The organism is Sphingomonas edaphi, assembly GCF_003583725.1.
GTDB classification, from domain to species: Bacteria; Pseudomonadota; Alphaproteobacteria; order Sphingomonadales; family Sphingomonadaceae; genus Sphingomicrobium; species Sphingomicrobium edaphi.
In genome coordinates this window covers 838,481-946,483 of sequence record NZ_QXTF01000001.1, presented here as the reverse complement: position 1 = coordinate 946,483, position 108,003 = coordinate 838,481, and the positions used below count along the sequence as shown (strand labels likewise).

General features: G+C 62.7%; 118 protein-coding genes, 2 tRNA genes and 2 pseudogenes (2 of these 122 only partly in view). 57 read left to right on the top strand and 65 right to left on the bottom strand.

Going from position 1 to position 108,003, the window contains the following annotated elements; genetic code table 11:
* On the bottom strand, nt 1-1,082 hold the 5' portion of the coding sequence (locus tag D3M59_RS04880) for a PQQ-dependent sugar dehydrogenase (protein WP_119532101.1). It extends 229 nt beyond the left edge of the window; 1,082 of the gene's 1,311 nt are visible here — the first part of the coding sequence; the start codon lies at nt 1,080-1,082; its stop codon lies beyond the left edge, outside the window.
* Nucleotides 1,079-1,504, bottom strand: coding sequence for a DUF2231 domain-containing protein (locus D3M59_RS04875; RefSeq protein ID WP_119532099.1), 426 nt, complete (start codon nt 1,502-1,504; stop codon nt 1,079-1,081). The genes D3M59_RS04880 and D3M59_RS04875 overlap by 4 nt, the downstream gene beginning before the upstream one ends.
* A 41-nt stretch (nt 1,505-1,545) precedes the next feature.
* On the opposite strand from D3M59_RS04875, the gene D3M59_RS04870 reads away from it, so the two are divergent.
* Together D3M59_RS04870 and D3M59_RS12235 are read left to right on the top strand one after the other, a co-directional pair.
* Entirely contained in the window at nt 1,546-2,373 is an 828-nt protein-coding gene (locus D3M59_RS04870; protein ID WP_199662360.1) for a cytochrome c oxidase assembly protein, read from the top strand.
* A complete protein-coding gene (locus tag D3M59_RS12235; protein WP_233543136.1) occupies nt 2,370-3,041 on the top strand; it encodes a cytochrome b in 672 nt (223 codons plus the stop codon). The genes D3M59_RS04870 and D3M59_RS12235 overlap by 4 nt, the downstream gene beginning before the upstream one ends.
* Before the next feature lie 91 nt (nt 3,042-3,132).
* On the opposite strand, the pseudogene D3M59_RS12415 reads toward D3M59_RS12235, so the two are convergent.
* Nucleotides 3,133-3,477, bottom strand: a pseudogene (locus D3M59_RS12415) (c-type cytochrome); the annotation flags it as partial.
* On the opposite strand from D3M59_RS12415, the gene D3M59_RS12410 reads away from it, so the two are divergent.
* Genes D3M59_RS12410 through D3M59_RS04845 form a run of 4 tightly spaced genes read left to right on the top strand, consistent with a single transcriptional unit; the run spans nt 3,424 to nt 7,746 of the window.
* Nucleotides 3,424-3,993: a c-type cytochrome gene (locus D3M59_RS12410; protein WP_407695424.1), complete on the top strand. Its 570-nt coding sequence runs from the start codon at nt 3,424-3,426 to the stop codon at nt 3,991-3,993. The pseudogene D3M59_RS12415 and the gene D3M59_RS12410 overlap by 54 nt on opposite strands.
* On the top strand, nt 3,990-4,934 hold the full coding sequence (locus tag D3M59_RS04855) for a cytochrome c oxidase subunit II (protein WP_119532095.1): 945 nt from the start codon (nt 3,990-3,992) through the stop codon (nt 4,932-4,934). The genes D3M59_RS12410 and D3M59_RS04855 overlap by 4 nt, the downstream gene beginning before the upstream one ends.
* Nucleotides 4,931-7,468 carry a cbb3-type cytochrome c oxidase subunit I gene (locus tag D3M59_RS04850; RefSeq protein ID WP_119532093.1) on the top strand — a complete coding sequence of 846 codons (2,538 nt, stop codon included), beginning with the start codon at nt 4,931-4,933 and terminating at the stop codon, nt 7,466-7,468. Before D3M59_RS04855 ends, D3M59_RS04850 begins: the two co-directional genes overlap by 4 nt.
* Complete coding sequence (locus tag D3M59_RS04845) at nt 7,465-7,746, top strand: hypothetical protein (RefSeq protein WP_119532091.1); 282 nt, start codon at nt 7,465-7,467, stop codon at nt 7,744-7,746. Before D3M59_RS04850 ends, D3M59_RS04845 begins: the two co-directional genes overlap by 4 nt.
* Here D3M59_RS04845 and D3M59_RS04840 read toward each other — a convergent pair.
* From D3M59_RS04840 to D3M59_RS04830, 3 genes are read right to left on the bottom strand one after another with little or no spacing between them, the layout of a single operon-like run.
* Nucleotides 7,743-9,665, bottom strand: coding sequence for a TonB-dependent receptor (locus D3M59_RS04840; RefSeq protein WP_119532089.1), 1,923 nt, complete (start codon nt 9,663-9,665; stop codon nt 7,743-7,745). The two genes, D3M59_RS04845 and D3M59_RS04840, sit on opposite strands and share 4 nt — an antisense overlap.
* Nucleotides 9,662-10,126, bottom strand: coding sequence for a DUF421 domain-containing protein (locus tag D3M59_RS04835; protein WP_119532087.1), 465 nt, complete (start codon nt 10,124-10,126; stop codon nt 9,662-9,664). The genes D3M59_RS04840 and D3M59_RS04835 overlap by 4 nt, the downstream gene beginning before the upstream one ends.
* Nucleotides 10,126-10,656 carry a hypothetical protein gene (locus D3M59_RS04830; protein WP_147416701.1) on the bottom strand — a complete coding sequence of 177 codons (531 nt, stop codon included), beginning with the start codon at nt 10,654-10,656 and terminating at the stop codon, nt 10,126-10,128. Before D3M59_RS04830 ends, D3M59_RS04835 begins: the two co-directional genes overlap by 1 nt.
* A 252-nt stretch (nt 10,657-10,908) precedes the next feature.
* On the opposite strand from D3M59_RS04830, the gene D3M59_RS04825 reads away from it, so the two are divergent.
* Nucleotides 10,909-11,259, top strand: coding sequence for a DUF2200 domain-containing protein (locus D3M59_RS04825; protein WP_119532876.1), 351 nt, complete (start codon nt 10,909-10,911; stop codon nt 11,257-11,259).
* 55 nt (nt 11,260-11,314) lie between these two features.
* The gene (locus tag D3M59_RS04820; RefSeq protein ID WP_119532083.1) at nt 11,315-11,575 is read left to right on the top strand and encodes a hypothetical protein; all 261 of its coding nucleotides are present in this window, start codon (nt 11,315-11,317) and stop codon (nt 11,573-11,575) included.
* A gap of 187 nt (nt 11,576-11,762) precedes the next feature.
* Here the strand turns inward: D3M59_RS04820 and D3M59_RS04815 are convergent, their stop codons facing one another.
* Genes D3M59_RS04815 through D3M59_RS04790 form a run of 7 tightly spaced genes read right to left on the bottom strand, consistent with a single transcriptional unit; the run spans nt 11,763 to nt 15,843 of the window.
* Nucleotides 11,763-12,818 carry a ribonucleotide-diphosphate reductase subunit beta gene (locus D3M59_RS04815; protein ID WP_119532081.1) on the bottom strand — a complete coding sequence of 352 codons (1,056 nt, stop codon included), beginning with the start codon at nt 12,816-12,818 and terminating at the stop codon, nt 11,763-11,765.
* Nucleotides 12,819-12,820: 2 nt separating this feature from the next.
* Entirely contained in the window at nt 12,821-13,174 is a 354-nt protein-coding gene (locus tag D3M59_RS04810) for a hypothetical protein (protein ID WP_119532079.1), read from the bottom strand.
* Nucleotides 13,171-13,440, bottom strand: a complete 270-nt coding sequence (locus tag D3M59_RS04805) for a hypothetical protein (RefSeq protein WP_119532077.1) — start codon at nt 13,438-13,440, stop codon at nt 13,171-13,173. Before D3M59_RS04805 ends, D3M59_RS04810 begins: the two co-directional genes overlap by 4 nt.
* Nucleotides 13,437-13,565, bottom strand: a complete 129-nt coding sequence (locus tag D3M59_RS12325; protein WP_267896921.1) for a hypothetical protein — start codon at nt 13,563-13,565, stop codon at nt 13,437-13,439. The genes D3M59_RS04805 and D3M59_RS12325 overlap by 4 nt, the downstream gene beginning before the upstream one ends.
* Nucleotides 13,562-13,774: a hypothetical protein gene (locus tag D3M59_RS04800; protein ID WP_119532075.1), complete on the bottom strand. Its 213-nt coding sequence runs from the start codon at nt 13,772-13,774 to the stop codon at nt 13,562-13,564. Before D3M59_RS04800 ends, D3M59_RS12325 begins: the two co-directional genes overlap by 4 nt.
* Before the next feature lie 3 nt (nt 13,775-13,777).
* Nucleotides 13,778-13,984, bottom strand: coding sequence for a hypothetical protein (locus D3M59_RS04795; protein WP_119532073.1), 207 nt, complete (start codon nt 13,982-13,984; stop codon nt 13,778-13,780).
* On the bottom strand, nt 13,966-15,843 hold the full coding sequence (locus tag D3M59_RS04790) for a ribonucleoside-diphosphate reductase subunit alpha (protein WP_119532071.1): 1,878 nt from the start codon (nt 15,841-15,843) through the stop codon (nt 13,966-13,968). The genes D3M59_RS04795 and D3M59_RS04790 overlap by 19 nt, the downstream gene beginning before the upstream one ends.
* Nucleotides 15,844-16,374: 531 nt before the next feature.
* Here D3M59_RS04790 and D3M59_RS04785 point away from each other — a divergent pair.
* Genes D3M59_RS04785 through D3M59_RS12225 form a run of 3 tightly spaced genes read left to right on the top strand, consistent with a single transcriptional unit; the run spans nt 16,375 to nt 17,970 of the window.
* Nucleotides 16,375-16,551 carry a DUF465 domain-containing protein gene (locus tag D3M59_RS04785; RefSeq protein WP_119532069.1) on the top strand — a complete coding sequence of 59 codons (177 nt, stop codon included), beginning with the start codon at nt 16,375-16,377 and terminating at the stop codon, nt 16,549-16,551.
* Complete coding sequence (locus D3M59_RS04780) at nt 16,551-16,832, top strand: TFIIB-type zinc ribbon-containing protein (RefSeq protein WP_119532875.1); 282 nt, start codon at nt 16,551-16,553, stop codon at nt 16,830-16,832. Before D3M59_RS04785 ends, D3M59_RS04780 begins: the two co-directional genes overlap by 1 nt.
* 52 nt (nt 16,833-16,884) lie before the next feature.
* On the top strand, nt 16,885-17,970 hold the full coding sequence (locus tag D3M59_RS12225) for a TerC family protein (protein ID WP_119532067.1): 1,086 nt from the start codon (nt 16,885-16,887) through the stop codon (nt 17,968-17,970).
* Nucleotides 17,971-17,999: 29 nt separating this feature from the next.
* Here D3M59_RS12225 and D3M59_RS04770 read toward each other — a convergent pair.
* The 3 genes and pseudogenes from D3M59_RS04770 to D3M59_RS04760 all read right to left on the bottom strand — a co-directional run.
* A pseudogene (locus tag D3M59_RS04770) lies at nt 18,000-19,103 on the bottom strand (serine hydrolase domain-containing protein); the annotation flags it as partial.
* 10 nt (nt 19,104-19,113) lie between these two features.
* Nucleotides 19,114-19,605, bottom strand: a complete 492-nt coding sequence (locus tag D3M59_RS04765) for a DUF3617 domain-containing protein (RefSeq protein ID WP_119532063.1) — start codon at nt 19,603-19,605, stop codon at nt 19,114-19,116.
* Nucleotides 19,606-19,627: 22 nt separating this feature from the next.
* Entirely contained in the window at nt 19,628-20,191 is a 564-nt protein-coding gene (locus D3M59_RS04760) for a DUF3617 domain-containing protein (protein ID WP_119532061.1), read from the bottom strand.
* Between the two features lie 148 nt (nt 20,192-20,339).
* On the opposite strand from D3M59_RS04760, the gene D3M59_RS04755 reads away from it, so the two are divergent.
* Nucleotides 20,340-20,705 carry a hypothetical protein gene (locus D3M59_RS04755; RefSeq protein WP_119532059.1) on the top strand — a complete coding sequence of 122 codons (366 nt, stop codon included), beginning with the start codon at nt 20,340-20,342 and terminating at the stop codon, nt 20,703-20,705.
* Here the strand turns inward: D3M59_RS04755 and D3M59_RS04750 are convergent.
* Nucleotides 20,702-21,295 carry a CPBP family intramembrane glutamic endopeptidase gene (locus D3M59_RS04750; protein WP_158581950.1) on the bottom strand — a complete coding sequence of 198 codons (594 nt, stop codon included), beginning with the start codon at nt 21,293-21,295 and terminating at the stop codon, nt 20,702-20,704. The two genes, D3M59_RS04755 and D3M59_RS04750, sit on opposite strands and share 4 nt — an antisense overlap.
* Nucleotides 21,296-21,378: 83 nt before the next feature.
* Here D3M59_RS04750 and uvrB point away from each other — a divergent pair, with 83 nt between their 5' ends.
* The 3 genes from uvrB (at nt 21,379) to D3M59_RS04735 (ending at nt 26,577) form a co-directional block, all read left to right on the top strand.
* Nucleotides 21,379-23,574: an excinuclease ABC subunit UvrB gene (gene uvrB, locus D3M59_RS04745; protein WP_119532055.1), complete on the top strand. Its 2,196-nt coding sequence runs from the start codon at nt 21,379-21,381 to the stop codon at nt 23,572-23,574.
* A gap of 107 nt (nt 23,575-23,681) precedes the next feature.
* A complete protein-coding gene (locus tag D3M59_RS04740; RefSeq protein WP_119532053.1) occupies nt 23,682-24,974 on the top strand; it encodes a L,D-transpeptidase family protein in 1,293 nt (430 codons plus the stop codon).
* A gap of 103 nt (nt 24,975-25,077) precedes the next feature.
* On the top strand, nt 25,078-26,577 hold the full coding sequence (locus D3M59_RS04735; RefSeq protein WP_119532051.1) for a S10 family peptidase: 1,500 nt from the start codon (nt 25,078-25,080) through the stop codon (nt 26,575-26,577).
* On the opposite strand, the gene D3M59_RS04730 is transcribed toward D3M59_RS04735, so the two are convergent.
* The gene (locus tag D3M59_RS04730; RefSeq protein ID WP_119532049.1) at nt 26,569-27,030 is read right to left on the bottom strand and encodes a hypothetical protein; all 462 of its coding nucleotides are present in this window, start codon (nt 27,028-27,030) and stop codon (nt 26,569-26,571) included. The genes D3M59_RS04735 and D3M59_RS04730 overlap by 9 nt on opposite strands.
* Before the next feature lie 117 nt (nt 27,031-27,147).
* On the opposite strand from D3M59_RS04730, the gene D3M59_RS04725 reads away from it, so the two are divergent.
* Entirely contained in the window at nt 27,148-27,741 is a 594-nt protein-coding gene (locus tag D3M59_RS04725) for a hypothetical protein (RefSeq protein ID WP_119532047.1), read from the top strand.
* Here D3M59_RS04725 and D3M59_RS04720 read toward each other — a convergent pair.
* The 4 genes from D3M59_RS04720 to D3M59_RS04705 all read right to left on the bottom strand — a co-directional run bounded on the left by D3M59_RS04720 (nt 27,738) and on the right by D3M59_RS04705 (nt 33,317).
* Nucleotides 27,738-29,210 carry a DUF389 domain-containing protein gene (locus tag D3M59_RS04720; RefSeq protein WP_233543134.1) on the bottom strand — a complete coding sequence of 491 codons (1,473 nt, stop codon included), beginning with the start codon at nt 29,208-29,210 and terminating at the stop codon, nt 27,738-27,740. The two genes, D3M59_RS04725 and D3M59_RS04720, sit on opposite strands and share 4 nt — an antisense overlap.
* A gap of 130 nt (nt 29,211-29,340) precedes the next feature.
* Complete coding sequence (locus tag D3M59_RS04715; RefSeq protein ID WP_158581949.1) at nt 29,341-31,167, bottom strand: autotransporter domain-containing protein; 1,827 nt, start codon at nt 31,165-31,167, stop codon at nt 29,341-29,343.
* A gap of 135 nt (nt 31,168-31,302) precedes the next feature.
* On the bottom strand, nt 31,303-32,628 hold the full coding sequence (locus D3M59_RS04710; protein WP_407695423.1) for a M20/M25/M40 family metallo-hydrolase: 1,326 nt from the start codon (nt 32,626-32,628) through the stop codon (nt 31,303-31,305).
* A 179-nt stretch (nt 32,629-32,807) separates the two neighbouring features.
* The gene (locus D3M59_RS04705) at nt 32,808-33,317 is read right to left on the bottom strand and encodes a hypothetical protein (RefSeq protein WP_119532041.1); all 510 of its coding nucleotides are present in this window, start codon (nt 33,315-33,317) and stop codon (nt 32,808-32,810) included.
* Between D3M59_RS04705 and D3M59_RS12320 the strand changes: the two genes are divergently transcribed.
* Nucleotides 33,316-33,438: a hypothetical protein gene (locus tag D3M59_RS12320; RefSeq protein WP_267896920.1), complete on the top strand. Its 123-nt coding sequence runs from the start codon at nt 33,316-33,318 to the stop codon at nt 33,436-33,438. The two genes, D3M59_RS04705 and D3M59_RS12320, sit on opposite strands and share 2 nt — an antisense overlap.
* A 165-nt stretch (nt 33,439-33,603) precedes the next feature.
* Here the strand turns inward: D3M59_RS12320 and D3M59_RS12315 are convergent, their stop codons facing one another.
* Nucleotides 33,604-33,870 carry a DUF3892 domain-containing protein gene (locus tag D3M59_RS12315; RefSeq protein WP_119532039.1) on the bottom strand — a complete coding sequence of 89 codons (267 nt, stop codon included), beginning with the start codon at nt 33,868-33,870 and terminating at the stop codon, nt 33,604-33,606.
* Between the two features lie 319 nt (nt 33,871-34,189).
* Between D3M59_RS12315 and D3M59_RS04690 the strand changes: the two genes are divergently transcribed.
* Complete coding sequence (locus D3M59_RS04690) at nt 34,190-34,411, top strand: hypothetical protein (RefSeq protein WP_119532036.1); 222 nt, start codon at nt 34,190-34,192, stop codon at nt 34,409-34,411.
* 47 nt (nt 34,412-34,458) lie between these two features.
* Here D3M59_RS04690 and D3M59_RS04685 read toward each other — a convergent pair whose 3' ends face one another.
* Nucleotides 34,459-35,364 carry an IS1595 family transposase gene (locus D3M59_RS04685; protein WP_119532034.1) on the bottom strand — a complete coding sequence of 302 codons (906 nt, stop codon included), beginning with the start codon at nt 35,362-35,364 and terminating at the stop codon, nt 34,459-34,461.
* A 330-nt stretch (nt 35,365-35,694) separates the two neighbouring features.
* On the opposite strand from D3M59_RS04685, the gene hslV reads away from it, so the two are divergent.
* Together hslV and hslU are read left to right on the top strand one after the other, a co-directional pair.
* Nucleotides 35,695-36,237: an ATP-dependent protease subunit HslV gene (gene hslV / locus D3M59_RS04680; protein ID WP_119532032.1), complete on the top strand. Its 543-nt coding sequence runs from the start codon at nt 35,695-35,697 to the stop codon at nt 36,235-36,237.
* Nucleotides 36,238-36,245: 8 nt separating this feature from the next.
* Nucleotides 36,246-37,544: an ATP-dependent protease ATPase subunit HslU gene (gene hslU, locus D3M59_RS04675; protein WP_119532030.1), complete on the top strand. Its 1,299-nt coding sequence runs from the start codon at nt 36,246-36,248 to the stop codon at nt 37,542-37,544.
* On the opposite strand, the gene D3M59_RS12055 is transcribed toward hslU, so the two are convergent.
* Nucleotides 37,532-38,224: a TIGR02117 family protein gene (locus D3M59_RS12055; protein ID WP_158581948.1), complete on the bottom strand. Its 693-nt coding sequence runs from the start codon at nt 38,222-38,224 to the stop codon at nt 37,532-37,534. The two genes, hslU and D3M59_RS12055, sit on opposite strands and share 13 nt — an antisense overlap.
* A gap of 75 nt (nt 38,225-38,299) precedes the next feature.
* On the opposite strand from D3M59_RS12055, the gene D3M59_RS12050 reads away from it, so the two are divergent.
* The 3 genes from D3M59_RS12050 to D3M59_RS12310 all read left to right on the top strand — a co-directional run bounded on the left by D3M59_RS12050 (nt 38,300) and on the right by D3M59_RS12310 (nt 39,615).
* Complete coding sequence (locus D3M59_RS12050; protein WP_158581947.1) at nt 38,300-38,710, top strand: Cif family virulence factor; 411 nt, start codon at nt 38,300-38,302, stop codon at nt 38,708-38,710.
* Nucleotides 38,711-38,829: 119 nt separating this feature from the next.
* Nucleotides 38,830-39,387 carry a glycine zipper 2TM domain-containing protein gene (locus D3M59_RS04665; RefSeq protein WP_119532026.1) on the top strand — a complete coding sequence of 186 codons (558 nt, stop codon included), beginning with the start codon at nt 38,830-38,832 and terminating at the stop codon, nt 39,385-39,387.
* Nucleotides 39,388-39,492: 105 nt separating this feature from the next.
* Nucleotides 39,493-39,615 carry a hypothetical protein gene (locus D3M59_RS12310; protein ID WP_267896918.1) on the top strand — a complete coding sequence of 41 codons (123 nt, stop codon included), beginning with the start codon at nt 39,493-39,495 and terminating at the stop codon, nt 39,613-39,615.
* Here the strand turns inward: D3M59_RS12310 and ppk2 are convergent.
* The 4 genes from ppk2 to D3M59_RS04645 all read right to left on the bottom strand — a co-directional run bounded on the left by ppk2 (nt 39,612) and on the right by D3M59_RS04645 (nt 41,788).
* Nucleotides 39,612-40,394, bottom strand: a complete 783-nt coding sequence (ppk2, locus tag D3M59_RS04660; RefSeq protein WP_119532024.1) for a polyphosphate kinase 2 — start codon at nt 40,392-40,394, stop codon at nt 39,612-39,614. The genes D3M59_RS12310 and ppk2 overlap by 4 nt on opposite strands.
* 8 nt (nt 40,395-40,402) lie before the next feature.
* Nucleotides 40,403-40,810 carry a thermonuclease family protein gene (locus D3M59_RS04655; RefSeq protein WP_119532022.1) on the bottom strand — a complete coding sequence of 136 codons (408 nt, stop codon included), beginning with the start codon at nt 40,808-40,810 and terminating at the stop codon, nt 40,403-40,405.
* 76 nt (nt 40,811-40,886) lie between these two features.
* On the bottom strand, nt 40,887-41,138 hold the full coding sequence (locus D3M59_RS04650; protein WP_119532020.1) for a DUF2171 domain-containing protein: 252 nt from the start codon (nt 41,136-41,138) through the stop codon (nt 40,887-40,889).
* A gap of 53 nt (nt 41,139-41,191) precedes the next feature.
* Complete coding sequence (locus D3M59_RS04645; RefSeq protein WP_119532018.1) at nt 41,192-41,788, bottom strand: hypothetical protein; 597 nt, start codon at nt 41,786-41,788, stop codon at nt 41,192-41,194.
* Between the two features lie 128 nt (nt 41,789-41,916).
* Here D3M59_RS04645 and D3M59_RS04640 point away from each other — a divergent pair, with 128 nt between their 5' ends.
* The 4 genes from D3M59_RS04640 (at nt 41,917) to D3M59_RS04625 (ending at nt 45,329) form a co-directional block, all read left to right on the top strand.
* Nucleotides 41,917-42,117 (top strand): hypothetical protein, encoded by a 201-nt coding sequence (locus tag D3M59_RS04640; RefSeq protein ID WP_119532016.1) that lies wholly within the window; start codon nt 41,917-41,919, stop codon nt 42,115-42,117.
* A 72-nt stretch (nt 42,118-42,189) separates the two neighbouring features.
* A complete protein-coding gene (hmgA, locus tag D3M59_RS04635) occupies nt 42,190-43,476 on the top strand; it encodes a homogentisate 1,2-dioxygenase (RefSeq protein WP_199662358.1) in 1,287 nt (428 codons plus the stop codon).
* Complete coding sequence (gene fahA / locus D3M59_RS04630; protein WP_119532014.1) at nt 43,473-44,774, top strand: fumarylacetoacetase; 1,302 nt, start codon at nt 43,473-43,475, stop codon at nt 44,772-44,774. Before hmgA ends, fahA begins: the two co-directional genes overlap by 4 nt.
* A gap of 150 nt (nt 44,775-44,924) precedes the next feature.
* On the top strand, nt 44,925-45,329 hold the full coding sequence (locus D3M59_RS04625) for a UrcA family protein (RefSeq protein WP_158581946.1): 405 nt from the start codon (nt 44,925-44,927) through the stop codon (nt 45,327-45,329).
* Between the two features lie 104 nt (nt 45,330-45,433).
* On the opposite strand, the gene D3M59_RS04620 is transcribed toward D3M59_RS04625, so the two are convergent.
* Nucleotides 45,434-45,510, bottom strand: a tRNA-Pro gene (locus tag D3M59_RS04620).
* 161 nt (nt 45,511-45,671) lie between these two features.
* Between D3M59_RS04620 and yajC the strand changes: the two genes are divergently transcribed.
* The 7 genes from yajC to ligA all read left to right on the top strand — a co-directional run bounded on the left by yajC (nt 45,672) and on the right by ligA (nt 53,861).
* Entirely contained in the window at nt 45,672-46,004 is a 333-nt protein-coding gene (gene yajC, locus D3M59_RS04615) for a preprotein translocase subunit YajC (RefSeq protein ID WP_119532010.1), read from the top strand.
* Nucleotides 46,004-47,596, top strand: coding sequence for a protein translocase subunit SecD (gene secD, locus D3M59_RS04610; RefSeq protein WP_119532008.1), 1,593 nt, complete (start codon nt 46,004-46,006; stop codon nt 47,594-47,596). The genes yajC and secD overlap by 1 nt, the downstream gene beginning before the upstream one ends.
* A gap of 12 nt (nt 47,597-47,608) precedes the next feature.
* Nucleotides 47,609-48,571, top strand: coding sequence for a protein translocase subunit SecF (gene secF, locus D3M59_RS04605; protein ID WP_119532006.1), 963 nt, complete (start codon nt 47,609-47,611; stop codon nt 48,569-48,571).
* Nucleotides 48,572-48,651: 80 nt separating this feature from the next.
* Nucleotides 48,652-49,449, top strand: a complete 798-nt coding sequence (locus D3M59_RS04600) for an outer membrane protein assembly factor BamD (RefSeq protein ID WP_119532004.1) — start codon at nt 48,652-48,654, stop codon at nt 49,447-49,449.
* Nucleotides 49,450-49,468: 19 nt separating this feature from the next.
* Nucleotides 49,469-51,121 carry a DNA repair protein RecN gene (gene recN / locus D3M59_RS04595; protein ID WP_119532002.1) on the top strand — a complete coding sequence of 551 codons (1,653 nt, stop codon included), beginning with the start codon at nt 49,469-49,471 and terminating at the stop codon, nt 51,119-51,121.
* Nucleotides 51,118-51,834 (top strand): dienelactone hydrolase family protein, encoded by a 717-nt coding sequence (locus D3M59_RS04590; RefSeq protein ID WP_119532000.1) that lies wholly within the window; start codon nt 51,118-51,120, stop codon nt 51,832-51,834. Before recN ends, D3M59_RS04590 begins: the two co-directional genes overlap by 4 nt.
* On the top strand, nt 51,831-53,861 hold the full coding sequence (ligA, locus tag D3M59_RS04585) for an NAD-dependent DNA ligase LigA (protein ID WP_119531998.1): 2,031 nt from the start codon (nt 51,831-51,833) through the stop codon (nt 53,859-53,861). Before D3M59_RS04590 ends, ligA begins: the two co-directional genes overlap by 4 nt.
* Here the strand turns inward: ligA and D3M59_RS04580 are convergent.
* Genes D3M59_RS04580 through D3M59_RS04560 form a run of 5 tightly spaced genes read right to left on the bottom strand, consistent with a single transcriptional unit; the run spans nt 53,858 to nt 58,217 of the window.
* The gene (locus tag D3M59_RS04580; protein ID WP_119531996.1) at nt 53,858-54,292 is read right to left on the bottom strand and encodes a nuclear transport factor 2 family protein; all 435 of its coding nucleotides are present in this window, start codon (nt 54,290-54,292) and stop codon (nt 53,858-53,860) included. The genes ligA and D3M59_RS04580 overlap by 4 nt on opposite strands.
* Before the next feature lie 41 nt (nt 54,293-54,333).
* Nucleotides 54,334-55,227, bottom strand: coding sequence for a 50S ribosomal protein L11 methyltransferase (locus tag D3M59_RS04575; RefSeq protein WP_119531994.1), 894 nt, complete (start codon nt 55,225-55,227; stop codon nt 54,334-54,336).
* On the bottom strand, nt 55,224-56,138 hold the full coding sequence (bla, locus tag D3M59_RS04570; protein WP_119531992.1) for a subclass B3 metallo-beta-lactamase: 915 nt from the start codon (nt 56,136-56,138) through the stop codon (nt 55,224-55,226). The genes D3M59_RS04575 and bla overlap by 4 nt, the downstream gene beginning before the upstream one ends.
* A complete protein-coding gene (locus D3M59_RS04565) occupies nt 56,128-56,832 on the bottom strand; it encodes an SDR family NAD(P)-dependent oxidoreductase (RefSeq protein WP_119531990.1) in 705 nt (234 codons plus the stop codon). The genes bla and D3M59_RS04565 overlap by 11 nt, the downstream gene beginning before the upstream one ends.
* A gap of 38 nt (nt 56,833-56,870) precedes the next feature.
* A complete protein-coding gene (locus tag D3M59_RS04560) occupies nt 56,871-58,217 on the bottom strand; it encodes a methyl-accepting chemotaxis protein (RefSeq protein ID WP_119531988.1) in 1,347 nt (448 codons plus the stop codon).
* Between the two features lie 155 nt (nt 58,218-58,372).
* On the opposite strand from D3M59_RS04560, the gene sdhC reads away from it, so the two are divergent.
* From sdhC to D3M59_RS04540, 4 genes are all read left to right on the top strand, one after another.
* The gene (gene sdhC, locus D3M59_RS04555; RefSeq protein ID WP_119531986.1) at nt 58,373-58,768 is read left to right on the top strand and encodes a succinate dehydrogenase, cytochrome b556 subunit; all 396 of its coding nucleotides are present in this window, start codon (nt 58,373-58,375) and stop codon (nt 58,766-58,768) included.
* On the top strand, nt 58,765-59,157 hold the full coding sequence (sdhD, locus tag D3M59_RS04550; protein WP_119531984.1) for a succinate dehydrogenase, hydrophobic membrane anchor protein: 393 nt from the start codon (nt 58,765-58,767) through the stop codon (nt 59,155-59,157). The genes sdhC and sdhD overlap by 4 nt, the downstream gene beginning before the upstream one ends.
* Nucleotides 59,154-60,956 (top strand): succinate dehydrogenase flavoprotein subunit, encoded by a 1,803-nt coding sequence (sdhA, locus tag D3M59_RS04545; RefSeq protein WP_119531982.1) that lies wholly within the window; start codon nt 59,154-59,156, stop codon nt 60,954-60,956. The genes sdhD and sdhA overlap by 4 nt, the downstream gene beginning before the upstream one ends.
* 61 nt (nt 60,957-61,017) lie before the next feature.
* Nucleotides 61,018-61,875, top strand: a complete 858-nt coding sequence (locus tag D3M59_RS04540) for an LOG family protein (protein WP_119531980.1) — start codon at nt 61,018-61,020, stop codon at nt 61,873-61,875.
* 50 nt (nt 61,876-61,925) lie between these two features.
* Here the strand turns inward: D3M59_RS04540 and D3M59_RS04535 are convergent, their stop codons facing one another.
* The 3 genes from D3M59_RS04535 to D3M59_RS04525 form a co-directional block, all read right to left on the bottom strand.
* Nucleotides 61,926-62,600, bottom strand: coding sequence for a c-type cytochrome (locus tag D3M59_RS04535; RefSeq protein ID WP_119531978.1), 675 nt, complete (start codon nt 62,598-62,600; stop codon nt 61,926-61,928).
* A 66-nt stretch (nt 62,601-62,666) separates the two neighbouring features.
* Nucleotides 62,667-63,359, bottom strand: a complete 693-nt coding sequence (gene nudC, locus D3M59_RS04530; RefSeq protein WP_233543133.1) for an NAD(+) diphosphatase — start codon at nt 63,357-63,359, stop codon at nt 62,667-62,669.
* Nucleotides 63,360-63,516: 157 nt separating this feature from the next.
* Complete coding sequence (locus D3M59_RS04525; protein WP_119531974.1) at nt 63,517-64,524, bottom strand: A/G-specific adenine glycosylase; 1,008 nt, start codon at nt 64,522-64,524, stop codon at nt 63,517-63,519.
* A gap of 27 nt (nt 64,525-64,551) precedes the next feature.
* Here D3M59_RS04525 and D3M59_RS04520 point away from each other — a divergent pair, with 27 nt between their 5' ends.
* From D3M59_RS04520 to D3M59_RS04505, 4 genes are all read left to right on the top strand, one after another.
* Nucleotides 64,552-65,109, top strand: a complete 558-nt coding sequence (locus tag D3M59_RS04520) for a DUF721 domain-containing protein (RefSeq protein WP_119532872.1) — start codon at nt 64,552-64,554, stop codon at nt 65,107-65,109.
* Between the two features lie 4 nt (nt 65,110-65,113).
* Nucleotides 65,114-65,857 (top strand): DsbA family protein, encoded by a 744-nt coding sequence (locus D3M59_RS04515; RefSeq protein ID WP_119531972.1) that lies wholly within the window; start codon nt 65,114-65,116, stop codon nt 65,855-65,857.
* Between the two features lie 24 nt (nt 65,858-65,881).
* Entirely contained in the window at nt 65,882-69,304 is a 3,423-nt protein-coding gene (locus D3M59_RS04510) for a chromosome segregation SMC family protein (RefSeq protein ID WP_119531970.1), read from the top strand.
* 65 nt (nt 69,305-69,369) lie between these two features.
* Nucleotides 69,370-71,475, top strand: a complete 2,106-nt coding sequence (locus tag D3M59_RS04505; protein WP_119531968.1) for a TonB-dependent receptor — start codon at nt 69,370-69,372, stop codon at nt 71,473-71,475.
* Here D3M59_RS04505 and D3M59_RS04500 read toward each other — a convergent pair.
* The 11 genes from D3M59_RS04500 to D3M59_RS04450 form a co-directional block, all read right to left on the bottom strand.
* Entirely contained in the window at nt 71,472-72,887 is a 1,416-nt protein-coding gene (locus D3M59_RS04500) for a UdgX family uracil-DNA binding protein (protein ID WP_233543132.1), read from the bottom strand. The genes D3M59_RS04505 and D3M59_RS04500 overlap by 4 nt on opposite strands.
* Nucleotides 72,888-72,901: 14 nt before the next feature.
* The gene (locus D3M59_RS04495) at nt 72,902-73,411 is read right to left on the bottom strand and encodes a hemerythrin domain-containing protein (RefSeq protein WP_119531966.1); all 510 of its coding nucleotides are present in this window, start codon (nt 73,409-73,411) and stop codon (nt 72,902-72,904) included.
* A gap of 34 nt (nt 73,412-73,445) precedes the next feature.
* Nucleotides 73,446-74,690 carry a putative DNA modification/repair radical SAM protein gene (locus D3M59_RS04490; protein ID WP_119531964.1) on the bottom strand — a complete coding sequence of 415 codons (1,245 nt, stop codon included), beginning with the start codon at nt 74,688-74,690 and terminating at the stop codon, nt 73,446-73,448.
* Nucleotides 74,691-74,775: 85 nt separating this feature from the next.
* The gene (locus D3M59_RS04485) at nt 74,776-75,177 is read right to left on the bottom strand and encodes a hypothetical protein (RefSeq protein WP_147416700.1); all 402 of its coding nucleotides are present in this window, start codon (nt 75,175-75,177) and stop codon (nt 74,776-74,778) included.
* A gap of 56 nt (nt 75,178-75,233) precedes the next feature.
* On the bottom strand, nt 75,234-75,770 hold the full coding sequence (locus D3M59_RS04480; RefSeq protein ID WP_233543131.1) for a demethoxyubiquinone hydroxylase family protein: 537 nt from the start codon (nt 75,768-75,770) through the stop codon (nt 75,234-75,236).
* A complete protein-coding gene (locus D3M59_RS04475; protein ID WP_233543130.1) occupies nt 75,767-76,261 on the bottom strand; it encodes a disulfide bond formation protein B in 495 nt (164 codons plus the stop codon). The genes D3M59_RS04480 and D3M59_RS04475 overlap by 4 nt, the downstream gene beginning before the upstream one ends.
* A complete protein-coding gene (locus D3M59_RS04470; protein ID WP_119531958.1) occupies nt 76,261-77,595 on the bottom strand; it encodes a S41 family peptidase in 1,335 nt (444 codons plus the stop codon). Before D3M59_RS04470 ends, D3M59_RS04475 begins: the two co-directional genes overlap by 1 nt.
* 33 nt (nt 77,596-77,628) lie before the next feature.
* The gene (locus tag D3M59_RS04465; protein WP_119531956.1) at nt 77,629-78,813 is read right to left on the bottom strand and encodes a murein hydrolase activator EnvC family protein; all 1,185 of its coding nucleotides are present in this window, start codon (nt 78,811-78,813) and stop codon (nt 77,629-77,631) included.
* Nucleotides 78,813-79,235: a 23S rRNA (pseudouridine(1915)-N(3))-methyltransferase RlmH gene (locus tag D3M59_RS04460; RefSeq protein ID WP_119531954.1), complete on the bottom strand. Its 423-nt coding sequence runs from the start codon at nt 79,233-79,235 to the stop codon at nt 78,813-78,815. Before D3M59_RS04460 ends, D3M59_RS04465 begins: the two co-directional genes overlap by 1 nt.
* A 7-nt stretch (nt 79,236-79,242) precedes the next feature.
* Nucleotides 79,243-79,572 carry a ribosome silencing factor gene (gene rsfS, locus D3M59_RS04455; RefSeq protein ID WP_119532869.1) on the bottom strand — a complete coding sequence of 110 codons (330 nt, stop codon included), beginning with the start codon at nt 79,570-79,572 and terminating at the stop codon, nt 79,243-79,245.
* A 77-nt stretch (nt 79,573-79,649) separates the two neighbouring features.
* Nucleotides 79,650-80,273, bottom strand: coding sequence for a nicotinate-nucleotide adenylyltransferase (locus D3M59_RS04450; RefSeq protein ID WP_119531952.1), 624 nt, complete (start codon nt 80,271-80,273; stop codon nt 79,650-79,652).
* A 73-nt stretch (nt 80,274-80,346) separates the two neighbouring features.
* Here D3M59_RS04450 and D3M59_RS04445 point away from each other — a divergent pair, with 73 nt between their 5' ends.
* Complete coding sequence (locus D3M59_RS04445; protein ID WP_119531950.1) at nt 80,347-81,387, top strand: DUF3667 domain-containing protein; 1,041 nt, start codon at nt 80,347-80,349, stop codon at nt 81,385-81,387.
* Here D3M59_RS04445 and D3M59_RS04440 read toward each other — a convergent pair.
* From D3M59_RS04440 to D3M59_RS04430, 3 genes are all read right to left on the bottom strand, one after another.
* Nucleotides 81,384-81,767, bottom strand: a complete 384-nt coding sequence (locus D3M59_RS04440) for a hypothetical protein (protein WP_147416699.1) — start codon at nt 81,765-81,767, stop codon at nt 81,384-81,386. The two genes, D3M59_RS04445 and D3M59_RS04440, sit on opposite strands and share 4 nt — an antisense overlap.
* Before the next feature lie 67 nt (nt 81,768-81,834).
* A complete protein-coding gene (ftsH, locus tag D3M59_RS04435) occupies nt 81,835-83,790 on the bottom strand; it encodes an ATP-dependent zinc metalloprotease FtsH (RefSeq protein WP_119531946.1) in 1,956 nt (651 codons plus the stop codon).
* Nucleotides 83,791-83,868: 78 nt separating this feature from the next.
* Nucleotides 83,869-84,597, bottom strand: a complete 729-nt coding sequence (locus D3M59_RS04430; protein ID WP_119531944.1) for an SDR family NAD(P)-dependent oxidoreductase — start codon at nt 84,595-84,597, stop codon at nt 83,869-83,871.
* A gap of 255 nt (nt 84,598-84,852) precedes the next feature.
* Here D3M59_RS04430 and D3M59_RS04425 point away from each other — a divergent pair, with 255 nt between their 5' ends.
* Nucleotides 84,853-85,548 carry a type 1 glutamine amidotransferase domain-containing protein gene (locus D3M59_RS04425; protein ID WP_119531942.1) on the top strand — a complete coding sequence of 232 codons (696 nt, stop codon included), beginning with the start codon at nt 84,853-84,855 and terminating at the stop codon, nt 85,546-85,548.
* Nucleotides 85,549-85,578: 30 nt separating this feature from the next.
* Here D3M59_RS04425 and tilS read toward each other — a convergent pair whose 3' ends face one another.
* The 5 genes from tilS to D3M59_RS04400 form a co-directional block, all read right to left on the bottom strand.
* The gene (gene tilS, locus D3M59_RS04420) at nt 85,579-86,532 is read right to left on the bottom strand and encodes a tRNA lysidine(34) synthetase TilS (RefSeq protein ID WP_233543129.1); all 954 of its coding nucleotides are present in this window, start codon (nt 86,530-86,532) and stop codon (nt 85,579-85,581) included.
* Between the two features lie 4 nt (nt 86,533-86,536).
* Entirely contained in the window at nt 86,537-87,424 is an 888-nt protein-coding gene (locus D3M59_RS04415) for a tetratricopeptide repeat protein (RefSeq protein ID WP_119531938.1), read from the bottom strand.
* 64 nt (nt 87,425-87,488) lie between these two features.
* Entirely contained in the window at nt 87,489-88,406 is a 918-nt protein-coding gene (locus D3M59_RS04410; protein ID WP_119531936.1) for a helix-turn-helix domain-containing protein, read from the bottom strand.
* A gap of 82 nt (nt 88,407-88,488) precedes the next feature.
* Nucleotides 88,489-90,753, bottom strand: coding sequence for a phosphoenolpyruvate--protein phosphotransferase (gene ptsP / locus D3M59_RS04405; RefSeq protein WP_119531934.1), 2,265 nt, complete (start codon nt 90,751-90,753; stop codon nt 88,489-88,491).
* A 97-nt stretch (nt 90,754-90,850) separates the two neighbouring features.
* Nucleotides 90,851-91,138, bottom strand: coding sequence for a helix-turn-helix domain-containing protein (locus tag D3M59_RS04400; RefSeq protein WP_119531932.1), 288 nt, complete (start codon nt 91,136-91,138; stop codon nt 90,851-90,853).
* A 271-nt stretch (nt 91,139-91,409) separates the two neighbouring features.
* On the opposite strand from D3M59_RS04400, the gene D3M59_RS04395 reads away from it, so the two are divergent.
* The 8 genes from D3M59_RS04395 (at nt 91,410) to D3M59_RS04360 (ending at nt 97,962) form a co-directional block, all read left to right on the top strand.
* Nucleotides 91,410-92,072 carry a helix-turn-helix transcriptional regulator gene (locus tag D3M59_RS04395; protein ID WP_119531930.1) on the top strand — a complete coding sequence of 221 codons (663 nt, stop codon included), beginning with the start codon at nt 91,410-91,412 and terminating at the stop codon, nt 92,070-92,072.
* A 319-nt stretch (nt 92,073-92,391) separates the two neighbouring features.
* The gene (locus D3M59_RS04390) at nt 92,392-92,754 is read left to right on the top strand and encodes a hypothetical protein (protein ID WP_147416697.1); all 363 of its coding nucleotides are present in this window, start codon (nt 92,392-92,394) and stop codon (nt 92,752-92,754) included.
* 52 nt (nt 92,755-92,806) lie between these two features.
* Complete coding sequence (locus tag D3M59_RS04385; protein ID WP_147416696.1) at nt 92,807-93,397, top strand: hypothetical protein; 591 nt, start codon at nt 92,807-92,809, stop codon at nt 93,395-93,397.
* Between the two features lie 19 nt (nt 93,398-93,416).
* The gene (locus D3M59_RS04380; protein WP_119531924.1) at nt 93,417-94,337 is read left to right on the top strand and encodes a hypothetical protein; all 921 of its coding nucleotides are present in this window, start codon (nt 93,417-93,419) and stop codon (nt 94,335-94,337) included.
* Between the two features lie 55 nt (nt 94,338-94,392).
* Nucleotides 94,393-95,127: a C39 family peptidase gene (locus D3M59_RS04375; protein ID WP_119531922.1), complete on the top strand. Its 735-nt coding sequence runs from the start codon at nt 94,393-94,395 to the stop codon at nt 95,125-95,127.
* Nucleotides 95,128-95,137: 10 nt separating this feature from the next.
* The gene (locus tag D3M59_RS04370) at nt 95,138-96,013 is read left to right on the top strand and encodes a hypothetical protein (protein WP_119531920.1); all 876 of its coding nucleotides are present in this window, start codon (nt 95,138-95,140) and stop codon (nt 96,011-96,013) included.
* 29 nt (nt 96,014-96,042) lie between these two features.
* A complete protein-coding gene (locus tag D3M59_RS04365; protein ID WP_119531918.1) occupies nt 96,043-96,633 on the top strand; it encodes a peptidoglycan-binding domain-containing protein in 591 nt (196 codons plus the stop codon).
* A 39-nt stretch (nt 96,634-96,672) separates the two neighbouring features.
* Nucleotides 96,673-97,962, top strand: coding sequence for a hypothetical protein (locus D3M59_RS04360; RefSeq protein ID WP_119531916.1), 1,290 nt, complete (start codon nt 96,673-96,675; stop codon nt 97,960-97,962).
* A 10-nt stretch (nt 97,963-97,972) separates the two neighbouring features.
* Here D3M59_RS04360 and D3M59_RS04355 read toward each other — a convergent pair whose 3' ends face one another.
* Nucleotides 97,973-98,977 carry an NAD(P)H-dependent flavin oxidoreductase gene (locus D3M59_RS04355; RefSeq protein WP_119532868.1) on the bottom strand — a complete coding sequence of 335 codons (1,005 nt, stop codon included), beginning with the start codon at nt 98,975-98,977 and terminating at the stop codon, nt 97,973-97,975.
* Between the two features lie 50 nt (nt 98,978-99,027).
* A complete protein-coding gene (locus D3M59_RS04350; RefSeq protein ID WP_119531914.1) occupies nt 99,028-100,263 on the bottom strand; it encodes an aspartate kinase in 1,236 nt (411 codons plus the stop codon).
* Between the two features lie 45 nt (nt 100,264-100,308).
* On the opposite strand from D3M59_RS04350, the gene ubiG reads away from it, so the two are divergent.
* On the top strand, nt 100,309-101,028 hold the full coding sequence (gene ubiG / locus D3M59_RS04345) for a bifunctional 2-polyprenyl-6-hydroxyphenol methylase/3-demethylubiquinol 3-O-methyltransferase UbiG (RefSeq protein ID WP_119531912.1): 720 nt from the start codon (nt 100,309-100,311) through the stop codon (nt 101,026-101,028).
* Between the two features lie 140 nt (nt 101,029-101,168).
* Here the strand turns inward: ubiG and D3M59_RS04340 are convergent, their stop codons facing one another.
* The 5 genes from D3M59_RS04340 to D3M59_RS04320 all read right to left on the bottom strand — a co-directional run bounded on the left by D3M59_RS04340 (nt 101,169) and on the right by D3M59_RS04320 (nt 105,421).
* Complete coding sequence (locus tag D3M59_RS04340; protein ID WP_119531909.1) at nt 101,169-101,840, bottom strand: glutathione S-transferase family protein; 672 nt, start codon at nt 101,838-101,840, stop codon at nt 101,169-101,171.
* Between the two features lie 56 nt (nt 101,841-101,896).
* Nucleotides 101,897-102,322, bottom strand: coding sequence for a hypothetical protein (locus D3M59_RS04335; protein WP_119531907.1), 426 nt, complete (start codon nt 102,320-102,322; stop codon nt 101,897-101,899).
* Nucleotides 102,323-102,386: 64 nt separating this feature from the next.
* Nucleotides 102,387-103,187 carry an undecaprenyl-diphosphate phosphatase gene (locus D3M59_RS04330; protein WP_119531905.1) on the bottom strand — a complete coding sequence of 267 codons (801 nt, stop codon included), beginning with the start codon at nt 103,185-103,187 and terminating at the stop codon, nt 102,387-102,389.
* A 24-nt stretch (nt 103,188-103,211) separates the two neighbouring features.
* A complete protein-coding gene (locus tag D3M59_RS04325; RefSeq protein ID WP_233543128.1) occupies nt 103,212-104,162 on the bottom strand; it encodes a complex I NDUFA9 subunit family protein in 951 nt (316 codons plus the stop codon).
* A gap of 68 nt (nt 104,163-104,230) precedes the next feature.
* Entirely contained in the window at nt 104,231-105,421 is a 1,191-nt protein-coding gene (locus tag D3M59_RS04320) for an aspartyl protease family protein (protein WP_158581945.1), read from the bottom strand.
* A gap of 66 nt (nt 105,422-105,487) precedes the next feature.
* On the opposite strand from D3M59_RS04320, the gene D3M59_RS04315 reads away from it, so the two are divergent.
* The 4 genes from D3M59_RS04315 to D3M59_RS04300 all read left to right on the top strand — a co-directional run bounded on the left by D3M59_RS04315 (nt 105,488) and on the right by D3M59_RS04300 (nt 107,730).
* A complete protein-coding gene (locus D3M59_RS04315) occupies nt 105,488-105,988 on the top strand; it encodes a DUF2975 domain-containing protein (protein ID WP_119531901.1) in 501 nt (166 codons plus the stop codon).
* 1 nt (nt 105,989) lies between these two features.
* A complete protein-coding gene (locus D3M59_RS04310) occupies nt 105,990-106,214 on the top strand; it encodes a helix-turn-helix domain-containing protein (RefSeq protein WP_119531899.1) in 225 nt (74 codons plus the stop codon).
* A 76-nt stretch (nt 106,215-106,290) separates the two neighbouring features.
* Nucleotides 106,291-106,377: transfer RNA gene (locus D3M59_RS04305), tRNA-Leu, on the top strand.
* A 165-nt stretch (nt 106,378-106,542) separates the two neighbouring features.
* The gene (locus D3M59_RS04300) at nt 106,543-107,730 is read left to right on the top strand and encodes a tyrosine-type recombinase/integrase (RefSeq protein WP_119531897.1); all 1,188 of its coding nucleotides are present in this window, start codon (nt 106,543-106,545) and stop codon (nt 107,728-107,730) included.
* 44 nt (nt 107,731-107,774) lie between these two features.
* On the opposite strand, the gene D3M59_RS04295 is transcribed toward D3M59_RS04300, so the two are convergent.
* Nucleotides 107,775-108,003: the 3' portion of a Cap15 family cyclic dinucleotide receptor domain-containing protein gene (locus D3M59_RS04295; RefSeq protein WP_147416695.1), read on the bottom strand. 338 nt of this gene lie beyond the right edge of the window; only the last 229 of its 567 coding nucleotides appear in the window; its start codon lies off the right edge, out of view; it ends in the stop codon at nt 107,775-107,777.

Genomic DNA, 108,003 nt, shown 5'->3' with positions numbered 1-108,003 from the left:
TTGCGATTCCAGCTGCCATGCTCGCCGACGAAGACCCCGTCGGCGAAAGGAGCGCCGAGCGCCGGGACCGAGAAGGCGAGACCCAATGGCGCACGGTGCGAGCCGATGCTGTAGTCTGGCCGAACCGTCGCGGCGACTTTTTCGGGCTTTTGGGGGCGCACGCGGGGATCGGCGTTCCGGCCCCAGTAGGCGTACGGCCAGCCATAGAAGGCGCCGGGCCTGACAGAGGTAATATAGTCGGGGACCAGGTTCGGGCCTAGCTCGTCCCGCTCGTTGACCGCCGCCCAGATCGTCCCGGTGAACGGTTGAGTTGCAAGCGCGCTGGGGTTGCGCAAGCCGGACGCATAGACTTTTTGCATGCCCGTCTGCGTGTCGATCTGCCAGACCACGGCACGATCCTGCTCGGCCATCATCCCGCGTTCGGTAATGTTGCTGTTCGATCCGATACCAACGAACAAAAAACGTCCGTCGGCGCTTGCAGTCATCGCCTTGGTCCAGTGGTGATTGATGACTGACGGAAGGTCCGTAATCTTGACGGGTGGGCCGCTCGCCGCGGTCTGGCCGTCTTGGTAGGCAAAGCGGACGACGCTGTCCTGGTTGGCGACGTAGATTGCGCCGTTGACAAAGGCGAGCCCATAGGGCGCGTTCAGCCGGTCGGCGAACACACCTCTGGCTTCATAGATTCCGTCGCCATCGGAATCGCGTAGAATAGTCAGCCGGTCGCCACCCTTAACCGATGTCACGCCCTGCTTTTTGATGATGCCGCCGATGAAGTCCTTGGGCCGGAGCGGCGGAGCGGCTTTTGCCTTGCCTTCCGCGACCAATATGTCGCCGTTAGGCAGCAGCAGCGTCTGGCGCGGTATCTTGAGGTCGGTCGCGATCGCGTCGACCTTGAAGCCGGCCGGAACCATGGGCTTGTCGTCGCCCCACCCCGTCGGCTTTGAGATCTTCATGCTCGGGAACAGGCCCCGCTGAATCTCGGGAAGCTGCGGGTTCGGACCATATTGGTCGGGGCTGGGGTCGGAGCCGCAGGCCGCCATCGAAGCGCCAGCCAGCAGGAGGGGCAGGACTCGAAAGGTCATTGGGCCACTCCCTTGGTGCTGGAGCGAAGGCCAAGCCACGCCGCGGCGAGCGCGAGCAGGGTGGCAATGATCGACAGGATCAGGCCCGCCGGCATCGTCGCATAGGCGTCCTTCGAATGAGTCAGCGCATTGATGAACTGGATTACGAAAAAGATGACCAGCAACAGGGCGGCGAGCGAGCTCGGGCGATGACGCCAGCGGCCGCGAACCGTGTTCGCTACGAGCGTCCAGGCCAGCGCCAGCCCGCCTCCGACGAGCGACCCGGCAACCAGCCAGTCGGCAAAGTTCAGCCACTGGATTTCGTAGGTGAACGAATATCGCCAGTCACTAAGGAGCGCGCCCAGCGATAGCGGGAAAATGAATCCCAGAATGATGGCATAAAGAGGTGAGGAATGCCCCTCAACGGCTGGTCTATCGCTCATCCCGCTTCCCTGTTCAGCAAGGTGATTGAAGGGCGAACGCAATGCAGCCGAATCGGTTGCGTCGCGATCCGCATCACGATTTGAAGGAACGCTCGGCAAGCGTCATGAATTGCGCTGTCATGACTGGTCCGCAGATTCCGCTGAACGAAGCACTGAGGTCCTATTGCGGACCGGCGGCGGGCCCGGGAGAATTGCTCCGACAGTGGAATGCGGACCCCCTGCTGTTGGCGGTGTTGGCCCTGGGGATCCTGCTTTCTATGCGTAAGTTGTCGCGCCAGCCTGCAAATGGACGCCGCGGCCTTTCGCTAATTGCGCTGTTCGCCATTTTGTACGTTTCCCCGTTCTGCGCGTGGGGCTCGTCACTGTTCGCCGTGCGCGTGACCCACCACTTGCTTCTTGCGCTCGTCCTCGCGCCGCTTGCGGCGCAACTGTGGCGACACCAATGTCAGCAGGTTGCCGGTGGGCTGTCAGCCTGGACCGCCGCCGCAACCGCGGCAATGTGGTCATGGCACGCGCCGAACCTTTACGCATGGGCGGTCACCAATGACCTTGGCTATTGGATGATGCAGGCCAGCATCTTCGCGACGGCGACGCTTTTCTGGGACCGGATATTCCGGTCGCCGAAGCCCGCCTCGATTGCCGCGCTCCTTGCCGCCATGGTGGCAATGGGGCTGCTCGGAGCGCTTATCACATTGTCCTCGATGCCGCTTTACGCCGCGCATTTCTCGACTACCACCGCCTGGGGCATGACACCGATCGAGGACCAGCAGGTTGGCGGGCTCATCATGTGGGCGCCCGCGTCGACCGTATACCTGTTTGTCGCGCTGGCTCTGGTGCGCAGCCTGACCAGACGGGAGGCGCGGGCTTGATCCGCGAGCTGCGCCGCTGGGCACGCAAGCATTCGGCGCGGGGCCGCTACACGCCGGTCGGCGTCACCTTCCATTGGGTCATGGCGGCGCTGGTCATCTACCAGTTGATAGCCGGCTGGCGTCTGGAGCGGCTGGACGTTGGGGCAGCCCGAATGGGGGCCTATGCCGACCATAGCGCGATGGGATTGCTGATCCTGCTTCTCGCCATCCTGCGCGGGATCTGGCGCCTGATGATACCAGGGCCGATCAACGACGCCGACGAGCCGGGCTGGCAGTCGGACGTCGCGCATCTTACCCACATTCTCTTTTACACGCTATTCGCGCTCCTGCCGCTCAGCGGCTGGGCGATGTGGTCGGCGATAACGCCGAGCGAACCACTCGCGCTCGCCGGGGTCCTTCCCATTCCGCCGATGCCGTTTGGCAGTCTCTCTATCGAATGGAAGCTGCGGATTCTCGAGGCAGCCGAAAAAGCGCACGGCATCGGTATCATCGCGCTGGCGCTGTTGGTGCCGATGCACATCGGGGCGGCGCTGAAGCATCATTTCTGGGATCGGCACGACGTTCTGGAGGGCATGCTTCCGGAGATTCCGAATAGTCGGTCGCACCCCCAAGGGCTGCAACATGCGCCGCTGCCACCCGAAGCCGGGACTGCTCCCATTGACGGCTGATCTGGGTCATCGTCCCGTCACTGTCGCCCCGACGCGCGCCGCTTTTCCACGCATCGAACTGTGCCTCGACGTAAGCCGCGCTTTGGCCGGCGATGGCGGGAACTCCTGGCGTCCCCTCGCCGGACGGGCCGTGGCACGACGCGCACTCGGCGGCAAACAGCGGCGTGCCGCGAATTGCGCTGCTACCCTGCTCGAAGGGAAGCGAGGCGTAATAGGAAGCGACTGCGAGCCGTTCGTCGGCATCCATCGTTCGCGCGATCGACCGCATCTGCGGATGGGCGCGAAGCCCTTCGACATAGTTGGTCAGCTGCCGGACCAGATAGCCCTGGTCGAGACCCGCCAGCCGCGGGGTCAGGTCGCCATCGCCCTCACCCTTCAGGCCATGGCACGTTGCACACGCACCTTCCGGTCCGGCATCACCTCCCGACAGCGCCATCATCTGACCGGTGGCCCGGTATCGAGCAGGCCCGCCTGCGTCGGCCGAACAGGCGGAGAGAATGGGGGCAAGGGTCAGGATCGCTGCCAGCTTCACAGCCGGTGGAACAGGTTGGGGGAAACGACGGTTCCATCGCTGATGGGTAAGGGGGCAAAATTCGGCATAGCGGCGACGATGGCGGCGCTGGCGGCATGCAAGCCAGCGCCCGACAACCGCCATCAGCTTGATTCCGATGCGGCGAAAAGAGGGAGGGCGGTGATCGAGCGCGTCCAGTGCGGCTCGTGCCATGTCATTCCCGGCGTTGACTGGCCCAAGGGCAGGCTCGGCCCTTCACTCGACGGCATGGACCAGCAGGGTCTGGTTGCCGGGACGTTCCCTAACACGCCGCAAAACCTTGCTGCCTTTATCCGCAACGCGCCGGCCGTGAAGCCCGGCACCGTCATGCCCGCCATGCCAATCGACGATCGCGAGGCGCGGGATGTCGCCCAATATCTGATCGAGGAAAGCAAGCGATGACCGAGGCCCTGTTCGGCTGGCCGCCGCCCGTACTCGACCCGATGGGGCCTTATGCAGAGCCGGTGCGAACCGTCGCTTGGGCGTTGTCCGGAATGGGAGCGTTGGTCACCACCCTCGTCGTCGCGGCGCTGTTCGTCGCCTGGAGGGGGCCGCCTGTCTGGCGAGCACGGCTCGGCGGGCAAACTTCTATCCTTGTTTTCGGCGTGGCGCTCCCTGCGGTCGTTCTTGCGGCGCTGCTGATCTGGGGCCTGATGCTAACCGCGAAGCTTGACCGCCCTGCGGCGGATGGCGCGATGCGGGTGCGCGTCACGGGCGAAATGTGGTGGTTTCGCGTCCAGTATCTCGACCCCCAGGGCCGCGTGATTGCGGAGGATGCGAACGAACTGCACATTCCTACCGGGCAGCCGGTCGCCATCGAACTGGCATCGGCGGACGTGATCCACAGCTTCTGGGTCCCGCACCTTTCGGGCAAGAAGGACATGATCCCCGGCCGCACCAACCGCCTGACGGTGCAAGCCGACCGCATCGGCCGCTACGGCGGTGTTTGCGCCGAATATTGCGGACGCGCGCACGCGCTGATGGGGATGGTTGTCATCGCTCATGCGCCCGACGAATTCGGCCGGTGGTGGGGCGCGCGGCGCGCCGCAGCGGCCACGCCAAAGCCCGACAGTGCAGGCTTCGCATTGTTCACTGACTCCGGCTGCGCGGCCTGTCATACCGTCGACGGCACCCGCGCGGTTGGCCGCACCGGTCCCAACCTGACCAATGTCGCAGCCCGCCAGACGCTCGGCGGCGGCATCCTTCCCAACAATCGCGGGACGATGACCGGATGGGTGGGGCATAGCCAGTCAATCAAGCCCGGCAATCGCATGCCGAATTACGACCGGCTCGAGCCGCGCCAGCTTCAGGACATCGTTACCTATCTCGAGACTCTGAAGTGACGACAGAGACGGGCTTCGATCCCGCACTGTACGACCGTTTTCCGACGCGGGAAACCCGTCCAGACGGCGAGTTGGAGGAGCTTGAGCGGATTTGGTGCGCGCCGCGGAAGTGGGGATATTTCGCAGCTGTCAACAACAACTACATCGGCCTCTATTACGTCGCGGCTGCCTTCCTCTTCTTCCTCCTGGCCGGGATCCTGGCACTGGTGATGCGGGTCCAGTTGGCCGCGCCGCTGCAGACTGTCCTTCCGCCCGATACATACAACCAGTTCTTCACCATGCACGGCACGCTGATGATGTTCCTGTTCGCTGTGCCGATGGTAGAGGCGATCGGGATCCTGCTGTTGCCGCAAATGCTGGCCGCACGCGACCTGCCGTTCCCGCGCCTCTCCGCCTATGCCTTTTGGGCCTATCTGGTCGGCGGCCTCTGCTTTTTCGGATCGCTATTTATCGGCCTTGCGCCCGATGGCGGCTGGTTCATGTACCCCCCCTTGACGTCCACGGCCTATTCGCCCGGCATCAACACCGACTTCTGGCTGCTGGGTATCGGTTTCATAGAGATTTCCGCCATTGCCGGCGCGATCGAGATCATCGTCGGCGTCCTGCGTACGCGCGCGCCGGGCATGACGCTCGACCGCATGCCGATTTTCGCCTGGGCGATGCTGGTCTTCGCGGTGATGATCATCGTCGCCTTTCCCAGTGTTATCGTCGGCACGCTGCTGCTCGAACTGGAACGGGCCTTCAACTGGCCGTTTTTCGATCCGCTGCGCGGCGGGGACCCCCTGCTGTGGCAGCATCTTTTTTGGTTCTTCGGCCATCCGGAGGTTTACATCATCTTCCTGCCCGCCGCCGGCCTGACGTCTATGATGGTCGCCGCTATCGCGCGCAGCGAACTTGTCGGCCACCGGTTGGTGGTGATGGCGATGGTCGGCACGGGCTTCCTCAGCTTCGGCGTCTGGGCGCACCACATGTTCGCGGTCGGCATGCCGCGCGTGTCGACAGGTATGTTTTCGGCCGCCAGCATGGCCGTCTCCATCCCGGCCGGGGTGCAGCTCTTCGCTTGGATCGCGACGCTCGCCAGCGGCCGCATCCGGTGGAGCACGCCCGCCTTGTTCACCGTCGGCGCCATGTTCGTTTTCACCATGGGCGGGCTGACCGGCGTCATGGTCGCCTTCGTCCCGTTCGACTGGCAGGCGCACGACAGCTATTTCATCGTCGCTCACCTCCACTACGTCTTGATGGGCGGCATGGTTTTGCCGATGTTCGCGGCCTTTTATTTCTGGACGCCGATGGTGAGCCGCCGGCCCCTGTCCGAACGGCTGGGCAAATGGGTTTTCGGCCTGATGTTCGCCGGCCTGCACATCGCGTTTTTCCCGATGCACATTTCGGGCCTTCTGGGCATGCCGCGCCGCGTCTTCACCTATTTGCCGTCTTCGCCACTCGAACTGCTCAATTTCCTTTCGACCATCGGCGCCTTCATGTTTGCCTCCGCCGTTGCCTTGTTCATCGTAGATCTGGTGCGGTCTTTCCGTTGGGCGCCCAGCGAGGGGAATGCGGGAAATTGCTTCGACAGCGGCACGCTGGAGTGGCTTCCGTCGGGTCTTTACTCGACGCGCTCTATTCCGGTCGTCAAAAGCCGCTATCCCCTGTGGGACGATTCCTCTTTGGCCAAGGACGTCGAAGAGGGTCGCTACTTTCTGCCGAACAGCGTGACGGGCTTGCGAGAAACGATCGTCACCAGCCCGATTATGGCCGAGCCCCAATATGTCGAGATCATGCCGGGCCCGTCGCCGTGGCCGTTCTGGGGTGCGGTGGCGACAGCAGTGTTCTTCCTTGCGCTGACGGTGCAGGCCTATGCGGTGTCGGCGGTTGCCGGCATCGTCATGATTCTTTGCATCATGCGCTGGCTTTGGGAAACTGACCGGCCGATCCGCAAGCGCAAGGTCGACGTCGGCGCGGGCATCATCCTCCCGACCTATGCCGTCGGCCGGGACAGCCATGGCTGGTGGGCGATGAACATCCTCTACATCGTGATGGGGATGATGCTGTTCGTACTCATCTTTTCGAACGCCTACCTGCGCGGCGTCCAGCCCGAGGGCTGGGTCGCGCCGCCTTCGTGGTCATCCCTGATACCCATCTTAGGGCTAAATGCGCTTGCAGCTGCGTTGGCGATTGCCGCGGTCAGGGTGCTGTCCCGTCGCAGACGTGCTGGTCGGCGCATCTGGATCCTGCTCGCGAGCGCCCCGCTGGCCTTGGCCGCAGGGGTTTATGGCGATGTCGAAGCATGGCGTTCCGCCGGTCTTTCTCCTGCGGCTAGCGGGCAGGGGGCAACGACCTTCGCCTTGCTCGCGCAGCAGGGAACCGCCGTAGCCTTCGCGCTGCTGATGGGCTTCTACGCCATCGCGCGCGGCGGCCGGAACCTGATCCGCGGTCCGCGCAGCGGGACAGTGGACACCATTTCGCGCTTCATCCTTTTCGCCGCCGGACAGGGCGCCGCGGCGGCGATCATGCCCCGGCTGATGGTGCTGGCATGAGTGCGCCGCCGATCCGCCGCCCCACCGCATGGCGGCTCATGACTGCCGCCTTCGGCGTCTGGGCAGTCAACTTTCTCGTCGGCTATGCCGCCGCGCTTATCGTCCCGGAACATCTTCTGACCCGCTTGCTCCTTGCGGCCCTAGCAGTTGCATCGATACCAGTGTTGCTCTGGATCGTCCGGCAATCAAGCGAGTTGAAGGAGCGGCGAATGGTGGTTGCGGCCGCGGCGGTGTCGGGCCTCGCCGTCCTGTTTAATGGCGCGGTCGCGATCGCCTAGCGTGATCGCTTCAGCGCCAGCATCAGCCAGACCGTGCGCGGCGCGCCCAGGTCAATCGATCCTGCCTGGTTTCTCGTCACGACCCTCAAGTCCAGCAGGTTTTCGCCGCGCAGGGAAATCTCCACGGCACTGTTCAAGTGATGGCGAGCGACGACGTCGATCGTGGTCGCGGGGGGCAGCCGGTCGCGGTTCAAATCATCCTCATAGGCGCCGGACACATGGCGAAGCGTCGCGGACACTTCCGACCGGCCGAAGCTCCGCGCCGCAGCCAAAGTCAGCGACATTTTTGGTACCTGCGCGGGACGCATGCCGTCGAGATCGCCCGGTTGTTCAACACGGGCCGAGACCAGGCTCAGCGAAGAATCGATCGCCCAATCATCCCGGCGCCACGCCACTTCGGCCTCCACCCCGCGCGACCGGATCGCATCGATATTCTGCCGCTCGCGAAGGTTTGGACCGATTGTTACATTGCCGATCGCATTAGCAAGCCGGTTGGCGAATAGCGTCGTTGTTACCGAAAGACCGGGCGCGACGTTGGCCTTAACCCCGACTTCAGCCCCGGTGAGCCGCTCCGGTTCCAGTTCCGGATTGGGCGAAGTCGTCACGGGGAAGACGGTGAAGCCACGGTAGAGCTCGTTGAGTGTCGGCAGGCGGAAACCGCGATAGGCAGCGGAGCGAACCGACCAGCCATTGCTCTGCCATACGGCCGATGCCCGCCCGCTCAGCGCCGTCCCACCTCGCACATCGAAGTGGCGTTCTACCAGCAGGTTACCGGCCCCGTTGCGCTCAACGGATCGCCCGTCGGCGAGGCGCCAGGCGGCGAGCCGCGTTGATCCCGCCAGAGTCAGGCTTCCGATGAACGCCTGGGCCTCGGCGAAGGCAGCAGCCTCGCGAACGTCGCCGCCGTTCGACCGGAGCGCGGTGACCGCGCCGCTGGCGGCCGACAGCGCTCGTTCCTTTGCGGTGCCGGTCGAACCCTTGATGTCCCCACCAAGCATAAGCCACGGCGCGGGGCGCCATTGGACGATAGCCCCACTACTGGAAGCCGGCGTGGCATATTGGTCAAGCACTGGCCGAAAGCTGCTCGCGCTGACTACGATGTTGGAAAAGTCGCGCCATTGCCGCCAGCCGGCGACGGTCAACGATTGATCGGCGGAGACGTAGCGAAGGCTCGCGTCCGTTCCCGACATGCTGCTGTCCGCACCCCGGAAGCGGAGAACCCGGTCGTCGGCGAAGAAGCGGAGCCGAGCCTGCACCTCGCCGGCCGCAAGCGCCGAGACGAATCGCGCATCGCCTTGCCTAGAATTGTAGGCGGCTTGGACGCTAGCCGGGACGCGTTGTTCTCGAGGTGTCGTCCAGAAGCCCTGACCCCGGTCCCATCGCCCGTCCAGAGTCATCGCACCCGCGCCGAAGCGATGGGTCAGCCCGCCGCTGATTTGGGTTGCCCCTTCCGACGATACGGCCATGTCTCCATCAAGCGGGTCGCGATTGGCTAGCGGCTTGCTTTCGATGCCGATCGTTCCGGCTACCGCTGAACCGAATGCGCCCCCGCCGGCACCGCGCATCACCGTGATTCGATCGACGCGGCGGGGATCGATGGCGCTGAGCGGAACGTAACCGAAGAACGGATCGGTGATGGGGATTCCATCGAGCATGACGAGAGTCCGGCTGCTCGCATTGCCGCCGAGGCCGCGAAGCGTCAGGCCTTGCGCGGACGGGTTGGCGGAGCGGCTGTCGCTGCGGCGAAAGGACTGCAGCCCAGCCACCCTAGACAGCGCGTCCTCGATCCGGCCGGAACCGGACTGGCGAATCCGATCTGCCCCGATGATGATCGCGCCTAGTCGCTCGTCGGCGGACTGGTCGGCGGGCCGGGTGGCGGTCACCACGATATCGGAAGGAGGCATGTCCGCGGCGATCATTGCTGCGGACTGTTATGATCTTCCTTCGCCGGAATGAAGCTGATCTTTCCGTTGGTCTCAAGGATCGCCCAGTCTACCTGCTTCAAGCTGGCAATACCGGCGAGGCGCATTTCGCTAAACAGTTCGTCGACCGGGATCTTGTCCCGTTCCAGCATGGCCCGCTGGATTTCGCCGTGGCGGACCAGGACGCGAGGTTCGCCGTCGAGCAGGTCGCGCACCCGCTTCGAGCGGAAGCCGAGCCAGCCAAGGATCAGCGCCCAGAAACCAAAGGTGCCTATGGCCAGCGCCGCGCCGGTCACCGAATAGTCGTTGTGGGTCACCGCCTGCTGAACGAAGTCACCGACGACGACCAGGCTGACGAACTCGAACGGCGTCATCTGGCCGAGCTGCCGCTTGCCGAACAGGCGCAGCAGCAGGAAAAGCATAAAGAAGACGGCGGTGGCGCGAAGGACGATATCCATCAGGGTACGACCCGGAACCTGACCGGCACCGACCCCAGTTCCTGTTCGCCGTCCAGCAGGCGGATATTGCCGTGCTCGCTGGTGACGCGCGGTGGGTTCACCTGGCCGTCGATCTTGAACAGCAGACGCTTGCCGGCGTCGAGCGAGCCAAAGTGGAAGCGATATTCCCCGTCCTTAAATTCTTCCTCGCTAGCGGCGGGGATGAGCGTATTGACCGTCATGTCGGTCCACAAATTGGCGGGAATGGCGACGACGAGGTCAGCGACGGGGCGTCGCGCGGTGGCGTCGATGCGCCATTCGACGAACATGCCGTTGCGGACGGGATCAGGCAGGTGGACGCTGACGGCGGCTGCGTCGTTCGCGACGCGGTGCGGCCGGGTATGCTGGCCGCCGACCAGCCCGAACAGCGCGGCGGCGAGAAGGGCGCCGACGAGGAGCGCCCGGTACCAGGAGATATAGCGGCTGCGCCGCGGCCGCAGGTGGCGGTCATCAATACCGTCGGGCATGGACGAGGCGGCAGGACTGGTCATCGCGGCGGCAACGCGCGGAAGCTTGCGACGGTTGCCACAAAGGAAAGACTGGCGAAGTTGCGGATCGAAGCCGCTCCGATGAGGGGCGTGGACTTCGCCAACTTTGTTGCCTCGAAGGACTTTGGCGCGTGCCGGGAAGGACGGGGGGAAAAAGAGCCAGCCGGCGGAAAGCCGAGACTGGGGCCCCGTTGCAGAGGGAACCCTAGATGAACGCAAATGGGGTTTGTCGTGAATCGCTGCTATCCTCGGGCGATGGGCCACCGCATTTATACGACCAGTTTCGCCAGCGTGTACCCGCTCTACGTCGCCAAGGCGGAGAAGAAGGAGCGGACTTGGGCGGAGGCGGACGCGGTGCCGCGCTGGCTGACCGGCTATTCGCAAGAAGGACTAGAGGCGCAGATCGTGCGGAAGGCGGACTTTGCGACGTTTTTCGCGGATGCGCCCGCAATGAACCCGTCGCGATCGCTGGTCACTGGTGCAGTGTGCGGGGTTCGGGTGGAAGAAGTGAAGGAGCCGCTGATGCGCGATATCCGGATCCTCGACAAGCTGATCGACGAGCTGGCGAAGGGCAGGGCGATGGAGAAGATATTGCGCCAGCGGTGACGGGCCATTGTCCGCTTTCACTTCATGGTAACCGTCTTTCCGTTAGGCATCGAGCATGGCCCGTCCGCTTCCTACCGCCAAGCAGTCCGTCAACCTAACGACGCCCGCCGTGCGCGGATCGCGCATCCGCCGCGATCCGCCGCCGGTCGACAAAGCAGTCTCGCTTCGGGATCCGGAAGAATATGAGCGGCGGATGGTGGTCATCGGCATCGCGGTGTTCACCGTCGCCCTGATTGCCATCCTAATCGGCTTCAGCAGCATCGGTAGCTGGAGTCCCCGCCAGCACGTCATCCACTTAGATGCAGATCGAAACTAATCTCGCAAAGCGAAAGCAGAGCGATCGCGAAGCAGATTCCAAATCAACTAGGGCGTTTGCCACTCAGCATTGGCAGATTAGCAGCTGCGATCGTCTAGGAAAAACCGAACTCCTGACAGCGAGCGTGGCTACGCATCTGCGGAGCGTTTAGGTCCACTTAGCTTTACTCTGACGAGACGCCGGAATCTCATTCGGCAGCGACACCCGCCCGCGAGAACATATCCTCGCTATCCCCCTCACCTTCGGGCACATCATTCGCCGCCTTAGCATTCTGCCGACGATCGAAGTTGTCCCACACTTCGTTCCAGTTACCCCGCGTAGCGGCCTTCGAATACTCCGTTGCGCGGGTCTCGAAGAAGTTGGCATGTTCGACGCCGTTGAGGAGTGGGGCGAGCCAGGGGAGGGGGTGCTCGTCGACCATGTAGATCGGCTTGAAGCCCAGTTGTCCGAGCCGCCAGTCGGCGATGTAGCGGATGTATTTCTTGATCGCCTTGGGGGTCATTCCCTCGACCGGACCCTGTTCGAAGGCGAGGTCAATGAAGGCGTCTTCCAGCCGGACCGTCTTCTGGCAGACGTCAAGGATGTCTTCGCGCACCGCTTTCGTCAGGCAGTCGCGTTCCTTGACGAAGGCGTGGAACAGGCGGGTGATTCCCTCGCAGTGAAGGCTCTCGTCGCGAACCGACCAGCTAACGATCTGGCCCATGCCCTTCATCTTGTTAAACCGCGGGAAGTTCATCAGCATGGCGAAGCTGGCGAACAGTTGCAGCCCCTCGGTGAAACCACCGAACATGGCCAGCGTCTTGGCGATGTCCTCGTCCGTGTCGACGCCGAAGGTGCTGAGGTAATCGTGTTTGTCCTTCATCTCCTTATACTGAAGGAACATGCCATACTCGCTCTCCGGCATGCCGATCGTGTCTAGCAGGTGGGAGTAAGCGGCGATGTGAACCGTCTCCATATTGGAGAAAGCGGCGAGCATCATCTTGATCTCGGTCGGCTTGAACACCCGGCCGTATTTTTCGTGGTAGCAATCCTGCACCTCGACATCCGCCTGGGTGAAGAAGCGGAAGATTTGCGTCAGTAGGTTGCGTTCGTGGTCGGACAGCTTCTGCGCCCAGTCGCGGCAATCCTCGCCCAGAGGCACCTCCTCCGGCATCCAGTGGATCTGCTGCTGACGCTTCCAGAAGTCGAACGCCCAGGGGTATTCGAACGGCTTGTACTGCTTGCGGGCTTCGAGAAGGGGCATGCTTAGGCTCCTGTATATTCGACGAGCGCGGCGCCGCCGATGACGGTAGCGCAGACGATGAGAGTGATAACCAGTACGCGGCGGTTGCGCTCGCGCTGCTCAGTGGTGACGGGGACCGAGGGAGCGCGGCGGCTGTTGATCAGCATCGTGCCAAGGAACGGGAGGAAGATCGCCGGCTGAATGCGGTTGATGACGGGATCGATCAGGCCCGCCCGGCCGGCCAGGTACGCCAGCAAAATAACGATACCGACGGCGATGAAGCCGACGCCGGTCCACTGTACCCAGTTATAGGGTTTGATCGGCGGACCCGGCTGCTCGTAGGCGTTGGGATCGTAGCTCGATTGCTGGTAGCTCATCGACGCTTCGAGCTCCTGGCGCCGACACCGAGAAACACGATGCCAACGAAATATCCAAAATTATACCAGGTGCCGTTGTTGGGGACAGCGTAGACCGATACCTGGTCGGTGAAGAGCGAGACGATGAAGGCGACGGGGAAGATGAACCCGTGCCACACGCCCAGCCAGAAGCCGGGAGCGCCGACGGTCACTGCGTTGCTGCCCTGCGTCGCGGCGCAGCCAGTCAGCAACGCTAGCGGGAGGGCGAGGAGAAGGGCGCGTTTCACTGCCCGTCCTTTTCGCGGCGATGCTCGATCGTCGTGACGCGCGGGCCGGAGCGGCGGCCAAGCAGCGCCACCGCAAGGACCACGACGAGGACAACGACGGCAATAATCATCTGAGTCTTGGTCATTGCGCGACCCCTCTTCCGGTGGCGAAGGCAATCCAGAACGCACTCATCAACAGGCCGAAGGTGGCGACCATCATCCCTGCGATCAACATTGCCGTCGCGCGCGGGTTGTCGGGCTCCCCGCGCCGCTTCAGAGCCTTGCCGAGCATGGCAAGGCCGGCGAGCAGGGCGAATGCGCCGATGACCAGGTAGAGGATGCTCAAGGTGGCCATCTCCTAGCGCTCGCTTCCCATCGGGCGATATTCCAGCAGGCCGAGGCCGTGGATCGCCAAGATGACTCCGACGACGATCAGGATGACCGCGCCTTGGCTGCCGTGGTTAGGGTCGTCCTTGCCCCGCCGCCGGTACAGCCAGCCGCCACCGACGATCAGCGCAATCGCCGCCGCCAGTTCAAGGACTGTGATTACTGGCAGGCCAGACATTCGTCGTAGTCCGTTGACGAGGCTAGCTGGATTTCCTTGAGATCAGGCGTGTTGTCTGCTTCGACCCCACCGGCGAAACCGGCGCGCTGCACCGACTTGGAGCGGAGGTAGTAGAGCGACTTGATGCCCAGCTCCCACGCGCGGAAATGGAGCATCATCAGGTCCCACTTGTCGACATCGGCCGGAATGAACAGGTTCAGCGACTGCGCCTGGTCGATGAAGGGCGTCCGGTCGGCCGCAAGCTCTAGCAGCCAGCGCTGATCGATCTCGAAGCTGGTCTTGTAGGTGTCCTTTTCCTCCGGCGTCAGAAAGTCGAGGTGCTGGACGCTCCCGCCCTGCTCCAGGATCGAGTTCCAGACATTGTCGCTGTTCTTGGATTTCTCCGCGAGCAGCTTTTCAAGGTAGGGGTTTTTGATCGAGAAGCTGCCGGACAGCGTCTTATGCGTGTAGATGTTGGCCGGGATCGGCTCGATGCAGGCGCTGGTGCCGCCGCAGATGATGCTGATCGACGCGGTCGGCGCGATCGCCATCTTGCAGGAAAAGCGTTCCATCACGCCCATGTCGGCCGCGTCGGGGCAAGGGCCGCGCTCCTGCGCCAACATCATCGACGCCTCGTCGACCTGCGCGCGGATATGCTTGAAGATGCGCAAGTTCCACGACTTGGCCATCGCGCCTTCGAAGGGCAGGCCTCGTGCCTGAAGGAAGCTGTGGAAGCCCATGACGCCTAGGCCGACCGAGCGCTCGCGCTCCGCGCTGTACTTGGCGCGGGCCATCTCGTCCGGCGCGCGGGCGATATAGTCGCTCAGCACATTGTCGAGGAAGCGCATAACGTCCTCGATGAACTGCTTGTCGCCGTTCCACTCGTCCCAGGTTTCGAGGTTGAGCGAAGAGAGGCAGCAGACCGCGGTCCGGTCGGCGCCAAGGTGGTCGCGACCGGTCGGAAGAGTGATTTCGCTGCACAGGTTGGACGTCGACACCTTGAGGCCCAGATCGCGATGATGCTTGGGCATGGTGCGATTCACCGTGTCGTTGAATACGATGTAGGGCTCGCCGGTGGCAAGGCGAGTCTCGACCAGCTTCTGGAACAGGCTGCGCGCATGGACTTTGCCGCGCTCGCTACCGTCCTTGGGGCTGCGCAGCGTGAACTCGGTGCCGTCGCGGACCGCCTGCATGAACTCGTCAGTGACCAGCACGCCATGGTGAAGGTTCAGCGCCTTGCGGTTGAAGTCGCCCGAGGGCTTTCGGATTTCCAAGAACTCCTCGATCTCCGGATGAGAAACGTCGAGGTAGCAAGCGGCCGACCCGCGCCGCAGCGAACCTTGGCTGATGGCGAGCGTCAGGCTATCCATCACGCGAACAAAGGGGATGATGCCGCTGGTCTTGCCGTTAAGGCCGACCGGCTCGCCGATGCCGCGCACCGCGCCCCAATAGGTGCCGATGCCGCCCCCCTTGGACGCCAGCCAAACATTCTCGTTCCACGTGTTGACGATGCCGTCGAGGCTGTCGTCAACGCTGTTGAGGTAGCAGCTGATCGGCAGGCCGCGTCCCGTGCCGCCGTTCGACAGCACCGGCGTCGCCGGCATGAACCACAGCTTCGAGATATAGTCGTAGACCCGCTGCGCATGGTCCTGGTCGTCGGCATAGGCCGAGGCGACGCGGGCGAAGAGGTCTTGATATTCCTCGCCGGGCAGGAGGTAGCGATCGCGCAGCGTTTCCTTGCCGAATTCGGTCAGCAGCGCATCACGGCTCGAATCGGTGGTGACGTTGAACGCCCGGGCGTCGATCGTCTTGCTGTCCCGCTTGGTCTCGGTGACCGAAACATCGTCCACGTTCACATCGCTGGAGGTTGCAAAGTCCATCGTCACTCCCCGTGCCACTGGCCGCTCTACGACGGCTTGTTCTGCTTCTGTTCGACTCGCTGCCATAACACCGAGACTAGTCCAAATTCATAGCCAGCGGGGGTTTTTCTCGGCTCATTCCCCGATATCCACAGGGCATGAGCGGTCCCTTACGGAAGATAAGCATCTTCCGCCCCAACCACAATAAGTTGAGCATGACCCCCGTCGCTACACGAGATATAGTGCCTAATCGGGCGACAGACACAAGATATAAATTGACGGGCCGTTAAATTTTTTGGGTCCCTAGAGGGGCGCTGTGGCGCTCGCGCCACGAACGGTCCGGGACCCGTTTTTTCGTGCAACCCTTGAAACCTTCGGGCCGCCCGGCCATTATCCATCTCGCGGACCGGGCCCCTCTGGCGGGCGCTTCGATTGAGGCGCTCGTGATGTCGGACCGCATCGGATGATCCGGTGCGAACGATGGCGGCCCAAACTCCCCACGCATGGCAACGGGCCCTCCGATCGAACTTCGGTTTGAAGAGGAGACGATAAATGACGACCCGCATGTTCCTGCTGATGGAGCAGCATGCACGGCTGGACGACGTACTGCGCCATGAGCAGCGTCGCCGCCTGCCCGACCCTTTTTTGACGCTTAGGTTCAAGAAGATGAAGCTGGCCGTGAAGGACCGGCTTCAGCGGCTGACCCTGCGCAAGGTGGAGAAACGATGATGTTGTGCCCCGTATGCAAGACCAACCTGACCATGTCCGAGCGGCAGGGGATCGAGATCGACTATTGTCCCACCTGCCGCGGTGTGTGGCTTGACCGCGGCGAACTCGACAAGATCATAGAGCGCAGCGCAGCGCAGCCGGCAGCGGCCGCCGTTCCCGCCCCGCCGCCACAGCAGCCACAGCAACCTTGGGGCTCGCCCCCGCCGCAACAGCATTACGGGCACGACCCCCGTTACCGCCACAAGCGGCGCAAGAGCTTCCTCGAGGAGTTGTTCGACTAGGCGCGAGCGGCGGCGCCCGGCGCGGCGCCGCCGCCATCCATAGGAAACCGTCATGGAATTTCTAAATGCTGACTGGCTGGGCACCCCGGCTTGGTTCTGGCTGGTGTTCTTCGCGCTGGTCGCGGTGCTGACCGCGTTCGACCTGGGCGTCCTCAACCGCGAAAACAAGGAGATGGGCATCGGCGCAAGCCTGAAGCTCAGCGCCTTTTACATCGGCATCGCGCTGGCCTTCGGCGTCTGGATCTGGGCCGAGCGCGGTAGCGAACTGGCCGTGCAATATTACACCGGCTTCTTCATCGAGAAGGCGTTGTCGATCGACAATATTTTCGTGATCAGTCTGATCTTCGCCACCTTCGCCATCCCCGCTAAGTATCAGTATCGCGCGCTGGTCTGGGGCATTTTGGCCGTGATCGTGCTTCGCGGCCTGATGATCGCTGGTGGAGCGGCGCTTGTCGCTGAGGCCTATTGGGTGCTTTACCTGTTCGCCGCCTTCCTGATCGCGACCGGAATCAAGATGTTCTTCGCCGGCGACGAGCCGATGGATGTGGGCAACAACCGGGCGGTGAAGTTCATCTCGCGCCATATGCGAGTGACACGGGAACTCCACGAGCAGCACTTCTTTGTTCGCGTGCCCGACGATAAGACCGGCAAGCTCGTGCTTGCGGCAACGCCGCTGTTTCTAGCGCTGGTCGTCATCAACCTGGCCGACCTCGTGTTCGCCGTTGACAGTGTGCCAGCGATCTTTGCGATTACCACCGATACCTTCATCGTCTACACGTCGAACATCATGGCTATCCTCGGGCTTCGCGCGCTCTATTTTGCGCTGTCGGCCATGATCCACCGCTTCCACTATCTGAAATATGCGCTAGCTGCCGTGCTGGTATTTATCGGCAGCAAGATTTTCATCGCCGACTTCCTGATGGATGGCGCGAAGTTCCCGCCGCTGCTCAGCCTTGGCGTTACCGCCGCGCTGATCGGGGCCGGCATTGGCTATTCGCTGTGGCGAACCGGAGGGGAAGAGGAAGCGGATTGGCCCGCGGAAAGCAAGGCGAGCGACCGCGCGATCATCTCTTCTTCGGGCGCGGAAAAATCACTGCTGCCCGGCGGCGGGTCGTCCGGGAGCCCCGTGACGAAGTAGGCAATTCCTAAACCTGCGGTCCGGTCGATCCAAAGGCCGGACCGCAGGCCATAGGCTTCGCCGGAATGGCCCGACCAGTCGCCCGCAGGAAGTCCGGGGTTGTCGGCGCATCCGGCGATTCCGCTCGCGGGTAACTGGATTCCTAGGCCATAGGCGCACATTCCCGATCCTTCTCCGCTGCGGGCGCCATTGCTGCCCTGCCGCCGCCACTGTGGAGTGAGCATCGCATTGATTGATTGCGATGTGAGGATGCGAACGCCGTCAATCATGCCGCCGTTCAGAAGCATTTTGCCAATGCGCGCCAGCGCGAGCACGGAAATGCGAAGTCCGCCCTGTGGTGAAAAGAGCGCGCCATTATCGCCCGCCCGCCATCGCCCCAGGTCGCATTTGCCGTCGGCTGACACAACGACGGCGCAGTCCGGACGTCCGCCATCAAGGTCGTCGCGGACTGGCCGTCCGCCCTGAGTCAGCACGACAGCGCGGTCGATCGCCGCGTCGCTGCACGTCGGCCAGTTGAAGCAGGCGTCGATCCGGAGCGGCATGATCACTTCTCGCCGCATCCACCGGTCAAACCGCTCGCCCGTTACTTTTTCCATGATCGACGCGACCAACGGGAAGTTGAAGTTGGCATAGGCAAAGTAGCCTGCGCCCGGCGCATGGGCAGCATCCCACACGTCCGGATCGCTTACCGCGTCGCGGATCATCCGACCGAGCGGGACGACATAGGCATCGTCGCCGTCGCGCAGGCTCGATGTGTGGGACAAGAGCATCCGCAGACTGATTGGCCGGTCCGGATATGCGGGGTTGCGAAGGCTCCAGCCCAGATAGTCGTTCACGTCCCGGTCGAGGTCGAGCTTACCCTGCTCGGCCAACCGCATTGCCCCGACCGCCACGACCAGCTTGCTGATCGACGCAATCCGAACCGGGTCGTCCGGCGCGGCAAGGCGTCCCGACCGCAGATCGGCAAGGCCGTCGCTCCACGAGCCTCGCACAGCATTGCGGTCGAATGCGACTGCGACCCGTGCCGGCCGGCCCTGTGGGATGTTGGGCACGGCGGCACATCCCGCCAGTCCAGCAGTCAGGGCGAGCAAAAAGGCGACCCTGACGAACAATGCCGGAAGGTCAGCCTTCATGCGCCGATGGTTAGGCGGGACAATCGCCGACGCGCTTCGCGCTGATCTTCCGGTTCATGCGATAGTCGCCGTCCTTGGTCAGGTAGGTCAGCGTCGTGATTTCGCCCTCGAAGCTGTCAGCCCTGAACGATCCCATCATGGCCGGCATCACGTCGCCCGAAAGGCCTTCGCGCTTGCAGCTCATCTGCGCGCTTATACGGCCGTATCGGACGTAGCTGTTCTTAACTTCGCACTTGTCGGCGGGTGTCTCGGCGAACAGTTCCGACGCCGGACCATCCTTGGAGACGCATGCCCTTACGGTCGACTTGTCGCCCTGCTTGAGCGAGGTCGCCGGCGTGCTATTATCGGTGGAAGAGACGGCGGTCACTTCTGACGTCAGCTCGTACAGGCCAGGGGCCAGCGTTTCGGGCGCTTCATCCTTTGGCGGCGGCGCCGGCTCGCTTCCGCAGGACGCCAGGACCACTAATCCAGCCAAGGCCGGTGCCCAAACCATGCTTCGCATCAAATTCCCCCTCGCTACAAAATCAATTGGCCGCCGTCTTCGCGCCGCAGTCGCCCACTCGCTTCGACGTCATGTTCATCACCATTTTCATCGGGCCTGCGGGTGACGCCCCTTCGACAGTAGAGGCCATCCGCATGCGGTATTCCTCAGGCCCATAGGTGCCATCGAACTCGATCAGCTGGGTTCCGCCCCCCTGCTGGCTGGTGCACCGCATCGTGCCGGTCAACTTGCCGCCGCTCATGCTGAACTTGTCGTAGCGACAATTGCTTTCGGTCCCGGCAAAGAAATCTTCCTTAGGGCGCCTGGCCTGCTCCTCGGTGAGGCAACTCTTGTGGCCGGTCGCGACGCTGGCCATCGTCTTTTTCATCTGCGTGGCGGCCTGCGGCGGCATGCCGGGGATCTCGATCGATTCCAGCTCGACGCTCGATTCCCATTGTCCGGGGCGGACCGCCATCGCGTCATTGCCGCCGGCTTCGCGCACCTTGTCCGCCACTTCAGCGACACTGGCGTTTTCGGCTTCGACCCTAGGTGAATTGTCGCACGCCGCAAGGCTCAACAGCGGCAGGGCCAGCATGAAATGTCGCATCTTGTCCCCCCAACCCGCCGCATGGAGCGCGGCAGTCTGGCCGGCAGCATATGTCAGGAAGGGCGCAATGCAATGGCGTTCAAATCGTGAGACGCTTGCCGGAGGACGCTGGCGTGGTATCTTCGACGCATAGTAGAGGAGAGCGCAAATGCTTCACTTCGCTTTGTCCATTGCAGTAACGTTGCTAGCTGCGACATCGGCCTCTTCCTTCAATCCAGCCACCGACGCCCAGGGCAAGGCCGATCCAACGGTCTGCAAGAAGGTCGTGTCCGCGGAACCCGGTGCCAAACCATATCAAATGTGCATGACGAAGGCTGAATGGGCGGCCAAGAAAAAGGCCGACGCCAAGAATCCGAACCGCATCGTCTGCCGGTATGAAGACAGTACGGGAAATCGGCTTAAGTCTTATAAGATTTGCATGACGGCTGCCGAGTGGATCGACCAGCGACAGCGCGAACGCGACAGCATCGAGCAGATCCAGCGCAAGGTCTGCGTTGCAGGCGGCGGCTGCTAGACTGAAAGCGCCGCAGCGCGACGCCGCGCGACTCCGACGATCAGATTCCAGGCCATATGAGTGACGGCCGCGGGCCAGACCGATCCGGAGAGGATAACGGTCATAGACATGATCATGCCGAAGAATCCTGCCGAAAGCGCGAAGGTCAGACCCCGACCAATGTGCATCGCGGCGAAAACCAGATTGACCAGGAACAGCGCCATAGCGGCGCCGCCGGGGCCATTGAAAATGCCCATGAGGCTGCTTTGCATCAGCCCGCGAAACAGCAATTCCTCGGTCAGCGCTACCAACGCTAGCCCGGCAAGCGAGCGGCCGCTGGCAGGGACATGCCCGCGATCGGGCCCATCGCTTCCGAATAAATAGACGCGCTGGTCCCAGAGACCCGCTCCGATGAAGCCGAGGCATAAAGTCACCGCCGCCGGCCAGCCCCAGGGCACTTCCGGAGGCGAGTCGTGCACGCCGATCGACAGCGAAGCGACAATCAGCCCGCAAAGGATCGCCATATGCAGAGAGATTGGCTCTTGCTCCTGATCGCGCGCGACCATCGCAACGACGAACAGCACGCCGAGCAGAGACACGATTGGTATCATTAGATTGGCAACGGCAGGGTGCATTGGGGCGGACGCTGGCCGAAGCTGGAACCAATGGCAAGGCAGGGCCATATAGCAAGGCGATGGCCATCCAGATCCGCACAACTCTTGCCGAGCCTGAAACCGGCGACACCTTCGTTCCGCATCGTCCCGCCCGGCCCGACAAGGCTGAAGGCGGGCGTAAGTTCGTGCTGAAGTCCGACTACGAGCCGGCAGGTGACCAGCCCACCGCGATCGCCGAGCTGGTAGAGGGTATCCGCGAGAGCGGGGAGATGAACCAGGTTCTGCTCGGCGTCACCGGCTCCGGTAAGACCTTCACCATGGCCAAGGTGATCGAGACGCTGCAGCGCCCCGCGCTGGTGCTGGCGCCGAACAAGATTCTCGCCGCCCAGCTTTACGGCGAGTTCAAAAGCTTCTTCCCCGAGAATGCGGTCGAATATTTCGTCAGCTACTACGACTATTATCAACCGGAAGCCTATGTCCCTCGGACCGACACCTACATCGAGAAGGAAAGCTCGGTGAACGAAGCGATCGACCGCATGCGCCACTCGGCGACCCGGTCGCTTCTGGAACGCGACGACGTGATCATCGTCGCTTCGGTCAGCTGCCTCTACGGCATTGGCTCGGTCGAAACCTATTCGGCGATGATCTTCGATCTGAAGAAGGGGCAGAGCGTCGACCAGCGGGAGATCATCCGCAAGCTGGTCGCGCTTCAGTACAAACGCAACGACCAGGCCTTCGCGCGCGGCAATTTCCGGGTGCGCGGGGATAGCCTGGAGATTTTTCCGTCGCACTATGAGGACAGCGCCTGGCGAATCAGCTTCTTCGGCGACGAGATTGAGGAGATTACCGAGTTCGACCCGCTGACCGGCAAGAAGACCGCCGCACTCGACTATGTAAAGGTCTATGCAAACAGCCACTATGTGACGCCTGGGCCAACGCTGAAACAGGCGATGGAGGCGATCCGACACGAGCTGTCCGAGCGGCTGAAGGAGCTGGTGGCGGAAGGGCGGTTGCTGGAGGCGCAACGGATCGAGCAACGGACCAATTTCGATCTGGAGATGATCGCCGCCACCGGCAGCTGCGCGGGGATCGAGAACTATTCGCGCTTCCTGACCGGCCGACTTCCGGGCGAGCCGCCGCCAACCCTGTTCGAATATCTGCCTGATAATGCACTGCTGTTCGTCGACGAGAGTCACCAGACGGTGCCGCAGATCGGGGCGATGGCGAAGGGCGATCACCGGCGAAAAATTACGCTAGCCGAATATGGCTTCCGCCTTCCGAGCTGCATCGACAACCGGCCACTGCGTTTCAACGAATGGGACGCGATGCGCCCGCAGTCGGTGTTTGTCAGTGCGACGCCTGGCGGATGGGAGATGGAAGCGACCGGCGGTGTATTCAGCGAACAGGTCATTCGTCCGACCGGTCTCATTGATCCGCCGGTCGAGATAAAGCCGGTTGAGGACCAGGTTGACGACCTCGTCCACGAAGCCAAGCAGACCGCCGCCAAGGGCTACCGCACGCTGGTCACGACTCTGACCAAGCGAATGGCAGAGGATCTGACCGAATATCTCCACGAGGCGGGGCTGAAGGTCCGCTACATGCATAGTGACGTCGAGACACTGGAGCGCATTGAGCTGATCCGCGATTTGCGGCTCGGCGTCTATGACGTCCTGGTCGGTATAAATTTGCTGCGCGAAGGGCTCGACATCCCCGAATGCGGACTAGTCGCGATCCTCGATGCGGACAAGGAAGGTTTCCTCCGGTCGGAAACGTCGCTGATTCAGACGATCGGCCGCGCCGCGCGCAACGTCGACGGCAAGGTCATCCTCTATGCCGACCGTATGACTGGTTCGATGGAGCGAGCGCTCAATGAAACCAACCGGCGGCGTGAAAAGCAGCAGGCCTACAACCTTGAACACGGCATCACGCCGGCAACGATCAAGCGCGACATCAGCGACATCATCGCCCATGTCTCGACCCGCGGCGGCGTAATGGTCGAGACCGGCGATGACGAACGGCCGCGCCTCGTCGGGCACAACCTGCGCGCCTACATCGGCGACTTGGAGGAACGGATGCGGAAAGCCGCTGCCGACCTTGAGTTCGAGGAAGCCGCACGTTTGCGCGACGAGATCCGCAAGCTGGAGGAAGACGAACTCGGTATCCCCGACCCGGACCGCATCGCCCCCCGCCCAGTGGGCAATGCGACGCAGGGCAGGCCAGGCACCCGGCGCACCGGTTACGGCAAGACGCAGCGAAAGTGGGGCGGAAAGCGCTAACTCGGCCGCACACGCTCTTGCGTTCAGGCGAGCGCAACCCAATGCCCTCCAGAGTGTTTGATTAAGGAATTCACTCGGGGAAGCGCCGCGCGAGCGGCGCTAATATCATGAAAAAATTAATCCTTGTTGCAAGTGCCCTGTCGGTCATCGCGGCCCAGCCCGTGGTCGCGCAGCCGCGCGGCGACGAGCCGGTCGCAGTGCCGCGCGCCATCAAGCAGGGCATCGACTTCGTCTATGTCGATCCGCAGATGGCCAATGTCGCCAAGCGCAAGCAGCGGCCGCAGAACTGGTTGGCGCGCCTGTTCAATTTCGACTTCGGGGGGGGCAAGCGCGGCGCGCCCAACCCGATGTTCGCCGACCTCGCGCGCGGCCTCCAACAATATGAAGCGACCTGGGGCCGATTGCCGCAGACGAAGATTCCTGTCGGCGCCGCCATGAAACGAGGATCGTCGGGCAAGCGGGTTCAGTTGTTGCGCACTCGCCTCGGCCTGTCGCCATCCGGCGCGTATGATGAACAACTGTACCAGGCAGTGAAGAATTACCAGCAGGTGCACGGCCTCGGAACGCCCGACGGCATTGCCGGGCGAGGGACTATCGCCTCGCTTAATCGCGGCGCCGACTATTATGAGAAGCGGATCGCGATCAACATGGAGCGCGCCTATCGCCTGCCGGCAACCCGGGCCTTCGACCGGTACGCCGTGGTCGATAGTGGTGCCGCCGAGATCTATTTTTTCGACCGCGACCGGATGGCCGACAAAATGCGGGTCGTCGTTGGCGCTCCCGAAACGAAGACGCCGATGATGGCGGTCATCCTTCGCAACGCGAAGGCCAATCCCTACTGGAACGTTCCACCGGAGCTGGTGCGCAGCCTGACGGCCAAGCGCATTCGCGAGCAAGGCATCTCCTATCTGAAGGACTTCCATTACGAAGTGCTTCGCGACTGGTCGCCCAACGCGCCGATCATCGACCCGAAGACGGTCAACTGGCGCGGAATCGCTTCCGGCAAGGTCCAGCCTACGATCCGCGTCCGCCAGCTGCCCGGACCCTGGAACTCGATGCGCAACATGAAGTTCGAGACGCCAAACGATTTCGGCATCTACCTGCATGACACGCCCCATCCGGAGTTGTTCGCGAAAACCGACCGCCACCTCAGCAACGGCTGCGTCCGGCTTGAAGATTATCGGCGCTTCGCGACCTGGGCGTTCGGCTATGTGCCGCACGCTGCGACCGGCGTCGAACAGAAGTTCGACGTGCCCAAGCCGATGCCGGTCTACATGACCTACCTGACCGTCGCGCCAACGGCCAACGGGGTCATGTTCCGGGCCGATCCCTATGGCTTCGACGCGCTGGCCATGCCGCAAATGATGTTTGGCCAGCAACGGGTCGCGTCCGCAACTTAAGCCGGCTGCCGTCCGCCGCCTCCAGACGGCTGTTGATCGACACGGCTTTGCCTGATCGGCTGCACGGGCCATGGTGCGTGCCTTGTGAGTCAGGGAGGGGTCGATGTTGTTTCGTGGTTTGACGGCGCTCGCGCTGGTGCTGGCGGCGAACAGTGCGGTTGCGCAGGACAAGCCTGCCGACAAGCCGGCAGCAGCCAAGGTTGAAAAGGTTGCTCCGCAGGTCCGCACTACGCGGCACAGCGGCAACTTCGGCGGCCAGAAGATCAACTATAGCGCCACGATCGGCGAGACGATCATAAGCGGCGACGACGGCACACAAAAGGCCGCCATCGTCACGACGGCCTACGTCAAGGAGCCGCGCGATCCCAACCGGCCGGTGACCTTCCTGTTCAATGGCGGTCCCGGTTCCGGCTCGGTCTGGTTGCAGATGGGCGCGTTCGGGCCGAAGCGGGTCGCCATCCCTTCGGACGCGCGCGACGACGGGGCACCGCCCTATCCGATCGTCGACAATCCGGACTCGCTGCTCGACGTCACCGACATCGTCTTCATCGATCCGCCCGGTACTGGCTTCTCTCACCTCATCGGCAAGACCGACCCCAAGGAATTCTACGGCATCACGGCCGACGCCAAGGCTGTCGCGACGGTCATTCGCCGCTGGTTGAACGACAATGGCCGTTGGAACAGCCCGAAGTTCCTCGGTGGTGAAAGCTATGGCACGACCCGGTCTGCCGCCGTGGTCAACCAACTCGAAGGCGAGACATTCAACGACGTCGGCCTCAACGGAATCCTGCTCATCTCGACGGTGCTAGACTTCGCTGCCGGCGCCGATACGCAGGGCAATGAGCTCAGCTACATAACAAACCTGCCGTCGATGGCCGCGACCGCGCTTTATCACGGCAAGGCAACCTCACCTTCGGTCGAGCAGTTCGTCGAGGAAGCGCGCCAATTCGCGATCGGTCCTTACGCCACGGCGCTGCTCAAGGGGCAGAAGCTGCCGGCCGAGGAGCGAACCGCGATCCGCACGCAATTGTCCCGCTTTACCGGACTTGGCGAGGCTTATCTCGAAGCCGCCGACCTGCGGGTCACGCCCGGCCGCTTCTACAAGGAACTGCTCCGCGACCGCGGCCAGACGGTCGGCCGCCTTGACAGCCGCTACACCGGCAAGGACTATGACAGCGCGGGTGAAACACCCGACAATGATCCCAGCTTCTACGGCATCGATGCTGGCTATACCGCCGCAATCAACAGCTGGGCCCGCGGCCCGCTCGGGTTCGTCACCGATCGCGAATATCAGTCGATTTCGGGCATCGGGCGCGACTGGGACTGGCGCATCGGCGGGCGCGACACCAACGCCTATCTAAATGTGGCACCCTATCTAGGCACGGCGCTGCGCGAAAATCGCGGTCTGCGCATCTTCGTTGGTCAGGGCTATTACGATTTTGCCACGCCCTTCTTCGCCGCTGAATATGCGCTGTCACGCACAGGCATTCCGCAGGACCGGGTAGAGTATCACTACTACCATTCGGGCCACATGATGTACGTTCGCGACGAGGATCGCGTGAAATTGACCCGCGACATCCGGGCATTCATCCGATCACGCTGACGGTGAGCGCAACGCTCCGCTCGCCCGCTGCCGGTAGGCGTAGAAATAAAGCAGCGCGGCGACTGCGATGATGACGATCGGCATGATCGCCATCGCACCCTCGTTCATCGGCGCGGGCGCAGGCGGCCCGGCATATTGATAGGCGAAGCTGATGATGGCTCCTGCCAGTGACACGGCAAAAGCCGTTACCGCCCAGCGGTTGCGCATCAGCAGCAGGATCGATCCTAGGAGGGCTCCCCACACGCCAAAGCCCCACGCCGCCTGCGCCCACAGCGGGAAGCTGTCGACATAAGCGAGGATCTGCTCGGCCGTCAGGCCCGGCATGGACGACAAATAATCCGTGTTGCGCGTCCGGGTCATGAAATAGTCGTACGCGCCGAAGCTATTCCACAGCAGCGACAGTACGCCGACCAACCACAGGTGGACAGGCGTTTTCGCGACGGTCGGTTCCATGAATGCTCCCCCTCCTCAGCTGGCGCCATGACGCCATTCCGGTTCCGTTATGAGCCGTTGTTTTTGGCTTTCTGTCAATGGGATGGACCTTCCGCCCCGACGCGGCGTTAGGCGGCCATGATCAAGGTGCTTCCCGTCCTGCCGTTCGCGGCGTTCCTCGCGCTGCTGGCCTGCGACCGGTCGGACCCGGTGGCGGAAGAGGCGGTCGCGCCGGCCGATAACATGGTCGGCGACGCATTGGCGGACGGCCTTGCGGCGCCCGCCAATGCCGCCGCGGCCGAGCGTGCCGAGCAAATGGCAACCCCCGCCGCGACCGACGGGATGATGTGGAGTTACAGCAGCGCCGAGCGGAAGGCGACCTATGGTCCTGCCGCGGCGGACCCGGCCCTCTCGATCCAGTGTCGCGACGCCGCCGACGGCAAAAAGGAACTCGTGTTCGTCCGCGGCGCCCGCGCGCCGGACGGGGGCAGCGGGACGCTTAGTTTCACCGGCAACGGCACGGCGGCATCCGTCCCGGTGCGTGGCGTCACGCAGCGGGCGGGCCAGACGGCATGGCAGGCGGTCGTTCCGGCGGGCGATATGGCTCGCGCGGTTGAGCGCACTTTCGGCTCGAACGGCGCGGTTCAGGTAGGCGTGAGCCAGGGCGCCGGGTTGACGGTCCGCGGCGCGTCCGAGGCACGCACCGTCTTTTTGGACTGCCTTGGGTCCTAATCTTCAGCTGGAGGGGCCCAGCGCGGGTGAACCTCGGCGCTGTTTCCCTCGACTTCGCGAATGTCGGAGACGCCGCGACGATCAAGCTCCCGGCGAACAATGGCAACGTGCTGGGCCGATCCCGACAATTCGATCGGCGCCGACACCCGCCGGGCTGCCCAGGCAAGAAGATCGATGGCGGCCGTATCGGGGCGATCCTCATCGTCGAAACGAACGGTAGGCAGAGGACGCAGCGGCGGGGTGATCTCCACCCGCCAGCCGGGCGCATTGGCCGCAACGCGTCGCTCGATCTCGCGATAGCCAGCAAGCGTCGCGCCGTCGATCGGCCGGGCGCGTGCGAAGACCCGTTGCTGGTCGCGATCGACCACGACGTCGTTGCGGCCTAAGCCCGCTGCCAGCGCGACATTCTGGACTAATTGCGAAACCTGCCGGTCGGTCGCTGCCGCCTGCGCCTTAACCTTTGCTGCCGCCAGTTCGGCTGCCTCGGCCGCGCCGATGTCAGTTCCAACGCGGTACTGGTTGATCTTCACGCTCACTTCGCGCCCGAGCGCTTGGGCCAATTGATTGGTGACATTCGTTTGGGCATGCGGTTCGAACCGCGGGGTAAGGACGGAAGAGGTAATGGTGACGGGCTTTGCGTCGAAGTCAAATTCGACCTGCGTGACGCGCGCCTTCGGATCGAAGGCGCCGCGAATAATGGATGAGGCCTGCCGCGAGGCGTTGGCCTCCCACGCGATTCGCTTCAGTGAGATGCCCAGCGGGACAGCCAGCACCGCGAATGCACCGACGATGCCGAGAACTTGGAGCCGCGTCTGCTTCTTCGTCAGTTGGGTACTGAATCCATAAAGCCGTGCCATCACTGCCGCGGACAGCGCGATTGTCATCAGGTTGGTGATGAACAACAGCAGCGAGCCGCCAAACACCGTCCAATTTGCCGTCGCAAGGCCATAGCCGATCACGGCTAGTGGCGGCATCAGGGCGGTAGCAATCGCTACGCCGACGATTGTCCCTTCGCGCCCGCGGATCATAGCATATGCGCCGGCCAACGCCGAAAAGAGCGCGACGAGCAAGTCGAACAGGTTCGGCCGGGTCCGCGCCGCGATTTCCGATGTAACACTCTGGATCGGTGAACAAAGAACGATCAAGGCGCTGATCGCGACTGCCAGTAGAGTGCCCGCCAGCATTGTTCGCGAGCACCGCCGCAATTCGATCGCGTCGCCAACCGCCAGGGCGAACCCGGCGCCAATAATCGGCCCCATCAGCGGCGACAGCAGCATCGCGCCGATCACGACCGCCGGAGACGATAGCAGAAGGCCGAGAATTGCGATTCCGGCGGACATCAGCGTCATGAAGATGAAGCGGGCGGAGAGAGCCGATTCCTCGTCGACCTTGGAGAGAACCTCGAGCTGGTCGACGCTTTCGACCAGCTTGGTCCTTCGAAAGCGGCGGGCGCTCGCAAGGAGCCGCAAGCGGCTGAATCTTTCCGGGACGAGTACTGAGCTGGCACGCCGACCGGTCATTCGGACTGCTCATGCACAGCTTGGGCGCAAAGAAAAGGCGGCAGCCGGGTTTGGCCGCCGCCGCTTCCTTGTCCGAAGGTTAAAAGCCGAAACGCAGACCGAGGTGGGCTGAGGTTTCTTCGCCTTGGTCCTTGCCGATCGTCGCCGACCCCGCGAGGTCGAGGTTGACGCCGTCGAGGATAGCCGCGTTGAAGCCCACGCCGAAGCGACCATAGGCCTTTTTCGACGCGTCGCTCAGCGCGAAGCTGTTGACGATCGTAGGGGCCGAGGTCTGCGAGAACCGGACCACTCGCTCGTCGCCCGTGAAGTCCTTTTCGACCATAGCCGAGGCGTAAGGGCGAAGCTGCACGCCGCCGCCTTCAAAATCACCGCGAACTTCAAGGCCAGCGCTACCGCGAAGCGATTTGTAGGTGACCTGGTCGACGTTGAGCGTCAGGACCGGGTCGCCTTCCTCGGTGTAGGCGTCGACCTTGGCCTTAGCATAGTCGAGCGCGACGACCGGGCCGACCCGGATCGTGCCAACCGACATCAGGTAACCGGCCTTTGCGCCGATCAGGAAATGCTTCCCGTCGGTTTCGGCTTCCATGCCATCGACGACGCCCGCTCGCTTCAGGTTATGCTTGTCCCAGCCATAACCTGCATAGGCCTGCGCGAAGCCACCTGCGATGCCGAAGCCGGCGAACCCGCCGACCTGGACTGACCGGCTGTCGACGTCCGCCGCGTCGCTGGTGAAGCCGACGTTGGGCTTGGAATAGTTGATCGCGAGGCCCGCCACGCCGGAGCCGAAGCCATATTGCAGGCCAGCAGTCGCGCCGACGCTAGTAGCGCGATAGTCGAGGTTGCGCTCGCCCGCGTCGAGATGGCGCGACACTGTGTCGCCGACAAGGAAGAATTTAAGCCCTTCCGGCATGTCGCCGTCACGGGGAGCGCCCGTGTCCATCCGGCTGCTTAATGTGCGGCCAAACTGGCGCGCCATGTCGAGGCCGAGGTCGCTGGGCGCCTGCAGGGTCAGCGGGGCGGTTAGCTGGGCTGCGACATATTGGGCCACGACCTTGTAGCCGTCCGACGTCAGGTGGAGCGCGTCACCATAGAAGAGGTAACCGCCGGCGTTGACGACGCAGGTGGGGTTGGGGAAGATCGGGCAAACCAGCCCGTTGTTAATGCCGTATGCCGTCGGGTCGGCGATGACATTGTCGAGTAGGAGGTTGAGGTCAAGGTAGTGGACGATGACGCCGTCGGCAGCATAGCCCGCGAGCGTCGATTGCATGGCCGTGTTGAAGGTCGTCGAGAAGGACGAGCGGATCGTCGCTCCCGAGGGATTCGGTGCGATTTCCGGAAGCCGCCCGGTGTCGCCTGCCAGGAAACTGATGTTCTGTGCGCCGGCGGCAACAAGCGCGTCCATGCCGAAGGTTGCGTTCGCCGCTGCCACCGTCGCCGCGCCCGGCGCGCCGGCAAGTGTGCCGCCGCCTAACTGGTACGCGCGTGCGTCATTGCCGCCAATCGATATCGCCAGCAGGTCATCTTCATCGAATAGGCCGTCACCGGCAGGGAAGGCGGGAACGAGACCGCCGCCGAGAAAAGCTGCGACTTCGAACTGGAAGCCGGGCAGGCCGACGTTGACGTTGCTGTTGTCGGTCTTGGCACCGCCGATAGCGAAATTCTCGATCGATGCTCCGATCAGCTCGGCCAGCGTGTCAATATAATTGGTGCCGCCCGAAAAACGACCGGTGGTATAGACCTGCGTGCTGACCGGATCGATTCCGGCCAGTTCGAAGGCGTTGCCGTCGTCGGCGTAGCTGTCGCCGAACGCGACGATGTTGTCGATCCGCTGAGCGGCGGCCGGCGCTGCGAAGGTCAGGGCACTCGCGGCGAGCAGGGACGCAGTCAGCAGGCGATACTTGGTCATGTGATTCCTCCCCAGCGGCCGCGTCGAACCGCGCGGCCTTTCAAGGGTCATTTATTGCCCTGACCGGGGAGTCCCGACAAGTTGCGGGATTGCCACAGCTTACCTTACGGAACGGCGGACTTCCGCGCCTGCGCTCTATCGCTTTTCCGCGGCCAGACGGCTCATCAGGATCGCGGCGCGCTTGGCCTGCCGCCAGATGCTGGGAATGTTGACCGCTTCACCCGGCGCATGGTCGCCGGTACTCGCCGGACCCAGCCCGTTGATCCCGTCGACGTCCTTGGCAACGAAGCTGATGTCTGCCGCTCCGCGCTTCAGCGGATCGAGTGCGCCCATGGCGGGCAGGCGCAGGTCGGCATTGATGCGATTGAGTTTGGCCAATAACGCCGCATTGCCCGCGGTTGGTGCCATCGGCGGATAGCCGCCGGTGTCGAATATGATTTCGGCCTTCGCGCCGTGCAGCGAGCGGCCGACGATGGCCTTCATCTTGTTCTGGGTCCGCTGGATCTGCTCCTCGCTGATCGCGCGCAGGTCCCCCCGTGCGACTGCGATCGAGGCTATGATGTTGGTCTTGCCGGTTGCGTTCAGTCGGATGCGTCCTTCATCCAGCTTTGCGGTGTCGCCGCCACCGACCAGACCGACGTTGAAGGTCAGTTTGTCTTCTGGTAACTCGCGTCGGAATGTGTCGATGATCCGCGCTAGCTCGTAGATCGCGCCGTTGCCCGCTGCGCTGGAGAAGATGCCGCTGGAATGGCCGCCCTGTGCGGTGACCGTCACCGTCCAGCTTCCCGAACTGCGCCGGGCGATTGATCCCATGTCGACCAGCGCGCCATTTTCAACCACTTGGCTCAACCCTTCGAAATCAAGCGCGATGTCGGCGCGCTTGCCAGCCGCGATCAAGTCGCGGCGGGCGACGTCGATCGGGTTGCCGCTATCCTCCTCGTCGCCGGTCAGTACAATTTCGATATTGGCGTTTTTAAGTGTCCCCGCTGCCCGCATGGCACGGAGCGCTGCAATCATTACCGCCATGCCGCCCTTGTTGTCACCCGCGCCCGGACCCTCGCCCTTGTCGCCCTCGCGGGTCCAGCGCTGGAACGGGCTGTCGGGTTCGAACACTGTGTCGAGATGGCCAATGAGCAGAAGGCGCTTGTTGCCCGCCTTGCCCGGATGGCGGGCGACGATGTGACCTCCGCGGCCGGTCGACCGCATGTCGACCCAGTCGACCTTGAAACCCAGCGGTTCCAGCTCATTGCGGAGCATCTCGCCAACCTTGGTTACGCCGTCGATATTCTGCGACCCGCTGTTCTGGTTGACCCACGTTTCGAGCATCGCGACCGTCCTCTGCTGCTCACGATCGATATGGGCGATCATGCTGCTTTCGCTGCGGGACAATTGTGCCTGGGCAGGAACCGGCAGGATGAGCAGGGCGAGGGGCAGGCAAACGGCCAGTCGATCGAACAGCAAGCGGGGTTCCTTCGGGTAGCGGTACTTCGGCTTTAGGCATCGCACGCCACAAGAACCTCGTCTACCAGGCAATTATATACGTGACAAAGCAGAGCACTCTTCAAGGCCATGACGCCCTAACCGATGAGGTAAAGGAGTGGGTTCGCGCCCAGCTTTGGGAGTGGGAATTTAGTCCTGAGTCAGCGGCCAGCCTTGCCGACAGGATCGTTGTCCACATCTTTGATCGCATCAACCATCTCGTGCGCTAGGTCTAATGCGGCGATAGCTGCATCCCGTGTTTTGGCGGACAGTTCTCGCAATTGCGTTACCGAAACCGGCCTCTCAAGCGGCTGGTGCATGGTTTTCTCATACAATAGCCGAAAGACGTAGGTGGATTCCCCGTCGAAGCCGCCGGTTGCGACGCCGTGTGTAACGTGGTGGCGTTCGTCGCTAAGCTCTCCGGCGGTGGCGGCGATAGCAAGGATGCGATTGGCCCAAGGATGCCCCGGCCTGAGCTTCGCAATATCTTTAAGGTAGCCGATCTTTCGGGACAGGCTTCTAGGGATCTCCGGATGGCTTTGATTGCCGTCGAAGCGGTGGAAAGTAATTGCGACAAGGATGTCTAGGCCTGTTTCCAGCAAGGCCCAGGCAAGTGTGGAATAACCAAGCGCCTCAGCGTATCTTTTGGGCAGGAGGCGATTTTCATCCATGACCGACACCAATCAAAAGCAGGAAGACGAAGTGCTGCGGCGGATGCTGGCGAGCAAGCCAAGGCCGCACAAGGTCGACAAGAAGGCCGCGCCTACCGAGTCAAACCACAAGAGCGAATGACGAACCACGAAAGCGGAGGCCTTATGAAGCACATCCAAGCTGAGTTGCGGCGCATAGAGGCGCGTCTGGCTGCTTACCCTGACCCTTTTCAACACGCCGGCCTCTACGCAGCGCAACAAGCGCTTGCATGGGCAATGCAGCCAGAATCTTTTGCTTCCCCTGTCGCTACGGTGACGGGCATTTCGGAAGGCTAAGGAGGTTGTTTGGGGGATGATCGTCGCCGAAAGTCGTCAGATATTTTCTGCCGTTTCGAGATTTCACAATTATCGCCACGCCCCTGCCGCCGACAGAAACCCAGAATAAGTCACCGCCCTCGATCATCTGAATGATGCGGTCGATTGGCTTCCATCCCCAATCGCCTCCAAGTCCCTGTATTCGCCGGTCCAAGTCTAAGTTATCAGGCGTGTGGCACTTAACTGGATAGGCCGCCATTAGTCCCTCCACTGGAGTACGGCGATTCGGCGGCGTAATGATTGACGCCGATTAGTAATGAGTCCAGTTCTTGCCAATGGCGGGGAAAGTTTATCATTCCGAAGAGGAGTATCGGACTGCCGTTTTACGGCGGAACGAAACAAAGAAAATGCTTGCGGGCATTGCGTCCAATCTAGGCGCGGGTCTTATCGCAGCGGCAGCCGTGCAATCTTATGCAGATGGCCGGATTGCTCCTGCTACGGGCGGATGGTTTTTGGCGGCCGGATTGCTTATATACGCTGGAGCGTTCTTTCTTAAGTCGCTGGATGCGGAGAGATAAATGGACTTTGGCCTGATAGCGCCCGCTCTTATTGGAGTGGTGGTAGCCATTGTGGGCTTCGTTATCGCCGCTTGGATGAACGCCAATCGCCCAACGTTGGAGCTGCCGCCACGCGAGGACGACCAACAGCAGCTCCCTTTTGATTTGGACAAAGCTGGCAGGCAGACGCGCTACAGCTTCAACTATCAGATAGATCAAGCCGAAGACGCTCGCGTTAACTAGTCCAGCGCTTGCGGCGCTCACCCAGAGCGTTCGGGGCCTTGTAGTAATCAGGCTGCGAGCGGATTAGCCCGCCGATAGGTGAGGCGCTTGCCAGCGATGTTCTTGAGGCAGATTTCGGAGCGCTCGAAATCATTGCTGCCCTTGGTCGAGTAGCGGAAGTCAAACTCGGCCAGATAGCGGTGCATGTGGGCGGCGCTCCAGTGATGGTAGGTGCCAATCACGCCACGCTTGAGGATGGAAAAGAAGTTCTCTGCGGTGTTGGAGTGAACGACGCCGCCCGCCTTGGCGAACTCGCGGATGCTGTGAAGAACGCGGCCATGCATCGCGAACTCTTTGCCGACGAGGCGGTATGCGTAGGCTTCGTCGGTCATGAGGTAGGACTGGCGGTCAACGTTGGTCACGAGCGCGCTGCGAAGGTTGTTGGCATGGAGGTTGGCAACGTGGAACGAGCGGGCGCGACCGTCGCGCTCAATTAGTGCAACGACCTTCTTCGCAGGAGCTGTCTTACCGGAAAGGCGATTGCCCTTCTTGCCACCAACAAATGCTTCGTCGGCTTCAACGATCTGGCCAGAGCCGCCTAGGGGTGAACCATCGTCCTTCATGGCCTCGCGGATGCGGTGGCACATGAACCAAGCGGTTTTGTAGGTTACACCAAGCATACGTTCGATCTGCTTGGCGCTCATGCCCTTCTTGGAGGCGCAAAGCAGATGCGTAGCGAGCAACCATTTATGCAGCCCGACCTTGGAGCGCTCGAACACGGTGCCTACGGTGACGGTGAACTGTTCGCGACAGGAGTTGCACTGGTAGAGGCCGGGACGGTGATGCGAGCCGGTCAGCTTGGTGGCGTCAATGAGGCCGCAATGCGGACACTCTGCACCATCCGGCCAGCGTAGCGCTTCAAGATGCTCGCGGGCGCTATCCTCATTGGTGAAGCGGGGGGCGGTAATGTCCATTGCGTCTCTCCGTTGACAAACACCATAGATTTCAACGCTGCTTTGTCAAGTATATAATTGCCGTCTACCATCAGAACAGGTTCAAAAATCTATGCCGTTGGACACCAAAAAGGATCGTATCAATTTAATCGGTGCAGTACATGTCGGGATTTTAGTCCACTAATCATTCGCGCGCGAGGACTTAGCTAACCAAGCCGGCTCAAAGTCGCAGTCCGGCATAACCGGAATCCGGCCATGGGAGGGCGTGCAGCGATAGGCTGGGGGAGGATTCCCGGCTTGCGCACTTGTGGCGGCCTTCCCACATCCCGCATCGAACCCGAGCGGGAGTTTATGTTGGAACAGTATCACGGCACCACCATCCTGGGGGTGAAGAAGGACGGCAAGACGGTGATCGCCGGCGATGGGCAGGTCAGCCTCGGCAATACCGTAATCAAGCCTAATGCGAAAAAGGTCCGGCGGCTGGGCAGCGACGGCAGCGTCATCGGCGGCTTTGCCGGCGCGACAGCTGACGCCTTCACTCTTTTCGAACGGCTCGAAAAGAAGCTGGAAGCATCGCGCGGCCAGTTGCTGCGCGCGGCGGTCGAACTGGCGAAGGACTGGCGGACCGATAAATATCTACGCAACCTCGAAGCGATGATGATCGTCGCCGACAAGGACACGATGCTGATCCTGACAGGGAACGGAGACGTGCTTGAACCCGAAGGCGGGATCGCCGCGATCGGCTCGGGCGGAAATTACGCGCTCGCCGCCGCCCGCGCGCTTAGCGAATATGAGCCCGATCCCGAAGTGTTGGCAAAGCGTGCGATGGCCATCGCAGCCGAAGTCTGTGTGTTCACCAACGACCGGCTGACCATCGAAACGGTCGGCAAGTAAGAGAGAATATGAACGACAATCTGACCCCGAAGGCGATCGTCGCCGCGCTGGACGAGCATATCGTCGGCCAGACCGAAGCGAAGAAAGCCGTCGCCGTCGCCTTGCGCAACCGTTGGCGGCGGCAGCGGCTTAGCCCCGAGCTTCGCGACGAGGTGGTGCCCAAGAATATCTTAATGATCGGCCCGACGGGGTGCGGAAAGACCGAGATTTCACGGCGCTTGGCAAAGCTCGCGGATGCTCCGTTTGTGAAGGTCGAGGCGACCAAGTTCACAGAAGTGGGCTATGTCGGTCGCGACGTGGAGCAGATCGCCCGCGACCTTGTCGAGGAAGCGGTGCGGCTCGAGCGGGAACGCCGCCGCGACAAGGTGCGCGAAGCCAGCGAAGGCGCGGCCATGGAGCGCCTGCTCGACGCGCTGACTGGCAAAGGCTCCTCCGAGGCGACCCGGGCCAGCTTCCGCCAGCGCTTCGCCGACCACAGTCTCGACAGTGCAGAGGTCGAGATCGAAGTATCCGAGGCGCCCAACATGCCGTTCGATATTCCCGGGAGCGGCGGCGTTGGCATGATCAACCTTAGCGAAATGATGTCGAAGGCAATGGGCGGCGCTCCCAAGAAGCGCCGGAAGCTCAAGGTGCCGGACGCCTTCGCCAAGCTGGTTGAGGAAGAGGCCGACAAGCGCGTCGATCAGGATGATGTGACCCGCGTTGCGCTGGCCGACGCCGAAGCCAATGGAATCGTCTTCTTGGACGAAATCGATAAGATCGCGGTTAGCGACGTGCGCGGCGGCTCGGTCAGCCGTGAAGGTGTCCAGCGCGACTTGCTGCCCCTGATCGAAGGCACCACTGTTGCGACCAAATATGGGCCGATCAAGACCGACCACATCCTGTTCATCGCCAGCGGCGCCTTCCATGTCGCCAAGCCCGCCGACCTGCTCCCGGAACTTCAGGGCCGCTTGCCGATCCGCGTCGAACTTGCTGCGCTGACCGAAGAGGATTTCGTGCGAATCCTGTCGGCGACGCGCGCCAGTCTGACGGAGCAATATCGGGCTCTCCTGAAGACCGAGGACGTCACGATCGAGTTTGCCGACGACGGCATTGCCGAGCTGGCGCGGGTCGCGGCTGAGGTGAATGACGCCGTGGAAAATATCGGCGCACGCCGCCTGTCGACGGTGATGGAAAAGCTGCTCGAAGAGATCAGCTTCACCGCCGAGGACCGGAAGGGCGATACGCTTACCATCGATCGCAGCTTTGTTGATCAGCAGCTTAGCGGGATTGCGAAGAACGCTGACCTTAGCCGTTACGTGCTCTGATCGGCTTTACGGTAGCGCCAGGTCAGTCCGTTGACGAAAGGGCTCCACACTGGCGCCTTAACTCCTGCAAGCCGTAGCCGGCTGGCTGCCCACTGGTTACAGGTGTGAACCGCATTGGTCTTGCCGACGCCCTCATAGAATGCGTCACTTGGTCCGTAGCCGGGGTGGTCGATGCGGACGGGCATTCCCTCCGCGTCGAGCCGGAAGCCGGCGCGGATGGAGGCCCACAGCCGGCGATATTGTTCAGGTGTCAGGCGGATGGACCGGGCAGAGTAGGTCGGGTCTCGGACCCACTCGACGTGCATCACTCGCTCGCCGCCGGTCAACGCGATCGCGGCCGTCTTGAGCGACAGATCTGCCCAGGTCGGCGTTTCGAGATAGACTCGTCGCTCGCCCGCCCCGAACGCCACCCAGCGCGCATCGGCCGGGACGTTGGCAAAGTCGCTGCGCGGCATTAGCGGCTCCCAGTCGAGGCCCTCGGCTCGGGCCGGAAGGACGAGGTCGGCATGCACGCCATTGTCGGCGATATAGATGGTGATGCCTTCGCCTGGCTCATCCCATCCGGCGTTGACCGGGACGAGCGCCCCGGCGACCGCTAGGCAGAGGTAGAGCAATGGAATGGCCAGCAAGGCGATGGCAATGCGCCTCGCCCAGCCACGCTTTCGACGGCGACGGGGCATTCCGCCTTGGTGGCAGCAAAGATTGCGCCTGTCTCCCGCCTCGTTAGCAATGGTCCGCCAAGGGAGGAGCGGAAGATGAGCGACGAAGAAGAGATTGGTGCCGTTATCGATGAAATCTATGCGATGATCAGCGGACCCGCCGGTGACCGCGACTGGAGCCGGCAGGCGAACTGCTTCCTTCCCGAAGCGCGCCAGGTTCGCACCTTCATCGACGAGGACGGCTGGCCGGCAATGCTGTCGATGGGACTCGAGGACTACGCGCGCAATGTTGCGCCCTTTTTCGCCGCCAATGCCTTCTACGAAGTGGAGACGAGTCGCCGGATCGACCGCTTCGGCAACATGGCCCATGTCTGGAGCGCCTACGAGGCGCGAGCCTCGCCCGACGACGCGACGCCCGAGCGGAGCGGGATCAATTCCATCCAGTTGTTCAACCATCCGGACTTGGGTTGGCGCATCATCCACATGATCTGGGACAACGAGCGCTAACGGCGTCTTGAACTAAGCCGCCCGATGAACGGCGGCCTCAGAATCCGTTCAGTGCGAATCGTCCAGCTTTCATCTCAAGGACCCGGCATCCATCGGGCCCTCCATTAAGGAGAGTGAAGATGAAGACCCTGCTCGTCGCCGCCACAGCCGCTGCTGTCGCAACGCCGTTCGCGATGCCCGCCGCCGCCCAGGCTCAGAACCGCGAAGTTCGGCAGGAGCGAAACGAATGTGCCCGAGAACTTCGCCGCGCCGACAACCGCCGCGAATATAACCGTGAGCTTCGGGAGTGCCGCCGCGAGATCAACCAGGCGCAGCGCGAAACGCGCCGCGATCGCCGTCAGGCCGCCCGCGACTGGCGCCAGTACAACCGCTACGATTATAATCGCTACGAGTCCGGCTATAATCGCTACTATGCGGACCGCTATTATCGCAGCGGCGATTATTATGCCGATCGCCGGATGACGCGGAACGACCGCATTTACCGAGGCCAGAACGGTCAATATTATTGCCGTCGCAACGACGGCACGACCGGTCTGATCATCGGTGGCGGGCTGGGTGCCCTACTGGGTAATCAGATCAACATTGGCGGTTCGCGGACCGTCAACACGATCATCGGCGGTGCCGCGGGCGCGATTCTCGGTCAGGCAATCGACCGCGGTAACCTGCGCTGCAACTAGGCGCCGCCTAATAGAGAAAGAGCCGGCCTCAGGCCGGCTCTTTTTCATGTGCGCGTCATATATCCGTCACTACGTTGCAGCGCGCTCCTGCCATCTGCGTCAGTCATGACAGCGATCATCGGCATCATGTTGCTTTCAGGAACCGCAACCGTGGTGGCAATCAGGCGCTGCCCGCTCGCGAGGGCGGTAGGTTTCCAGATCAACCAGGTCGCGTCGGTGGATCGTTAGTCCCGGTCCTTGCCTATGGGGAAGTCGGCAATTGGCTTCACGACTCCGAACTCCTCGTCCAGCGGCTCATGGCCTAGCGGCGGCCAAGCGATCTTTTCTTCGGGACAGCGCGTATCCGGCAGACGATCGAGCAGGTCGCGGATCAGCGTCAACCGTCCCCGCTTTTGGTCATTGAAGTTGACCAGCGTCCAAGGCGCATGCCCGGTGTGCGTGGCCTTTAGCATCGCTTCGCGGGCTGTCGTGTAGTCGGCATATTTCTCGCGCGCGGCTTGGTCAATCGGGGACAACTTCCAGCGCTTCAGCGGATCGTCCATCCGCTCGGCGAAGCGCTCTTCCTGCTTTTCCTGGTTGCAGGCTAGCCAATATTTGAAGAGCAATATGCCGTCGTCTACGAGTTGCCTCTCAAACGCCGGCACCGCCTTGAGAAACGCGTTGACCTGATCCTGCGTCGCGAAGCCCATCACCTTCTCGACGCCGGCGCGGTTGTACCAGCTGCGGTCGAACAGGACGATTTCGCCCTTGCCCGGCAGGTACGGGACATAGCGCTGGAAATACCACTGGCCATTTTCCGCCTCGCTTGGCTTGCCGAGCGCCACCGTCCGGCATTGGCGCGGATTGAGTTTGTCCGATACTGCCTTGATCGCGCCGCCCTTACCAGCCGTATCGCGGCCTTCAAAAAGGATCAGGATACGCTGCCCGGTGACGGAGGCCCAGCGTGCCATGCCGACAAGTTCGGCCTCCATTGGCTCGAGCAGCTCGTCGTACCGCTTGCGCTTCATGTCGCCATTTAACACCAGCTTCGCTTCGACCCGAGGTAGCGGTGGGCAAGTCCCTCGTCGATCAACTTGCCACCGATTGAGATGCCGTTGCGCTCGACGACCATCAATTCGCGGTCATAGCGATCGGTCCTGTGCAGCCGATGCGCACGCATTTCGAACCCGCCGTCGTTCAGCAAGGCACGCAGGCGGTCAGCCGACTTTCGGGCCAGCGCTGCCTCATGCGGGCAAAGCGGCTCGGCGAGTTCAGGTGCGTCGATACCGGTGATCCGGATCCTGCGTAGTCCCAGCTTGAACGTGCCCCCATCGACGATGCAGGCGTTGCCGCGCCCGGATCCGCACATGGTGAAGGTCGCCGAAACCTGCTCGGCCGGCGCCGCGAGCGGGCCGACCGGCGGAATCAGGGCAGGGTCGAGCATCGCGCCCGCGAAGAGCAGAAGCGGAACGAGCCAGAGCGCTCGAAGGACCCGCCGCCCGCGAGGGCGGAACTGCGACTTAGGAATCGCTTTCTTCTTCTTCGAAGGTCACCGCGACGTCGGCGTTGGCCGACAGGCGCACCTGATCACCTTCGACGTCGGCGACGAGGCCACGCGAAATATAATGGTGGTGGCCTTCATGACTGCCTTCGCCGCTGTCTGCCTTGGTCAGCTTGATGCGGTCGCCGACGATCCGGTCCACAGTCCCGACGTGCACGCCGTCGGCGCCAATCACTTCCATATGTTCCTTGACGTCCTCGAAACCGCTCATCGCTTTCCTCCTTCTTTCTCGTCACGCAACGAACCAAGGCCAATAGGGATGCTTCAAGGGCAGGACTTCAGCCCGCTGCGTGCTATATGCCACCGTCGTTGCTCTTCCGTCGAGCCATCCACCTCATTTATGCGTCGCAGGGTGATAGGCCCGACCAGGTTGAATGGCTTGCCGTCTTTGAGCGTCCCGTAAAGCCGGAAGGGGACATCGATGTAGATGGAGCCTGCCGCACCCTGGGGTCGGCCGGGCGCTCCAACATTTGAATGGATCTCTGCATATTTGTTGTACGCCGCGATGAATTCCGTTTCGGTCAGCCCGCTGGCGGTCCCGCCATCCGACCAAAGCGTTCGGGCGTCCGCGAAGTCGCGCTGTTCCAGCAATGCCCCGAAGCGCTGCAACACGTGGCCCGCACCCTGCGCGCTTTTCGAATCGATTACGCCTTCAGAAACTGGCGAGCGAGTGGCGGGATGTCCGTCCGGTTGGCCGGATTTGGTGATCCCCAGAAAGCGCGCCGCTGACTTCCCGTCTACCGGCAGAGGCGGATCGTTCGACGAATCTGTAGCCGTATTCTCGTTCGCCGCTTCCCCGAATCTGCCGCTGCACCCGGCGAGTGCGATGACGATCGAAAGGGAAATGGCGTGGCTCTTCATCTGCGTGACTCCCGCGGTGTCGAGTCAGCGGATAAGAAAGGACATCGTTCCAAAGGACGTTGCAGGGAACCGGCCCGCCAAGCATTCGTTCGTTTCGCCAGCGAATAGAACATACAGGGAGTGAACCAATGGCCGACGAACCCGAAACCGTAGAGCGCACCACAATCGTCGAAACGGACGGGGGCGGCGGTGGCGGAGGCGTGCTCGCCGTCGTTCTGCTGGTAATCGTCGTGCTGGTGCTACTGTTCCTCTTCCGCGATCAGCTTGGCTTTGGCGCCGACAAGACGGAAATCAGCATTCCGGACAAGATCGAGGTCAACGTCAACTAATTGCCTAGCGCATCAGACGCGCGTAACGACCCCCTCGTTTCCCCAAGCGGAACCGAGGGGGTTTTTGCATCCGTGTCCAACCAGCTTTCCTACTTGACCGGCTTTGGCGGCCAGTTTGAAACCGAGGCCGTTCCCGGCGCCCTTCCCAAAGGCCGTAACAGCCCGCAGCGTCCGGCGTTTGGCCTTTATGCCGAACAATTATCGGGCAGCGCCTTCACCGCGCCCCGGCATGAAAACCGACGGAGTTGGCTCTACCGGATGCGGCCGACCGCCGATCACCGCCCGTTCGAGCGATATGAGGGCGCTAGCCTGTTCGCCCCCGGAACGGCGAACGAACCTGTTGCGCCCAACCGCCTCCGATGGGATCCGCCCACCGACCTGCCCGGCGGCGCCGACTTCGTCGACGGGCTGGTGACAATGATGTCCAATCGGGATCCCGCCGATCTGGAAGGCGTGGCAATCCACCTTTACCGCGCGTCGCGGTCGATGGCGGGACGCGTTCTCGTCAACGCCGACGGAGAGCTCCTGATCATTCCGCAGGCCGGCACATTGCGCATCTTCACCGAAATGGGCCGGATGGAACTGGCTCCCGGCTGGGTCGGGCTCATCCCTCGCGGTGTGCGCTTCCGGATTGAAATCGAGGGCGAAGCAACCGGCTATGTCGCCGAAAATCACGGTGCCCCGTTCCGCTTGCCGGAACTTGGGCCGATCGGATCGAACGGCCTTGCCAACGCCCGCGACTTCGAAACTCCGGTCGCCGCTTATGAAGATGTCGACGGCCCATGTGAGGTGATCCAAAAATATCTCGGATCGCTGTGGACGACGACGCTCGATCATAGCCCGCTGGATGTCGTCGCGTGGCACGGCAACCTTGCGCCGTGCCGATACGAGCTGGCGCGGTTCAATGCGATCGGAACGGTCAGCTTCGACCATCCTGATCCGTCGATCTTCACCGTCCTGACATCGCCCAGCGACGTCCCGGGCCGCGCGAATGCCGACTTCGTCATCTTCCCGCCGCGCTGGATGGTGGGCGAGGACACGTTCCGGCCGCCCTGGTTCCACCGAAACGTGATGAGCGAGGCGATGGGCCTGATCCACGGCGAATATGACGCCAAGGCGGAGGGCTTTCAGCCGGGCGGCCTTTCGCTGCACAATCTGATGAGTGGTCACGGACCCGACGTCGAAAGCTGGCGCAAAGCGAGCGACGCCGATCTCGAGCCGATGAAAATCGAAAGCACCATGGCGTTCATGGTCGAAACCTGCTGGCCCTACGTCCCGACGCGGTTCGCTCTGGATCGGGCGCAACCCGACTATGACCTCGCCTGGGCCGACTTTCCGAAAGCGCAACTGCCGAAATGACCAATATCGACGAAACGCACGATCCCGCCCGGAAGAGTTGGGTTGCCACGGCCAACCATCACGCCGATTTCCCGATCCAGAACTTGCCGCTCGGCGTCTTCTCCGTCGGCAGCGGGGAGCCGCGGATCGGCTGCGCGATTGGCGATAAGATCCTGGATGTGCGCGGACTGGCCGAGACCGGATTGCTCGACGACCGCTGGCTTCCGGCCCTCACACGAGCCGACCTCAACGATTGGTTCGCGCGCGGGCATGAAGATTCACGGGCGCTTCGCAGGCTGCTGTCGGACCTGCTGTCCGGGGAGGCGCAGCGTGCGGCGGTCGAGCCGCACTTGATCGATCAGTCCGATACGACGATGCACCTGCCCTGCCATATCGGCGACTACACGGATTTCTACGTCGGCATTCACCACGCGACCAACGTCGGCAAGCAGTTCCGGCCGGACAGTCCCTTGCTGCCCAACTATAAACATGTGCCGATTGGCTATCACGGCCGGGCCAGCTCGGTGACCGTATCCGGCCAGCCGGTGGTCCGTCCCAAGGGGCAGCGCAAGCAGCCCGAGGCCGAGGCGCCCGAATATGGCCCATCGCGCCGCCTCGATTATGAGTTGGAACTCGGTATCTTCGTTGGGCGCGGCAATCGCCTTGGCGAAACGATTCCGATCGGCAAGGCAAGCGATCACATCGCTGGCTATTGCCTGCTCAACGATTGGTCTGCCCGCGACCTGCAGGCGTGGGAATACCAGCCGCTAGGACCATTCCTCGCCAAGAATTTCCAGACCAGTATTTCGCCATGGGTGATCACGTCTGACGCGCTCGCGCCGTTCCGGAAGGCCGTGCCGCCAAGACCGGAAGGTGATCCGGATCCGCTGCCATACCTGTCGGACAGAGCTGACCAGCAGTCGGGCGGGCTCGGTATTGGGCTAAAAGCCAGCCTGTCCACCGCGGCGATGCGCGAAGCTGGTGCAACGCCGTATGTCCTGAGCGAAGGAGAGGCGGATGCGGCCATGTATTGGTCCGCAGCTCAAATCGTGGCGCATCATGCGTCGAACGGCTGCAATCTCCAACCTGGCGACCTGATCGGCACGGGTACGCTTTCGACCGACCGGCAGTCGGGCCTAGGTTCGCTACTGGAAATCAGTAAGGGCGGCAACGAACCGCTCGTTCTGCCGAACGGCGAAACCCGAAGCTTCCTCGAGGATGGCGACGAACTGACGCTGTCCGCCCTTTGCTCGGCCGATGGCGCGGTGACGATCGGTTTCGGCACCTGCATCGGCCGAGTGTTGCCCGCCCGCCGATAATTGCCGTTCGCAGATTGGTCGAAGGCGGCCGACCGTTGGGCGGCAAGTCGAACTGTCCGGTGGCCTGATCGAAGTCGAAGTGCAATGGATTGGCGGCGGTTGCATTCCCTTTTTCATCCACCAGACGCGGTGGACAAAGGGAGATGCACAATGTTGACCCAATCGAACCTCGGCAAGACTTTGCTGGTTGCGTCGGCCCTTGGGGCCGGTCTTGGCAGTATGCCCGCCCTCGCGGCGCAGAGTGAGCCGGTCGTCGTTTACGGCCAGCAGGACGAGAACACCCGCACGGAGCGCGTCTCATTCGCGGACCTCAACCTGGCGAAAGCCAAGGATGCGCGGAAACTTCACTTCCGTGTCGCAAGCGCCGTGAAGCGCGTTTGCCTCTACGACACCGCCCAGATGGGCCTTCGCGATGCCGGATACGGACGCTGCTCGTCCGGCGCGTGGACGATGGCCAAGCCGCAAATCGCCCAAGCGATCGCCCGCGACCAGGAAATTGCCCTGAACGGAAGCTCGTCGATCGCGGCCGTCGCGATCACCATTGCCGCACGGTAACCCGTGGACGGATAGCCGCCGGAGCCACCATGCATTTGTCATGGCTGGCCCGGCGGAACTTGCCGCTGGCGCCTGCCGGCGACGATCCTGTTTCAATTTGAAAATGGTCGGGGCGACTGGATTCGAACCAGCGACCCCCACACCCCCAGTGTGATGCGCTACCAGGCTGCGCTACGCCCCGACCTTGGCACTGCCGCGCCCTAACGGGCTTGGCAGTCGAGAGCGCGCCCTCTACGGCCCCGCGCATCGCTTGGCAAGGCGGGCGAAGCCGTGATAGGCGGCGCCACCTTTAGCGTCCGGGCACCCTCGGGCGCATCTTCGACGAAGAGATTTTCTCAGGCCATGATCACGACATTGCTTCTCGCTGCCGCTGCCGCGCCCTCGGCCGGCACCAGCTTCTTCATCCAGACGATTCCGCTGGTTCTCGTCTTCGTCATCTTCTGGTTTCTGATGATTCGCCCGCAGCAGAAGCGGATGCGTGAACACCAAGCGCAGATCGCGGCAGTGAAGAAGGGCGACCGGGTCGTCACGGGCGGCGGCCTGATTGGCAAGGTTACGCGAGTAACCGATACAGAGGTCGAGGTTGAGCTGGCGCAGGGCGTTCGCGTCATGGCAGTGAAATCGACCCTCACGCAGGTCGTGGATCCAAAGTCAGCACAGCCGGCCAACGACTGATGCTTGACTTCCCGCGCTGGAAAATCTGGGCCGTCACCCTCGTCATTCTTGCCGGAATCGCGCTGGCGATCCCCAGCCTCTTCCCGAAGAGCGAAGTGGAACGCTGGCCGGGCTGGGTCCCCAGCGCGCGGATCAACCTTGGTCTTGATATCGCCGGCGGCAGCCAGTTGCTGCTGGAAGCCGACATCGCCGACGCCGCGAAGCAGCGGCTGCAAGCAATGGAAGACACCGTCACGACCGAGCTTCGCCGCGGCGAACCCCGTATCCAAGTTGGTGACGTTTCGACCTCCGGCGGAAAACTTAGCTTCTTCGTTCGCGATCCCACCCAACATTCCGCGGCGTTCGACCGGATGCAGCAGCTGACGCGCCCCGTCGGACTAACCGGCGCTCGCGACTGGGACGTCACTACTGTCGACGGCAATCGCATCGTCCTGACTCCTACCGAATCCGGCGCGAAGACCGCGCTGAAGGATTCGCTGACCGTCGCTCGCGACGTCGTCCGCCGCCGGATTGATCCGGGCGGCACCAAGGAAATCACCGTCATCAACCAGGGCGACCGGCGAATCTTCGTTCAGGTACCCGGCGTCGAAGACCCCGAAGCGCTGAAGAACCTTATCGGCCAGACCGCGCGCCTCGAATTCAAGTTGGTCGACCTCAATGCGGATCCGGCTCAGGTCGCTGCGGGCCGCGCCCCTCCGGGCAGCCAAGTCCTGCCGATGGCCGACGGCACCGGCGCGATCGCCGTGCAGCGTCGCGTGATGGTATCGGGCGAACAGCTGGTCGATGCCAAGCAGGCCTTCGACCAGGACGGCCGCCCGGTCGTCAGCATCACGTTCAACGCTGCCGGCGCGCGCCGCTTCGGCCGCGTCACCCAGGAAAATACTGGCAAGCCGTTCGCCATCATCCTCGACGATAAAGTCCTATCGGCGCCGAACATTAACGAGCCGATCCTCGGCGGACAGGCGCAGATCAGTGGCAATTTCACCGTCGAAAGCGCCAACGCGCTCGCCGTCAGCCTCGCCTCGGGCAAGCTGCCGGTGAAGCTGAACGTCGTGGAGGAGCGTACGGTCAGCGCCGAGCTGGGCAAGGACTCGATCGAGGCCGGCACAATCGCTTCACTCTTCGCAACGCTGGCGGTGATCAGCCTGATGATCCTAACCTACGGCCGTTTCGGCGTCTATGCGTCGCTCGCGCTGCTGGTGAACGCCTTCATGATCCTCGGCATCATGGCGATCTTCAACGCCACGCTGACGCTGCCCGGCATCGCCGGCTTCGTGCTCACCATTGGCGCCGCAGTTGACGCCAACGTGCTAATTAACGAGCGCATCCGGGAGGAACTCCGACGAGGGCGACGGATGCTCGACGCGCTGGAAACGGGCTACAAGGAAGCCTCCACCGCGATTTTCGACGCCAACATCACAAACACCATCGCCGCCGCGCTGATGATGTATTTCGGGTCCGGCCCGATCCGCGGTTTCGCGGTCGTGCTGCTGATCGGCATCATCACCTCGGTCTTCACCGCCGTGAATTTCACGAGAATGCTCGTGTCGATCTGGGTGAAGTCGAAGCGCCCGCGCGCCATCAATATTTAAGGAACCAAGACGATGAAGCTCCTCAAGCTGGTTCCCGACAACACCAATATCGACTTCATGAGATGGCGGAACATCGCCCTCGTGCTGTCGATCATCGCCACCGTCGCCAGCCTGGTGCTAGTCGGCGTTCGCGGCCTAAACCTCGGCATCGATTTCGTGGGTGGCCAAGTCGTCCGCGCTACCTTCGCCCAGCCGGTTGACATCGAACATCTGCGCGAGCGGGTGGATTCACTGAACGTCGGTGAAGCCAGTATCCAGGAATTCGGGGACAACAGGACCTACCAGATCCGCCTTCCCAAGCCGGAAGGTCCGGACGCGGCGGCTAACCAAGTAGTCACCGCAGTCCGCGCGATGGTTCAAAAGGAATATCCGGGCGTCCAGATCACCGCCGGCGAATCCGTGTCGGGCAAGGTCAGTGGAGAGCTGGCCTGGGACGGCGCGCTGGCCATCGCGTTGTCGATGCTGGGCATCGCCATCTACATCTGGTTCCGCTTCGAATGGCAGTTCGGCGTCGGCGCGCTGGTGACCCTGTTCCACGACGTGTCGATGGTGCTCGGCTTTTTCGCGCTCACCCAACTGCAGGTCGACCTTAACATTGTCGCGGCGTTCCTCGCGATCGTCGGCTATTCGCTCAACGACACAGTCGTCATTTACGACCGTATCCGCGAGAATATGCGCAAGTATCGCAAGATGGAGATCGTCTCGCTGCTCAACTTCTCGCTCAACGAAACGCTATCGCGCACTATCGTGACCTCTCTGGCGATCATGCTGGCGTTGGCCGTGCTGTTGTTGCTCGGTCCCGAAGTGCTGTTCGGCCTGACCGTCGCGATCTTGCTCGGTACCTTCGTCGGCACCTATTCTTCAATCTATATCTCTGCCCCGTCGCTGGTATGGATGGGGCTGAAGCCCGATAGCTTCCTGCGCGGCGAGGATGACGGGAAGGAAGAGGCGTCAAGCGCTGTTCATCCCGCGTGAAGCCGCCTTGGGCGAAACGGGCTTTCGATCGCACGAAAGCCCGCTTGGCCTTCTCTCTCGCCCGCGCTAGGAAACGTCCCATGGTGAACAAGACCCGTATCGCGGCGCTGCTGCTGCTCCCTGCCATCCTGCTTCCCGCCGCTGGCTGCGCGCGCAACAAGGCGAAGGGCGATACTGCCTATGTCGCCCGCGACGTGAACACGCTCTACAGCCTGGCGAAGAGCCGGCTCGACCGCGGAAGCTATGAAGAAGCCGCGAAGTTGTTCGACGAGGTCGAGCGCCAGCACCCCTATTCGGTCTGGGCGCGCCGCGCACAGATGATGAGCGCTTTTGGCTATTACATGGCGCAAAAATATCCCGACGCGGTCAGCTCGGCTCAGCGGTTCCTGACTATTCACCCGGGCAACAAGGATGCGCCTTACGCTAACTACCTCATCGCGATGAGCTATTATCAGCAGATCGAGGATGTGACGCGCGACCAGAAAATCACGCAGCAGGCGTCGGACAGCTTCAACGAACTGATACGTCGCTATCCGCAAAGCCGCTACGCGAGCGACGCGCGCTTGAAGCTGGATCTCATCAACGACCATCTCGCCGGCAAGGAAATGGAAGTTGGGCGCTTCTACCAGCGGTCAGGCAACTGGTTGGCCGCCGCGACGCGCTTCCGCGAGGTTGTCGACAAGTATCAGACGACGAGCCATACGCCCGAGGCACTGGAACGGCTGGTCGAAACCTACTTGAACCTCGGCTTGCAGGATGAAGCGCGGAAGGCCGCGGCTGTCCTTGGCGCCAACTATCCGGGCAGCGAATGGTATCAGCGCAGCTACCAGCTGATACAGCGGCATGCGCCGGTAGCGGCTCCAGCCCAGAGCAGTTGATCCTGAGGCGGCGGCGCCCATGTTGAGGCAGCTGTCGATTCGCGACGTGGTGCTGATCGACCAACTCGACCTCGAGTTCGAGCCGGGTCTCGGCGTGCTGACCGGCGAAACCGGCGCCGGCAAATCGATACTTCTCGACAGCCTTGGGCTTGCGCTCGGCATGCGCGCCGACACGGACCTCGTCCGCGCCGGCCAAGCACAGGCAAGCGTCGCGGCCGAGTTCGAACTTCCGTCCGAGCATCCCGTTTTCGCAACCCTCCGTGAGCAAGGCATCGACGGCGAACCCGGCGAGCCCCTGCTGGTGCGCCGGACACTGAAAGCCGACGGCGGCAGCCGCGCCTTTGCGGGCGGCGCTGGCGTCCCGGCCTCGCTGCTTCGCAACCTCGCCAATGGGCTCGTCGAAATCCACGGCCAGCACGACGACCGCGGCCTTCTTAATCCCAAGGGGCATCGCGCCTTGCTGGATGCATTCGGAAGGATTGATACCGGTCCCGTCGCCAGGGCATGGGCCGACGTTTCGCGGATCGAGGCGGCGCTGGTCGAGACCCGGGCCGCCGCTGATGCGGCAGAGCGCGACCGCGAGTGGCTGGAACATGCCAGCGACGAGATCGCCAGACTGGCGCCGGAGGAAGGCGAGGAAACACGGCTTGCCGAAGAACGGGCGGCCATGCAGGCCGGCGAGAAGGCCGGCGAGGCGTTGACCGGACTGGATGAATTGCTTGGGGGGTCGGACGGGGCGCTGGCCCAACTGCGCCAGGCCGCCCGGCGCATAGAGCGGGGCGCTGCCGATCATCCTCTCCTTGGCGAAGCGCTTGCGAGTCTTGACCGCGCCGTGATCGAGGCGGCAGAGGCCGAGGATCGGATTGCGCGCGCTGCAGATGCACTGGCGTTCGACCCGTCGCGGCTGGAAGCGGTCGAAGCACGGTTATTCGACATTCGCGGGATCGCCCGAAAGCACCGTGTCGAACCCGATGCCCTTCGAGCACTCGGCGAAGAAATGGCCAGAAAGCTGAAGCTGATCGAGGCCGGTACCGAGCGCATTTTCGTGCTGGAATCGGAATTGGCGGCCGCTCGGGCGAGTTTCGACGAATTTGCGTCAGCGCTCCGGGCGGACCGGAAAGAGGCCGCGGAACGGCTTGATGCGGCCGTCGCGGGCGAGTTGGCGCCGTTGAAATTGGATGCCGCCAGGTTCCGCACGGCGCTGGTCGATTCTGATCCCGGGCCGGCTGGGATTGACCGGATCGAATTCGAAGTATCGACCAATCCTGGTGCACCGTTTGGGCCGCTGACCAAGATCGCGTCCGGGGGCGAGTTGTCCCGTTTCATTCTGGCGCTGAAGGTTGCGCTGGCGGAAGCGGGAACCGCGCAAACGATGATCTTCGACGAAATCGACCGCGGCGTCGGCGGCGCGGTAGCCAGCGCGATCGGCGCACGGCTTTCGCGACTGGCCGAAAACTCCCAACTGCTGGTCGTAACCCATTCCCCGCAAGTGGCGGCCCGCGCCGCGCACCATTATCGAATCGAGAAGTCGCATGGCGACGGCGGCGCCCGGACGACGGTCCGCAAGCTGACGCGCGAGGAGCGGAAGGAAGAAATTGCGCGAATGCTTTCGGGCGCCGCAATTACGGATGAAGCCCGCGCTCAAGCGGCGCGGCTATTGGAGGCAGCATGAGCGAACAGCAGTCCCTGACACAGGATTATAACGGCCAGACGGTCGAACATGTCATCGTCCACGACGGCAGCGGCCGGACGCTGCCGACGGTCATCATCATTCCGACGGTCATGGGCGTCCAGCCTCTGGAAATCGGTTTCGCCGAAAAGCTGAACGCGCTTGGTTACCACGCAGTCGTCGCCGACCTGTTCGGGCGCCGGTTCGAGGCTGGTGTCGACAAGGAAGCGGCCTTCGCCGCGATGGGCGAGCTTCGCGCCGACCGCCCCGCGCTCCGCGACCGCCTGTTATCGATCGTCAGCCTGGTTCGGCAGCGCGATCATGTCGACCGGTCGAAAATCGCGGTCATCGGCTATTGCTTCGGCGGTCAGTGCGCGCTCGATGTCGCCCGTTCGGGCGCGGACGTGGCGGGTGTCGCCAGCTTCCATGGCCTGTTCGACCCGCCCGGCCTTCCGCCCCAACCAATCAAGGCAAAGGTCGTCGCCTATCATGGCTGGGACGATCCCATGGTCCCCCCCGAAGCAGTGGTAGCGCTGGGCAAGGAACTGACAGACGGCGGCGCCGACTGGCAGATTCACGCCTACGGTCATGTTGGTCACGGCTTCACCAATCCCAACGCCCACCAGATTGGTATCGCGGGGGTCGCCTATAATGAGGCCGCAGCGCGCAGAAGCTGGGCCAGCCTTGAGGATTATCTGGCGGAGCTGTTTGGATGAGTCTGAACGAAGCGGAGGCCGCCAACCGGCTGATGCGGTTGGCGAAGCTGATAGCGCGCCACGACAAGCTATATCACGACGAGGACGCGCCGGAGATTTCGGACGCCGAATATGACTCGATGGTTCGCGAGAACCGCGAGCTTGAGGCCCGATACCCCCAACTCGTCCGTCCCGACTCGCCGTCGAGTCGGCTGGGAGCGGCGCCGACCTCGGCGCTCGCCAAGGTTAGCCATGCCCGGCCAATGCTCAGCCTCGACAATGCGTTCAGCTCCGTCGAGGTCGAGGAGTTCGCCGGCCGCGTCCGTCGGTTCCTGAATCTTCCCGCAGCGCAGGCGGTGGTGCTGACGGCAGAGCCGAAAATCGACGGGCTGAGCTGCTCGCTCCGCTACGAGGGCGGAGAGCTGGTTCTGGCGGCGACGCGAGGTGACGGGACGGTTGGCGAGGACGTGACGCCCAACGCGCGGACGATCTGCGACATTCCGCAACGCATCGTGGGGGCGCCCGCCGTGATCGAGGTGCGCGGCGAGGTCTATATGTCCAAAGCCGACTTCGCCGCCTTGAACGAAAGGCAGGAAGCGTCTGGCGGGAAGATTTTTGCCAACCCGCGCAATGCGGCGGCGGGGTCGCTCCGGCAAAAGGATGCAAAGGTTACAGAGGCGCGTCCGCTGCGCTTCCTTGCGCACGGTTGGGGTGATATCAGCGAGCGGCTGGCCGAAACGCAGTTCGACGCGATGAAACGGATCGAAGCTTTCGGGATCCCGGTCAGCGACCTGCTCGTCCGGGTGGCAGATCTCCGGGACGCGCTGAGCCATTATGCGGCAATCGAGCAGGAACGTGCGGACTTGCCTTTCGACATCGACGGAGTGGTCTACAAGGTAGACCGGATCGACTGGCAGGACCGGCTTGGACAGGTCGCGCGAAGCCCGCGCTGGGCCCTCGCGCATAAGTTCCCGGCGGAAAAGGCCGAGACCACGTTGGAGGCGATCGATATCCAAGTCGGGCGCACAGGCAAGCTCACTCCCGTCGGGCGGCTAACGCCCGTCGGCGTGGGCGGGGTGATCGTCCAGAATGTAACGCTCCACAATCGCGACGAAATCGCGCGGCTGGGCCTGCGGGTTGGCGACCGTGTGCGAATCCAGCGCGCCGGCGACGTCATTCCGCAGGTCGTCGAAAACCTGACCCGCGATGAAATGCGCGAGCCTTACGTCTTCCCCCACTGCTGCCCCGAATGCGGATCGGAGGCGGTCGCCGAGCAGGGCGAGGTCGATGTCCGCTGCGCCGGCGGTCTCATTTGCCCGGCCCAGCGCATCGAGCGACTGAAGCACTTCGTATCGCGCGGGGCGATGGACATTGACGGCCTCGGCGAGAAAAGCATTGTCGAGTTTGTAGGACTCGGCTGGCTGAGCGGGCCCGCCGACATCTTCCGGCTACGGGATCGCCGGGGCGAACTGATTGGCCGCGAAGGCTGGCAGCAGGTCAGCGTCGACAAGCTTTTGGCCGCGATCGAAGCGCGCAAGGGCTTTGATCCAGCGCGTTTCCTGTTCGGGCTGGGCATCCGCCACGTCGGCGCGGTCACCGCCAAGGATTTGATGAAGGCATTCGGAACCGTCGAGGAGCTTGAACGGGTCGCCCGTTCGGACGGAGCGCTGGCGGAACTTGCCTCGGTCGAGGGGGTTGGCGGGGTGGTCGCGCAGGCGATCTTTGATTTCTTCCATGAGCCGCACAATCGTACAGAAGTAACAGAGCTGCTCGCGCTTGCGAAGCCGGCGGCATTCGTATCGACCGCCCGTCAGACCGAATGGACTGGCAAGACCATCGTGTTCACTGGCAGCTTGGAAACCATGAGCCGCGATGAAGCCAAGGCGCAGGCCGAGCGGCTGGGCGCCCGGGCGGCGGGGAGCGTTAGCGCGAAGACCGACCTGGTCGTTGCCGGGCCAGGCGCGGGTTCGAAGCTCAAGAAAGCCGAGCAATTGGGAATCCCCGTGATCGGCGAGGGCGAATGGGCACAGATTGTGGCGGGGGTCTAGGACGGGCGCCACAGCTGCAACGAGCGGATTCCGGCCGGAACCCGGCGATCCGATTCGGGGCGGGACAGAATTCTTTCTACCATGCGCCATTGCCGCCTAACCCGCGACTTTCGCCAAATGTCGGTTACCCAGAATTCGCCCGACCAGTCCTGGTCGTCCAACGTCGCCTTAATGGTCAACTGGCTAGCGAACACGACGGCCGACCCAACGTCGCGCACATAGATGTCGCCGAATCGATAGGCGGAGCAGGTGAATCGCCCGTTCGCGGCCGCCATCCAGCTGGTGAAGTCCAGGATGGCGCAGGGCTTTGACCCCATAACCAGTCGGAACCGGCGCGACGTCAACGATCTCAGCTCCTTCAAATCGCCGCTGGCCCACGCCCGCATCCAGCGGTTTTCCATGGCCTCGATGACGGACATAAGTTTTGTCATCAACGCGTACCCCGTCCCGCTCGCATGCTGTGGTATCTGTCCTAAGCGGCGGCCTGCAGGACTAGCACGCACCACTCGCCCTCGCTGCGCTCCGCGACCGTCATCCCCAGCGCTTCATAGGCAGCGATAACGGAATCGGCCTGTGTGTCGAGCAGTCCCGCAAGGATCAGCGTGGCGCACGGCGTCACGGCCTTGGCAAAATCCGATGCCAGTTCGACCAGCGGTCCCGCCAGGATGTTGGCTATGAGAAGGTCGAAGGGCGTCCGCGCCGCGAGCATAGGCGACTCCATCCCATCCGCCACTGCAAGCAGCAGCTCGCCTGTGCCATGGCCAAGCTTCACGCCGTTGATCACCGCATTTTCGCGGGTCACGTCGACGCTGATCGGGTCGATGTCGGTCGCGATCGCTTTTGCTTCCGGCCACAACGCCATCGCGGCGAAGGCGAGCAGGCCGGTGCCGGTGCCGATATCGGCAATGTTCGCGTAGCGTTTGCCCGCCCGTTGCAAGCGGTCGAGCGCGGCGAGGCAACCGGCTGTGGTGTCATGCTGACCGGTCCCGAAGGCCAGGCCCGCATCAATTTCGAAATTGACGGTGTCGTCGGGTCGGTCGGCGAAGTGCATCGGCGTATGTACGAAGAAACGGCCGGCGCGGATTGGCTCTAGCCCCGACTGGCTCTTCACCACCCAATCGGTCGAGTCCTCCAGATGCTCGACCTCCGGCTCCGCGTTAGCGGCGAGGCGCCGGAGGAGGATCAGCTCCTGCGTCGTAGGCTGATCGGCGAAATAGGCGTGGATTCGCCAATCGTCCGGCGCATGCGGATCGGGCTCGTCGGCGACGATGACGGGGGGCTGGTCGGCGTAGGGGAAGAAGTCTTCCGCCTCGGGCAGAGCCTCGGCCTCGGCGCGATTGCAATGCAGCGTTACTCGCCAGCTCATTTCACGCTCTCCCTGGCGAGCCGCTCGTCGAGTCGTTTGCCTACAGCCGTGGCGTATTTCCTGCAGCCTTCGGTATCGAACAGGGGCAGCTTGCCGGTCATCCGCTCCTTCATCCCGCTGGCGGACGGATGCGGGGTGAGGAGAATTTCGCAGCGGCTCGAGGCGACCTTGACGATTCCCGCGCGGTAGGCCGCCAAATATTCGGGATGGTCGCTGAACCGGTAGTCGTCGCGGCTAATTGGCGACAGGCTGTCGGCGTACACCATTGTCCGGCACACGCCGCCGTCACAGCTTTCCCATCTCCAGCTTAGCGCCCCGGGAGTATGGCCGGGAGTTGCCATTGCGAAAATCCGGATATTGCCGAGCCGGACATCGCTGCCGTCGCCGACAACTCGCCCAACATTGGCCGCGGGGAAAGGCTTGTGCATCCCGGACTGCGGATCGTCTGCGCCAGGCACTCCGGTATTGAGAACCCGCTCCGCTGCCGCGGAAGTAACCAGCGTAGCGCCAGTCAACTGTTGTAGCCGAGCCATGCCGCCAACGTGATCAAAATGTTCGTGGCTGGTGAGTAGGAAGCGCAAGTCCTTCAACTTAAAGCCCAGCGCACGAATGTTGGCGACAATCAGTTCGGCACCCTGCTCGGTGCCGCTGTCGATAAGCACATGACCATCCTCGCCGGCGATCAGGATCGAGGAGATGCCGCAGGTTCCGACCAGGTAGGTGTTGCCATGAATTCTGACCGGCGGGGCGGGCTTGTCCCACTCCATCGTCGAGTCGCCACAGGCCGCAGCCCATTGCGGTCCGGATTCCTCGATCGGTGCCTTCGGGCGCTCGATCTGGCGCGGAGTCTTGCCGAGCGGGATGGCGACCTGCTGCAGGGCGAGCGCGAGTGCGAAGGCGCTAGCGAACATAGCTGGCTCCGTTGATGTCAATCACCGCGCCGGTCGCGCTGGCGGGCGCCCGGGTTGCGAGCCAACGAATTGTCTCGGCGACTTCGTCGGTGCTTGCCACCCGGCCCAGCGGTATGTCAGCCAAGATTTGCGCACCGCCGCGCCCGGTTAAATATTCCTCGGTCATTTCCGAAACGGTGAAGCCGGGGCAGACCGCGAACGCGAGAATATTTTCACTCGCATAACCCCGTGCGATGCTCTTGGTCATGCCGATCATGCCGGCCTTAGACGCCGCATAATGCCAGTGGGCAGGGCTGTCGCCGCGATAGGCCGCGCGGCTCGCGACGTTGACGATTCGACCGCCACCCCCTCGTTCACGGAAATGCTGGACGGCGAGGCGGCAAAGATCGGCACTGGCTTGCAGGTTAACGGTCAGGGTCCGCGCCCAAGCGGAGTGCCATTCGTCATCCGATGCCCCGACATCGATGCCTTCGAAAATTCCGGCATTATTGACCAAGACGTCGATCCGGCCGCCGAGCGCCTTGACCGAGCGGTCCCACAGGTGGCGCGGCGCGGACGGCTCAGCGAAGTCGGCGCCGATCAGGCCGTCGTTGCCGCTCGTAGAATGGCCAACGATCTGATGGCCGTCGCGAATGAGGGCGGCAGAGGCGGCCGCGCCGATTCCCCGGCTAGCGCCAGTCAAAAGGATGTTCATGAAAACCGCCTAGCTGGCCGGGCGGCATCACGAAAGGGTCAGGCGGCGAACCTGGAAACGAATTCGCTGGTTGTCGCGCGGAAGTCGGCGATCTGGCTTGAGAAGCGGTCGAACCCCTGCTCGACACTATCGATGTCCTTAGCAACATTTTCCGTGTCTGCCCGGATGGCTGCAATCGTCGAGCTCATCGAGTCGGCTGCGAGCGCGGTTTCGTCCACCGCTGCAGTGATCATCGTCACAGTCTGCGCCTGAAGCTCCATCGCCTGGCGGATTCGGTCGGCGCTGGTCTGCACCTCCTCGACGGTCGCCTGGATTGAACCGTTGGCTTCGACCGTCTGGCGCGTCGCTGCCGTAATGGCACTGATTTTGGCCGTGATGTCATCGGTCGCCCGCGCCGTCTGGCTTGCAAGGCTCTTCACCTCCTGCGCGACGACCGCGAAGCCGCGTCCGGCATCGCCCGCGCGCGCTGCCTCGATTGTCGCGTTGAGCGCCAGCAGGTTGGTCTGACCGGCAATGTCGCGGATCAGGCCGAGGATCGACTCGATTGCTTCGACATGGTTGGACAGGGCGCGACTGACTTCAACTGCTTTCTCGGCCTGTCCGCCCGCGCGGGTGGCGACGCCCGACGCGACTTCCACTTCAGTCCGCGCATCCTCGATGGCGCGAATCAGCCCCGCAGCAGTTTGTGCCGCTTCGCGCATTGCGACGGCCGATTGCTCGGCGGCGGCAGCGACTTCGCTGGTCTTGCCCAGCATTCCGCGCGCGGCCGTGGAGGTCGTCGCGGCCTGGGCGCGGAGCTGATCACTTTCACGGGTGCAGCTCTGCACGACGTTCAGCACCTTGGAGTTGAATTCGCCGGCTTGGCGCGACTGCGCCTTTTCGCTTTCGCTGCGCGTAATGTTGATCGCGTGATGGATGAAGACATCGATCTCCAGCATCTGCAGTTCCGACAGGGTACGCGCGAACAAAATCTGGTCGTCCTGGTTGTCGGTCGCGCCACGGATTGCGCGAAAGGCAGCCTCGGTTTCCGCCGAAAGGCCCGACAACAGCGTCGACAGTGTCAGGCCGGCAGATAGCGCCTTTTCTACGTATCCGCGCGCAGTGCGCGCCCACTCAGGGTTGTCCACCCGGGAGAATTTCGCTGCGAGGTATGGCATAATTGCGCGAGCAAATTCGTCGATACGGGACTGGTCGAAGCGCTGGCCGACCTCGGGCGAGCGGCCATAATGCGTCCAGAATTCGCGGGCGAGGTCGGTGTCGGCGTGACGGATCAGGTCCCACAAGCGACGGGCGCGTTCTGGCAGGTCACCGCTGGTATCGTAGAAGCTGAGGCCCCGCGACAAGTCATATTCGCCGCCCTTGGTTTCCTGCATCACCGTTGCCATCTCGCTTGCGCCTTACCCTTGCCGTGTGAATCGTTCGGGTGAAGCTATGCGCGGGCAATGGTTAAAGGCGGGTTAGCTCTCGCGAGGGCAATCTTGCGCAGCGGGCCGATGCTGCCTAGGGGAACAAGCCTTCAATTTCGGCGCATCGAGGACCCATGAGCAGCACCCGTGAGCGACCCCTGTCGCCGCACCTGACGATCTGGAAATGGGGACCGCATATGCTGGTCTCGATCCTTCACCGCGTGACGGGCGCCGCCCTGACCGTTGCGGGTCTAGCCCTGCTTGCCTGGTGGCTGGCGGCAATCGCCGGCGGCGACCAGGCCTATGCCGACTTCGTCAACCTTGCGGGCCATCCGGTCGGGCTTACTGTTTTCGTTGGGCTCACCTGGGCCTTTTGGCAGCATTTCTTCTCGGGCCTTCGTCACATCGTGCTCGACACGGGCGCGGGATATGAACTGAAGATCAACCGCTTCTGGGCGGTGATGACACTGGCTGGATCATTGCTGGCGACGGCCGCCACCTGGTTCTTCTTGTTGGGAGTGGGTCGATGAGCCTCGGGCAAAGCGCAACACCGCTCGGCAAGGTCAAAGGTCTTGGCGCGTCGGGCCATGGCGGTCACCATTGGTTGGAAGAGCGCTTCACCAGCGTATCGCTTGTCCTGCTGTCGCTTTGGCTCGTCTTCTCGCTCGCCATGCTCCCGGAACTGAGCCGCGAAGTGCTGAAAGAATGGCTCGGCTCCGCCTGGGGCGCAGTGCCGATGACGTTGTTCATCGTCACGGCGTTCAAGCATGGCCTCGACGGCATGAAGGTCGTCGTCGACGACTACGTCCATGAAGAGGGCAATCGCATCGCCCTTCACTTCCTTCTCACCATGGCGGCGATCGCCGGCGCCGCGACCAGCCTGTTCGCGCTTGCCAAGATCGCCTTCGGAGCCGCCTGATGTCCGCCTACAAAATTATCGACCATGTGTATGATGTCGTCGTCGTTGGCGCCGGCGGCGCTGGCCTTCGCGCGACGATGGGTGCGGCCGAAAAGGGGCTGAAGACCGCCTGCATCACCAAGGTCTTCCCGACCCGCAGCCACACTGTTGCCGCGCAAGGCGGCATTGCCGCGTCACTCGGCAACATGGGGCCAGATCACTGGACTTGGCACATGTACGACACCGTCAAGGGGTCGGACTGGCTGGGCGACCAGGACGCGATCGAATATCTGTGCCGCGAGGCACCGGCGGCGGTTTACGAGTTGGAGCATGCCGGCCTGCCCTTCAGCCGCACCGAAGACGGAAAGATCTACCAGCGCGCATTCGGCGGAATGACGCAGAACATGGGCGAGGGTCCGGCTGCACAACGTACTTGTGCCGCTGCCGACCGGACCGGCCATGCCATGCTTCACACGCTTTACCAGCAGAGCCTCAAGTACGACGCGGACTTCTTCATCGAATATTTCGCGCTCGACCTGATCATGGAAGATGGCGCTTGCCGCGGCGTGGTTGCCATGTGCCTCGATGACGGATCGATCCACCGTTATCGCGCGCAGGCCGTCGTGCTGGCGACGGGGGGTTATGGCCGCTGCTATTTCTCAGCGACCTCGGCGCACACCTGCACCGGTGACGGCAATGCGATGGTTCTTCGCGCTGGCCTGCCGCTTCAGGATATGGAGTTCGTACAGTTCCACCCGACCGGCATCTATGGCGCGGGCGTGCTTATCACGGAAGGTGCGCGCGGAGAGGGCGGCTACCTCACGAATAGCGAGGGCGAGCGCTTCATGGAGCGCTATGCGCCGAGCGCGAAGGATCTTGCCAGCCGCGACGTCGTATCACGCTCGATGGCGATGGAAATCCGCGAAGGACGCGGTGTTGGCGAGCACAAGGATCATATCTTTCTGCACCTCGACCACATCGATCCGAAAATTCTGGCAGAGCGGCTGCCGGGTATTACGGAAACGGCGAAGATTTTCGCGGGCGTCGACCTGACGCGGCAGCCGATCCCTGTCACGCCGACCGTCCACTACAACATGGGTGGCATTCCGACCAATTATCATGGCGAAGTCGTCACGTTGAAAGACGGAAAGCCGGATACGGTCGTTCCGGGCCTGTTTGCGGTCGGCGAGGCCGCCTGCGTATCGGTCCACGGCGCCAATCGCCTCGGCTCCAACAGCCTGATTGACCTGGTTGTCTTCGGCCGCGCTGCGGGCCTTCGTCTTGCCGAAGTCATCAAGCCGGGCGCCCCGCAGCCGAAGCTTGAGAAGGAAGCCGGTGCGATCGCACTCGAGCGGCTCGACAAATTCCGCCACGCGGAAGGTGGTACTTCGACGGCGGCGATCCGCTCCGAAATGCAGCGCACGATGCAGGCCGATTGCGCCGTGTTCCGCACTGAGCGAACTCTTGCGGAGGGCGTCATCAAAATCGACGCTATCTACAAGAAGTTGGCGGACGTGCGTGTCGCCGACCGCAGCATGATCTGGAACAGCGACCTCATCGAAACGCTGGAACTCGACAATATGCTGGGCCAGGCAGTCGTCACCATGCATTGCGCCGCAAACCGCAAGGAGAGCCGCGGCGCGCACATGCACGAAGATTATCCGCAGCGCGACGATGCCAACTGGATGAAGCACACGATTGCCTGGATTGATGGTTGGGGCGGCAAGGGCGGGGGCGTGAAGATCGATTATCGCCCGGTGCACAGCTACACGCTCACGGACGAGGTTGATTACATCAAGCCGAAGGCGCGCGTTTACTAAGCAATCGCTTTCTCGCTTCGGGCTTTGCGGATTGGTGAGGGGCGGCTAAGGCCGCTCCCCGATGACTGATCCTAAACCCCCCAAACGCATTTTCCCGGAAGCGAAGACCGACGCCCGGGCCGCCAAGCACGTGCCGTCGAGCCCGCAGACCGAAAGTGCGGCATACAAGCTCGCGTTCCAGGACAACGATTTCCTGCTTCGCGAGGACCTGCGTCCGGTCCGTTTCCAATTGGAACTGCTCAAGCCCGAATTACTGATGAACGAGGCGAATATCGCCTCGACCTTCGTCTTCTACGGCTCGGCCCGGGTGCCGGAACCCAGCAAGGCACAGGCGCTGCTCGAAAGTGCGCGTACCGACTGGGACCGCAAGGTCGCCGAGCGACTAGTCGCCAAGGCGCACTATTACGACGAGGCGCGAAAGCTCGCGCGGATCGTCAGTCGCTTTCCTGTCGACGAAGATGGCAAGCGTCACTTTGTTGTGACGTCGGGCGGCGGTCCGTCCTTCATGGAAGCGGCCAATCGTGGCGCGACTGACGAGGGGATGGAGTCCATCGGACTCAACATCGTCCTGCCGCACGAGCAATTGCCCAACACGTTTGTGACGCCGGATCTGAGTTTCCAGTTCCATTATTTCGCACTGCGCAAGATGCACTTTCTGCTGCGCGCGCGCGCCGTCGCCGTCTTCCCGGGGGGCTTCGGTACGTTCGACGAGATGTTCGAGCTGCTGACCCTGATCCAGACCGGCAAGGTTCGGCCACTACCGATCCTGCTCTTCGGGCGGGAGTTCTGGGAGCGGGTCGTCGATTTCCACGGCTTGGCCGAGGAAGGCGTAATCAGCCCGCACGACCTCGACCTCATCACCTGGTGTGAGACCGCTGACGAGGCCTGGGAGGCAGTCTGCCACCACTACGAATGCTGAGGTAGAGGCTGCGCGGTGGCGGCCAGAAAGGTCGCTACCGGGACGGTTAGTTACTGGCTGACAGGAGCAGCGTCGCCGCCGACGCTCTTCTGACCACCCTTGGCAGCCGTCGCTTCATTCAGCACCGGCTCGTTAGGCGCTTTCTCGGCACCGGCGCCTTCGGCTTCTGCAGCTGCCTTGTCGCCAGCGGCCGCGGCGTCTTCGGTCGGAGCGGCCGGGAGCGGCAGGTTCGAGCCCTTGCTGTTCAGGAAGGCGATGAGGTTGGCGCGGTCTTCTGGATTGCCGAGGCCCGCGAAGGTCATCTTGGTGCCTGGGGCATATTTCTTTGGGTTTGCTAACCATGCATCGAGCGCCTTGAAGTCCCAATTGCCCGGAACGCTTTTCAAGGCGTCGGAGTAGGCAAAGCCCGGCATATGGCCGTGCGGCTTGCCGACAGTCGCCCAGAGGTTGGGGCCAAGGCCGTTGGCGCCGCCTTGGTCGATCGTGTGGCAAGCGGTGCACTTCTTGAATACCTGCTCGCCCTTCGCGACGTCCGCCGATGCCAGGTAGAATTCGATCGGCTTGGCCGCTTCGCCGCCTTCTTCGGCCACGACGCCTTCGATCGGATAGCCCATCTTTTCCGGCCGTTCCGCCTTGAACACTTCGCCGCTCACGATCGACGCGCCCAGCGCGACGACACCGGCGAACAGCACCCAGCCGTTGATGGTATTCTGGCGATCTTTCATGGAACCCCGTGCGGCCTTGCCGAGAAAAGATTGAATTCGGTGCTGCCCTTTACGGCGCTGATTGCATCACTTCAAGCCATTCACCCACGTCTCGAGCAGCGTGTGCGCAATCGCCCAAGGCGGGGGCGGGAGGAAGGCCGAATTGCCGTCGCCGGCCAGCGCGCCCATTACTTCGTGCCGGGTGAACCATCGGGCATCGTCGAGCTCAGTCGTGTCGATAGTGATGTTCCTGTCAAGCGATGTGGCATGGATCCCGATCATCAGCGACGAGGGAAAGGGCCAGGGCTGGCTGGCGATGTAGTGAACGTCGGTCACCGCGATGCCGGCTTCTTCAGCGAGTTCACGGGCCACCGCCGCTTCGATCGTTTCTCCCGGCTCGACGAATCCGGCCAGCGCAGAATAGCGGCCGGGCGGATAATGGGACTGCCGACCAAGAAGCAGTTCGCCGTCATGCTCAGCCAGCATAATGACGACCGGATCGCAGCGCGGATAATGTTCGGCCCGGCAGGCGGGGCAGGCGCGTGACCAGCCGCCGCGATTGGCGTCGGTCGCCACACCGCACACTGAACAATAGCGGTGACGCCGGTGCCAGTTTGCAAGGCTCAGCGCGGCGGCGAAGACGGGGGCCTCGGCCGCATCGACGTTGGCTAGCAGCGCAAAATGCGCGCGGGTATCGAATAGGACATCGCCGTCGGGCAAGGCTGAAAAGCGGGGCGCGCCGTCGTCAAGCCCGAGAAAGATCGGGAGGTCGCCGGCCATCGCATTCCACCGCAGCCTGCCATCCTCGCTAATGGCGGGAGCACCATTTTCCCAATGCAATGCTAATGCATCCGGCCGCAATCGCAGCGCCAGGATCGCATCTGGATCAGCGCGCAGATGATCCGCGCGGTCCAGTCCAGGGCCGGCGAAAAATGGATCAGGCGGCAAGGTCGTCCTTTCGAGCTATTACTTCTTCAACCGCGCGACGGTAGAGCGTCGGCAGGCCGGCCTCGCCAATCCGCTCGAGGGGCTGCCACCAACCTTCGCCATCCGGCGTTCCGAAGCGGTGAATTACTCCTAGGTCGAGCGTGAAATGGGTGAAACCATGGCTGACCAGCGCAAGGCTCGGCGTTGGCAGGCGATCGAGATTCCACTCGGGTCCCGGCAGCGCAGCCATTCCACCCAGCATGCCCCTTTCCGGTCGCCGCGTTAGCCAGATTGCGCCGTCCCGCTCGAACCACCAAGCGACGCCGTAACGCTTAGGGCGTTCGGGCTTTGCTTTCGGGGCAGGGAATGACTCCGGCGTGCCGCTGTCCCTCGCCATACAACCGCTTGCTAGGGGACAATTGCCGCATCCCGGATTTCGCGGTCGGCAGATGGTCGCGCCAAGGTCCATCATCGCCTGCGCAAAGTCCCCGGGACGCCTGTCTGGGGTCATCCGGTCGGCCAGTTCCCGAATTTCTTTACGAGCTTCGGCGAGCGGCTTGCGAAGCCCGTAAACCCGGGCGATCACCCGCGCCACATTGGTATCGACAACTATCGCCCGTTCGCCAAACGCGATCGCGGCGACGGCGGCTGCCGTATAGTCGCCAAGCCCGGGGAGCTTGCGAAGCTCGGATTCGGTTCGCGGAAAGTCTCCTCGGGCGGCAACAGTGCGGGCACAGGCGATGAGGTTGCGCGCCCGGGCATAATACCCAAGGCCGGCCCATTCGTGCAGAACCTCTTCGTCGGGTGCCGCGGCCAGCGCTTCGACGGTCGGCCAACGCTCGATAAATCGGCGGAAACGCGGTTTCACCGTCGCAACGGTCGTCTGCTGCAGCATCACTTCGCTTAGCCAGACATGATAGGGTTCGGGCGGCGCGTCGCCGGGCATGCTCCGCCACGGCAAGCTGCGAGCATGGCAGTCGTAATGATCGAGTAGCTGCTCGGCGGCACTGGCGGGCATGAAATCGCTATGGCATGGTCGCGCGCGATGGCGAAGTCCCGCGTTTCTGATTCCGACAAAGAAGTCCCGCGCCGCGGCTATGCCCGCGCGGCCGGCGATCTGGTCGACGACATCACTGGGATGACGTTCAAGCGCTTCGGCTTCGTCCAGGGCGCCGTCGTCAGCCGCTGGCCGGAGATCGTCGGCGAGAAATATGCCCGTGTTTCCACGCCCGAATCGATCCGCTTCCCTGCTGGAAAGAAGGCGGGAGGAACGTTGACCCTCTCGGTCGAAGGTGCCCATGCGCCGTTGATGCAGCACCTCGGTCCCCTGATCATGGAGCGCGTAAATCGCTTCTTTGGCTATGAAGCGGTGTCGAAAATCGCATTCCGCCAAGGGCGCGCGCCAAACCGCGCGGCGCCGATCGCCCGCCCCGCACCGGCGCCAGTGCCAAAGGAACTGGGCGAGGGCCTGCGCGAAATCGGTGATCCGGAATTGCGATCCTGCCTTGAATCATTGGCGTCGGCATTGGCCGGGTCCAAGGGCCCGCCGGCCATTGCGCCGCTATCGACCATCACCATTCCCGTCATCACACGGAGTAAATGACGACATGAAGATTTCTCACATGATGCTGGCCTCGGTGGCGCTGCTTGCGACTGCCTGTAACGCGGAAAAGGGCGGCAACACGACGACGGGACCTGACGTGACCGCGAACCCGGTGGCGGCGCCGAATAACGGCGATTGGTCGACCGTGGTCACGAAGACGGCCGAGGGCGGCTACGTCATGGGCAATCCCAACGCCAAGGTGAAGCTGGTCGAATTTGCATCGCTTACCTGCCCACACTGCGCCGAATTCGAAGAGACTGGTGCCAAAGCTCTGATCGACAATTATGTGAAGAAGGGCCTTGTTTCCTGGGAACTGCGCAACTTTGTCCGTGACCCCTACGACATGACCGCGACGCTGATCGCTCGCTGCGGCGGCGAAGCCAACTTCTTCGGCATGACCCGGACGCTCTTCGCGGACCAGAAGAACTGGATTGCTAAGGTGCAGGCGGCCGATCCGGCGCAGATGCAGGCTCTCCAGTCTATGACGCCGGCGCAGCAATTCTCGACGATCGCGGATATCGCAGGCCTCAAGCAGTTCGCGGCGATGCGCGGCGTTCCGCGTGCCAAGGCTGATCAGTGCCTTGCTGACGAGGCCGAAGTGAACAAGCTGGTGCAGATGAACAGCGACGCGGCTTCCACCTATAATATCCCGGGTACGCCCTCCTTCCTGATCAACGGTACGCTAGTCGAGAATGCCGCCGCTTGGGAGCAGCTTGAACCAAAGATCAAGGAAGCACTGGCCGGCTAATATGGGCAAAGGGGGGCTCGACCGTTGCGCTTCCGCCGGCTGAAACTCAGCGGGTTCAAGAGCTTCGTCGAACCCGCCGAGCTTCGCATCGAGCCGGGGCTGACCGGAGTCGTCGGCCCTAACGGCTGCGGTAAGTCCAATCTGCTTGAAGCCATCCGCTGGGTGATGGGCGAAGGCTCGCCGAAGTCGCTTCGCGGCGGGGGCATGGAAGACGTCATCTTCGCCGGCACCGCAACGCGCGCCGCGCGTGACTTTGCTGAAGTGTCACTGCTGATCGAACGGGCAGGGGATGGAGGTGGCGATCATCGCAGTGGCGAAAGCGAAGTAACCCGCCGGATCGAGCGCGGTGCAGGTTCGGCGTATCGCATCGACGGGCGCGACGTGCGGCAGAAGGATGTGTCGCTGCTGTTCGCGGATGCCGCAACAGGGGCGCATTCGCCGGCCCTCGTCAGTCAGGGACGCATCGGCGCGGTCATCGCGGCCAAGCCGGTCGACCGGCGCATCATGCTAGAAGAGGCGGCGGGGATCTCGGGGCTGCATGCCCGCCGCAAGGATGCCGAATCCAAGTTGCGCGCGACGGAGGCTAATCTCCAGCGCCTCGACGAGCTATTGTCTGATCAGGAAGCGCGCGCCGCTGCGCTACGGCGCCAGGCGCGGGCGGCCGAGCGCTACCGGGGGCTGACCGAGAAGATCAGGCTCGCGGAAGGCAAGCTCGTTTACGCCCGATGGGCGGAAGCCGACCGAGCCGCAACGATCGCCGCTGAGGACGCGCGTTCGGCCGAAGGCGAGGTCGCCAGGCTCCAGTCTGCAATGCAGGTCGCGCAACAGCTACAGGAGACTGCCGCGACTGCATTGGCCGAAAAGCGCGAGGCCGCCGTCGCAGCGCGGGATGCGGGGAGGACTTTGGCCCATGAGCTGGCCACGGCGCGGGCCAAGCGCGACACGGTCGTTCGCCGATTGGCCGAACTTGAGCGGCTGGCGCAGGCGCTGTCGGCAGAAACTGCTCGCGAGGTCGCCCTTAAGGCCGACGCGGGTCGTGCCGTGCAGTCGCTGGAGCAGGAAAGAGACGCTATCGATCGCAGATTAGCCGATGCCGAACTGGTTGCTGCGCGCATTGCCGTCGAGCTAACGGACGCGGAAGCCAAATCTCGTGAAGCGGAAGCAGCGTTGGCGTCCCTGCTCGCGAAGGAGGCTGCGATGCGTGCCGAACGCCGTGTAGGGGAAGCCGCGCTCGAGGCCGCTCGCAGTCAATTGTCCAGGGTGCAGGCGGAGGAGGCGCGGCTCACTCAACAGCTCGCGTCGATCGGTGATGGCGCCAGCGAACACGCTGCAATCGAGCAGGCGCGGCGTGAGGCGGCCAATGCGGCGACTGCGCTCGCCGAAGCGGAAGCACAGCTTACCGCGGCCGAGGTCGGGCGAGCCGGGGCAGCCATTTCGCGGGATGACGCAGAAAGCCGTCTCGCCGCGTCCCGTGCGGCCCTTAGTGCTGCTCGGGCCGAGCGCGATGCACTGGTTCGCGCGCTTGATCATGGCAGTGGCGCAGCGTTGGCCGAATTGAAGGCCCGACCCGGATATGAGCGTGCTCTTGCTGCGGCGCTGGGCGACGACATAGAAGCGACCTTGGGAGGCGATGGGCCGCGCCGCTGGGAGGGTAGCGACAAGGCGCAGTCTGACCCGGTGCTTCCCTCGGGACTCGAACCACTGATCGATCAAGTCGAGGCTCCGCTCCAGCTGCGCCGCCGGCTGGCCCAGGTTGGCGTTGCCCGTCACGACCATGGCCAGCAACTCGCTGTTGGGCAGCGGTTGGTCACTCGCGACGGGGCAATGCGGCGATGGGACGGGTTCGTCAGCATTGGCAGCGGCGCGGCGGCAGCCGAGCGTTTACTGCGCGCGAACCGGCTGGCCGAGCTTGAGGCCGGGATGCCCGCGCTGGATGCGGTAGTGTCGAAGGCCGAAAGGGAATGCGACCATGCTGCGGCAGAGGTGGACCGCTTTCGTAGCGAAGCCGAAGCGGCGCGGACAGCAGCGTCGAGTGCCGAACGGAAAGCCCGCGACGCGGCGCGGAACGGGGATTCGGCGGCGACGGCCTTGGAACGCCTAGAGGCGCAAAAGGCAGGTATTGCCGACCGTAAGGCGGACCTGGCTCCTTTGGTTGCGGCATCGGCTGAAGCTGTCGATGCCGCGGCCGTAACTCTAGCCGCCTTGCCCGATCCCGCTGCGCTTCAACAGGATGTCGAGGTTGCTCGCTCCGCCGCGTCGGCTGCTGGTGACGTCGTCGCGGATTACCGGGCGCGCTCGGCTACGCGAGCTCGCGAAACAGCTTCCGATCGTGAGCGACACGCTGCGGCCGGTCGTGAGGCAGCGGAATGGCGTACCCGAGGGCTTCAGGCAGAAGAGCGGCTTGCCGGGACCGCTGCCCGCGCGATGGCGATGGAGGAGGAGCAGGAGGAGCTCGCCAGCGAACCCCAGCGCCAAGCTGCCGATATCGAGCGCCTCGAGCGCGATAGCAGCATGAGCGAGGCCGAAATTTCGCGAACAGCGGAAGCAGAGCGGAACGCTCAGGAAGCAGTGAGTGTCGCAGTCCGCGCGCTAGCCGAAGCCAGTGAGGCATTCGCAGCCGCTCGGGAAAAGCGCGCCGGTGCGGCTGCCCGGGCAGAGGCCCAAATCGGTCGCCGGCAGGAATATGCGCGCATTTGCGGCGAGCGGTTTGAATGCCCACCGCCGCTACTTCCGGAAAAGCTTGGCTTCGAAGAACCCGATCTCGTGAATCCGGAGGCCGAAAAGGAAACACTTGAACGATTGACGGCGGAGCGGGAAAGGATCGGGCCTGTCAACCTTGTCGCTGAACAGGAACTTGCCGAGCTCGACGTTTCGGCGAAGCAGAACATCGCCGAGAAGGAAGAACTGACCCAAGCCATTGCCCGTCTGCGCGGCAGTATCGGTAGCCTCAACCGTGAGGGCCGCGTGCGATTGCTAGATGCGTTCGAGAAGGTCGACGGTCATTTCCGGAGCCTGTTCACGACGCTGTTCGACGGCGGTCAGGCCCATCTGGAACTTGTCGAAAGCGACGATCCTCTGGAGGCTGGGTTGGAAATCATGGCCCAGCCGCCGGGCAAGCGTCTCTCGGCGCTGACCCTCCTGTCAGGCGGCGAGCAGGCGCTTACTGCAGTGGCCCTGATTTTCGCCCTGTTCCTGACGAACCCGGCGCCAATCTGTGTACTCGACGAAGTCGACGCCCCGCTCGATGACGCGAACGTTGATCGATTTTGCGATCTTCTGGAGCGGATGAGCAGTGAGACCGACACACGCTACCTCATCGTGACTCACAATGCGGTGACGATGGCCCGCATGCATCGCCTGTATGGTGTGACGATGATCGAGCGCGGCGTAAGCCGGTTGGTATCCGTGGATTTGGGCGGAGCCGAAGAGCTGTTGGCGGCAGAATAATTCTGCTATTGCGAATGACTATTAATAACGATAGCTGCCCATCATATTATGGAGGGCACAATCTAATGGTTCGTTCGTCGTCGTCGTTCGCGTTGATCCTAGGCACATCCATTCTTGCGTCCCCGGGCCAAGCCGCTGAACTAGTTGTGACGGGCCATGGGGTAGACCAGAGCGACCCCATCGTCGTAGTTGGCCAGCGCGAGGAATATGGTGTTCGCTCGACGTCAACCGGCACCAAGACCGATACGGAGGTCAAGGACATCCCGCAGGCCATGACCGTGGTCTCGGAAGCGCAGATCGAAGATCAGCAGCTGCGCTCTATTGCCGACGTCCTCTACTTCGTTCCTGGCGCGACGCCCGGGACCGGCGAGGCCAACCGCGACCAAATCACGCTTCGAGGCAACAACACGACGGCCGATTTCTTCGTCGATGGAATCCGGGATGACGCTCAGTACTTCCGCGACCTGTACAATGCGGACCGGGTTGAAGTTTTGCGTGGGCCCAACGCAATGATTTTTGGCCGGGGCGGCGGCGGTGGCGTGGTCAACCGTGTTGGGAAGCGATCGGCACTTAACGCATTCAACCAGTTCAGCCTATCTAGTGACACATATGGCGGCGTCCGGTTCACCGGTGACGTCAACCATCCCCTTGGTCGTAGTGTAGGCTTGCGGGTAAACGGCATGTACGAGAATGGTGACAGCTTCCGCCGCCGCGTCGACCTGGACCGCTACGGGCTGAATCCCACTGTTGGTATCTTGGCCGGCCCGGACACGCGCATCGACCTGTCATACGAATATCTGCATGATCGCAGGACTGCCGACCGCGGCGTCCCGTCACAAAATGGCATGGCGCTGGACGGCCACGACAACGGCTTTTTCGGCGATCCGGAAGACAGCTACGCCCGCGCCAACGTTCACCTTGGAATGATGGCGATCGCGCATCGATTTAGCGATGCACTAACACTCCGCAGCCGGACGCTTATCGGTGATTACAACAAATTTTATCAGAATATTTTCCCGAACAGCGCGGTGAACTCGGCCGGTCAGGTCACGCTTGGTGCGTACAACAACCGGAATAACCGTCATAACCTATTCAGCCAGAATGACCTGATCTGGAAAGGTTCGCTTGGGGGTATCGACCAGACCCTTCTTTTCGGATTGGAGGCCGGACATCAAAATTCGCGTAACCATCGCAGGAGCGGGAGCTTCGCGCCGGGCGACAATGTAGTCTCGATTAGCGATCCAACGGTCAATGTCGACGTCACATTCGACTCGAGCCTGACAGACGTCAATAACAGCACTCGGGGTACCGTGGCCGCCGTCTACCTTCAGGACCAGTTCCGGCCTGCCGATTGGCTGGAGATCGTAGCCGGCCTGCGGTTTGACAGCTTTAAGCTGAATGTTGACGACCTGCGCGCCGAGGGCGGCACGTTTCGCCGCCGCGACGAGCTTTGGTCGCCCCGCCTTGGCGTTATCCTGAAGCCGCAACTGAACCTTTCAATCTACGCCAGCTATTCGCGTTCTTACTTGCCCCAGTCGGGCGACCAGTTCAGCGGCCTAGACATCAACACGAAGGCGTTAAAGCCGGAGCGGTTCGACAATTACGAATTCGGCGCGAAATGGGAACCGATCGCTGGGCTACTGGCGACGGCCGCCATCTATCAATTGGATCGTACGAATACCCGATCGCCCGGGCCGGTATCCGGAACGTTCGTCCTGACCGGGGAACAGCGGAGCCGGGGAATTGAGTTGGGCCTTGAGCGCAGCATCAGCGACCATTGGCAAATCTCGGCTGGCTATGCCTACCAAAAGGCGGAAATCCGCGAACGCACCACGGCTTGCAACCCCGACGCGGCCGATTGCGAAGTTCCGCTGGTTCCGCGCCACAGTTTTTCTATGTGGAGCCGCTACAGTTTCTCCCCGAAATTTGCCGCGGGTCTGGGTCTGATCGCCCGGTCGAATTCATATGCATCGATCAGCAATGCCGTGAAGCTTGCCGGCTATGTGCGCGTCGACGGGGCGCTATTTTACAAGCTTACGCGTGACATCGAGGCCCAGCTCAATGTCGAGAATATCTTAGGCGCAGACTACTTCTCGACTGCGCATAGCGACAATAACATCGCCCCGGGTGCACCGCGAAACGCCAAGGCCACAATCCGCTTTGGCTTCTAACGAATTAGTTGGGTAGCCCGTTTACGGACCCGCTTGAGGTCGTCCACAAAGCGCGCACGTTCGCTTAAACGTGCCTCCTCATCGGGCAGGCGCAGCAAGAAGCTCGGGTGGACAGTGATCCAGCACTCACTCCCGTCCGCGAGCGTCAGCGGCTCATCGCGGACCTTGCTGATCGTAACGATCTTGCCGATCAAGGACCGTGCGGCGGTCGCGCCCAGCGCGACCGTCAGCGGCGGCTTGATGAGCCCGCGTTCCTGCTCGATCCACCAGCGGCAGGCTTCAATCTCACCCGCGTCCGGTTTGCTATGTACGCGGCGCTTGCCCCGCTGGACGAACTTGAAATGCTTGACGGCGTTGGTGACGTAAGTGGTTGACCGGTCGATCCCGGCTTCCTGCAGTGCCGCATCGAACAATTGCCCCGCCGGCCCGACGAACGGATGGCCGGCCAAATCCTCTTGGTCTCCGGGTTGTTCGCCAACGAATAGGATGGTTGGGTCAAGGGAGCCTTCGCCGAACACTGTCTGGGTGGCACATTTGTAGAGTTTGCAGCGGGTACAGCGCGCGGCTTCCGCCTTCAGCGCTTCCCATGACGCGGCAATGTTGCTGGACCGGCGCGGCATCGCTTCGCTCCTTTCGATCATTGCGGCCTCCCGCGCCTGTGCCCCCGCCAGGAGGTCGCCGATCAGCGCAGTCTCGGGCATGTTACGCCAATATTTTTTTGGCATCTCCTTGGTCATGGCCTTCACCTTGACCCGCGCGGGATTGAAGATTGACGCGTAATAGGTCTTCCAAGTCTCCTCGACGGGATCTCCATCGGGCGCATCGGCTCGTCTTGCGCCCGGCCCTTCAGTCAGTCGGGTCCCATCCCAATGGATCGATTGCTCCGGCGTCAGAATCGACCAGCGCATGTTGGAAAAGCGCCGGACAAAGAAGCCCGCTTCCCTGCGAACGATATGATGATCCGGCTCGAACCAGGCGACAAACCGGACTCCCTCTTCGTCCTTCACTTCTCGGAAGCGGACGAATGCGTGCATCTTGTGCGCATCTCGACGAACCTCTTTCGCCATTTGATGCAATCGCTCCACCAATGGGTTGGCGCGATCTTCCATTGCGAGGCGATCATCGCGGAGCTTGAGGAGCAGCCCGTAAAGCAGGCCGAACCGTTCTGGGTTGGAATGGCATATCGCCGCCTTCGCCAAATCGATGAAGGGCCGCGGAACTGCGAAACTCGGGCCCGGCGGCGCCAACGGTGCGTCGGGCAGCCACCCAAATAGATCGGTACCTTGTCCCATCACCTGCCAACTCACCGCCGAAGGGGGCACCCCCGCTTCGGCCAGTCCACGAGCGGCGTCGCGCCAACCCTCGAAATCGTCGGCGGTCGCAAGCAGGGCGCGGTAAGTTTCGAGAATCACCGCATTGTTGCGCCCTATTTGGCGCCCTCTTCCTCTTCGATTGCATGTTTGATCTCGTCGACGTCCGCGCCTTCCCGCACCCGTGCGACCTCGATTGGCTTGCGATCCTCAAACGCCGTCTTCAGTTCGACTGCCAAATCCTCGCGCAGTTCCTCGCGAGCTTTCGGAAACTTCTCTTCCTCTTCCTCATCAATGTGGTGGGTATATTCTTCCGCAAGGCTGTTGAATTTGTTTAGCCAGCCAGACGAACCCATTTCCATTTCGTCCAACTCAACGAAAAGCATGCCGATGTCGGCATGTTCCTTCACACTGTGCTGAGCGTCCTGTCGGATCTCCGGATCTTCCATCATCGCCACGTATAGCGTCCCTTCCTCGGCGGCGGCATGGGCCATTGCGTCGGTCTTGAATTCCTCGAAAAGCGCCTTGCGGTCGTCGCTCGCGCCGGTCGTTTCCTTAATTGCATCGATCAGCTGACGATGCTTGTCGTGATCCTGTTTCAAACGATCGAAAATATCCGTCGCCATGATTGCCTCCTCTTTGTTCAGCCCGTGAAACGAGTCAGGAAGCGAACAGGTCCAATTGTTCGGCCTTGGGCGCGACAAGCGATCGCAAATCGGCGCAGTCTGTCAGCAATGTCGGTCGCCAATCGGTCGTGATGATGAAGGGCCGCACCTTGGCTACCGACAGGGTTAGCCGCGATATGTCGTCAAGGCCGAGCTTTCGCCAGCGTCGCGAGGAAATGATGCGGTTCACCGCCTTCGTTCCAAAACCCGGGACGCGCAGTAGCAACTCTCGAGGAGCCCGATTAACGTCGACGGGGAAAGACTCCCGAAATTTCAGGGCCCACGCCAGCTTTGGGTCGATATCGAGGGGGAGCATCCCCAGGTCGTCCGTCGCGCTGGCGACTTCAGAGGGCTTGAACCCGTAAAATCGCATCAGCCAATCGGACTGATACAACCGATGCTCGCGCATCAACGGCGGCCGTTTCAGCGGCAGAACGGCACTGGGCGAAGGGATGGGGGAAAAGGCGGAATAATAGACGCGGCGCAGCGAGAAGCGGTCATACAGGTGGCTGGCGCGCCGGACGATGTCGCGGTCATTGGCGGCATCGGCACCGACGATCATCTGGGTCGATTGTCCGGCTGGCGCGAATTTAGGCGCGCTTCGATATTTGCGCCTGGCGTCGCAGCCATCCTCGATCGCGCCTTTCATGTCGCGCATTGCGCCCTCGATGCGCCCGGAATCCTTTTCGGGCGCTAGTCGCGTAAGGCCGTCCTGCGTCGGGAGCTCGACATTTATTGAGACCCGGTCGGCATGAAGGCCCGCCAGTCTGACCAATCCGGGATCGGCATCGGGAATGGTTTTCAGATGGATATAGCCCCGAAAATCATGATCCTCGCGGAGGCTGCGCGCCACTTCGACCAGCTGCTCCATCGTATAGTTCGACGAGCGGATGATCCCTGAAGAAAGGAACAAACCCTCAATGTAGTTGCGCTTGTAGAAAGCGAGCGTCACCTGGACGACTTCGTCCGTCGTGAAACGCGCCCGGCGGACGTTCGAACTTTTGCGATTGATGCAATAATGGCAGTCGAAAATGCAACTGTTGGTTAGCAGAATTTTAAGGAGCGAAATGCAACGGCCATCCGGCGCGTAAGCGTGGCAGATGCCCATACTTTCTGTGGACCCGACGCCGTTGCCACCCCTGCTGTCCCGTTTCACCGTCCCCGACGACGCGCAAGACGCGTCATATTTGGCGGCATCCGCAAGGATCGCGAGCTTTTGCCGGGTATCGAGCGAGGTCATATGTTCACACTATGTTCTAAAAGTGTGATTGTCTAACCTCTTTTTATCGCTGCGAATTCTCGCATTAGGCCGCATGCGGCAGAGACTATTGTTCCGGCGCCGTATTGCCTTCCACCTCTTCACGCCTTTCGCGGAAGGCCTGGTTGATCAGCTGCTGAGTGCAGCCGGTGAAGCCGGCGGGACCCACGGGCGAACAGCTGTTGATGCCAGTCTTTCCATAGGTTTCGAAAGCAATCGCCCGGTTGGCCCAGCTTTCGCGTGACTGCAGCGACCCGCCGGACCGAAGCCTTTCCGGAATACGGTAGCGTTCGCTTTCGGGCTTTCGCGCGCAAACCACGACTTCGTCGTCGGTTGAGCGCGGGCAGGGATCGGTGCCGTAGACGATGATCTCGCTGATGTTGCCGCTCTGCGCGATCGCCGGCGCCGGCGTGATCGTCGCCGGAAACGCGATCGCGGCGGCCAAGCTCAGGTAGGGCAGTTTCGACATGCTGATGTGCTTTCCCTTCGGATTGCAAAGCGGTTGAACCGCCCCGCCGGTTCCCGTCAAACCCGTTTCGACAATTCAATGGCCACGCGGCAACCGGCGCGGATCACCGCGCTCAATACCGGATAGCCGACCGCTTCCTGCGCCCCATGTTCCCGAGCGGTTTCGCGGTGTTCAAGTTCTTCTGCCTGGAATTCGGCGATATCCGCAGCCAGTTCTGGATCGGACTCGCCAAGTTGTTCTAATTGCTCGCTATAATGCTTGTCGATTTCAGTCTCGACTGCATCGGTGCAGGCCATTGCAGCCTTTTCGCTCAGCAAGGCGGTAGCTGCTCCCAGCGCAAAACCGGCAACGCTCCAGATCGGCTGGAGCGCGGTTGGGCGTACGCGCCGCTCGGACATCAGCTTGTTAAAGCGTGCCAGGTGACGCTCTTCTTGGGTCGCCATACGCGCAATCTGGTGCGCGGCAGCGGAGCCCCGGCCCAGTACGGCAAGCTGGCCGGCGTAGATGCGCGTGGCGCCATATTCGCCGGCCTGGTTTACGCGCAGCATCGCTGCGGTATCCGGACGTCGGTCACCGGGCTGCCAGTCGCTCACGTGCGACCCTTTCGCTTCGCGAGGTATGCGATGACCGCAGCACTACCTAGCGAAAAGAGCGCGTTCCATCCTGCCAGAGATATTCCAAGGAATGTCCATTGCACTTGGTCGCAGCGGACCAACGGCACATTCAGAATATCTTCAAGGCTGGTCGCGCCGTTGGTCGAGCACGTGGTGATGCCCTCCCATAGCTCCAGCTCGACGCCCGCATGGAACACGCCAATTGCGCCAGAAATCGCAATCGCCGCGGCGGCAAGCAATGTCAGCGCCTTGGTACGCGGCGCCGACAAGGGAGAAAATAGCGCGCCAAGCGCCAGAACGATTGCAGCGCCATGGGGCCAGCGTTGCCAGTAGCACATCTCACAAGGGTAGAGCCCACCAACATATTGGGAGAACAGCGCTCCGCCGAGCAATGCAGCAGGCACCAGTAGCGCCAGGATGCGTGCCTGCTTCAGGCTCGTCGCCCCTTCGGGCATTGCCGGAGCAAGCATCAGCGGACAGCGGTCTTCGCCGGTGCTGGAGCAGCAGGCGCGAGCCGCTTCAGCGCCTTAAGTGCATAATCGAGCTGGTAATCCTCGATCCCCTTCTTCTTTAGGTCAGCAGCGGTCGCCGTGAAGCGCGGGTCGGGGCGACTGTCATCCTCCAGCACCTCGTCCTTGATCTTTGCCTGGCTCACGAGGTGGCGTCGGAGGTCCGCTTCCCGAAGCCTCGGCCGGGTCTTGAAGTCTTCGTCGCTGAGCTGCGGGACATCGATGTCCGGGCTGATACCGCCGGCCTGAACCGACTTGCCCGATGGGGTGTAGTAACGCGCCGTGGTCAGGCGCAGTGCCGACTGCGGCCCGGTCTGAATTACGCTCTGTACCGATCCCTTGCCAAAGCTGCGTTCTCCCATGACGATTGCCCGACGGTGGTCCTGCAACGCGCCCGCGACGATCTCGGCCGCCGAGGCGGAGCCTGCGTCGACTAGGACGATGACCGGCTTGCCCTTCGCCAGATCGCCCGGCTTGGCGTAAAAACGCTCGATATCGTTGGCCTCGCGCCCACGTTCGGAGACGATCTCGCCCTGTTCGAGGAAAGCATCGCTGACTTCGATAGCCTGATCGAGCAACCCGCCCGGGTTGGAGCGCAGGTCAATGATATAGCCGAGCGAACGGCCGCCGGTCGCCTTGTCGATGCTCAGCAGCGCCTGCCGGGTCAGCTCGCCAGTCTGTGCCGAGAAGCCGTTGATGTTGATGACGCCGACGTTGTCCTTCACTTCCCACTTCACGGGCTTGAGTTCGATCCGCTCACGGGTCAGGCTGACGTCGAACGGCTTGTCGCGACCTGGACGGACGATGGTAATCTTGACCTTGCTGCCCGGCGCGCCGCGCAGCTTTTCGACTGCCTCGTCAAGCGAGTAGCCGTAGAGAAATTCACCATCGATATGGGTGATATAATCCCCGGCCTTGATGCCGGCGCGATCCGCCGGTGTATCTTCGGTCGGGGTGATGACCTTCACCGCGCCGTCCTCGGTCGACACGGTCAAGCCGAGGCCACCGTAATTGCCTTCGGTGGTCGTGCGAAGCTGGGTAAAGTCCGACGCTTCGGCATAGCTGCTGTGCGGATCGAGCGCTGCTAGCATGCCGTCGATCGCACCCTTGATCAGCGTGTGGTCGTCGACCTTGTCGACATAGTTGGCGCGGACCCGTTCGAAAACGCTGAAGAAAGTCTCCAGCTCCTTCTGGGTATCCGACTCGGCGGCCGCCATCGCTGTCGTCGCGACCGGCACCATCGCCAGTGCGCCCACCAGCGCTAGAGGCGGAAGAAGCTTGGCTAGGCGTTGCATAATCGGATCCTAAACAGTCAGTCGCGGCGCAGATTAGCGGCTCTTGGCGCTATTTGACAGCGGGGGAGATGAAGCTGCGATGAAGGCGGGCGAAACCGGCTTCCCATCGCGACGCAATTCGACGCCGACAGGCCCCAGAGTACGGCCGATCGACTCACCCCGCGCGACCCGTGTCCCCCGGCGTTTATCGCTGGCAACTCCCAGCAGCAGGGTGGTCCAGCCCTTACCATGGTCGATGATCACCAGACCGTCTTGTCCGCGGAATGGCGCGGCGAAAGCGACCGTTCCGTCCGCCGGCGCGACGACCGGCGACCCGCGGGCGGTGTCGAATTGCACGCCGCGCGAAACAATGCCGCTCCGGCTAACCGAACCTAAACCGTCGGCTACCCGAGCCGTTACCGGCAGCCCATAGTGAAAATCGGGGACGGAAAGCGGTGCATCGCCGGGCATCGGCCGTGCCGTAGCGAAGTCCAAATTGGCTAGCTCTACTGCTACCCGCGCCGCTGCCCTGCGCTCGCTCGCCGTGCTGCTGGCAGTGCTCAACCTTTCGCCCGCGGCAAGGACGCGGTCGCCCGCACCAAAGGCCTCGCCGGAGAGACGAGCGGCGCGGGCGGTTGCGTTCGCTTCCAGCTCAGCGAAGCGCGTTTGCTGCGCTCGCAGCGCGGCGCGATCGCGCTGGAGGGTGGCCCGCAACCGATAGGCCTGCGCTGCCAGTTGCTGGCGCTGTTTAAGTTTGGCGCTTGCGGCCGCGCTTTGCCGCTGGATGGCGGGCAAAGTCGAATCAAGCAGCGCCTTTACCCGGACGATTTCGTCGATGGATCCATGATCCGCGAGGCTCAGGAGCGGCGGCTGCCTGCCCATCTGTGCAAGACCGGCCAGCAATGCTGCCAGCGGGGCCCGTTTTCGGGCCAATTGCTGCTCGGCCAAGGCGATTCGGGCGCGGGCGAGGCGATATTCTGCGACGGATTTGCTGATTTGCGCTTCGGCGGCGTCGATAGCTGCAGCGGCTGCCAACCGTTGGGCTCTCAGCTTGGCCGCTTCGTCACTGGCATTCTCCGCTTGCTTTTCGAGTTGGATCAAATGCCGGACCGAGATTTCAGCTTCGGCCTTTGCCCGGTTGAGCGAAGCGTCGGCGGTTAGTGTTTCCGGCGGCACCGGCGCGCTGGCAGTCGAAACCAGCAGCGGCAGGGCGCAAAAGAACAGGACGGCCCGTCGCATCAGCCGTCCCGATGGTAAGGATGATTGGCAAGGATGCTGGTCGCGCGGAACAATTGCTCAGCCAGCATTGCCCTGGCGAGCATGTGCGGCCAGGTAGCGGGGCCGAATGAGAGCAGCAGGTCCGCATCGTCGCGCAGACTCTCGTCATGGCCGTCGGCGGCTCCGATAAGGAACCGCGCTTCGCGCCGCCCAGCGTCACGCCAACCTTCCAGTATCCTCGCGAACTCGGTCGAAGAGAGGGTCTTGCCTCGCTCGTCCAGCACGACCGTTATCGCTTTGGATGCGGCGTCGGGCAATGTTCCGCCGCGGTCGGGCAGTTCGGTGACCTTGGTTGGCCAGTTAATGCGCTTCAGGTAGCGCTCGGTCAGCTCCGCCTCGGGCGAGCGGCCAATTTTTCCCCGGGCGACAATGTGCAGCAGCACCTGCCGGTCAGGCGCCGGGCGTCGCCGCCTTGGGCGCGGCTTCGTCGCCAAAGGCCCACATACGCTCAAGGTTGTAGAAGGTGCGAACTTCGGGCCGGAACAGGTGGACGATCACGTCGTCCGCGTCGATCAGCACCCAATCGGCAACTGGCAAGCCTTCAATCCGGACGATGCGGCCGAACTGCTGCTTGATCTTGTCGGCCAGCTTGTTGGCCATCGACGCAACCTGGCGCGACGAGCGGCCCGACGCGATGACCATATGGTCGGCAATCGACGATTTGCCGGCAAGCGGGATCGACACGACTTCGACCGCCTGGTCATCGTCGAGTGATTGCATGACGAGCTTGTGCAGCGCCTCGACGTCAACCGGCTCGGCTGAGGCAGCGGCAGGCGCATTCACGGGATCGGCCAAGGTTACTCCTTCGGTGTGGATGACGCGCGCCGTACAATATTGGAAAATCGGCGGTGCCAGTCAGGGTTTAGCGCGCGCAGGCGAGTGGCGGAGGTTCGGTCGGGCGGCAGGCGAAGGAAAATAATCGCCGGTGCACTCCAGTCCGTCCAGCTCCTTGCCATGGCTGCGGGGTGGACGAACCGTCGCAACCAACCCATCGCGCGCGCCGCGCGGGCATCGTCATCATAGCCCGGGCGGGAAAGCACCGCAATCGGCACCATGCGAGCCAGTCGCCGCCAGTCTTTCCACTGGTGGAATTGGGCCACAGTGTCTGCACCCATTAACCAGATGAACTGCTTTCTCGGATAGCGGGCGAGAAGCGCTTCGATCGTATCGACCGTGTAGCGGGTGCCGGCCTTCGCCTCGAAACCGCTGACCAAGATGCGGCTGCGCCGCGCCATGAGCCGCGCCGATGCAAGCCGCGCTTCGAACGGGGCCATGCCGGCCCCCGGCTTCAACGGGTTGCCCGGCGACACCAGCCACCAGATTTCGTCGAGGCCGAGCGCTTCCATTGCCGCAAGACTCAAACGCCGATGCCCGATGTGCGCGGGATTGAAGCTTCCGCCGAGAAGACCGATGCGCTGCATTCGCTTCGCTGGCTAGCATCCCCTCTCGACCCACGCCACTGCCCGGGATTATGATGGGACAAGGGGGACCACAATGGGTGAATTCGAAGCGATCGGCGAAGTCGTGACGGGGGCGATGGCGGGCCGTGCCTTCGAACCGAAGGCGGGCGAGGTCGGACAGGACGGCCATACGCGCGAGCGCAACTGCCTGAATTGTGGGACGCCGCTTACGGGGGACTTCTGCCATGCGTGCGGGCAGCACGCGCATATCCACCGAACGCTAACCGCGTTCTTTCACGACCTGCTTCACGGGGTGCTGCATTTCGAGGGGAAGACTTGGCGGACGTTGCCCTTGCTGGCGTGGAAACCGGGAGAGCTGACGCGGCGCTACATCGAGGGAGAACGTGCCAAGTTTGTCTCGCCTATCGCATTGTTTTTGTTTAGTGTTTTCCTGATGTTTGCTGCCGCAAGCATGCTCGGCGGGCTGGGCGGTTTTCCCGAGCAGGCCAAGATCGGCATGGAACAGGAGATTCGGGATAGCCAAGCGAAGCTGGCCAAGCTGGAAGCGGAGCGCGCTGCGGCGGAAAATGCCGGCCAGCCCGTGGCAAAACTCGACGAGCGGATTGGCGACCTGAAGAAGGAAATCAATGCGATCGAGGGCGTGAAGACGGGCAAGATCGATACCGCGGAATTGCAGCTGGACGGCCTGCCCGGATGGATCGGGAGCGGGGTGAGCAAGGCGTCGAAGAACCCGGAACTGATTGCCTACAAGCTGAAGACAAATGCTTATAAGTTCAGCTGGCTGATCATCCCGCTGTCGGTGCCGTTCGTTTGGATGCTGTTCCCCTTTAGCCGTTGCTTCCGGCTGTACGATCATACGGTGTTCGTCACCTACTCGCTCTGCTTCATGAGCCTGCTGGTCGTAGCCGGCTTGCTGTTTGGCTCGATCGGCATGACGAGCGCGGCGGGGCTGCTGTGGGTGATCCCGCCGTTCCATATGTACCGCCAGCTCAAGGGCGCCTACGCGCTGGGCCGAGGCGGCGCATTGTGGCGGACGGTGTTGTTGACCGTATTCGCAATGGTCGTTGTGGGACTCTTTTCGGCCAGCCTGGTTGGGATGGGGACGTTCGACTAGCTTTTCAGGCAGGGGAATTTGATGACTAGGATCCGAGTCATTGCCTCGGTCATGTCGATGCGCGCGCGGTCGGTTTGCGGAATGGCGCCAAGCCGCTTCATAAATTCGGTCGAGCCCAGAGACTGCTTGCCGGGCGGCGGGCAGTAGCGGACCGGGCGGCCCTCACGCTGGGCGGTGACGCGATGTGCCCTTGCCCGTTCGCCGGCCGCCTTGCCCTCCTTCATCAGAAGCTTCACGTCGCCCGAGAAAAGGGCCATCGGCCCCTTCTTCTGAAGCGCTAGGGCTTTCTGGTAGAAGACCTCAGCATTCATGGTTTGCGCGCTGGCGGCAGCGGGCCAAGCGGCCACCACCCCCGCAGCAAGCAACACTGTCCAATGCATCAGCGCCTCTTCAGCTAGTCTTATCGACTAGGGCAGGGAGGCGCCGCATGCCAGTTTAACTGAAGGATCAAGCGCCCGCTGGCGCCGCGCCGCCGATGCCGGGTTTTGGCCGCTTCGACTTCGGAATGGACGATCCGGCCGCCGGCAGGTGGGGCTTGTTCGAGGAGCCGCGATCGATCGTCCCTCCGTCGAGGATCGTCTTGATCTCATCGCCCGAGAGCGTCTCATATTCCAGCAGTGCCTGAGCGAGCGATTCCAGCTCGTCGCTATGTTCCTTCAACAGGAACTTGGCGCGATCGTAGCCTGCCTCGACGATGCGACGGATTTCCTTGTCGATCGCGCGCGCGGTCTCGTCCGACATCTGCCGCTGGCGGTTCATCGAATAGCCGAGGAATACTTCCTCGTCGGCTTCCGCATATTGCAGTGGTCCGAGCGCGTCCGACATGCCCCAGCGGGTGACCATGTCGCGGGCAAGGCCGGTCGCATACTGGATGTCAGACGACGCACCGCTCGAGACCTTGTCGTGGCCGAAAATCACTTCCTCCGCGACGCGGCCGCCCATGGCGACGGCGAGGTTCGCGTACATCTTGTCGCGGTGATAGCTGTAGCTATCGCGTTCCGGCAGTCGCATGACCATGCCCAGCGCACGACCACGCGGAATGATCGTCGCCTTATGGATCGGGTCCGATGCCGGTTCGTGGAGAGCGACGATGGCGTGACCGGCCTCATGATAGGCGGTCATCTTCTTTTCGTCCTCAGTCATCACCATGGACTTTCGTTCGGTGCCCATGAGCACCTTATCCTTGGCTTCCTCGAACTCCTGTGCGGCGACGAGGCGCTTGCCCTTGCGGGCGGCCAGCAGCGCCGCTTCGTTGACGAGGTTGGCGAGGTCTGCACCCGAAAAACCCGGCGTGCCGCGCGCGATGACGCGGGCGTCCACGTCGGGTGCCAGCGGAACCTTCTTCATGTGGACCTGGAGGATCTGTTCGCGGCCGTCGATGTCGGGACGCGGCACGACCACCTGGCGGTCGAAGCGGCCCGGACGCAGCAGGGCGGGGTCGAGTACGTCGGGACGGTTGGTCGCGGCGATGATGATAATCCCCTCGTTCGCCTCGAAGCCGTCCATTTCGACGAGCAGCTGGTTGAGCGTCTGCTCGCGCTCGTCATTGCCGTTGCCAAGGCCGGCACCGCGATGGCGGCCGACGGCGTCGATCTCGTCGATAAACAGGATACAGGGCGCTGACTTCTTCGCCTGCTCAAACATGTCGCGCACGCGACTAGCGCCGACACCGACGAACATCTCGACGAAATCGGAGCCGGAGATGGTGAAGAAGGGAACGCCTGCCTCACCCGCGATCGCGCGGGCGAGCAGCGTCTTGCCGGTGCCGGGCGAGCCGACCAGCAGCGCACCCTTCGGGATCTTGCCGCCGAGACGGGCGAACTTGCCCGGATCCTTCAAATATTCGACGATCTCCTGAAGTTCTTCGCGGGCTTCGTCGATGCCGGCGACGTCGGCGAAGGTCACGCGGCCCTGCTTTTCTGTTAGCATCCGGGCGCGGCTCTTACCGAAGCCCATCGCGCCCCCGCCCGCATTTTTCTGCATCTGGCGCATGACGAAGAAGCTGATCGCCAGGATCAGCAAGAAGGGCAGGGACTGGTAGAGAAGGATTAGCCAGACGCTCGACTGTTCTTCGGCCTTTACGGCGACACCGACGCCCTTGGAAATCAGCCGATCGGAGACGTTGGCATCAGCCGGAGCGATCGTGCGGAAGGCCTTGCCGTCGGCGAGCTTGCCGCTGACCGTCACATTGCCCGACGCCGAATTGGCGATGGTGACTGACTGGACATTGCCTTCGTCGACCTGCTTCACGAATTCGGAATAGGCTAGGGGGTCGCCTTGCGCGGCGCTGCCACTATCGAAAGCGCGCACGAACAGCACCAGCCCAAACAGCACTGCCACCCAGATGAGCAGCGACTTGGTCCAGGGATTGCCGGGCTTCTTGCCTTGGTTCTTCTCGTCCACGTTCGTTGAATCTCCTATGCGCCGCTAAAATAGGCGCATCTGCCTTAATAACAATGGAATGGCGGCGGGATTCGGGCGCTAGGGCCTGATCCGTGCACCGTCCCACGCAAAGCAATCACCCGACTGGGCCGGGGTCAGGCGCTCGATCACGTCGACGAGGCTCGCGGCCGATTGCTCGGCGGTGAACAGCCGCTCCCGCGGTACCCTGCGTTGGAACGGCTTGCTGAGCTTCGTGTCTACGGTGCCGGGATGAAGGCCGACGCAGACCGCATCGGAGCGCGTTCGCCGCACTTCGATCGCCAGCGTTTTGACCAGCATATTGAGCGCCGCCTTCGAGGCGCGATAGCCGTACCAGCCACCGAGCCGGTTGTCCGAGATACTGCCGACGCGGGCCGACAGGGCAGCGAAGACGCAGCGGCCTTTTCGAGGCAGCAAAGGAATGAAGTGCTTCGCCACTAGCGCGGGACCGACGGAATTCACGGCAAAATAGTCAAGCAGGGTTTCAGTCCTTAGGTTGCGATACGTCTTTTCCGGCGCCACATTCGCGTTGTGCAGCAACCCTGTGGCGACGATGATGATGTCGAAGGGAGCGTTGCCGACCAACCGGGCCGCGGCGCTAGCGATGCTGGCTTCGTCAGTTATGTCGATACCGGAGCCGTCCGCCGCATCACCATGCGACCGTGAGAGTCCGGTCACCGCAAGCCCTCTTTCGCCGAGCGCTTTCGCCAAGGCCGCACCGATGCCGCCCGAACTGCCGATTACGATTGCGCGCCGGAGTTCTCGGGAATTGTCCTGTAACGAAGCCATGCTTTTCGTCTGCCACCATAGCCGCAAAAGGTCACCGAAGCTTACGTGGAAGGGGGCGTAAACTCTGCCAACTTTGTAACCTTGGCATGCGCACATGGCAGCCCACCCGGTATTCCGTTGAAAAGACCCGACGTAGGCATGGCACAGGCGGCCGGACGGGGTAGGACCGTAATTCTTGAACCCTCCGGCGAGGCTGGAAAGCAGCTGCCGTGTTCTTATCTCCGTGTAGGGCGGGCGACAGATGGAGATAGGCGCATGAAGATCCTCATGGTTCTCACCAGTCACGATCAGTTGGGTGACACCGGCAAGAAGACTGGCTTCTGGCTCGAAGAATTTGCTGCGCCATATTACGTCTTGAAGGACGCCGGCCACGAAATTACCCTGGCCAGTCCGAAGGGGGGGGAACCTCCGCTAGACCCGAAGAGCGACGAACCGGATGCGCAGACGGATGCTACCCGGCGCTTCAAGGACGACGCCGAAGCACAGGCGCAGCTCGCTTCCACGGAGCGGCTGGCATCAGTGCTGTCAGCGGACTTCGACGCAATCTTCTATCCGGGCGGCCACGGCCCACTGTGGGACCTCGCGCAAGATGCGCAATCAAAGGCGCTGATCGAGCAGGCGCTGGCCGATGGAAAGCCGGTGGCGCTGGTGTGCCATGCCCCGGCGGTGTTGCAGAATGTCGAGGCGCAAGCCGGTGGTCCGCTCGTGGCCGAAAAGTCCGTCACTGGCTTTACGAACGAAGAGGAGGAGGCTGTTGGCCTGACTGACGTCGTTCCGTTCCTACTGGAAGACAGGCTACAGCAACTCGGCGCGAAGTTCAGCAAGGCGGGTGCTTTCCAGCCCCATGTCGTGCGCGACGGCCTTCTCATTACAGGTCAGAATCCGCCGTCGAGCGAGGCGGCGGCCGAAGCGCTGCTTGAGGCATTGGCAGAAGTAACCGCAGACGCCTGATCGACGCCGTGACACCGATAGCATTCAAGCCTAGCGGCCTCGCGGCGGCTCATGCGCCAATCGCCAGTGGTCGCCCCCCTGCAGCTTCAGGCCAGATAGCGTGACGGTTTCGCCAGCCTCCAGCGCAGCCATCGCGCGGACAAGGTCAGGGCCGCGCGGGACGGGGGCGGCCAGCATGGCGAAGCCGGCAAGCAGCAGGCGACGGCGGAGCTCCCTAGGCAGGCCGGAAGGGTCGACCGTCACGCCGGGTTCGTCGTGCATCAGCCGCGTTTCGATCAGCGGGGCGAGGGCCCAGTCGAGCGCTTCGTCGGCATCGCGAAGCGCGGCGGCGCTGGCGGCAAGCCGGGAGGGGTCGGCCCAGTCTGCATCGGCCAGCACGCGGCGGAAGCGCGACCGATCATAGCGCGGATCGCGGTTGGTCGGGTCGTCAACGGCTTCCATTTCGGTGGCTTCGACGATCGCGGCGAGGTCGGCCCTGCGCCAGCCTAGCAGCGGACGAACGAGCATTACCCGTTCGGTCAGCGAGCGGCGGGGACGGGCGCCGCCGAGCCCGCGAACGCCCGCGCCGCGAGCGAGGCGCATCAGCAACGTCTCGGCTTGGTCGTCGGCATGGTGGGCGGCGGCGACGGCGGACAGACCGCGACCTTCCGCCCAATCGGCGAGCAGGCGATAGCGCATCGCTCGCGCCTCGGCCTGCATATTTGCGGACGGGGGGATGATCCAGTCGGCGGTGAGGATGGTGTGAGGAATGCCAAGCGTGTCGCAGATGGCAGCAACCTTTTCCGCCTCTGCGCGGCTGGCTTCGCGAAAGCCGTGATCGACCGTAGCCGCTTCGACCCGTCCCGGTCGGGCGGCTTTGGCGAGCAGGAGGAGGGCGAGGCTGTCCGCGCCGCCGGAGACGGCGACGCCAAGCCGTTTATCGGCGGGAAGAAGCGCGTCGAGGCCGGCGGCGAAGCGCGCGATGGCTTCGGCCGCCGGGATCATGGCATCAGCCGCACTTCGCCTCGGCCTTGGCGTTCGGGAGCGACGCCCTAAGTGGGGCCCGGAGCGAGGAACCGTAGACATCCTCCAGTTCCGCATAGGCCTTGCAGGCCTGCCCGGGCTGGCCGAGCTTCACGAGCGACTGGCCGAGGTAGAAGAGGCTGTCCTGCGCACGCTCGCCCTTCGGATCGCGGCGATAGTTCGCAAGCAGCGCCTCGGCGGCCGCGCGGGGCTGGCCCTTGTCGAGCATGGCGCGGCCGGCGAGGTTGTAGGCCCAGCTGGCGCGGCGGTGGCTTGGATATTTCTTGGCCATCGCCTGAAGCGTGGCAATCGCCTGGTCATACCGGCCGGCAGTCCATTGCTGGTAGCCGACGTCATATGCGGCCTCCGCATCGGCGTCGGCATTGCCGGTCGCCGAGGGAAGCTTCGGCGCTGCAATATTGCCGCCGGTTTCAACCTTGGGACGCGAGGGCGGGGGCGGGACGTCGGCTTCATCCTGCGGTTCGGCCACGGTCGCTCCGCCCGAAGCGGTGCCGGCTTCGACGGCGCGCAGGCGGTTGTCGAGCTCGGCGCGAAGACGAGCCACCTCGGCCTCCATTGTGCCGACGCGATTTCCGTTCTCTTCAGCTTGGCGCAGGATATCGGCCAGCTGCCGCTCCACCGCGTCAATGCGGTTGTTGAGCGCGCTCACGGACGACTGGGTTGCCGCCGGATCGTCGCTGAAGCCTGCCGTGTCGGCCGGCTCGCCGCGGGGGAAAACGCGCTTCTGGAGTTGCCGCGTCTGCTTTTCGAGGCGGTCGATGCGTTGTTCCGGAGTCGGGCGCTTCTGCGCCGCCGCGGGCGACATAGCGAGGGCGGCGATGGCAACGACAGGCAGTGCGGCACGAAAACGCATGATGTTCCTCAGATTCCTTCGATATGGGGCAAGACTGGCGAAGCGTGCATGTCCAGCCGATGAATTATTCCATTCCGGCGGTAGTGTTGGTCGCCGCGGGCACCTCTGTTGGCGCGCTAGCGGGGGTGGTCGCGGGCTCTGCGGCAGCAGGCGCGGCCGAGCGGGTCGGCGCCGGGCGGCCTGCGGGAGCGGAACGGGGTTCAGCTGCTGCTGCGGATGCTGTTGCAGGGGCTGACGCCGGGCGAAGCAGGTCTGCCCCAAGCAGGCTTACGCCGGAAACGCGCTGGCCCGCCGGCCCGACGGCCGGCGCATCCGCCGTGCCAACCGAAATGCGCAGCGCTTCGGGCTTGCCGGTGGTCAGGACTGGCGCGGTCGCGTTGGCGGGAACTTCATAGCTTTGGCCGGCAGCAAGCTCGCCCTGCTTAAGCACGGCGTCGCCGTCCTTGACTTGGATCCAGACGGGTTCGTTAGCGGTGAGGAGCACCGCGCCGCCTACGGCCGGCGGCGTGACAGGCGCGGGCGCAACGCCATTGTCGATGGCGGCGATGGCGTTTTCTTGCGCGGCGACGTCGCTTTCGAGCGAGCGGTTGCTGAACCAGGTGAGGCCGACGACAACCAGTGCGAGGAGGCCAAGCGCGCCGAACACGAGGCCCTTGGGCATGGTGCGCGCCGGATCGACCGCCTCATAAACTTCGGGGTAGATCGTCGTGGCGCGGGCGCTGCCGCCCATTTCGGCGCGAAGCTGCTCGCCGATTTCACCGCGGTCGAGGCCGACGGCGCCTGCGTAATTCTTGGCGAAGCCGATCGAATAGGTCGCGGCGGGAAGCTTGTCCCATTCGCTGGTTTCGAGGCTAGCCAAGTGGCGGGTCGGAATCCGGGTCGAGGCGGCGATATCCTCGATCGACAGGCCCTTTGCCTCGCGGGCTTCGCGCAAGCGCTGGCCGACCGTCATCGCGACCGTGTCAGATTCGGTTTCGTCCATCCTACTCCCCAACGCCGGACTGGCTCTTTGCGCCCGTTGTCGAGGGGCGGTGCCGCCCTGTCAACCGCGCGGTTCGTTTCGATTATCCTAGCGCCACGCCGTTCCGCTTCGCCCAGTCATGCAGTGACTTTCGCATGTTGGCGGGCGGCTTTACGAGCAGCGCCTCGACCTTGGTGCGGACCGCCCTCGCATCGACGGAGCGTATCATCGCCTTTACAGGTCCCACTGCGGCGGGCGTGATCGAGAAGCTTTCGATACCGATGCCCATGAGGGCCAGTGCCTCGAGCGGGCGTCCCGCCATCTCGCCGCAGACGCGGACCGGGACGCCGGCGGCATTTGCCTGGGCCGTAACCCTGCGGAGGAAGCGCAGGATCGCTGGGCTAAGCCAGTCGTAGCGGTCGGCGAGACGCGGGTCGGAGCGGTCGGCGGCGAACAGGAACTGCGTAAGATCGTTTGTCCCGATGGACAGGAAATCGATGCGTGGAAGCAGCAGGTCGAGCATCTCGGCCAGGCTTGGCACCTCTAGCATAGCGCCGAATTCGATGCGGGCGGGAAGGGGCCTCTTCGCACCCTGCGCCCACTCGATTTGTTCCTCGAACAGGGCGCGCGCTTCCTCATATTCCCAAGGCTCGGAGACCATCGGGAACATAACGCGCAGCACCTTGCCCGCCGATGCCTCCACTAGCGCGCGCGCTTGCGCCTTCATGAGCGCTTTGCGTTCGAGACTGAGGCGCAGCGCGCGCCAGCCCATCGCTGGGTTCTCGCTCTCGTCCTTTTCGTCGCTGAGATAGGGGAGCGCCTTGTCGCCGCCGATGTCGACCGTGCGGAACACGACTGGCTTATCTCCCGCGGCATCGAGGACGCTTTTATATAGCTTGAGCTGGCTTTCTCGCCCCGGCAGCGTGGCGGCGACAAGGAACTGGAATTCGGTTCGGAAAAGGCCGATGCCATCGGCGCCGGCGACTTCCAGCATTGAGGCGTCTTCGGCGAGACCAGCATTGACCATCAGAGTCAGCCGCTCGCCGTCCCTTGTCTCAGCTGGAAGGTTCTTGAGAGTTGCATATTCGGCGCGGCGCTTCTGGCTCATCGCCATGCGCTGGTCGAACGCGTTGGAGATTGGCCGGCTGGGGCGGACTATCACAGCGCCAGTGTCGCCATCGACCAGGATGGTGTCGCCTTCATTGGCAATGTGGCGGAAGTCCGCGACGCGACCGACGACCGGCACTCCCATGGCCCGCGCGACGATGGTGACGTGCGCGGTCAGTGAGCCTTCTTCCAGCACCACGCCCTTCAGCCGGCGGCGATCATATTCGAGAAGTTCGGCCGGACCCAGGTTCCGGGCGATGAGAATGGCGTCCTTGGACAACCCGGTTTGGGCCGCGGTGCCCATTCGGCCCGACACGATCCGCAACAAACGGTTGGATAGGTCCTCCAAGTCGTGCATCCGCTCCTTGAGGATCGGATCGTCGATATCCTGCATCCGCGCTCGGGTGCGCTGCTGGACCCTCTCGATCGCCGCTTCAGCGGTCAGGCCACTGTCGATCGCCTCGTTGATGCGCCGCGACCAGCCCTCGTCATAGGCGAACATTTTGTAGGTCTCGAGGATCTCGTTGTGTTCGCCCGCCGTGCCGAACTCGGCCTCGCGAGTCATATTGTCGATCTGCTCGCGCATCCGGCGGAAGGCGGAATAAACGCGGGCACGCTCGGCCTCGGTGTCTTCGGCGACTGTATGCTCGACGACGACGCGCGGCTGGTGGAAGACGGCGACACCGCGCCCCATGCCGGCGACCAGTTTGAGGCCGACCATGCGCTGCATACCCGCATCACGGCGGCCCGAGCGGGAGCCGTCGACCAGTCGGGCGCTGGCGAGCAATTCGGAAAGCACCATCGCCACCGTCTGCATCGCTTCGATTTCGACATCGTCGTAGCGGCGCGGCTCGGCATGTTGGACGGCGAGAACGCCGATCGCCTGCTCGCGCCGAATGATCGGCACGCCTGCAAAGCTGTGGAACCGCTCTTCCCCCGTTTCCGGACGATAGGCAAAGCTAGGATGCGATGCCGCCTCGGCGAGATTCAGGACCCGGCCTTCCTCGGCAATGGTGCCGACAAGACCCTCGCCCATTGACAGGCGGGTGACATGGACGGCTTCCTGGCGGAGGCCATGGGTCGCAGACAGTTCAAGTGCGTTGTCGCGAAGCAGATAGATCGAGCAGACCTCGCTCTGCATCGCGTCGGCGATCAGGTCGACGACTTTATCGAGCTTGGCTTGTGCCGAGCCGCGCTTGGCCATGATCTCGTGGAGACCCGTGAGGATTTCGCGGGCGGAAGCGGCGGCGGTCAGCGGCATGGACAAGCGCTAACAGATCGGATGCGCGAATGTCACGCGGCTCCGCACTTCATTCGGTGGATTGGCGCCGCCGAGCCCGGCGCACTGGCGAGCATGGCTACTCGCCTAGGTTGGGCGTAACGGCCTTGCCCTCACTGTGATTCACGTTGACTCCGCCAGGCCCAATACTGAGGGCGCCGGAAAGCACAGCCTGTGTGACCATATGGGCCTTGTTTCGGGCCCTGACCTTCAACCGTACCGAGTCGATGTGTCCCTCAACTGTGCGCGGGGCTATGCCGATCTGGCCGGCAATTTCCTTTGCGGACAATCCCTTGGCTACGAGTTCAAGTATCTCCTGTTCGCGGGGCGTAAGCGTGGGCTCGGCCCCGTCGCCTTTAAACGACATATCTCCCCCACACTCTACAAGCGGGCAGTGGGGATCCGCCCTGTTCAGTCCCCCGGCCGGACACCCGGCCAATGGCCTGAATACCACTTCAGAGCACGGATAGCTATTGTTCCACTCCCCAAACGTTAAATTAATATAAAACACGTATATTTAACGGGGGTAGAATCGGGGGGTAACTCACGGGGAGTGCTTGACCCGGTAGACAGCGAGCCGGACGGCGGTCACCCTTAACTAAAGTTAGTATCGTCAAAAGGGGGCTATTTTGGTCGGCGTGCTTGCAGTCGAGACGGTCGAAACGCGGCCATCCAACGTCAGCGCGCTGCGGTTCGGCCAGCTTTCGCCATCCCCGGACCTGCATGTCGAACTGGTGCAGCAGAACCCGGCGACCCTATCTTGCTGGGAGGCGCTCGACGGAAGAGCGAGAGCTCTGCTGAATGCTGCAGGACAGTTGGTCAATTGCGGCCAGTCGCTTCGCCGGATCATTGGCGAGGATCGAGATTTCCGAGCAGTATCCGGAATTATCCAGCCGATCGACACCCGATACCAGGCTCGGTTCCGTCGTCTTCACCAACCGCGAACGTCCGGTCTGATGACCGAGGTCTTTCCCATGCGTCACGACGACGGTCACTGGATATGCCGGTCCTCGACCCTTGAGGCGGCTGCGGGAGAATCCCTCTTCGCGCTAACTATCCAGAGAGCATCTCTTGAACAATCATCCGAATGGATTGAGTTCAGAGATGTATTCGACCTTACAAATACTGAAAGCCAGGTACTTGGGGAGTGTTTGCGCGGACTAACTCCGCAGGCAATTGCCGATTGCCATCATCTCTCGATCAACACCGTGAGGACGCACTTCCGGCACATCTACGAAAAGCTGGGCGTCAACAATATGCAGGACTTGCAGCGGAAATTGTCCGGGTACCGGCTTCGCTAAATCGCGCTGTCCTTCATCAATAAAACTTAATCAATGTTAATGACGCGGCGGAACGCGACTCGCTGTAATGCTCCGCACCAGGGTTGCTGGACTATCGGCTGACCGACTCGCGAAAGTCATTGTTGATGATCGCGGCGCACCGAACAGGGCCCTGGTGAATTGGAGGGTAGCTGACGTGGTCAGAAGACCGCATTTCGCGGATTCGAAACGCTTGTCCGCAAGGACAGTCCGATTTCAGCTGGTAGCGATCGGAGCGTCTTTAACCGCGCTGTCGTCCCCGGTGGCAGGAGCGGCCGTCAGCGAGCCGCCCGCTGGAGCCGTGATCTACATTCGTGACGTTCCCCATCGCCAGGCGCACCTGCCAGGCGAGCCGGGCCAGCCCAACTTTGTTGATGCCGGGCCGGACGAATTGATCATGACCGCGACGGGCATTGGCCTAAAGCCCCTGACCGACGAGCAGCAAAGCGCCGTCAGCGCTCCTATCCGACAAGTTTTCGGTGCTCCAACGAGTGCGACCGAGGGCTGGTCCGTGGCCGGTTTGGGCCAACCGGGTCAGCCGGCGCAAGGAGCGGGCTTGGTCGAGCGATCCAGCGGCATGGTGGGCGGTGCTGTTGGTGGCGCCGTATCGCAAGTCACTTCGGCGCTCTCCTCCGTCTCCAATGCTCTTGCAGGTCCCCGCTGACATGGCGCGCAACATCCCCCGTGCAAGTCGTCAGCTGCCAGTTGCTAGCCTGGTGGCGGTCGCCGCCTCAATCGGTACGTCGGCTTTCGCGCAGGATGCCACCCCTGTCGCTGTGGCCGAACCGATGGACGTCGCGATCGTCAGCGGGGACACCCCAAGCCAGGGCGAGGGGCGGATCGCCGTCAATATCGCCAGCGGCAATGGAAATCAGCAACTCGGAACGCTCGTGGTCGCCAATGGCCAGATGGCGGGCGGCGCGAGCACAGTCCACCAGCATCAAGGCGGAACGTCGGGCGATCGAGCGACATTCGCCGTCATTGAAAGTGGTGCCTTCGCCGGCATGCGCGGCGCGATCAGCGTCAACGTCGCAGCCGGCAGCGCAAACCAAGAGGCCAACATCGCCATCATTGCAACAGGACTTGAGGGGCGCACGGTCAGCGATTTGCAGCTGTCCCAGACGCGCTCCTCGACACAGCCGGTCGGTGGATCTGGCCAGCCTTCCGCCCCCAACGACGTCGCAAAACTTGCGCCGGACGCGTTTGAGGGCAGCCAAGGACTGATCCAGGTCAACCTCATCGGGGGCGAGCGCAACAGCTCCGCCAATACCTTCGCGCTGAACATGTCGGCCGGGGGCAATCCATGACGCTTGAAGGAGGAAATCGATGAAAAGGAATATTCTTCTGGCCGCGGTCGGAACGGCCGCCCTGACCGTTGCCGCTCCTGCGCTCGCGCAGGATTTCTGGAGCGGCGGCGGAAACGATCCATCGCTCGACATCGAAGTCGATTATGATTCCTACGTGAATTCGGACATCGACAGCGACGTCGAATATCGCAAGGACGTCAAGCTGGAAGGCGAGGTCGAGCTGAAGGGCGAGATCCGAGTCGACAGCTCGGCCGTTGCCATCAACGACCCGGCCCAGATGCTCGACGATCTCGATGTCGAAGCTGCCGGCGATAATCGCGTCCGCGAATTTGAAATCGGCGGAACCGGCAACATTGGCGCCAACCTCGCGGCCGGCACGCTCAACCAACAGATGAACTCGGCCGTCATCGCGGTGTCCGAATATCTGGCCAATGACGACGAAGCGTCGCGTCGCGGCGGGGGTTGGGATGACCATGACGATTCGAGCGGCGGTTGGGCTGAGGCCACCACCACGGCCGTCCAATCGTTGAACGACCTGACCTACGATCCCGAAAAGGACCGCGACGGTCATCACGGCAACCACCGCTTTAACGGCGATTACGATGATGATGATGGCAGCAATGTTGCCAATCGCGTCGCGGGCGGTTCGGTCGCTGGTAGCGGCAACATTGGCGTCAACGCGGCAGCGGGCGCATTCAACCAGCAAGCCAATTTGATGACGATCGCGGTCGCCACCAATTCCGCCCTGGCTGAAGCGAACGCCGGACTACTGCAGAGCGCAATGAACTCCGACATCGAAGCCAGCACTGGCAACAATGTCGTGGGTGGATTGACGATCGATGCCGCATCGACCGGCAACATCGGCGTCAACCTGGCCGCCGGCGTCGGCAACCAGCAGATCAACGCGCTGACCATTGCCAGCACGAGCACTGGCGACTGAGTGACGACTTCTGGAGGGGGTCAACCGGCCCCCTCCAGCCTTTTTGGAGTTCAGCGTGGCGACCATTTCTTCCCGACCCAGCCTGTTCCGCGAGGCCGCAAGCGCCGCCCTGTTGGGCGTCGCTGCCGGATGCACGACGGCGCCCGCGGGTCCTGCTCAGCTATGGATGGGCCAGGTCAGCCAAGGCGCTCCCACGCAAACCGTCGCGCTCAAAAGCTGGAAGGAACTGAAATTCGACAGCCTGGTTCGCCAGCAAACGGACTTCAGCTGCGGCGCGGCCGCGATGGCGACCATCTTCAAATACGCCTACGGCAAACGGACGACCGAGCGGCAGGTGCTCGTCAACATGCTGAAGGTTGCTGATCCCGACCTAGTCCGGGAAAAGGGCTTTTCACTTTTGGACATGAAACATTACGCCCGGGCGGTCGGAATGGCCGCCGAGGGATACCAGGTTGAGTATGACGCGCTGCGCGATCTGAAAGTGCCCGCGATCGCGCTCCTCAACCTGCGCGGCTACAAACATTTCGTGGTAATCCGCAAAGCGGATTCCAACTTCGTCCACGTTGGTGATCCCGCGCTAGGCAACCGGGTGATGAGCCGCGCCCAATTCGAACAGGCCTGGAACAAGGTAGTGTTCGTCATGACCGGCAAGGGATTCAATCCCGACACCGTCCTTCTCAATCCGCCGCCGCCCCTGTCCGCAAGGCGCCTGTTCGGTGAGCGGTCCCCTGTCTTCAACGCCGACGCCGCGGAGTTCGGCTTCGGCCCGGCGTTCAGCTTCAGGCTTTAGGGAGGTTAAGATGCTACCGTTCCCTTCAAAACAACGATGCAGTTTCTCGGGGGGCAAGCATGCGTGCTCGTTCGCGCTATTCTCCCTAACCTTCGCGGGCCTGCTTCCTGCCGCGACCGTTGCGTCGGCCGAAACCGCATCGCTCAGCGGGCTCGAAGCTGTCGGCGCAAAACTGTCCGACGACGCGCTGGCCGAGATGCGCGGCAAGTTCATCACGCCCGAGGCCATTTCCTACTTCGGCATCCAGATGACGACGAGCTGGCAGGGCGCGGACGGGATCACAACGACGGCAAACCTGCTATTCAACGTTGGGTTCGCCAACGGGGCAGGCGGTAGCGGAACGCCGCAGCTGCTGATCAGCTGGACGCGCGAAGGCGACCCGAGCCTCGATGTCGCGAGTTTCGGGGAGTCCGCGCAGGGTGGCTATGTCGCTCTAGTCGGCTCGAACGGGCTGGTTCCCGTCTCGTCCCTGAACGGGGTCGACGGCGTCTTCCAGTCGAATGTTATTGCGGGCGCCGACAACCAGTCGCGGAATGCTATGACGATCGCGGTAGTGCCCGCAGCACTGGTCACGCAGCAGCAACCGTCGGGTATGCAGGAGGTAAGCGGATCGGTCACGCAAGGCTTTAGTGATGGTGACCGGATCGACTTCATCGTCGGCGCGCCGGGCGTCGGCTTGGGCCTCACCAGTGGCCAAGGGTCGGACAGCGTGCGCCAGGGAGTTGACAGCATGCTGGGCCGGATTGCGCAGGAAACGGTGCTCAACAGCAACAACAACGATGTGATGAACGTCACCTCGGTGGTGATTGGTGTCGACACCACGCGGCAACTCGATACTATTCGCGTTGATCAGGCGATTTCGGCAATGAAAATGAACGGTTTCTAAGAGGATCTTGAGCTTCTTGGGGGAAAGTCATGACCCGATATTTGCCAGGATTTGGGCTTTCGATTGCAGCCCTTCTGTCGGTCCCCGCCTACGCCGATACTAGGACGGGCCAATTCGCCGTGGAAGGGTCCGGAGGGGCGACCTGCGCCCAATACAATGCGGCGCGCACGTCCGGGTCGAAGGAATTCGGTCGGATGTTCGGATTTATCGAAGGCTATCTCACGGCGGCCAACCGCTACGAGCAGAACACCTACGATCTCTCGCCGTGGCAAGATGGGCCGGCGTTCGCACTAATGATCGCGAAGAATTGCGAGAAGACGCCGAAGGAGCGGCTGGTGACGACTGTGCAGCGGCTGGTGGTATCACTGCAACCAACTCGCCTGACTGAGCCGTCGCAACGTGTCCCCATCGCCGCCCGCGCCGATAGCCCACGCATTTACGCGTCGGTCGTACAGCGCGCGCAAAGAGCCCTGAAGCAAAAGGGGCTTTACCAAGGGCCGGACGATGGGCGGCTTACCCCCGCATTGAAGACCGCCCTGCTCCAATTCCAGCGATCATCCAAGCTTCAGCCCACCGGCGATCCGGACGTCGCGACCCTGTGGATGCTGTTCAACCCCTAAGAGGTGGCAACCTTTTGTAGAGTGGAGAAGGAGGGGGAAATGTCGAAGGTAGTAACGAACTGGAAGCTGGCCAGTCTCTTGGCGGCCGGCGCGATGGTGGCAAGCCCTTCATTGGCCGCGCCCGCGGACGAGGTCGATGCGCTTCGTGCACAGGTGGAGGCATTGAAGGCGCGCGAGTCTGAAGCGTTGCGCAAGCTCGATGCGTTGGAGGCGCGGCTGCAGGCTCTCGAGCAGTCGCGGCTCAGTGATACGCAAACCGCGGACATGCGCGGCATGGGCGCAAACTCTTCGCTGTCTGCGGTGCGGTTCGGAGAAACGGTTGTTCTTGCCCAGGACGCAGGTGGTGAAGGAGGGGAGCCAGACCGTAAGGCGCCGGCTCCAACTGCCGCGGTCGAGGACGTCACGCTACAACAACAGGGCATCACCGGACGACGCTTCAGCCTGGAGGCAGGCCTGACCTATTCCTATTTCGACAATGCCCGGATCAACCTGAACGGATTTCTGGCGCTGGATTCGATTTTCCTTGGAAGGATCAGCATCGACCAGCTCCGGGCGCATATCATCACGGCCGACCTGACGGCGCGTTACGGTCTCACCGACCGCCTCCAGTTCGATGTCAACGTGCCGTACCTCTACCGCTATTCCAACTTCCAGTCGGGTGGCGCCGGCGGGGCGGCAACGAGTCTGACCGAAAAAAGCGTCAAGGACCATGGGCTTGGCGATATCAGTGTCGGTGCCAGCTATCGCATCTTGAAGGAAACCCCCGGCCGCCCCGACGTGGTTTTCACCGCGCGGGTGAAGGCGCCGACGGGCAAACATCCGTTCGGCGTGGAAGTCGTCGAGGTCGAAGGCAGCGAAGGAAATCTTGTCATTCCGACCGACCTGTCGACGGGCAGCGGCGTTTGGGGCGCGTCGCTTGGCGTATCGGCGCTGAAGACGATCGACCCCCTCGTTGTGTTCGGCAGCGCGACCTATTTCCGGAACTTCAAACGCAAGTTCGATGACATTGATGAAGCCGAGGACGAACAGCCGGGCACGGTGAAGATGGGCGATGCCATCCAGATCGGCGCCGGCGTGGCCTTTGCACTTAACGAGAGGTCCAGCCTCAGCATGTCCTACTCGCAGCGTTTCGTGAACCGAGCGAGGATCAGGCCCGCCGGCGAAGACGAGCAGATCATCGTCGGCAGCCAGGCCAACATCGGGCTCGTGAACCTTGGCGGAACTTTCGCTCTCACGGACCGGATTTCAATCATCTCGACCGTGGGCATCGGCCTGACCGAGGATGCGCCAAGCATGGTAGCCGGAATACGGGTTCCCGTGCGGTTCTAACTGAGAAGTGTCAGCCGCGGCTGCCCAACGCGGCCGCGGCTTCTTCCACCAGTTCGTCGATGATGGCCTGAACGGGCTCTTCCCGTTTGACCATGCCGACTGACTGGCCGGCCATGACGCTGCCACTTTCGACGTCGCCGTCGATCACTGCGCGGCGGAGCGCCCCAGCCCAATAATGTTCGATCTGGAGCTGCGCCTCGGCCATTTCGATTGAGCCGTCGTCCAGCTTTTGCGCGACCTCGCGCTGCTTCGCGGCGAAATTCTCCATCTCGCGGTTCTTAAGTGCGCGGACCGGAATGACGGGTAGGCGGGGGTCAATCTGCACCGAGGGGATGGCGTCCCGGGCGGAAGCGCGCAAGAAGGCCTTTTTGAAATTCTCGTGCGCGATGCATTCGTGGGCGCAGACGAAGCGGGTGCCGAGCTGGACGCCGACCGCGCCCATTTCCAGATAGGCGGCGATCGCCTCGCCCCGACCGATCCCGCCAGCCACAAAAACCGGAATGTCGGCCGCCACATGCGGCAGGATTTCCTGCGCCAGGACGCTGGTCGACACCGGGCCAATGTGGCCTCCCGCTTCCATGCCCTCGATAACCAGCGCGTCCGCGCCGGACCGGATCAGCTTCTTGGCCAGCGCAAGCGCAGGCGCGAAGGCGATCAGCCGGGCGCCGCTAGCCTTGATCCGCTCTATTGCGCCACCCGGTGGCAAACCGCCGGCCAGCACGACATGGCCGACGTCATTCTTGGCGCAGACGTCGATCAGTTCATTAAGCTGCGGATGCATGGTGATGAGGTTTACGCCAAACGGCTTGGCCGTGCGCTCCTTCGTGGCGGCGATTTCGGCATCGAGCAGTTCCGGGCTCATGGCGCCGCAGGCAATGACCCCGAAGCCGCCGGCATTGCTGATCGCGGCGACGAGGTGCCGTTCACTGATCCAGCTCATCGCTCCACCTAGGATCGCCCACTCGGTGCCGAGGAAATCGGTGCCGCGCTGCATCAAATCCTTCAGGCGGATCATTCCGGCATCGCCGTGGACACTCCGGGTTTCCGCGATCATGCCTTCGCCGCTCATGCTGCTTCTCCCTGGGGCGCATCGAGCCCGAAGGCCGTGTGGAGAACGCGCACGGAGAGCTCCATTTCCTCTTCGGCGACCAGCACGCTGACCTTGATTTCGCTCGCACTGACCGCGAGCAGGTTGATGGAACGCTCGGCGAGCGTGTCGAACATTTTCGCTGCGAGCTCCGGGTTGGATCGGATGCCGACGCCGACGATCGAAACCTTGGCGACCTTGTCGTCGGTCAGGATGCGGCCGTTACCAACGGCCCCGCTCGATTCAATGGCGCTGACCGCCTGAGCCAGCGACGCGCGCGGAACGGTAAAGGTTAGGTCGCTTGAACCGGCGCCAACGGTGGCGGCGTGGACGATCATGTCAACGTGGATTCCAGAGGCAGCTAGCGGTCCCATCACCGACGCGACCGTGCCGGGCTTGTCGGCAATACCGGTTAGCGTGATGCGCGCCTCGTTGCGATCCGCCGCGATGCCGGCAATCGCGTTTCGTTCCATATCCTCTTCCCCCAGTTCCGGGACGATCTCGGTCCCGGGCAAATCGTCGAATGCGGTCAGTACGCGCAGCGGCATATTCTCACGCATGGCAAGGCCTACGCTGCGTACTTGCAGCACCTTCGCACCGACCCCAGCCAGTTCCAGCATTTCCTCGAACGTAATCCGGGTCAGCTTGCGCGCCCTCGGGACGATGCGCGGGTCGGTCGTGTAGACGCCGTCGACGTCTGTGTAGATGTCACATCGGTCGGCCTTGACCCCGGCGGCGATCGCAACTGCTGACGTGTCCGACCCGCCCCGGCCCAATGTGGCCACGCGGCCGTCCTCGCTAACGCCTTGGAACCCGGGAATGACCGCGACGGTAGATCCGTTCAGCGCTTCGTCCAGCATGGCGCCTTCGATGGCATCGACACGAGCATTGCCATGGATCCCGGACGCGCGGACGAGTTGCCAGCCCATGAAGCTGCGCGCCCTCACGCCCATATTCTGCAAGGTCATCGCCAGCAGGCCCGCGGTCACTTGCTCCCCGCTGGCGACGACGACATCGTATTCCTTCGGGTCGTGGAGCGCGGCGGCTTCGCGGCATAGCTGCACCAGACGGTCGGTCTCGCCCGCCATGGCGGAAACTACTACGAGTACCTGGTTGCCAGCCTCTACCTCTCGCTTGACGCGGGCGGCGACGGAGCGAATCCGCTCGATCCCGGCCATCGACGTTCCCCCGAATTTCATGACGATGCGAGGCAATGCGGGTCCTTGGCTGAAATGGCCGCGTCCTGTTAGGAAGGCGGCATGGCCAAGACAAGCATCGTTGATCGCGAAGCCGAGCATTTCGGCGCAATGGCAGCCGATTGGTGGGACCCGAATGGTGCGTCGGCGATGCTCCACAAACTGAATCCCGTACGGCTAGCCTACGTCCGCGACATGATTGACCAGCATTGGCAGGCCGACGAGCATGGCTTCCGCCCGCTCGAAGGGAAGTCTGCGCTGGATGTCGGCTGCGGTGCCGGCCTACTGGCGGAGCCGTTGGCGCGCCTAGGTGCCCAAGTGACGGCGGTCGACGCCGCGCCGGAGCTGATCGAGGCCGCGCGCACCCATGCTTCGGGTGCGGGGCTGGCGATCGACTACCGAGCCTGCGGCGTCGAGGCGCTCGGCGGCCAATATGATCTCGTCACCTCAATGGAGGTGATCGAGCATGTTGCCGACCCGCAGGCGTTCATCAGCGCGCTGGCGGATCGGGTAAAGCCCGACGGGCTGCTGATCCTTTCGACGCCCAACAGGACGGCTTGGTCAAAACTGCTGACCATCACGCTAGCGGAAGGGTTTGGCCAAATTCCCAAGGGCACCCACGATTTCGACAAGTTCATTTACCCCGAGGCGATGCGCGGCCTGCTGGCCCAAGCTGGAATGCAGGTCGTCGATGTGGAGGGAATCGCGATCAGCCCGACGCGCGGGCTCCATCTCAGTGAAGATACGAAGCTAAATTACCTTATAGCCGCGACTCGGGCCTGACACCCTAGCCGCCCCCGCCGAAATATTCGGACATGCCGCCACCGGAAGAGCTGTAGCCGATGCTGGCCGGCTTGCCGCTGGAAATTTCCTTCCGGAGAATTTTGAAGGGCGCGCTTCGCCGCGTTGGTGAAGCCCGCGTCTTAAAAATCAACTTTGTCGTAGTGCGACGGAGGAACAATGACTTCCATACGTTCCCCGAGCAAGGGCCGGAACGCAGGGCGTGACTTCATGACGGCATACCAGTCCTTGGTCTGTTTATGCCCGCGCCAGTCCAGAGCACCGAGATAATCGATCACGCTGAGGTGTGCCGCCGCCGCGAAGTCGGCGAGGCTCAACCCCGCGCCGGCCACCCAGCGGCGGTGGTCGAGCAGGTAATCAAGATAATCGAGGTGACCATTGGCGATCCGCATCGCTTCGCGAAGGACGCGCGTATCGGGCGATTCACGGCTGACCAGCCGTTTCCGCATTCGCTCGTGCATCAGCGGCTCGACCACTTCCCGGAATAATTTCTCGTCGAACCATTCGGTCAGCCGGCGAATTTCAGCCCGCGCGGCGGCATTGCCGTGGATCATCGGCATCTTGTCGACGGTCTCTTCAAAATACTCGACGATCGGCTGGCTACCGATCAAGGTAACGCCCGCGTTGCTGTCGACCAGTACAGGCGTCTCGCCCGCTGGATTAAGGTCGATGAACTCGTCGCGTCGTTCCCACGGATTCTCACGCACCAGCTCGTGCGCCACGCCTTTTTCGCCAAGCACGAGGCGGACCTTGCGGGAAAAGGGGCAAAGGGGGAATTGGAACAGCTGCCACATGGGAGGGGCAGCTTTAGCGAGCGGGCGGGGCTAGTCCACCGCGCGCAAACAAAAATTTACCGGCGGGGGTAGGTCGGGTCTGGCAGGTTCGCGACGGCCCGCTCCAGCTGCTCCTCTATTTGCCCCAAGGCGCCCATGATGGCCGGCAACGAGGAGACAAGCGTCTTGGTCGCCGATTGCATGGTGCGTCCGGATTGCGCCGCTACGGTGGCGACCCGCTGCTCGAGATAGGGGTCGTTGACGCTGTCGCGGACCCGGCGCGAGCGGTCGGCAGCGGTTACTGGACGACCTTCCAGCGCGGCTTCCATCTCGCCGATCGGGAGGTCCATCAGTGAGCGGGTCAGGACGCCGGCAGCGCGGCCTAGCTTGTCGGCCATGGCGGGATCGCTGAACTCAGGCGGAAGCTGTGGCGCAGGTGCGGGCGCAGCATAGGCAGGGGCGGCAACAAGCAGGATCGGCAGGGCAACAAGCAGGTCGCGCATCACATCTCTCCAGGCGAGTCGCCCTGTAGGATGGCGATTATCGCTTATTCGTCAATGGCTTGAATTAGCGCAGTGCAAGCCAGACTAGCGCCGCTGACCCCGCGACGATGCGGTACCAAGCGAATGGCGCGAAGCCGTAGCGCTGGATGATCGCGACAAACGCCTTCACGACCACGACCGCGACGATGAAAGACACCAAGCTACCGAGCAGGATCCAGGCCGTCATTCCGGGCTCCATTGTCGCTCCATGCTTGTAAAGTTGGAGGGCGGTTGCGCCGGTCAGCGTCGGGACTGCCAGGAAGAAGCTGAATTCGGCCGCCGTCTTGCGGTCGACGCCCATCGCCATCGCGCCCAGGATGGTCGCGCCGGATCGACTAACGCCCGGAATCATCGCCAGACACTGGATCAGGCCGATGCCGACCGAGTGACGGAAGGTGACATTGGCGACACCGCCATGATCGGTTGGTTTGGCAACCCGCTCGATTAGCAAAATGGCGAAGCCGCCGATGATCAGCGACCAGGCGACGACGATCGCATTGCCAAGCAACAGCTCGATATAATCGCCGATGGCCAGACCGATTACCACGGCCGGGATGAAAGCGACCAGCAGGTTGCGGACGAAGGCGAAGGACGACGGATCGCGCTTCGACAGGCCGATGAGGACGTCGATGAAGGTCCGCCAGTAGAGGACAACGATGGCAAGGATCGCGCCTGGCTGGATGGCGATGTTGAACAGCGCCCACTTGTCCGCGTCATAGCCCAGCAGTTCCGTGGCGAGGATTAGGTGACCCGTGGAAGAGACGGGGAGATATTCGGTCAGGCCCTCGACGATGCCGAGGATGATGACGAGCAGGAGGATGGGCACGCTTTTCTCGCTACTTGCGGTTAATCAGGTGGCGCGGGGGGCGAAGCGGCCACCCTTGCGGAAGCGGCCGAGCCATTCCGGCGCCGCGGCGTCGAGCGACGTCGGTACGATCCCGAAGTCCTTGAACCCCGGCAGGCTGCCGGAAGCGACATTGTCTTTCTGCAACATGATCCATTGGTCGCGGGTCAGCGGCGCGCCCGGCAGGAAGCCCAGCATCGAAAGGCCATTCGCCGCGAAATCGGGCACATCGACGATCTCGGGCCGGTGGCCGGCCATTTCGGCGACACGCCGGTTGATGTCGCGCATGGACATGACGTCCGGACCGGCAAGCTCATAGGTTTTACCGCCGTGAGCCTTGGGGTCCAGCGCCGCGGCCGCAATGGCCCGGCCAAGGTCGCGCGCGAACAGCGGCTGGAAATTCCGGTCGGGTGCGATGACCGGGAGGAAGGGGAATCTCGCTATCGACGCGAAGCGATTGGTGAACTCGTCCTCTGGCCCGAACACTACGCTGGGTCGGATAATCGTCGCATTCGGGAAAGCATCGCGCACCGCCTGTTCGCCCAGGCCCTTTGTGCGGCCATAGTTCGATTCGCTGGCCTGGTCGGCGCCGATCGCGCTCACCTGGACAAAGGCGGACGCGCCGGTCGCGGCGGCTTCAGCGGCCGCGTGCTTCGCTCCTTCGACGTGGATGGCGTCGAGGTCACCGTCGAATACTCCGACTAAGTTGATGACCGCATTGGCGCCTTCGAGGGCACGGCGCACGGTCTCTGGACGGCGGAGGTCCGCAGCGACCGCCGCAAACTGGCCGACGCTGCCGAGCGGCTGCAGGTACCAGGCCTTGCGCGGATCCCGCTCCGCTACGCGAACGCGAGCGCCCGCCTTAAGCAGGGCCTCGACCACATAGCGGCCGATAAATCCGCCGCCGCCGAAGACGGTCACGAGGCGCGGGGTGGTGGAAGAAGCCATGTCAGTCATCCGGGAGCTTGCTGCGATTGACCTGGCCAATTGCGGCAACTCCCGGCTCCTGACAAGGCCGGACGGCCCTAGAAATAGTCGACCAGGGCAAAACGCAATACCCGGCCATCGGCCAGCGCCAATTCAACCGGAGTTCCCGGCGCGCCCTGCGCCCAATTCAGCTGGTCCGACTTGAAGAATGCCGCGTCCGTCCTCGCGCCATTGACGCTGACGATCATGTCGTCGGTGCGCAGGCCTGCCTTGTAGGCTGGGCCCTGCGGCGAAACGAACCTGGCTTTCAGGCCGCCGTCGGTCCGGTGCCCCATCACCCCTGCTCGATCGCGCTGGAATGCCGGTGGGGAGGCCAGGGGCGTCAGGAAGAGGCGCGACTGGCCAAGGTCGAGTGTGACCTTGAACTGCCGCAACAGGCCGATGCCAACATTGCTGTCGTGAGCCGCTTCCTTATTTTCGCTGTCGGGACCCAGGATCGCCGGGACGTCGCGGAACGTTTTCCCGCCGAACGTCGCGGTCGGCAGAGTCACCGCGCGGGCGGGCCGCATCCCGCCGACGCCCCCGCGCTGCGAATCCGCATAAGGCAACTTCGTTAGTGCTTCCTGCTTCGTCCAATAGTCACTGGGGAGCGAGATGGTCCCGCCATTGCCGAGGTCGAACAGCGCGCTGGTGACGGAAAGCCCGGCGACGGACACATCGACATAGTGGAAAGGTCCCTTGCGGGTCAGCTTGACCTCACGGGCGTCAGGGGTTGGCACGAACTCTCCCGATGGCGCAAACGTCAGTGTCCGCGCATCCCAATCGATGCTGACCGCGGCATTGTTGAACAGTTCGCCGCCGACGATGACCGGCATCGGACGCCCGATCGCCTGCGCTACCGGCTGCAAGTCCATCACCGCGACGGTTAAGCCCTCGAACCGCATTCCGCCGATTTCCAGGGTAACGTTGGGAACGATCTCGGCCTCGATGGGGCCGCCGGCGCCGCGCCCTTCGACTTTCGTGCCCGGCGGCAGGCCGATTGATTTCGCATAGGAGCGGTCGATCGTCGTCGCGCTGGCCCCTGTGTCGAGGATGAATTCCTCGGCGTGACCGTTGATGCTGCCACGCACCACGACGCGGTTACCGCGAAAAAGCTCGAACGGGACCGGCGCCTGCTGCGCAGTCCAGCTGATCTTTGGTGTCGGCAGTTCTTGGGCGCAGGCGGTGGTTACCGGCATCACCGACAGCAAGGCGAAGGTGGCGGAAATGATCATGGGTTTGCGTATCATCATTGATTCTTATTCCCGTTTATGTGATGCTTAATAAATTATCGAAGAACAATAATAAGTCAAGATATGCAAAAAGCTTCTCTTCAAAATTCCGCCGCCCGACTGCGCATCGCCGTCCTCGGCCTGCTCGTCCTAATGGTGGGCGCCTATGGCATCGCCCGGCTCGGAATTGACCTGGGTCCGGGAATAAGGGTGGAGAGTCGCCCAGTCGGGAGCGGCGCGCCGGTGCCGGCGTTCGCTGCCGATGTTGCGGTCATTCTCTTCGCGATCTCGCTCTGGCGGCTGGCTCAGATGCTCCGGTTGCTCGGCCGGGGCGAGCGGTTCACAAGGCTGGTGGCTGCGGCCTTTCGGTCTTTCGCTTTCTGGCTGCTACTGGCAGCGCTTGCACAGACACTGCTACCGATGGCCGCATCGGTCCTGCTCGCCGCGCCCGATCATGGCCGGATCGCGCTGGCGTTCGACCTGCTCGAGATTTTCTTCATTATTGCGGCGCTGGTGCTATTCTTGGTCGCCCGCATGCTGGAAGAAGCCGCCGAGCTCGATGCCGAGCTCAAGGAGATCGTCTGACATGGCGATCGTCGTACGCCTCGATGTAATGCTGGCCCTCCGAAAGGTGCGGTCTAAGGAACTGGCCGAAGCCATCGGCATCACCGAGGCCAATCTGTCGCTGCTGAAATCGGGCAAGGTGAAAGGTATCCGCTTCGCCACGCTCGACGCAATCTGCGAGCAGCTGGACTGCCAGCCGGCCGACCTGCTGGAGTATGTGCCGGATAAAAAAGAGGCCGGGACATGAAGTGGGACATGATGCTGTTGACAGGACCGGTTGCCCCCCTCTAAGCGCCGCGGCCTACCGGCTGAACAACCCCTGTGCCCAGGTGGCGGAATTGGTAGACGCACCGTCTTCAGGTGGCGGCGCTGGAAACGGCGTGGAGGTTCGAGTCCTCTCCTGGGCACCATTTTCCTGTTCGCGGATAGCCGCCAACAGTTGAAAAAATCCCTGAAATCTGAGATAAAATGGAAGCAATCGGTCGCTGCCGTCCGCCTCTATTCGCCCGCGACCGGGCATCATTGGGGGCCAAAGTGGGGGCCATTTTGAAATGTGCTTCCGGAGTGGCCCCCAAATGCCCTTGAACGACATTGCGATCCGCGCTGCCAAGCCTGGCCCGAAACCCGTTAAGCTGTCCGATGAGCGAGGCTTATTCCTTCTAGTCCAGCCGTCGGGCGGCAAGCTGTGGCGGCTCAAATACCGTATCGCCGGCAAGGAAAAGAAGCTGTCGCTTGGCCGCTATCCCGACGTTTCGCTGAAGGATGCGCGCGAAAGCGGAGCGGAAGCCCGCAAGCTGATCGCGGCTGGCGTTGATCCTTCGGAAAAGAAGCGGCTCGATCGGCTGGGCGCGACGCTGAAGGCAGCGACTTCATTCAAAGCGGTTGCCGACGAATATATCGACAAATCGGAACGCGAAGGTCGGGCGGCCGTCACGATCGGCAAGGCGCGTTGGCTGCTATCGCTATTGGAGCCGGCCCTTGGATCGCGGCCGGTCGATGAAATCAGCCCGGTCGAACTTCTGGCCGCGCTGAAGAAAGTTGAAGCTCGCGGACATTTGGAAACGGCCCGTCGGATGCGCTCATTCGCCAGTCGCGTGTTCCGCTATGCCGTTTCGACGGCCCGCGCTTCAGCCGATCCGGCCGCCGCTTTGCGCGGCGCGCTTGTGGCGCCAATGGCGACGCATCATGCCGCGATCCTGAATGCCAAGGGAGTCGGGGCGCTACTTCGCGCGATCGACGGCTATGACGGCCAGCCAATGACTCAGTTAGCGCTGAAGCTGGCGCCTCATGTCTTCGTCCGGCCGGGGGAACTGAGGCAGGCCGAATGGTCGGAAATCGACCTGGACAAGGGCGTGTGGAAAATCGCCGCGTCCAAGATGAAGATGCGCCAGCCGCACATGGTCCCGCTTTCGCGCCAAGCGATCGAGATTTTCCGTGCAGCCAAAGCTCTGACCGGCCGGCATCGCTACGTCTTCGCATCGCTCTATCCGGGCGATCGGCCAATGTCGGAAAATACGATCAACGCGGCTCTTCGGCGGCTAGGCTATTCCGGCGACGAGATGACGGCCCACGGCTTTCGCGCAATGGCGAGCACGCTGTTGAATGAAAGCGGCAAGTGGAACCCGGATGCTATCGAACGCGCACTCGCCCACAAGGCGAGTGACGGCGTGCGCGGCGCATATCATCGTGGAGCACATTGGGCGGAGCGCGTGGCCATGGCTCAATGGTGGTCGGACTATCTTGATGAGCTACGAACCGCCTAATATTTGCTCGGCTGTTCCGCCGGATTCTGTGGGGTGTTGGACGATTAAACGTCCCGCATTACCTTGATATCGCCAGTTGTTTTTCGTGATGTGTAATACTGTCCCGTCAGTTGGTTAGGATCATCGGCGAGGGCGATCTCCAGCCATGCCACCCCCTCATGAGGGGTAGAGCGATGTTGCACACTCGCGACCGGCCTGTTGTCGTAGGAATACCAAAGCCGGTAGCGATCGGCCTGCGGCTCAGCTTCTGGAATTACCCGCGCTGAATATGAG

What these genes read in the sequence shown, in the direction of transcription:
- D3M59_RS04875 (WP_119532099.1), bottom strand. Translation starts at nt 1,504, where the DNA reads ATGAGCGATAGACCAGCCGTTGAGGGGCATTCCTCACCTCTTTATGCC.
- D3M59_RS04870 (WP_199662360.1), top strand. Translation starts at nt 1,546, where the DNA reads ATGCAGCCGAATCGGTTGCGTCGCGATCCGCATCACGATTTGAAGGAA.
- D3M59_RS12410 (WP_407695424.1), top strand. Translation starts at nt 3,424, where the DNA reads ATGGCACGTTGCACACGCACCTTCCGGTCCGGCATCACCTCCCGACAG.
- D3M59_RS04855 (WP_119532095.1), top strand. Translation starts at nt 3,990, where the DNA reads ATGACCGAGGCCCTGTTCGGCTGGCCGCCGCCCGTACTCGACCCGATG.
- D3M59_RS04845 (WP_119532091.1), top strand. Translation starts at nt 7,465, where the DNA reads ATGAGTGCGCCGCCGATCCGCCGCCCCACCGCATGGCGGCTCATGACT.
- D3M59_RS04840 (WP_119532089.1), bottom strand. Translation starts at nt 9,665, where the DNA reads ATGATCGCCGCGGACATGCCTCCTTCCGATATCGTGGTGACCGCCACC.
- D3M59_RS04835 (WP_119532087.1), bottom strand. Translation starts at nt 10,126, where the DNA reads ATGGATATCGTCCTTCGCGCCACCGCCGTCTTCTTTATGCTTTTCCTG.
- D3M59_RS04830 (WP_147416701.1), bottom strand. Translation starts at nt 10,656, where the DNA reads ATGACCAGTCCTGCCGCCTCGTCCATGCCCGACGGTATTGATGACCGC.
- D3M59_RS04825 (WP_119532876.1), top strand. Translation starts at nt 10,909, where the DNA reads ATGGGCCACCGCATTTATACGACCAGTTTCGCCAGCGTGTACCCGCTC.
- D3M59_RS04820 (WP_119532083.1), top strand. Translation starts at nt 11,315, where the DNA reads ATGGCCCGTCCGCTTCCTACCGCCAAGCAGTCCGTCAACCTAACGACG.
- D3M59_RS04815 (WP_119532081.1), bottom strand. Translation starts at nt 12,818, where the DNA reads ATGCCCCTTCTCGAAGCCCGCAAGCAGTACAAGCCGTTCGAATACCCC.
- D3M59_RS04810 (WP_119532079.1), bottom strand. Translation starts at nt 13,174, where the DNA reads ATGAGCTACCAGCAATCGAGCTACGATCCCAACGCCTACGAGCAGCCG.
- D3M59_RS12325 (WP_267896921.1), bottom strand. Translation starts at nt 13,565, where the DNA reads ATGACCAAGACTCAGATGATTATTGCCGTCGTTGTCCTCGTCGTGGTC.
- D3M59_RS04800 (WP_119532075.1), bottom strand. Translation starts at nt 13,774, where the DNA reads ATGGCCACCTTGAGCATCCTCTACCTGGTCATCGGCGCATTCGCCCTG.
- D3M59_RS04795 (WP_119532073.1), bottom strand. Translation starts at nt 13,984, where the DNA reads ATGTCTGGCCTGCCAGTAATCACAGTCCTTGAACTGGCGGCGGCGATT.
- D3M59_RS04790 (WP_119532071.1), bottom strand. Translation starts at nt 15,843, where the DNA reads ATGGACTTTGCAACCTCCAGCGATGTGAACGTGGACGATGTTTCGGTC.
- D3M59_RS04785 (WP_119532069.1), top strand. Translation starts at nt 16,375, where the DNA reads ATGACGACCCGCATGTTCCTGCTGATGGAGCAGCATGCACGGCTGGAC.
- D3M59_RS04780 (WP_119532875.1), top strand. Translation starts at nt 16,551, where the DNA reads ATGTTGTGCCCCGTATGCAAGACCAACCTGACCATGTCCGAGCGGCAG.
- D3M59_RS12225 (WP_119532067.1), top strand. Translation starts at nt 16,885, where the DNA reads ATGGAATTTCTAAATGCTGACTGGCTGGGCACCCCGGCTTGGTTCTGG.
- D3M59_RS04765 (WP_119532063.1), bottom strand. Translation starts at nt 19,605, where the DNA reads ATGCGAAGCATGGTTTGGGCACCGGCCTTGGCTGGATTAGTGGTCCTG.
- D3M59_RS04760 (WP_119532061.1), bottom strand. Translation starts at nt 20,191, where the DNA reads ATGCGACATTTCATGCTGGCCCTGCCGCTGTTGAGCCTTGCGGCGTGC.
- D3M59_RS04755 (WP_119532059.1), top strand. Translation starts at nt 20,340, where the DNA reads ATGCTTCACTTCGCTTTGTCCATTGCAGTAACGTTGCTAGCTGCGACA.
- D3M59_RS04750 (WP_158581950.1), bottom strand. Translation starts at nt 21,295, where the DNA reads ATGATACCAATCGTGTCTCTGCTCGGCGTGCTGTTCGTCGTTGCGATG.
- uvrB (WP_119532055.1), top strand. Translation starts at nt 21,379, where the DNA reads ATGGCCATCCAGATCCGCACAACTCTTGCCGAGCCTGAAACCGGCGAC.
- D3M59_RS04740 (WP_119532053.1), top strand. Translation starts at nt 23,682, where the DNA reads ATGAAAAAATTAATCCTTGTTGCAAGTGCCCTGTCGGTCATCGCGGCC.
- D3M59_RS04735 (WP_119532051.1), top strand. Translation starts at nt 25,078, where the DNA reads ATGTTGTTTCGTGGTTTGACGGCGCTCGCGCTGGTGCTGGCGGCGAAC.
- D3M59_RS04730 (WP_119532049.1), bottom strand. Translation starts at nt 27,030, where the DNA reads ATGGAACCGACCGTCGCGAAAACGCCTGTCCACCTGTGGTTGGTCGGC.
- D3M59_RS04725 (WP_119532047.1), top strand. Translation starts at nt 27,148, where the DNA reads ATGATCAAGGTGCTTCCCGTCCTGCCGTTCGCGGCGTTCCTCGCGCTG.
- D3M59_RS04715 (WP_158581949.1), bottom strand. Translation starts at nt 31,167, where the DNA reads ATGACCAAGTATCGCCTGCTGACTGCGTCCCTGCTCGCCGCGAGTGCC.
- D3M59_RS12320 (WP_267896920.1), top strand. Translation starts at nt 33,316, where the DNA reads ATGACCGACACCAATCAAAAGCAGGAAGACGAAGTGCTGCGGCGGATG.
- D3M59_RS04705 (WP_119532041.1), bottom strand. Translation starts at nt 33,317, where the DNA reads ATGGATGAAAATCGCCTCCTGCCCAAAAGATACGCTGAGGCGCTTGGT.
- D3M59_RS12315 (WP_119532039.1), bottom strand. Translation starts at nt 33,870, where the DNA reads ATGGCGGCCTATCCAGTTAAGTGCCACACGCCTGATAACTTAGACTTG.
- D3M59_RS04690 (WP_119532036.1), top strand. Translation starts at nt 34,190, where the DNA reads ATGGACTTTGGCCTGATAGCGCCCGCTCTTATTGGAGTGGTGGTAGCC.
- D3M59_RS04685 (WP_119532034.1), bottom strand. Translation starts at nt 35,364, where the DNA reads ATGGACATTACCGCCCCCCGCTTCACCAATGAGGATAGCGCCCGCGAG.
- hslV (WP_119532032.1), top strand. Translation starts at nt 35,695, where the DNA reads ATGTTGGAACAGTATCACGGCACCACCATCCTGGGGGTGAAGAAGGAC.
- hslU (WP_119532030.1), top strand. Translation starts at nt 36,246, where the DNA reads ATGAACGACAATCTGACCCCGAAGGCGATCGTCGCCGCGCTGGACGAG.
- D3M59_RS12055 (WP_158581948.1), bottom strand. Translation starts at nt 38,224, where the DNA reads ATGCCCCGTCGCCGTCGAAAGCGTGGCTGGGCGAGGCGCATTGCCATC.
- D3M59_RS12050 (WP_158581947.1), top strand. Translation starts at nt 38,300, where the DNA reads ATGAGCGACGAAGAAGAGATTGGTGCCGTTATCGATGAAATCTATGCG.
- D3M59_RS04665 (WP_119532026.1), top strand. Translation starts at nt 38,830, where the DNA reads ATGAAGACCCTGCTCGTCGCCGCCACAGCCGCTGCTGTCGCAACGCCG.
- D3M59_RS12310 (WP_267896918.1), top strand. Translation starts at nt 39,493, where the DNA reads ATGACAGCGATCATCGGCATCATGTTGCTTTCAGGAACCGCAACCGTG.
- ppk2 (WP_119532024.1), bottom strand. Translation starts at nt 40,394, where the DNA reads ATGAAGCGCAAGCGGTACGACGAGCTGCTCGAGCCAATGGAGGCCGAA.
- D3M59_RS04655 (WP_119532022.1), bottom strand. Translation starts at nt 40,810, where the DNA reads ATGCTCGACCCTGCCCTGATTCCGCCGGTCGGCCCGCTCGCGGCGCCG.
- D3M59_RS04650 (WP_119532020.1), bottom strand. Translation starts at nt 41,138, where the DNA reads ATGAGCGGTTTCGAGGACGTCAAGGAACATATGGAAGTGATTGGCGCC.
- D3M59_RS04645 (WP_119532018.1), bottom strand. Translation starts at nt 41,788, where the DNA reads ATGAAGAGCCACGCCATTTCCCTTTCGATCGTCATCGCACTCGCCGGG.
- D3M59_RS04640 (WP_119532016.1), top strand. Translation starts at nt 41,917, where the DNA reads ATGGCCGACGAACCCGAAACCGTAGAGCGCACCACAATCGTCGAAACG.
- fahA (WP_119532014.1), top strand. Translation starts at nt 43,473, where the DNA reads ATGACCAATATCGACGAAACGCACGATCCCGCCCGGAAGAGTTGGGTT.
- D3M59_RS04625 (WP_158581946.1), top strand. Translation starts at nt 44,925, where the DNA reads ATGTTGACCCAATCGAACCTCGGCAAGACTTTGCTGGTTGCGTCGGCC.
- yajC (WP_119532010.1), top strand. Translation starts at nt 45,672, where the DNA reads ATGATCACGACATTGCTTCTCGCTGCCGCTGCCGCGCCCTCGGCCGGC.
- secD (WP_119532008.1), top strand. Translation starts at nt 46,004, where the DNA reads ATGCTTGACTTCCCGCGCTGGAAAATCTGGGCCGTCACCCTCGTCATT.
- secF (WP_119532006.1), top strand. Translation starts at nt 47,609, where the DNA reads ATGAAGCTCCTCAAGCTGGTTCCCGACAACACCAATATCGACTTCATG.
- D3M59_RS04600 (WP_119532004.1), top strand. Translation starts at nt 48,652, where the DNA reads ATGGTGAACAAGACCCGTATCGCGGCGCTGCTGCTGCTCCCTGCCATC.
- recN (WP_119532002.1), top strand. Translation starts at nt 49,469, where the DNA reads ATGTTGAGGCAGCTGTCGATTCGCGACGTGGTGCTGATCGACCAACTC.
- D3M59_RS04590 (WP_119532000.1), top strand. Translation starts at nt 51,118, where the DNA reads ATGAGCGAACAGCAGTCCCTGACACAGGATTATAACGGCCAGACGGTC.
- ligA (WP_119531998.1), top strand. Translation starts at nt 51,831, where the DNA reads ATGAGTCTGAACGAAGCGGAGGCCGCCAACCGGCTGATGCGGTTGGCG.
- D3M59_RS04580 (WP_119531996.1), bottom strand. Translation starts at nt 54,292, where the DNA reads ATGACAAAACTTATGTCCGTCATCGAGGCCATGGAAAACCGCTGGATG.
- D3M59_RS04575 (WP_119531994.1), bottom strand. Translation starts at nt 55,227, where the DNA reads ATGAGCTGGCGAGTAACGCTGCATTGCAATCGCGCCGAGGCCGAGGCT.
- bla (WP_119531992.1), bottom strand. Translation starts at nt 56,138, where the DNA reads ATGTTCGCTAGCGCCTTCGCACTCGCGCTCGCCCTGCAGCAGGTCGCC.
- D3M59_RS04565 (WP_119531990.1), bottom strand. Translation starts at nt 56,832, where the DNA reads ATGAACATCCTTTTGACTGGCGCTAGCCGGGGAATCGGCGCGGCCGCC.
- D3M59_RS04560 (WP_119531988.1), bottom strand. Translation starts at nt 58,217, where the DNA reads ATGGCAACGGTGATGCAGGAAACCAAGGGCGGCGAATATGACTTGTCG.
- sdhC (WP_119531986.1), top strand. Translation starts at nt 58,373, where the DNA reads ATGAGCAGCACCCGTGAGCGACCCCTGTCGCCGCACCTGACGATCTGG.
- sdhD (WP_119531984.1), top strand. Translation starts at nt 58,765, where the DNA reads ATGAGCCTCGGGCAAAGCGCAACACCGCTCGGCAAGGTCAAAGGTCTT.
- D3M59_RS04540 (WP_119531980.1), top strand. Translation starts at nt 61,018, where the DNA reads ATGACTGATCCTAAACCCCCCAAACGCATTTTCCCGGAAGCGAAGACC.
- D3M59_RS04535 (WP_119531978.1), bottom strand. Translation starts at nt 62,600, where the DNA reads ATGAAAGATCGCCAGAATACCATCAACGGCTGGGTGCTGTTCGCCGGT.
- nudC (WP_233543133.1), bottom strand. Translation starts at nt 63,359, where the DNA reads ATGGCCGGCGACCTCCCGATCTTTCTCGGGCTTGACGACGGCGCGCCC.
- D3M59_RS04525 (WP_119531974.1), bottom strand. Translation starts at nt 64,524, where the DNA reads ATGCCCGCCAGTGCCGCCGAGCAGCTACTCGATCATTACGACTGCCAT.
- D3M59_RS04520 (WP_119532872.1), top strand. Translation starts at nt 64,552, where the DNA reads ATGGCGAAGTCCCGCGTTTCTGATTCCGACAAAGAAGTCCCGCGCCGC.
- D3M59_RS04515 (WP_119531972.1), top strand. Translation starts at nt 65,114, where the DNA reads ATGAAGATTTCTCACATGATGCTGGCCTCGGTGGCGCTGCTTGCGACT.
- D3M59_RS04505 (WP_119531968.1), top strand. Translation starts at nt 69,370, where the DNA reads ATGGTTCGTTCGTCGTCGTCGTTCGCGTTGATCCTAGGCACATCCATT.
- D3M59_RS04495 (WP_119531966.1), bottom strand. Translation starts at nt 73,411, where the DNA reads ATGGCGACGGATATTTTCGATCGTTTGAAACAGGATCACGACAAGCAT.
- D3M59_RS04490 (WP_119531964.1), bottom strand. Translation starts at nt 74,690, where the DNA reads ATGACCTCGCTCGATACCCGGCAAAAGCTCGCGATCCTTGCGGATGCC.
- D3M59_RS04485 (WP_147416700.1), bottom strand. Translation starts at nt 75,177, where the DNA reads ATGTCGAAACTGCCCTACCTGAGCTTGGCCGCCGCGATCGCGTTTCCG.
- D3M59_RS04475 (WP_233543130.1), bottom strand. Translation starts at nt 76,261, where the DNA reads ATGCTTGCTCCGGCAATGCCCGAAGGGGCGACGAGCCTGAAGCAGGCA.
- D3M59_RS04470 (WP_119531958.1), bottom strand. Translation starts at nt 77,595, where the DNA reads ATGCAACGCCTAGCCAAGCTTCTTCCGCCTCTAGCGCTGGTGGGCGCA.
- D3M59_RS04465 (WP_119531956.1), bottom strand. Translation starts at nt 78,813, where the DNA reads ATGCGACGGGCCGTCCTGTTCTTTTGCGCCCTGCCGCTGCTGGTTTCG.
- rsfS (WP_119532869.1), bottom strand. Translation starts at nt 79,572, where the DNA reads ATGCAATCACTCGACGATGACCAGGCGGTCGAAGTCGTGTCGATCCCG.
- D3M59_RS04450 (WP_119531952.1), bottom strand. Translation starts at nt 80,273, where the DNA reads ATGCAGCGCATCGGTCTTCTCGGCGGAAGCTTCAATCCCGCGCACATC.
- D3M59_RS04445 (WP_119531950.1), top strand. Translation starts at nt 80,347, where the DNA reads ATGGGTGAATTCGAAGCGATCGGCGAAGTCGTGACGGGGGCGATGGCG.
- D3M59_RS04440 (WP_147416699.1), bottom strand. Translation starts at nt 81,767, where the DNA reads ATGCATTGGACAGTGTTGCTTGCTGCGGGGGTGGTGGCCGCTTGGCCC.
- D3M59_RS04430 (WP_119531944.1), bottom strand. Translation starts at nt 84,597, where the DNA reads ATGGCTTCGTTACAGGACAATTCCCGAGAACTCCGGCGCGCAATCGTA.
- D3M59_RS04425 (WP_119531942.1), top strand. Translation starts at nt 84,853, where the DNA reads ATGAAGATCCTCATGGTTCTCACCAGTCACGATCAGTTGGGTGACACC.
- tilS (WP_233543129.1), bottom strand. Translation starts at nt 86,532, where the DNA reads ATGATCCCGGCGGCCGAAGCCATCGCGCGCTTCGCCGCCGGCCTCGAC.
- D3M59_RS04415 (WP_119531938.1), bottom strand. Translation starts at nt 87,424, where the DNA reads ATGCGTTTTCGTGCCGCACTGCCTGTCGTTGCCATCGCCGCCCTCGCT.
- D3M59_RS04410 (WP_119531936.1), bottom strand. Translation starts at nt 88,406, where the DNA reads ATGGACGAAACCGAATCTGACACGGTCGCGATGACGGTCGGCCAGCGC.
- ptsP (WP_119531934.1), bottom strand. Translation starts at nt 90,753, where the DNA reads ATGCCGCTGACCGCCGCCGCTTCCGCCCGCGAAATCCTCACGGGTCTC.
- D3M59_RS04400 (WP_119531932.1), bottom strand. Translation starts at nt 91,138, where the DNA reads ATGTCGTTTAAAGGCGACGGGGCCGAGCCCACGCTTACGCCCCGCGAA.
- D3M59_RS04380 (WP_119531924.1), top strand. Translation starts at nt 93,417, where the DNA reads ATGAAAAGGAATATTCTTCTGGCCGCGGTCGGAACGGCCGCCCTGACC.
- D3M59_RS04370 (WP_119531920.1), top strand. Translation starts at nt 95,138, where the DNA reads ATGCTACCGTTCCCTTCAAAACAACGATGCAGTTTCTCGGGGGGCAAG.
- D3M59_RS04365 (WP_119531918.1), top strand. Translation starts at nt 96,043, where the DNA reads ATGACCCGATATTTGCCAGGATTTGGGCTTTCGATTGCAGCCCTTCTG.
- D3M59_RS04360 (WP_119531916.1), top strand. Translation starts at nt 96,673, where the DNA reads ATGTCGAAGGTAGTAACGAACTGGAAGCTGGCCAGTCTCTTGGCGGCC.
- D3M59_RS04355 (WP_119532868.1), bottom strand. Translation starts at nt 98,977, where the DNA reads ATGATCCGCCTGAAGGATTTGATGCAGCGCGGCACCGATTTCCTCGGC.
- ubiG (WP_119531912.1), top strand. Translation starts at nt 100,309, where the DNA reads ATGGCCAAGACAAGCATCGTTGATCGCGAAGCCGAGCATTTCGGCGCA.
- D3M59_RS04340 (WP_119531909.1), bottom strand. Translation starts at nt 101,840, where the DNA reads ATGTGGCAGCTGTTCCAATTCCCCCTTTGCCCCTTTTCCCGCAAGGTC.
- D3M59_RS04335 (WP_119531907.1), bottom strand. Translation starts at nt 102,322, where the DNA reads ATGCGCGACCTGCTTGTTGCCCTGCCGATCCTGCTTGTTGCCGCCCCT.
- D3M59_RS04325 (WP_233543128.1), bottom strand. Translation starts at nt 104,162, where the DNA reads ATGACTGACATGGCTTCTTCCACCACCCCGCGCCTCGTGACCGTCTTC.
- D3M59_RS04320 (WP_158581945.1), bottom strand. Translation starts at nt 105,421, where the DNA reads ATGATACGCAAACCCATGATCATTTCCGCCACCTTCGCCTTGCTGTCG.
- D3M59_RS04315 (WP_119531901.1), top strand. Translation starts at nt 105,488, where the DNA reads ATGCAAAAAGCTTCTCTTCAAAATTCCGCCGCCCGACTGCGCATCGCC.
- D3M59_RS04310 (WP_119531899.1), top strand. Translation starts at nt 105,990, where the DNA reads ATGGCGATCGTCGTACGCCTCGATGTAATGCTGGCCCTCCGAAAGGTG.
- D3M59_RS04300 (WP_119531897.1), top strand. Translation starts at nt 106,543, where the DNA reads ATGCCCTTGAACGACATTGCGATCCGCGCTGCCAAGCCTGGCCCGAAA.